The organism is Pseudomonas sp. LB3P14 (assembly GCF_054898045.1).
This window is the reverse complement of sequence record NZ_CM142714.1, coordinates 202,501-317,843: the sequence shown is the minus strand read 5'-3', so window position 1 is coordinate 317,843 and position 115,343 is coordinate 202,501. Positions and strand designations below refer to the sequence as shown.

Annotated in this window: 98 protein-coding genes, 2 rRNA genes and 4 pseudogenes (2 of these 104 only partly in view); 43 read left to right on the top strand and 61 right to left on the bottom strand. The window is 59.4% G+C overall.

The features are described from left to right. Both astA and ACYZT5_RS01505 read left to right on the top strand, forming a co-directional pair. Positions 1-1,028 carry the 3' portion of an arginine N-succinyltransferase gene (astA, locus tag ACYZT5_RS01510; protein WP_462049463.1) on the top strand. It extends 7 nt beyond the left edge of the window, so only the last 1,028 of its 1,035 coding nucleotides appear in the window; the start codon falls outside the window, past its left edge; its stop codon occupies positions 1,026-1,028. 130 nt (positions 1,029-1,158) lie between these two features. Next, positions 1,159-2,028: an isocitrate lyase/PEP mutase family protein gene (locus tag ACYZT5_RS01505; RefSeq protein ID WP_462049462.1), complete on the top strand. Its 870-nt coding sequence runs from the start codon at positions 1,159-1,161 to the stop codon at positions 2,026-2,028. Between the two features lie 66 nt (positions 2,029-2,094). Here ACYZT5_RS01505 and ACYZT5_RS01500 read toward each other — a convergent pair whose 3' ends face one another. From ACYZT5_RS01500 to ACYZT5_RS01480, 5 genes and pseudogenes are all read right to left on the bottom strand, one after another. Next, positions 2,095-2,397 (bottom strand): hypothetical protein, encoded by a 303-nt coding sequence (locus ACYZT5_RS01500; RefSeq protein ID WP_462049461.1) that lies wholly within the window; start codon positions 2,395-2,397, stop codon positions 2,095-2,097. Between the two features lie 670 nt (positions 2,398-3,067). Then, a complete protein-coding gene (locus ACYZT5_RS01495; RefSeq protein ID WP_462047420.1) occupies positions 3,068-4,429 on the bottom strand; it encodes an IS4 family transposase in 1,362 nt (453 codons plus the stop codon). Positions 4,430-4,835: 406 nt separating this feature from the next. Next, positions 4,836-4,994, bottom strand: a pseudogene (locus ACYZT5_RS01490) (glutamate carboxypeptidase); the annotation flags it as partial. 474 nt (positions 4,995-5,468) lie between these two features. After that, positions 5,469-6,710, bottom strand: coding sequence for a M20/M25/M40 family metallo-hydrolase (locus ACYZT5_RS01485; RefSeq protein ID WP_462049460.1), 1,242 nt, complete (start codon positions 6,708-6,710; stop codon positions 5,469-5,471). Between the two features lie 130 nt (positions 6,711-6,840). Further along, positions 6,841-7,914 carry a diguanylate cyclase gene (locus ACYZT5_RS01480; protein ID WP_462049459.1) on the bottom strand — a complete coding sequence of 358 codons (1,074 nt, stop codon included), beginning with the start codon at positions 7,912-7,914 and terminating at the stop codon, positions 6,841-6,843. 193 nt (positions 7,915-8,107) lie between these two features. On the opposite strand from ACYZT5_RS01480, the gene ACYZT5_RS01475 reads away from it, so the two are divergent. The 3 genes from ACYZT5_RS01475 to hglS all read left to right on the top strand — a co-directional run bounded on the left by ACYZT5_RS01475 (position 8,108) and on the right by hglS (position 12,184). Further along, positions 8,108-9,562, top strand: coding sequence for a flavin-containing monooxygenase (locus tag ACYZT5_RS01475; protein WP_462049458.1), 1,455 nt, complete (start codon positions 8,108-8,110; stop codon positions 9,560-9,562). Positions 9,563-9,584: 22 nt separating this feature from the next. Beyond that, a complete protein-coding gene (locus tag ACYZT5_RS01470; protein WP_462049457.1) occupies positions 9,585-10,526 on the top strand; it encodes an alpha/beta fold hydrolase in 942 nt (313 codons plus the stop codon). Between the two features lie 278 nt (positions 10,527-10,804). Continuing rightward, positions 10,805-12,184 (top strand): 2-oxoadipate dioxygenase/decarboxylase HglS, encoded by a 1,380-nt coding sequence (gene hglS, locus ACYZT5_RS01465; RefSeq protein WP_462049456.1) that lies wholly within the window; start codon positions 10,805-10,807, stop codon positions 12,182-12,184. A gap of 62 nt (positions 12,185-12,246) precedes the next feature. Here hglS and ACYZT5_RS01460 read toward each other — a convergent pair whose 3' ends face one another. Further along, a complete protein-coding gene (locus tag ACYZT5_RS01460; protein ID WP_462049455.1) occupies positions 12,247-12,924 on the bottom strand; it encodes a type 1 glutamine amidotransferase domain-containing protein in 678 nt (225 codons plus the stop codon). 447 nt (positions 12,925-13,371) lie between these two features. Here ACYZT5_RS01460 and ACYZT5_RS01455 point away from each other — a divergent pair, with 447 nt between their 5' ends. From ACYZT5_RS01455 to ACYZT5_RS01410, 10 genes and pseudogenes are all read left to right on the top strand, one after another. After that, positions 13,372-13,887 carry an Hcp family type VI secretion system effector gene (locus tag ACYZT5_RS01455; RefSeq protein ID WP_054051032.1) on the top strand — a complete coding sequence of 172 codons (516 nt, stop codon included), beginning with the start codon at positions 13,372-13,374 and terminating at the stop codon, positions 13,885-13,887. A 131-nt stretch (positions 13,888-14,018) separates the two neighbouring features. Continuing rightward, complete coding sequence (locus tag ACYZT5_RS01450; protein WP_462052165.1) at positions 14,019-16,061, top strand: type VI secretion system Vgr family protein; 2,043 nt, start codon at positions 14,019-14,021, stop codon at positions 16,059-16,061. Next, positions 16,051-16,794 carry a DUF4123 domain-containing protein gene (locus ACYZT5_RS01445; protein ID WP_462049454.1) on the top strand — a complete coding sequence of 248 codons (744 nt, stop codon included), beginning with the start codon at positions 16,051-16,053 and terminating at the stop codon, positions 16,792-16,794. Before ACYZT5_RS01450 ends, ACYZT5_RS01445 begins: the two co-directional genes overlap by 11 nt. Further along, positions 16,791-21,599 (top strand): RHS repeat-associated core domain-containing protein, encoded by a 4,809-nt coding sequence (locus ACYZT5_RS01440; protein ID WP_462049453.1) that lies wholly within the window; start codon positions 16,791-16,793, stop codon positions 21,597-21,599. The genes ACYZT5_RS01445 and ACYZT5_RS01440 overlap by 4 nt, the downstream gene beginning before the upstream one ends. A gap of 2 nt (positions 21,600-21,601) precedes the next feature. Further along, positions 21,602-22,006 (top strand): Imm50 family immunity protein, encoded by a 405-nt coding sequence (locus ACYZT5_RS01435; RefSeq protein WP_462049452.1) that lies wholly within the window; start codon positions 21,602-21,604, stop codon positions 22,004-22,006. A 107-nt stretch (positions 22,007-22,113) separates the two neighbouring features. Then, positions 22,114-22,623 carry a DUF2247 family protein gene (locus ACYZT5_RS01430; protein ID WP_462049451.1) on the top strand — a complete coding sequence of 170 codons (510 nt, stop codon included), beginning with the start codon at positions 22,114-22,116 and terminating at the stop codon, positions 22,621-22,623. 14 nt (positions 22,624-22,637) lie between these two features. Beyond that, the gene (locus ACYZT5_RS01425) at positions 22,638-22,943 is read left to right on the top strand and encodes a hypothetical protein (protein ID WP_462049450.1); all 306 of its coding nucleotides are present in this window, start codon (positions 22,638-22,640) and stop codon (positions 22,941-22,943) included. Between the two features lie 151 nt (positions 22,944-23,094). After that, positions 23,095-23,427, top strand: coding sequence for a hypothetical protein (locus ACYZT5_RS01420; protein WP_462049449.1), 333 nt, complete (start codon positions 23,095-23,097; stop codon positions 23,425-23,427). Positions 23,428-23,532: 105 nt separating this feature from the next. Then, on the top strand, positions 23,533-24,060 hold the full coding sequence (locus ACYZT5_RS01415; RefSeq protein ID WP_462049448.1) for a CPCC family cysteine-rich protein: 528 nt from the start codon (positions 23,533-23,535) through the stop codon (positions 24,058-24,060). A 165-nt stretch (positions 24,061-24,225) separates the two neighbouring features. Beyond that, positions 24,226-24,392: pseudogene (locus tag ACYZT5_RS01410) on the top strand (DUF6124 family protein); the annotation flags it as partial. Between the two features lie 175 nt (positions 24,393-24,567). On the opposite strand, the gene ACYZT5_RS01405 reads toward ACYZT5_RS01410, so the two are convergent. The 6 genes from ACYZT5_RS01405 to ACYZT5_RS01380 form a co-directional block, all read right to left on the bottom strand. Then, positions 24,568-24,711, bottom strand: a complete 144-nt coding sequence (locus ACYZT5_RS01405) for a hypothetical protein (protein WP_462049447.1) — start codon at positions 24,709-24,711, stop codon at positions 24,568-24,570. 473 nt (positions 24,712-25,184) lie between these two features. Beyond that, positions 25,185-25,352 (bottom strand): hypothetical protein, encoded by a 168-nt coding sequence (locus tag ACYZT5_RS01400; RefSeq protein ID WP_462049446.1) that lies wholly within the window; start codon positions 25,350-25,352, stop codon positions 25,185-25,187. Between the two features lie 12 nt (positions 25,353-25,364). Further along, entirely contained in the window at positions 25,365-25,607 is a 243-nt protein-coding gene (locus ACYZT5_RS01395; RefSeq protein WP_415760116.1) for a hypothetical protein, read from the bottom strand. Positions 25,608-25,669: 62 nt separating this feature from the next. Continuing rightward, the gene (locus ACYZT5_RS01390) at positions 25,670-26,734 is read right to left on the bottom strand and encodes a lipocalin-like domain-containing protein (protein WP_462049445.1); all 1,065 of its coding nucleotides are present in this window, start codon (positions 26,732-26,734) and stop codon (positions 25,670-25,672) included. Further along, on the bottom strand, positions 26,724-29,195 hold the full coding sequence (locus tag ACYZT5_RS01385) for an FtsX-like permease family protein (protein ID WP_462052164.1): 2,472 nt from the start codon (positions 29,193-29,195) through the stop codon (positions 26,724-26,726). Before ACYZT5_RS01385 ends, ACYZT5_RS01390 begins: the two co-directional genes overlap by 11 nt. Before the next feature lies 1 nt (position 29,196). Beyond that, positions 29,197-29,865 carry an ABC transporter ATP-binding protein gene (locus ACYZT5_RS01380; protein WP_462049444.1) on the bottom strand — a complete coding sequence of 223 codons (669 nt, stop codon included), beginning with the start codon at positions 29,863-29,865 and terminating at the stop codon, positions 29,197-29,199. Positions 29,866-30,105: 240 nt separating this feature from the next. On the opposite strand from ACYZT5_RS01380, the gene ACYZT5_RS01375 reads away from it, so the two are divergent. Next, positions 30,106-30,414 (top strand): addiction module antidote protein, encoded by a 309-nt coding sequence (locus ACYZT5_RS01375; protein ID WP_462052163.1) that lies wholly within the window; start codon positions 30,106-30,108, stop codon positions 30,412-30,414. Here ACYZT5_RS01375 and ACYZT5_RS01370 read toward each other — a convergent pair. After that, entirely contained in the window at positions 30,395-31,240 is an 846-nt protein-coding gene (locus tag ACYZT5_RS01370) for a class I SAM-dependent methyltransferase (RefSeq protein ID WP_462049443.1), read from the bottom strand. The two genes, ACYZT5_RS01375 and ACYZT5_RS01370, sit on opposite strands and share 20 nt — an antisense overlap. Before the next feature lie 179 nt (positions 31,241-31,419). Between ACYZT5_RS01370 and ACYZT5_RS01365 the strand changes: the two genes are divergently transcribed. After that, positions 31,420-31,806 carry a hypothetical protein gene (locus tag ACYZT5_RS01365; protein WP_462049442.1) on the top strand — a complete coding sequence of 129 codons (387 nt, stop codon included), beginning with the start codon at positions 31,420-31,422 and terminating at the stop codon, positions 31,804-31,806. Positions 31,807-31,808: 2 nt separating this feature from the next. On the opposite strand, the gene ACYZT5_RS01360 is transcribed toward ACYZT5_RS01365, so the two are convergent. From ACYZT5_RS01360 to ACYZT5_RS01340, 5 genes are all read right to left on the bottom strand, one after another. Then, complete coding sequence (locus tag ACYZT5_RS01360) at positions 31,809-33,239, bottom strand: sigma-54-dependent transcriptional regulator (protein WP_462049441.1); 1,431 nt, start codon at positions 33,237-33,239, stop codon at positions 31,809-31,811. Next, complete coding sequence (locus ACYZT5_RS01355; RefSeq protein ID WP_462049440.1) at positions 33,208-34,701, bottom strand: sensor histidine kinase; 1,494 nt, start codon at positions 34,699-34,701, stop codon at positions 33,208-33,210. Before ACYZT5_RS01355 ends, ACYZT5_RS01360 begins: the two co-directional genes overlap by 32 nt. Before the next feature lie 103 nt (positions 34,702-34,804). After that, entirely contained in the window at positions 34,805-35,836 is a 1,032-nt protein-coding gene (locus ACYZT5_RS01350; protein ID WP_462049439.1) for an SCO family protein, read from the bottom strand. Continuing rightward, positions 35,833-38,640 carry a multicopper oxidase domain-containing protein gene (locus tag ACYZT5_RS01345; protein WP_462049438.1) on the bottom strand — a complete coding sequence of 936 codons (2,808 nt, stop codon included), beginning with the start codon at positions 38,638-38,640 and terminating at the stop codon, positions 35,833-35,835. The genes ACYZT5_RS01350 and ACYZT5_RS01345 overlap by 4 nt, the downstream gene beginning before the upstream one ends. A gap of 187 nt (positions 38,641-38,827) precedes the next feature. Further along, entirely contained in the window at positions 38,828-40,276 is a 1,449-nt protein-coding gene (locus tag ACYZT5_RS01340) for an ATP-binding protein (RefSeq protein ID WP_462049437.1), read from the bottom strand. A gap of 280 nt (positions 40,277-40,556) precedes the next feature. Here ACYZT5_RS01340 and ACYZT5_RS01335 point away from each other — a divergent pair, with 280 nt between their 5' ends. The 4 genes from ACYZT5_RS01335 to ACYZT5_RS01320 all read left to right on the top strand — a co-directional run bounded on the left by ACYZT5_RS01335 (position 40,557) and on the right by ACYZT5_RS01320 (position 46,128). Next, the gene (locus ACYZT5_RS01335) at positions 40,557-41,903 is read left to right on the top strand and encodes a hypothetical protein (RefSeq protein WP_462049436.1); all 1,347 of its coding nucleotides are present in this window, start codon (positions 40,557-40,559) and stop codon (positions 41,901-41,903) included. 35 nt (positions 41,904-41,938) lie between these two features. After that, positions 41,939-44,185, top strand: a complete 2,247-nt coding sequence (locus ACYZT5_RS01330; RefSeq protein ID WP_462049435.1) for an Ig-like domain-containing protein — start codon at positions 41,939-41,941, stop codon at positions 44,183-44,185. A 74-nt stretch (positions 44,186-44,259) separates the two neighbouring features. Further along, a complete protein-coding gene (locus ACYZT5_RS01325) occupies positions 44,260-44,721 on the top strand; it encodes a curlin (protein ID WP_462049434.1) in 462 nt (153 codons plus the stop codon). A 27-nt stretch (positions 44,722-44,748) separates the two neighbouring features. Further along, positions 44,749-46,128 (top strand): curlin, encoded by a 1,380-nt coding sequence (locus ACYZT5_RS01320; protein ID WP_462049433.1) that lies wholly within the window; start codon positions 44,749-44,751, stop codon positions 46,126-46,128. Between the two features lie 166 nt (positions 46,129-46,294). On the opposite strand, the gene ACYZT5_RS01315 is transcribed toward ACYZT5_RS01320, so the two are convergent. Together ACYZT5_RS01315 and ACYZT5_RS01310 are read right to left on the bottom strand one after the other, a co-directional pair. After that, positions 46,295-47,656 carry an IS4 family transposase gene (locus ACYZT5_RS01315; protein ID WP_462047420.1) on the bottom strand — a complete coding sequence of 454 codons (1,362 nt, stop codon included), beginning with the start codon at positions 47,654-47,656 and terminating at the stop codon, positions 46,295-46,297. 107 nt (positions 47,657-47,763) lie between these two features. After that, positions 47,764-48,129, bottom strand: coding sequence for a DUF6124 family protein (locus tag ACYZT5_RS01310; protein ID WP_462049432.1), 366 nt, complete (start codon positions 48,127-48,129; stop codon positions 47,764-47,766). Positions 48,130-48,855: 726 nt separating this feature from the next. On the opposite strand from ACYZT5_RS01310, the gene ACYZT5_RS01305 reads away from it, so the two are divergent. Genes ACYZT5_RS01305 through ACYZT5_RS01295 form a run of 3 tightly spaced genes read left to right on the top strand, consistent with a single transcriptional unit; the run spans position 48,856 to position 50,569 of the window. Next, the gene (locus ACYZT5_RS01305; protein WP_462049431.1) at positions 48,856-49,539 is read left to right on the top strand and encodes a hypothetical protein; all 684 of its coding nucleotides are present in this window, start codon (positions 48,856-48,858) and stop codon (positions 49,537-49,539) included. Continuing rightward, entirely contained in the window at positions 49,536-50,186 is a 651-nt protein-coding gene (locus ACYZT5_RS01300) for a hypothetical protein (protein ID WP_462049430.1), read from the top strand. Before ACYZT5_RS01305 ends, ACYZT5_RS01300 begins: the two co-directional genes overlap by 4 nt. After that, positions 50,186-50,569: a hypothetical protein gene (locus ACYZT5_RS01295; protein ID WP_129443244.1), complete on the top strand. Its 384-nt coding sequence runs from the start codon at positions 50,186-50,188 to the stop codon at positions 50,567-50,569. The genes ACYZT5_RS01300 and ACYZT5_RS01295 overlap by 1 nt, the downstream gene beginning before the upstream one ends. A 1,071-nt stretch (positions 50,570-51,640) precedes the next feature. Here ACYZT5_RS01295 and ACYZT5_RS01290 read toward each other — a convergent pair. The 20 genes from ACYZT5_RS01290 to ACYZT5_RS01195 all read right to left on the bottom strand — a co-directional run bounded on the left by ACYZT5_RS01290 (position 51,641) and on the right by ACYZT5_RS01195 (position 73,973). Continuing rightward, positions 51,641-52,507 carry a CsgG/HfaB family protein gene (locus ACYZT5_RS01290; protein WP_462049429.1) on the bottom strand — a complete coding sequence of 289 codons (867 nt, stop codon included), beginning with the start codon at positions 52,505-52,507 and terminating at the stop codon, positions 51,641-51,643. 31 nt (positions 52,508-52,538) lie between these two features. After that, complete coding sequence (locus ACYZT5_RS01285) at positions 52,539-52,973, bottom strand: curli assembly protein CsgF (protein WP_462049428.1); 435 nt, start codon at positions 52,971-52,973, stop codon at positions 52,539-52,541. Beyond that, on the bottom strand, positions 52,970-53,362 hold the full coding sequence (gene csgE, locus ACYZT5_RS01280) for a curli production assembly/transport protein CsgE (protein ID WP_462049427.1): 393 nt from the start codon (positions 53,360-53,362) through the stop codon (positions 52,970-52,972). Before csgE ends, ACYZT5_RS01285 begins: the two co-directional genes overlap by 4 nt. Next, a complete protein-coding gene (locus ACYZT5_RS01275; protein ID WP_462049426.1) occupies positions 53,359-53,904 on the bottom strand; it encodes a type II secretion system protein in 546 nt (181 codons plus the stop codon). The genes csgE and ACYZT5_RS01275 overlap by 4 nt, the downstream gene beginning before the upstream one ends. Continuing rightward, on the bottom strand, positions 53,879-54,253 hold the full coding sequence (locus ACYZT5_RS01270; protein ID WP_462049425.1) for a type II secretion system protein: 375 nt from the start codon (positions 54,251-54,253) through the stop codon (positions 53,879-53,881). Before ACYZT5_RS01270 ends, ACYZT5_RS01275 begins: the two co-directional genes overlap by 26 nt. A gap of 4 nt (positions 54,254-54,257) precedes the next feature. Next, positions 54,258-54,731 carry a type II secretion system protein gene (locus ACYZT5_RS01265; RefSeq protein ID WP_462049424.1) on the bottom strand — a complete coding sequence of 158 codons (474 nt, stop codon included), beginning with the start codon at positions 54,729-54,731 and terminating at the stop codon, positions 54,258-54,260. 2 nt (positions 54,732-54,733) lie between these two features. Then, positions 54,734-56,563, bottom strand: a complete 1,830-nt coding sequence (locus ACYZT5_RS01260) for a secretin N-terminal domain-containing protein (protein WP_462049423.1) — start codon at positions 56,561-56,563, stop codon at positions 54,734-54,736. After that, complete coding sequence (locus tag ACYZT5_RS01255) at positions 56,560-57,078, bottom strand: hypothetical protein (protein ID WP_462049422.1); 519 nt, start codon at positions 57,076-57,078, stop codon at positions 56,560-56,562. The genes ACYZT5_RS01260 and ACYZT5_RS01255 overlap by 4 nt, the downstream gene beginning before the upstream one ends. Then, positions 57,078-57,626 (bottom strand): GspMb/PilO family protein, encoded by a 549-nt coding sequence (locus tag ACYZT5_RS01250; protein WP_462049421.1) that lies wholly within the window; start codon positions 57,624-57,626, stop codon positions 57,078-57,080. Before ACYZT5_RS01250 ends, ACYZT5_RS01255 begins: the two co-directional genes overlap by 1 nt. After that, complete coding sequence (locus ACYZT5_RS01245; protein ID WP_462049420.1) at positions 57,613-58,158, bottom strand: pilus assembly protein; 546 nt, start codon at positions 58,156-58,158, stop codon at positions 57,613-57,615. The genes ACYZT5_RS01250 and ACYZT5_RS01245 overlap by 14 nt, the downstream gene beginning before the upstream one ends. 1 nt (position 58,159) lies before the next feature. After that, positions 58,160-58,963: a hypothetical protein gene (locus tag ACYZT5_RS01240; RefSeq protein WP_462049419.1), complete on the bottom strand. Its 804-nt coding sequence runs from the start codon at positions 58,961-58,963 to the stop codon at positions 58,160-58,162. Beyond that, entirely contained in the window at positions 58,944-60,650 is a 1,707-nt protein-coding gene (locus ACYZT5_RS01235; RefSeq protein ID WP_462049418.1) for a GspE/PulE family protein, read from the bottom strand. The genes ACYZT5_RS01240 and ACYZT5_RS01235 overlap by 20 nt, the downstream gene beginning before the upstream one ends. A gap of 84 nt (positions 60,651-60,734) precedes the next feature. After that, on the bottom strand, positions 60,735-61,268 hold the full coding sequence (locus ACYZT5_RS01230) for a response regulator (protein WP_462049417.1): 534 nt from the start codon (positions 61,266-61,268) through the stop codon (positions 60,735-60,737). 222 nt (positions 61,269-61,490) lie between these two features. Next, entirely contained in the window at positions 61,491-62,444 is a 954-nt protein-coding gene (locus ACYZT5_RS01225; protein WP_462049416.1) for a peptidylprolyl isomerase, read from the bottom strand. 15 nt (positions 62,445-62,459) lie between these two features. Continuing rightward, entirely contained in the window at positions 62,460-64,010 is a 1,551-nt protein-coding gene (locus ACYZT5_RS01220; RefSeq protein ID WP_462049415.1) for a cytochrome c/ABC transporter substrate-binding protein, read from the bottom strand. Positions 64,011-64,019: 9 nt separating this feature from the next. After that, positions 64,020-64,658 carry an SCO family protein gene (locus ACYZT5_RS01215; RefSeq protein WP_462049414.1) on the bottom strand — a complete coding sequence of 213 codons (639 nt, stop codon included), beginning with the start codon at positions 64,656-64,658 and terminating at the stop codon, positions 64,020-64,022. Then, positions 64,655-65,311, bottom strand: coding sequence for an SCO family protein (locus ACYZT5_RS01210; RefSeq protein ID WP_462049413.1), 657 nt, complete (start codon positions 65,309-65,311; stop codon positions 64,655-64,657). Before ACYZT5_RS01210 ends, ACYZT5_RS01215 begins: the two co-directional genes overlap by 4 nt. A gap of 12 nt (positions 65,312-65,323) precedes the next feature. After that, entirely contained in the window at positions 65,324-67,276 is a 1,953-nt protein-coding gene (locus tag ACYZT5_RS01205; protein WP_462049412.1) for a cytochrome D1 domain-containing protein, read from the bottom strand. Positions 67,277-67,325: 49 nt separating this feature from the next. Then, positions 67,326-73,157, bottom strand: coding sequence for a manganese-oxidizing multicopper oxidase MnxG (gene mnxG / locus ACYZT5_RS01200; protein ID WP_462049411.1), 5,832 nt, complete (start codon positions 73,155-73,157; stop codon positions 67,326-67,328). Positions 73,158-73,364: 207 nt separating this feature from the next. Continuing rightward, positions 73,365-73,973, bottom strand: a complete 609-nt coding sequence (locus ACYZT5_RS01195; RefSeq protein ID WP_462049410.1) for a lytic transglycosylase domain-containing protein — start codon at positions 73,971-73,973, stop codon at positions 73,365-73,367. A 195-nt stretch (positions 73,974-74,168) separates the two neighbouring features. Between ACYZT5_RS01195 and gspG the strand changes: the two genes are divergently transcribed. The 3 genes from gspG (at position 74,169) to ACYZT5_RS01180 (ending at position 76,457) form a co-directional block, all read left to right on the top strand. Then, positions 74,169-74,603 (top strand): type II secretion system major pseudopilin GspG, encoded by a 435-nt coding sequence (gspG, locus tag ACYZT5_RS01190; RefSeq protein WP_462049409.1) that lies wholly within the window; start codon positions 74,169-74,171, stop codon positions 74,601-74,603. Positions 74,604-74,617: 14 nt separating this feature from the next. Then, positions 74,618-75,805 (top strand): type II secretion system F family protein, encoded by a 1,188-nt coding sequence (locus tag ACYZT5_RS01185; protein WP_462049408.1) that lies wholly within the window; start codon positions 74,618-74,620, stop codon positions 75,803-75,805. A 145-nt stretch (positions 75,806-75,950) separates the two neighbouring features. Beyond that, the gene (locus ACYZT5_RS01180) at positions 75,951-76,457 is read left to right on the top strand and encodes a hypothetical protein (protein WP_462049407.1); all 507 of its coding nucleotides are present in this window, start codon (positions 75,951-75,953) and stop codon (positions 76,455-76,457) included. A 120-nt stretch (positions 76,458-76,577) separates the two neighbouring features. Here ACYZT5_RS01180 and ACYZT5_RS01175 read toward each other — a convergent pair whose 3' ends face one another. Together ACYZT5_RS01175 and ACYZT5_RS01170 are read right to left on the bottom strand one after the other, a co-directional pair. Further along, positions 76,578-76,910, bottom strand: coding sequence for a DUF6124 family protein (locus ACYZT5_RS01175; protein WP_462052162.1), 333 nt, complete (start codon positions 76,908-76,910; stop codon positions 76,578-76,580). Between the two features lie 198 nt (positions 76,911-77,108). Continuing rightward, positions 77,109-78,005 (bottom strand): LysR family transcriptional regulator, encoded by an 897-nt coding sequence (locus tag ACYZT5_RS01170; protein ID WP_462049406.1) that lies wholly within the window; start codon positions 78,003-78,005, stop codon positions 77,109-77,111. Positions 78,006-78,165: 160 nt separating this feature from the next. Here ACYZT5_RS01170 and ACYZT5_RS01165 point away from each other — a divergent pair, with 160 nt between their 5' ends. Next, a complete protein-coding gene (locus ACYZT5_RS01165; RefSeq protein ID WP_462049405.1) occupies positions 78,166-79,185 on the top strand; it encodes an alpha/beta hydrolase in 1,020 nt (339 codons plus the stop codon). A 161-nt stretch (positions 79,186-79,346) separates the two neighbouring features. Beyond that, positions 79,347-80,780 (top strand): mechanosensitive ion channel domain-containing protein, encoded by a 1,434-nt coding sequence (locus tag ACYZT5_RS01160; RefSeq protein WP_462049404.1) that lies wholly within the window; start codon positions 79,347-79,349, stop codon positions 80,778-80,780. 126 nt (positions 80,781-80,906) lie between these two features. On the opposite strand, the gene ycaC is transcribed toward ACYZT5_RS01160, so the two are convergent. The 6 genes and pseudogenes from ycaC to ACYZT5_RS01130 all read right to left on the bottom strand — a co-directional run bounded on the left by ycaC (position 80,907) and on the right by ACYZT5_RS01130 (position 86,828). Beyond that, entirely contained in the window at positions 80,907-81,533 is a 627-nt protein-coding gene (gene ycaC, locus ACYZT5_RS01155) for an isochorismate family cysteine hydrolase YcaC (protein ID WP_462049403.1), read from the bottom strand. A 68-nt stretch (positions 81,534-81,601) separates the two neighbouring features. Further along, a pseudogene (locus tag ACYZT5_RS01150) lies at positions 81,602-83,438 on the bottom strand (amidohydrolase). Further along, positions 83,435-84,028: an antibiotic biosynthesis monooxygenase gene (locus ACYZT5_RS01145; protein WP_462049402.1), complete on the bottom strand. Its 594-nt coding sequence runs from the start codon at positions 84,026-84,028 to the stop codon at positions 83,435-83,437. The pseudogene ACYZT5_RS01150 and the gene ACYZT5_RS01145 overlap by 4 nt, the downstream one beginning before the upstream one ends. Beyond that, on the bottom strand, positions 84,021-84,437 hold the full coding sequence (locus ACYZT5_RS01140) for a DoxX family protein (RefSeq protein ID WP_462049401.1): 417 nt from the start codon (positions 84,435-84,437) through the stop codon (positions 84,021-84,023). Before ACYZT5_RS01140 ends, ACYZT5_RS01145 begins: the two co-directional genes overlap by 8 nt. A gap of 440 nt (positions 84,438-84,877) precedes the next feature. Next, complete coding sequence (locus tag ACYZT5_RS01135; protein ID WP_462049400.1) at positions 84,878-85,798, bottom strand: LysR family transcriptional regulator; 921 nt, start codon at positions 85,796-85,798, stop codon at positions 84,878-84,880. A gap of 43 nt (positions 85,799-85,841) precedes the next feature. After that, positions 85,842-86,828, bottom strand: a complete 987-nt coding sequence (locus ACYZT5_RS01130; RefSeq protein ID WP_462049399.1) for an MBL fold metallo-hydrolase — start codon at positions 86,826-86,828, stop codon at positions 85,842-85,844. Positions 86,829-87,035: 207 nt separating this feature from the next. On the opposite strand from ACYZT5_RS01130, the gene ACYZT5_RS01125 reads away from it, so the two are divergent. Further along, positions 87,036-87,476 (top strand): helix-turn-helix domain-containing protein, encoded by a 441-nt coding sequence (locus tag ACYZT5_RS01125; RefSeq protein ID WP_462049398.1) that lies wholly within the window; start codon positions 87,036-87,038, stop codon positions 87,474-87,476. Positions 87,477-87,768: 292 nt separating this feature from the next. Here ACYZT5_RS01125 and ACYZT5_RS01120 read toward each other — a convergent pair whose 3' ends face one another. Together ACYZT5_RS01120 and ACYZT5_RS01115 are read right to left on the bottom strand one after the other, a co-directional pair. After that, positions 87,769-88,593 (bottom strand): alpha/beta fold hydrolase, encoded by an 825-nt coding sequence (locus ACYZT5_RS01120; RefSeq protein WP_462049397.1) that lies wholly within the window; start codon positions 88,591-88,593, stop codon positions 87,769-87,771. 27 nt (positions 88,594-88,620) lie between these two features. Beyond that, a complete protein-coding gene (locus tag ACYZT5_RS01115; RefSeq protein ID WP_462049396.1) occupies positions 88,621-89,196 on the bottom strand; it encodes a flavodoxin family protein in 576 nt (191 codons plus the stop codon). Positions 89,197-89,622: 426 nt separating this feature from the next. Here ACYZT5_RS01115 and ACYZT5_RS01110 point away from each other — a divergent pair, with 426 nt between their 5' ends. Continuing rightward, positions 89,623-92,427 (top strand): ATP-binding protein, encoded by a 2,805-nt coding sequence (locus ACYZT5_RS01110; protein WP_462049395.1) that lies wholly within the window; start codon positions 89,623-89,625, stop codon positions 92,425-92,427. Here ACYZT5_RS01110 and ACYZT5_RS01105 read toward each other — a convergent pair. Continuing rightward, complete coding sequence (locus ACYZT5_RS01105; protein ID WP_462049394.1) at positions 92,392-93,876, bottom strand: ATP-binding protein; 1,485 nt, start codon at positions 93,874-93,876, stop codon at positions 92,392-92,394. The two genes, ACYZT5_RS01110 and ACYZT5_RS01105, sit on opposite strands and share 36 nt — an antisense overlap. A 183-nt stretch (positions 93,877-94,059) precedes the next feature. Continuing rightward, a complete protein-coding gene (locus ACYZT5_RS01100) occupies positions 94,060-95,010 on the bottom strand; it encodes a GlxA family transcriptional regulator (protein WP_462049393.1) in 951 nt (316 codons plus the stop codon). Positions 95,011-95,247: 237 nt separating this feature from the next. On the opposite strand from ACYZT5_RS01100, the gene ACYZT5_RS01095 reads away from it, so the two are divergent. After that, positions 95,248-95,970 (top strand): pirin family protein, encoded by a 723-nt coding sequence (locus ACYZT5_RS01095; protein ID WP_462049392.1) that lies wholly within the window; start codon positions 95,248-95,250, stop codon positions 95,968-95,970. 100 nt (positions 95,971-96,070) lie between these two features. Here ACYZT5_RS01095 and ACYZT5_RS01090 read toward each other — a convergent pair whose 3' ends face one another. After that, complete coding sequence (locus ACYZT5_RS01090) at positions 96,071-96,946, bottom strand: LysR family transcriptional regulator (protein ID WP_462049391.1); 876 nt, start codon at positions 96,944-96,946, stop codon at positions 96,071-96,073. A gap of 111 nt (positions 96,947-97,057) precedes the next feature. Between ACYZT5_RS01090 and ACYZT5_RS01085 the strand changes: the two genes are divergently transcribed. After that, positions 97,058-98,272 carry a YbfB/YjiJ family MFS transporter gene (locus ACYZT5_RS01085; protein WP_462049390.1) on the top strand — a complete coding sequence of 405 codons (1,215 nt, stop codon included), beginning with the start codon at positions 97,058-97,060 and terminating at the stop codon, positions 98,270-98,272. Between the two features lie 74 nt (positions 98,273-98,346). Continuing rightward, the gene (locus ACYZT5_RS01080) at positions 98,347-99,345 is read left to right on the top strand and encodes an NAD(P)H-quinone oxidoreductase (protein ID WP_462049389.1); all 999 of its coding nucleotides are present in this window, start codon (positions 98,347-98,349) and stop codon (positions 99,343-99,345) included. Here ACYZT5_RS01080 and deoC read toward each other — a convergent pair whose 3' ends face one another. Beyond that, a complete protein-coding gene (gene deoC, locus ACYZT5_RS01075) occupies positions 99,346-100,029 on the bottom strand; it encodes a deoxyribose-phosphate aldolase (RefSeq protein ID WP_462049388.1) in 684 nt (227 codons plus the stop codon). Positions 100,030-100,152: 123 nt separating this feature from the next. On the opposite strand from deoC, the gene deoR reads away from it, so the two are divergent. After that, complete coding sequence (deoR, locus tag ACYZT5_RS01070) at positions 100,153-100,923, top strand: DNA-binding transcriptional repressor DeoR (RefSeq protein WP_462049387.1); 771 nt, start codon at positions 100,153-100,155, stop codon at positions 100,921-100,923. On the opposite strand, the gene ACYZT5_RS01065 is transcribed toward deoR, so the two are convergent. Genes ACYZT5_RS01065 through rbsK form a run of 3 tightly spaced genes read right to left on the bottom strand, consistent with a single transcriptional unit; the run spans position 100,916 to position 104,283 of the window. Next, entirely contained in the window at positions 100,916-101,974 is a 1,059-nt protein-coding gene (locus tag ACYZT5_RS01065) for an aldose 1-epimerase family protein (protein ID WP_462049386.1), read from the bottom strand. The two genes, deoR and ACYZT5_RS01065, sit on opposite strands and share 8 nt — an antisense overlap. Beyond that, positions 101,971-103,302 carry an L-fucose:H+ symporter permease gene (fucP, locus tag ACYZT5_RS01060; RefSeq protein ID WP_462049385.1) on the bottom strand — a complete coding sequence of 444 codons (1,332 nt, stop codon included), beginning with the start codon at positions 103,300-103,302 and terminating at the stop codon, positions 101,971-101,973. Before fucP ends, ACYZT5_RS01065 begins: the two co-directional genes overlap by 4 nt. A 54-nt stretch (positions 103,303-103,356) precedes the next feature. Beyond that, positions 103,357-104,283, bottom strand: coding sequence for a ribokinase (gene rbsK / locus ACYZT5_RS01055; protein ID WP_462049384.1), 927 nt, complete (start codon positions 104,281-104,283; stop codon positions 103,357-103,359). A gap of 224 nt (positions 104,284-104,507) precedes the next feature. Between rbsK and ACYZT5_RS01050 the strand changes: the two genes are divergently transcribed. Further along, on the top strand, positions 104,508-105,464 hold the full coding sequence (locus ACYZT5_RS01050; RefSeq protein ID WP_462049383.1) for an alpha/beta hydrolase: 957 nt from the start codon (positions 104,508-104,510) through the stop codon (positions 105,462-105,464). A gap of 3 nt (positions 105,465-105,467) precedes the next feature. On the opposite strand, the gene ACYZT5_RS01045 is transcribed toward ACYZT5_RS01050, so the two are convergent. After that, a complete protein-coding gene (locus ACYZT5_RS01045) occupies positions 105,468-107,282 on the bottom strand; it encodes an ABC transporter ATP-binding protein (protein ID WP_462049382.1) in 1,815 nt (604 codons plus the stop codon). Further along, positions 107,279-108,298, bottom strand: a complete 1,020-nt coding sequence (locus ACYZT5_RS01040; protein WP_462049381.1) for an AraC family transcriptional regulator — start codon at positions 108,296-108,298, stop codon at positions 107,279-107,281. Before ACYZT5_RS01040 ends, ACYZT5_RS01045 begins: the two co-directional genes overlap by 4 nt. A gap of 166 nt (positions 108,299-108,464) precedes the next feature. Here ACYZT5_RS01040 and ACYZT5_RS01035 point away from each other — a divergent pair, with 166 nt between their 5' ends. The 7 genes and pseudogenes from ACYZT5_RS01035 (at position 108,465) to tnpC (ending at position 113,092) form a co-directional block, all read left to right on the top strand. After that, positions 108,465-109,316 carry a 3-hydroxybutyryl-CoA dehydrogenase gene (locus ACYZT5_RS01035; RefSeq protein WP_462049380.1) on the top strand — a complete coding sequence of 284 codons (852 nt, stop codon included), beginning with the start codon at positions 108,465-108,467 and terminating at the stop codon, positions 109,314-109,316. Further along, on the top strand, positions 109,303-109,905 hold the full coding sequence (locus tag ACYZT5_RS01030; protein WP_462049379.1) for a TetR/AcrR family transcriptional regulator: 603 nt from the start codon (positions 109,303-109,305) through the stop codon (positions 109,903-109,905). Before ACYZT5_RS01035 ends, ACYZT5_RS01030 begins: the two co-directional genes overlap by 14 nt. A gap of 203 nt (positions 109,906-110,108) precedes the next feature. Beyond that, positions 110,109-110,522 carry a VOC family protein gene (locus tag ACYZT5_RS01025; RefSeq protein WP_462049378.1) on the top strand — a complete coding sequence of 138 codons (414 nt, stop codon included), beginning with the start codon at positions 110,109-110,111 and terminating at the stop codon, positions 110,520-110,522. A gap of 84 nt (positions 110,523-110,606) precedes the next feature. Further along, positions 110,607-110,816 (top strand): annotated as a pseudogene (locus ACYZT5_RS01020) (hypothetical protein); the annotation flags it as partial. 11 nt (positions 110,817-110,827) lie between these two features. Next, positions 110,828-111,151, top strand: a complete 324-nt coding sequence (gene tnpA / locus ACYZT5_RS01015; RefSeq protein ID WP_462047422.1) for an IS66-like element accessory protein TnpA — start codon at positions 110,828-110,830, stop codon at positions 111,149-111,151. Further along, positions 111,148-111,483 carry an IS66 family insertion sequence element accessory protein TnpB gene (tnpB, locus tag ACYZT5_RS01010; RefSeq protein ID WP_237142353.1) on the top strand — a complete coding sequence of 112 codons (336 nt, stop codon included), beginning with the start codon at positions 111,148-111,150 and terminating at the stop codon, positions 111,481-111,483. The genes tnpA and tnpB overlap by 4 nt, the downstream gene beginning before the upstream one ends. Positions 111,484-111,544: 61 nt before the next feature. After that, entirely contained in the window at positions 111,545-113,092 is a 1,548-nt protein-coding gene (gene tnpC, locus ACYZT5_RS01005) for an IS66 family transposase (RefSeq protein WP_462049377.1), read from the top strand. 212 nt (positions 113,093-113,304) lie between these two features. On the opposite strand, the gene rrf is transcribed toward tnpC, so the two are convergent. Next, a 5S ribosomal RNA gene (gene rrf, locus ACYZT5_RS01000) occupies positions 113,305-113,420 on the bottom strand. 150 nt (positions 113,421-113,570) lie between these two features. Beyond that, positions 113,571-115,343 (bottom strand): 23S ribosomal RNA (locus tag ACYZT5_RS00995); it runs 1,119 nt beyond the window's last position.

The following is a 115,343-nucleotide window of genomic DNA, read 5'->3' as shown; positions in this document are numbered from 1 at the left end:
TCCGCCCGGTTCACGTCACCGACCTGCCCGCCTTGCTGAAACTGGTGCAGCAGGCAGGCCCCGGCTTCACGACCCTGCCGGCCAACGAAGAACGCCTGACCCACCGGATACGCTGGGCGCAACGAACCTTCGCCGAACAGGTCGAACGCGCCGATGCCGATTACCTCTTCGTGCTCGAAGACGACGATCAGCAACTGGTGGGCGTCAGTGCCCTGGCGGGCGCCGTGGGCCTGCGCGAACCCTGGTACAACTACCGGGTCGGGCTCACGGTCAGTTCGTCACCGGACCTGGGTATTCAACGGCAAATTCCGACGCTGTTCCTGAACAATGAAATGACCGGCCAATCGGAGATTTGCTCGCTGTTTCTGCGACCCGATCAACGCCAGGGCAGTAACGGTCGATTGCTGTCGTTGGGGCGTTTATTGTTTGTTGCAGAGTTTGCGCACCTGTTCGGCGACAAACTCATCGCCGAACTGCGTGGCAGCGCCGACGAACAAGGCTGTTCACCGTTCTGGGACAGCCTGGGCCGGCACTTCTTCAAGATGGATTTCAGCCACGCCGATCACTTGTCGGGGCTGGGCAGCAAGTCGTTCATCGCTGAACTGATGCCACGCCAACCGCTTTACACCTGCCTGCTCACCGAACAGGCTCAGGCCGTGATCGGCAAGGCGCACCCGAACACCGAACCGGCCCTGAAAATCCTCACCGCCGAAGGCTTTGCGCATAAGGGTTACATCGACATCTTTGACGCCGGCCCGGTGATCGAAGCCCCGATCTCGAATATCCGCACTGTGCGCGACAGCCAACCGCTGTTGCTGGCCATCGGTACGCCCGACGAGCAAGCCCCGGTGTGGCTGATCCACAACCGTCGCCTGGAAAACTGCCGCATCACCGCCGCCCAGGCCAGACAAGTGGGCAACAGCCTGATCGTCGACCGCCTCACCGCCAAACGCCTGCAACTGCAACCCGGCAACTCGGTACGCGCGGTGCCGTTGCTCAATCAACAGCAGCAAGCGGTGGCGGCGTGACCGACGGTGGTCCATCTGCCTCTGCAAAATCGTCATCATCCTTCCCCCGCTCGCGTGATAGCCTTTTGTTCCTTCGGCGTTGACACTTTTGCTCAAGCCCTTCCATTCCAATTGCAGTGGTGGAACTCTTATGTCCAGGCTTTCTCATCAAGATTTACGCCGTAACTTTCGCGAGCTGTTCGCTTCCAACGCCTGCTATCACACGGCGTCGGTCTTCGACCCGATGTCGGCCCGTATTGCCGCTGACCTGGGTTTCGAAGTGGGGATCCTGGGCGGTTCGGTCGCGTCGTTGCAGGTACTGGGCGCCCCCGACTTTGCCTTGATCAGCCTCAGCGAGTTCGCTGAGCAGGCCACCCGCATCGGCCGTGTTGCCCAATTGCCAGTCATCGCCGACGCCGACCACGGCTACGGCAACGCACTCAATGTCATGCGCACCATCGTCGAACTCGAACGCGCCGGCGTGGCGGCCCTGACCATCGAAGACACACTGCTGCCCGCCCAGTTCGGCCGCAAGTCCACCGACCTGATCGGGGTCGCGGAAGGCGTCGGCAAGATTCGTGCGGCACTGGAAGCTCGGGTCGACTCGGAGATGGCGATCATTGCCCGCACCAACGCGGGGATTTTGCCGATCCAGGAAATCATCAGCCGTACAAAGCACTACCAGCAGGCCGGTGCGGACGGGATTTGCATGGTGGGTGTGCAGGACTTTGACCAACTGGAACAGATCGCCGAGCACCTGAGCGTTCCGCTGATGCTGGTCACCTACGGCAATCCACTGTTGCGCGACGATAAACGCTTGGCCGAACTGGGCGTGCGGGTCACTATCGATGGTCACGGCGCCTACTTCGCCGCGATCAAGGCCACTTACGACAGCCTGCGGGAACAACGGCAGATCTTTACTCAGGCGTCGGACCTGAGCGCTACCGAGTTGACCCACACCTATACGCAGCCTGAGGAATACATCCGTTGGGCGGAAGAGTTTATGAGTGTTAAAGAGTAATGATGGCGAGAGTGTTTTGCCTGTGCCGAGGGAGCTTGCGCCCTCGACACAGAACTCACTCGCCTGTCAGGCCGGAGTCTTGAACTCCACCTCCCGCTGCAACGCCCGCGCCTGAACCACATCCAGCATCGCGCAGCCTTCGCGCATCAGCAGATGAACCGCCCGGGTAACGCGCGTCAGATCGCAATCGGAAATGTCTTTGAGGTTCAGGCTGGTTAAGGTGTCCGCCAGATCGCGAACCACAGTAAAGCGATGCGCAGCGCAGGCAGCGAGGTCGCTGAGTTCTTTGTGGGTGTTGATGAAGAGCACCGGGGTTTCGGCGTCGTAGGTGTCGATGGGGAGGTAACGGGGCATGACTTGGTCAAACATGGGTGTAACTCCAAATAGAGCAACCACCGTTCGCGGCCAAGCTAATTAGGTGGCAGCTGTGTGCGGGTTGGCCGACCGGCACACCCATACATCCGGCACACCCGAGGGTGTCCCGCGCACAGCTGCCATAACACGATGTTCAGACATAAAAAGGTCTAAACAATGACGCTGATGCGTTTGGGGTGACCGACCGGCCAAGGTCGTTCGCGGTGTTTTCCGTGAGCCCGAACTATAGGGGTCGATGCCGAAACGCGGCAACAGGGTACGTCGTAGGAAACGTCTTGGAAAGTTGTGCGCTACGCAATGATCGTTCCCATGCGAGAGCGTGGGAACGATCGGCGGTGAGATTAGTGCTTGGCGAGTTCCATAATCATCCGCGACAACAAATAAATCCGCGGCGCCACCCTCTCAACCTCCGCAATATTCCTCCGGCATATTGATCGTTCCCACGCTCTGCGTGGGAATGCAGCCCGGGACGCTCCGCGTCCCTGCCGAAGCGGACGCGGAGCGTCCGGGGAGGCATTCCCACGCGGGAGCGTGGGAACGATCAGCGGTGAGATTAGGGTTTAGCCAACTCCATAATCATCCGCGACAGCAAATAAATCCGCGGCGCCACACTCTCAACCTCCGCATATTCCTCCGGCGTATTGATCGTTCCCACGCTCTGCGCTCATCGTTCTACACAACTCTCGATGAGCGCACGCTGGGCGTCTAATGCGATAACAAACTCACGTATTCGTTGCATCCCTATCCACATGGCCTTGGGGCCGGGAGGTCCGTCATTTTTACGCCCCAAGTAGCCTCCCAGGCTCGTGACCAGTAAAACCATTTCTCCTAAAGAAGGGGGCGCAGTGGGCGGTTGGCACCGTTTGACCACGATATAGGCTGCTTTCCACTCCGAAGCCTCAAACACCATCTCGCAGCTTAGATCGGGACAAGCACGTCCCAGCATCAGGCTGTACAGCACACGCCAGGTCGTGATCAGGTACAAACCAATGCAGGGCAACAACCGTTCCTCGGTCTCCAGCTGCAATCGACTGACCTGACAACCATTCTTCAGCACATTGAAAAACACTTCGATAGACCAGCGTACCCCGTACCACTCAACCACGGTGCTCGCCTGCTCCAGGCTAGTGACCGGCAGACTGGTCAGCAGCAGCCACTCCAGAGGTTCAACACCGTCTATGGCGTTTTCTTCACGGGCCAACACAGCATTGATCGAGACGCTGGGCAATTTATAACCCGGCCTGTCGGGGGCACGCAGGGTCACGGTTGCCGCGCGCAAGGTGACATCAGCCAGTCGGGCGGGGCGCTGGGGACGAGCTTTGACTTCAACCTTGAGTGTTCCCAAGGACGGTGCCTGATCCAGTGCCGACCACAACTTCCCGTTGTCAGCCCCCAGCAAGCGCCTGTCTTGAGCCGCCCGCACGATCCATTGGGCCCGGGTGTCTGGACTGAACTCTTGATGATCAACAAACCATTCGTACAGATCGCCCTCAGCATCGGCGAGGTTGACCACCAGGGTCTGCGGTAGCTGCCCCTGAATCGCGCAACTGGTTTGATAACTGTCAATCCAGCGCTGACTCTCTTTCTCATCAATCCCTTTATCTCGGCGCTCATGGCGGGGGCTCGGTTTATCGCGGCTCCACCACTGAGCATCGACGACGCCCAGACAAATACGTTCGGGGGTAAAGGCAATGGTTGGGTGCAGACGTCGAGAAAACTTCTTCTGCGCCTTGATCGTGCCCATCCCTTTGGGACCGAGATTGACCCATTTGTCCATCTCGGTCGTGTCTTGCGCCAACAGCACCACGGGACTGCTTTGCATCCGTTGCAGGGTCGCGTCCTGATGGGGCCGCAACACCTTCTGGAACGTGACTTTCTCATTATCAAGAAATCGATAGGCCGCCGTGGTTTCTGCCAGCCCTCGACAAGCGGTCGGGATGCTGTTGCCGGGATGATCGGCTAGGCGTCCTAAAAAGCTGGCGAGCCTGGCATTTAAACGGCCATCACCCAAGTCGGCGGTTTTCATTTCGTCCTGTGCCCAATTCAATCTTCGTTCTCCATTTCTTCGAGTTTCAAAAATACTTGAAAACAGAGTTATGTAGAACGATGAGCGCTCTGCGTGGGAATGCAGCCTGGGACGCTCCGCGTCCCTGCCGAAGCGGACGCGGAGCGTCCGGGGAGGCATTCCCACGCGGGAGCGTGGGAACGATCAGCGGTGAGATTAGGGTTTAGCCAACTCCATAATCATCCGCGACAGCAAATAAATCCGCGGCGCCACACTCTCAACCTCCGCATATTCCTCCGGCATATTGATCGTTCCCACGCTCTGCGTGGGAATGCAGCCTGGGACGCTCCGCGTCCCTGCCGAAGCGGACGCGGAGCGTCCGGGGAGGCATTCCCACGCGGGAGCGTGGGAACGATCAGCGGTGAGATTAGGGTTTAGCCAACTCCATAATCATCCGCGACAGCAAATAAATCCGCGGCGCCACACTCTCAACCTCCGCATATTCCTCCGGCGTATTGATCGTTCCCACGCTCTGCGTGGGAATGCAGCCTGGGACGCTCCGCGTCCCTGCCGAAGCGGACGCGGAGCGTCCGGGGAGGCATTCCCACGCGGGAGCGTGGGAACGATCAGCGGTGAGATTAGGGTTTAGCCAACTCCATAATCATCCGCGACAGCAAATAAATCCGCGGCGCCACACTCTCAACCTCCGCATATTCCTCCGGCGTATTGATCGTTCCCACGCTCTGCGTGGGAATGCAGCCCGGGACGCTCTGCGTCCCTGCCGAAGTGGACGCGGAGCGTCCGGGGAGGCATTCCCACGCGGGAGCGTGGGAACGATCGGCGGTGAGATTAGTGCTTAGCCAACTCCATAATCATCCGCGACAACAAATAAATCCGCGGAGCCACACTCTCAACCTCCGCATATTCCTCCGGCGTATTGATCGTTCCCACGCTCTGCGTGGGAATGCAGCCTGGGACGCTCTGCGTCCCTGCCGAAGTGGACGCGGAGCGTCCGGGGAGGCATTCCCACGCGGGAGCGTGGGAACGATCGGCGGTGAGATTAGTGCTTAGCCAACTCCATAATCATCCGCGACAACAAATAAATCCGCGGAGCCACACTCTCAACCTCCGCATATTCCTCCGGCGTATGAATATTGCCGCCGACAATCCCGAACCCATCCAGCGTCGGCGTACCCACACCCGCGGACAAACTCGCATCCGCCGCCCCACCACTTCCCTCTTCCGTCAACTTGCGCCCAATCTCCCCGTAAATCCCCTGAGCCATGGCCATCAACCGATCCGATTCCGGCGTTTGCGGCATCGGCGGTAATCCGCGTTGAAGTGTGGTGGTGACTTGGGTCTCGGGAATCAGCTTGTCTTTCGAAACCCGCGCCAGATCCTTCTCGATCCGGTCAAACTCTTCCGGCACCGCCGCCCGCACATCGGCCTTGGCGGTGGCTTGATCCGGAATGACGTTGGTGCGGTCGCCGGCCTTGAGTACGGTGAAGTTGATCGTGGTTTTCTTCTCCGCGTCGCCCAGTTTGCCGAGCTGCAAAATCTGGTGCGCCGCTTCCATGGCGGCGTTGCGTCCCAGCTCTGGCGCGACACCGGCGTGAGCCGCCTTGCCCTTGACCTCGACCACTGCAGTGGCACTGCCTTTGCGCCACACCACCAGGCCATCTGCCGGGCGGCCGGGTTCGAGGTTGAGGGTGACGTCGTGGGCCTTGGCGGTTTTCTTGATCAGGTCGGTGGCGATGTCCGAGCCGGTTTCTTCGCTGGCGTCGAGCAGGAAGGTGATTTGCGCGTAGTCCTTGAAGTCGAGGTTTTTCAGGACTTTCAGCGCATAGATCCCGGCAACGATGCCGCCTTTGTCGTCCATCACGCCCGGACCGTAGGCGCGGCCGTCCTTGATGTGGAATGGCCGTTCGGCGGCCGAATCTTCCTTGAATACGGTGTCCATGTGCGCCATCAGCAGGATTTTCGCCTTGCCCGTGCCTTTCAGGGTCGCGATCACGTGGCTGCTTTTGTCCGGGGTATTGGGCACCAGTTCGATGGTCGCGCCGAGCTTTTTCAGTTCGTCGATGGCGATGTCGCGCACTTGGGTCAGGCCGGGCTCATAGCCAGAACCGGAGTCGATGTTCACCAACCGCTCGAGTAACTTCAGGGCTTCACCCTTGTACTGTTCGGAATCGGCGAGGATTTGCTTGTGCGGTTCGGCGAAAGCTGCGGGAGCGAAAGCGCCGAGGGCGAGGGTCAAGCCTAGGCTGGTGGCCAGCAGGGAGCGAGGGAGTTTGAACGTCATGAATCAATCCTTGTTTCGTGTCGGAGGTGAAAAACACCCTACCCGACTACGGCGCAAGGCTCTAGACCGAATACGACACTTGCAACGCGGAGCGTCCATGGCTGCATTCCCACGCAGGAGCGTGGGCGGTTCACACCGAATCAAGTAATTCGTGATGAAAACTGCCATCGCCGCAGCAGATGACGCGGTTGCGACCGGTGGCTTTGGCTTCGTAGAGCGCCTGGTCGGCGTCGTTGAGCCACAGGGTCGCGTCGGTGTGGGCCGGGTTGAAGGCGGCCAGGCCAATGCTCAGGCTGACTTTCAGCGTCGGGCTCTGCTCGTAGCCCAAGGTGGCGAAGCGATCACGCAGGGCATCCATGGCGGCCGCAGCGCTCGTGAGCGCAAGGTCCGGGAGGATCACGCAGAACTCGTCGCCACCGTAGCGCCCGGCAAGATCAGCCGCGCGCAGGTTCTGCTTGAGCATTTTGCTCAACTGACGCAGGACGATGTCCCCGGCAACGTGGCCGTACGTGTCGTTGATGGATTTGAAATGATCGATGTCGATCAGCGCAATCGCCCCGCCCTGCTGCTGGCGTGTGCAACGTTGGAATTCAACTTCCAATTGATCCTTCCAGGCGCCGTGGTTCAGCAGGCCGGTGAGGCTGTCGGTGCGGCTCAGGGCCAGCAACTCACGCTTTTGTCGGCCGAGGGTGTAGGCCTGGCGGAAGCAGATCCAGCCCAATGCCAGCGGATACAAACACATCAAAGGTAGACAGGCATACAGTTGCATTTGGCTGGTTTGCGGGATGAATGCGGGGGTGAAAATCAGCAGTCCGACACCTATCCCGAGCATCTGCGCCACGGTTCCCGCCAACAGGAAACGCAAACCGCCAATGGCCACGTTGTTCATCGCCATCATGGCCAGGGTCGTCGCGCTGGGCAGCGGATTGAACTGCATGGCAGCGACCCAAAAGCCGCCGAGAAAGGCGTCCACCAGCAGGTTGCCCTGTTCGGCGTGATAAGGAATTTTCGCGCGGCGCGCCCATTGGTAAGCCAGGTGCGGCCAGAGTACGGCGTTGAGCAGCATCACCACCCAGACCCACGGTGCCGGGTTGAGTGGATACATCGCCGCGCTCACGAGCAACAATCCCAGGGCCAAACCCAAGGTTCGCGATGTATAGAGCCTCCTGGCCAGTGAAAGTCCTTTTCCTCCCGTTTTTCCCATAGGAGCCTCTGCGCCACAGAACGGAACCTGAACACACAAGGGTTTCAAGTGTGGTGAGAGTCTATCAGGGTAACGTCAATTAGCCATCACCGGCTGGCGGTCTGAATACCAAGGCATAGCCATGAGGCGAGCGCTCAATGTTTGGCTATACATGAAAGGAGGGTTCGATCAATAACGATAAAAAAGGAGGCCCATGCAAACCTTTCAAGTGTTGATCATCGGCAGCGGTTTCGGCGGTCAGTGCGCGGCGATCAATTTGCTCAAGGCAGGCATCAGCGATTTCCGCCTGCTGGAGCGGCGGGACTTTTTCGGCGGCACCTGGTGCCAAAACACCTACCCCGGTGCGGCGGTCGATGTGCCCTCGCCGCTCTATTCCCTGTCCTTCGCGCCCTACCGCTGGACGCAAATGTTCGCCGAACAGGCCGAACTGCACCACTACACCCAGTACGTGGTGGAGCACTTCGGCCTGCGAGACAAGGTGGAACTGCAGGCCAATGTCGAGCGCATCGAATGGGACGACGACGGCAAACGCTGGGCGGTGCACACCGGCAGTAAAGGCACGTTCCATGCGCAGTTCCTGATCAACGCCACCGGGCCGCTGAGCCAACCGGTGGTCCCATACTTCGAGGGCCAGGAGCGGTTTCAGGGCAAGACTTTTCATACCAATAGCTGGGATCACGCCTACGATTACCGGCAAAAACGCGTGGCCATCGTTGGCAGCGGCGCCAGCGCCGCCCAAGTGATTCCGACGATTGCCCCGGACGTCGAGCATCTGCATGTGTTCCAGCGCACACCCCACTGGGTATTGCCTCGGGCCGACCGCGCCTTTGGGCCCTTCCAGCGTTGGCTGCTGGGGCTCAAACCGGCCTACAAACTGTTGCGCTGGATGATCTACTGGCTGTTCGAAACCCGAGTGATTGCCTTCAAATACTCACGGCCGGCAATCCGCTTGGTCCAGCAACACGCCCTGCGCGTTCTCAAACGGCAAGTGCCCGATCCGGAACTGAGGCGCAAACTGACGCCGGATTACGCAATCGGCTGCAAACGGATAATCGTCTCAAGCACCCTGTACCCGGCACTCGGTCGCAGTAATGTGACGCTACACAGCCGCGAGCAAGGCATCGCCTCCATCGATGAAACCGGCATCGTCACCCAGGACGGCCAACACATCGACCTGGACCTGATCGTCTGGTCAACCGGTTACGACGCCACCGACGGGGTGATTTCCTACCCGGTCACCGGAAAAAACGGCACACAGCTCAGCGATTTCTGGGCCCAGTATCCGCGGGCCTATCTCGGCACCAGCCTGCCGGACTTCCCCAACCTGTTTATCGTCACCGGCCCCAACACGGGCATCGGCCACACCTCGGCGCTGTTCATCATCGAGTCTCAGATGAACTACATTCTCGATTGCATCCGCACGTTAAAAGAACACGGTTTGCGCAGCATCGAAGTACGCCCCGAAGCAGAACGTACCTACACTGAAATGATCCACCGGGAGATGGAACGCACCGTATGGAAGTCCGGGGGCTGCCACAGTTGGTATCAAAGCAAGAGCGGCCATGTGATTGCGATGTTTCCGGGGTTCAGTTTCAGCTATCACCGGTTGACCCGGGTGCTGAAACCCGCCGATCACATTCTGTCCTGATCACGTAAAAGGAAGATGCCTGATGCTTGTGTTGGTTGTCGCTATCGCAGTTTTCGTGGCCTGGAGCTGGTTGAGTTACCCGGCCATCGGTCATTGGCTCTATGACTTGAACATGTCGATAGAGGCCAAGCTGTATCGACTGCACAAAATCGTCGTGCCGATCGCCGAAATGACCGTTTCTACCTGGCAAGGTGGGCCGTACGAAGCGTCCAGTAGTGTGCTGATGCTCCACGGTTACAGCGCCGACAAGAACATCTGGCTGCGCTTTGCCCGGCACTTTGTCGGCAACTATCGGGTGATCATCCCCGACATCGCCGGCCATGGCGAAACCGGCTTCAAGGCGGGCGGCGGCTACGACATTCCTTTGCAGGCCAAGCGGATGATCCAGTTGCTCGATGTCTGCGGCGTCGAGAAAGTCCATGTGATCGGCAACTCGATGGGCGGTTACATGGCGGCGTGGCTCGCGGCCACGTATCCCGATCGCATTACTTCGGTGGCCCTGATTGACCCGGCGGGTGTCACCGCACCCGAAGCCAGCGACTTGGAGCGGCATTTGGCCAAGGGCCACAACCCGTTCCTTATCCATTCACGGGAAGAATTCCAGCGTTTCTACGCCATGACCATGGCTGAACCACCGTGGGTGCCCAAGGTGGTACTGGACGCCATCGCTCAGCGCTATGAACAGCAATGCGAGGAGCTGGAAGAAATCTTCAGGGACTTGCGCGCCAGCCCGCCGATGGAGCCAAAACTGCCCGACATCAAGTGCCAGGCGCTGTTGCTGTGGGGGCACAAGGACCGCTTGATCGATGTCAGCAGCGTGGCGATCTGGAGCAAAGGCATTGCCGATCTGCGAGTGGAAGTCTGGGACCACACCGGGCATATGCCGATGGTGGAACAACCCACGAACACGGCACGGCTGTATCGGGAGTTTTTGGCATCGCTGCGCTCCGAACTTCCTGTGTAGCAGCTGCCGAACACCGCGTTCCTGTAGCAGCTGCCGAGCCTGCGAGGCTGCGTTCGGCTGCGTAGCAGTCGCAAATCCTGCACCCATGTTCCTCCTCACACATCGCGGTGTCCTATTTCACGACCGCTACGCAGCCGAACGCAGCCTCGCAGGCTCGACAGCTGCTACACACAGCAGTCCTTTGCAGAATGAAGTTCGTAAGATTCTTCGTTTGCCGGCGCCGCGCAAGGCTGCGATCTTTTCCCGCATCCTTTACGTCACCGCACCAGGAATTTTTCATGAGCCACCCGAACTTCGTCAGCCCCGACCTGATCCGCCAACGCTTCTCCAAAGCGATGTCCGACATGTATCGCGAAGAAGTGCCGCTGTACGGCACGCTGATGGAACTGGTGGAACAGACCAACCGCCACGTGCTGGACAGCAATCCGCAGATCGCCCGACAGTTGAACAGCACCGGCGAAATCCAGCGCCTGGACCTGGAGCGGCATGGCGCGATTCGTGTCGGCACCGCCGATGAGCTGGCGACCCTCGCCCGGCTGTTTGCGGTGATGGGCATGCAGCCGGTGGGTTATTACGACTTGACCCCGGCCGGCGTGCCGGTGCACTCCACGGCTTTTCGCGCGGTGCATGAGGCGGCGTTGCAGGTCAGCCCGTTCCGGGTCTTCACCTCCCTGCTGCGCCTGGAGCTGATCGAAGATCTGGAACTGCGAGCGTTCGCCCAGTCTGTGCTGGATAAGCGTTCGATCTTCACCCCCACCGCACTGACCCTCATCGATCGCGCCGAAACTCAAGGCGGCCTCACCGAACAAGAGGCCGAGAACTTCGTCGAGCAGGCGCTGGAAACGTTCCGCTGGCACCACAGCGCCACCGTCACCGCCGAGCAGTACCGCAAACTTATTGCCGAGCATCGCCTGATCGCCGACGTCGTGGCATTCACAGGCCCGCATATCAACCACCTGACGCCGCGCACCCTGGACATCGACATCGTCCAGGCGCAAATGCCTGCCCACGGCATCACCCCCAAAGCAGTGATCGAAGGCCCGCCCCGCCGTCAGTGCCCGATCCTGCTGCGCCAGACCAGTTTCAAAGCCCTGGACGAACCTGTCTCCTTCACCGATCAAACCGAGACTCGCGGCAGCCACAGCGCCCGTTTCGGCGAAATCGAGCAACGCGGCGCCGCACTCACCCCCAAGGGCCGGACGCTTTACGACCGCTTGCTCAATGCGGCCCGAGACGAACTCAAGGACTTCCCCAATGAGGGCAATGCTGCGCGCTACAACGCGCTGATGGCGCAGCACTTCAGCGAATTTCCTGACACCTACGAAGGCATGCGCCAACAGGAACTGGCGTACTTTCGCTACTTCGTCACGGAAAAAGGTGTGGGGGCCAATGAGCTGAAATCGCTGTCGCTGGAGGATCTGCTCAGCGGCGGGTATTTGCAGGTTGAACCGTTGGTGTACGAAGATTTCCTGCCGGTTAGCGCAGCGGGAATTTTTCAGTCGAACCTGGGGGATGCGGCGCAAACCTACTATGGCGTGCATTCGAACCGGCAGGTGTTCGAGAAGGCGCTGGGGCGATCGACGATTGATGAGCTGGCGTTGTATGCCGAGACGCAGCGGCGCTCGATCGAGGAATGTTTCGCCGCATTGAACGATTAAACGTTAATGCCTCAAAAAAGATCGTCCGAAGGCTCGGGCCGCGTTCGGACGATCTTTTGATCTTATTTCAGCTTCGCCAACAACGCCTCAGCGGCTGCCTCAGACGACGCCGGATTCTGACCGGTGATCAGCAAACCATCCGTGAGCACATAGCTCGCCCAGTCAGCCCCCTTGGAATAGACACCCCCCTTCTCCTTCAGCATGTCCTCCACCAAAAACGGCACGACGTTCGTCAGTTGCACAGCCTCTTCCTCAGAGTTGGTGAAGCCCGTCACGCGCTTGCCTTTGACCAGCGGCTGGCCGTCCGCACCCTTGACGTCGCGCAACACACCCGGTGCGTGGCAGACGGCCGCGACCGGTTTGCCCGCCTTGTTAAACGCCTCGATCAGGGCGATCGAAATTTTGTCTTCGGCCAAATCCCACAGCGGGCCATGGCCGCCCGGGTAGAAAATCGCATCGTAATCTTCAGCTCTCGCGCTGCTCAGCAAAGCGGTAGACGCCAATGCGGACTGGGCGGCGGAATCTTTGCGAAAGCGCTCGGTGGCCGCCGTTTGCGCGTCCGGCTCGTCGCTTTTTGGGTCCAGCGGCGGCTGGCCGCCCTTGGGCGAGGCCAGGGTCAGCTGAGCGCCGGCGTCCTTGAAGGCGAAATACGGCGCGGCGAATTCTTCCAGCCAGAAGCCGGTTTTCTTACCCGTGTTACCCAATTGATCGTGGGACGTTAAAACCATCAGGATTTTCATCTCGTTCTCCTTGAGTTCGCAGATATTCATTCATCTCGGCGCTGAGTTTGACCTCCAGGCGGCACTGTTCGTTGCACCTGTCACCCTAGCGGTTCTGTTAAAGGTTTTCGGCCAATAAGACGATGGGTCACCCGCATGATGGCTAACCGCCTTGATGCGCAAGAAGTTGCGCACTCAACGCTGCGAAAGGCCTTCCCGGGGCGCTGATCGCCCGGCCTGTCAGGCGCTCCAGCCAAGTGCGCAAGAAGTTGCGCAGTACTGCGCAACTTCTTGCGCACATTCACACGCGATCTCTGCCAAAAATTCTCCGCGAACGCTGAAAAACCTCTCAACCACCTGATTTATATAGCGTTCACCGTTTCTGGCACGGACATTGATAACAGTCAGGCACCCACCGGGCGATACCGCCTCCCGGGCACCCTCACTTATTTAGCAAGGAGAGCATCCATGGCTACACCAGCGTATATGTCCGTCACTGGCGAGAAACAAGGTCTGATCACTGCCGGCGCGTTCACTGCCGACTCGGTTGGCAACACCTACCAGGAAGGTCACGAAGACCAGGTCATGGTTCAGGCTTTCAGCCACGACGTGATCATCCCGCGTGACCCGCAGTCCGGCCAACCGACCGGTCAGCGCGTACACAAGCCAGTCGTGATCACCAAGGTATACGACAAGGCTTCGCCACTGCTGCAAGCAGCCCTGACCTCCGGCGAGCGCATGAGCGAAATCGTTATCCAGTGGTACCGCACCTCGGCTCAAGGTACCCAAGAGCACTACTACACCACCAAACTGGAAGACGCGATCATCGTCGCCATCAACAACAAAATGCACAACTGCCAGGATCCGTCGAACTCGCACTTCACTCACCTGGAAGAAGTGCAATTCACCTACCGCAAAATCACCTGGACCCACGAAGTATCCGGTACTTCGGGTTCCGATGACTGGCGTCAGCCGGTCGCCTGATTCAGGCCGACCGTCTCAAGCATCGGCCAGCTCTGCTGGTCGATGTTGTTTTCGCCCTTCCAGAATTTTGCGTCTGCTGATTCCTTTTTCCGGTATTGGCGAACGCAGCAAGCATGCACGAGGAACAAGGGATGTTCGCGCCGGCCAATCAAACTCACTTTGCCCTGACTATCGAAGGTCTGGACAACGATCTCCAGGTTCTTTCCCTGCAAGGTCGGGAAGCCATCAGCCAGCCTTTTGTGTTTGAGGTGGAACTGGTCAGTGAACAGCCGTCCCTGGACCTCGAGACCCTGCTGCACAAACCGGCCTTCTTGCAGCTCTCGCCTGACGGCAGCGGCATCCATGGCCAGATCTATCGCGCCGCCCAGGGTGATTCCGGCAAACGCCTGACCCGCTACGCGGTGACCCTGCGCCCGCAACTGTCCTACCTGGCGCACCGCATCAACCAACGCATCTTCCAGAACCTTAACGTGCCGAAAATCATCGGCAGTGTCCTCGAAGAGCACGGCATCCAAAGCAATGCCTACGAATTCAAAGTCGGGGCGATTTATCCGGAGCGCATCTACTGCGTTCAGTACGATGAATCGGACCTGCAGTTCGTCCAGCGGCTGTGCGAGGAAGAAGGTATCCATTACCACTTCCAGCACAGCGCCACGGCCCACAAGCTGGTATTCGGCGATGACCAGACGGTGTTCCCGAAACTCGCGCCCGTGGCCTATCAGCAAGACTCCGGTATGGTCGCCAACGACCCAGTGATCAAGCGCTTCGACCTGCGCCTGGAAACCCGCACCAGCCGCACCACCCGCCGCGACTACGACTTCGAAAAACCGCGCCTGACCCTGGAAAGCGAAAACCGCGGCGACGCCCTGCCCGACCTCGAAGACTACGACTACCCCGGCCGCTTCATCGACCGCGAACGCGGCAAGCACCTGGCCAAACGCGCCCTGGAACGTCACCGCAGCGACTTCCAGCTGGTCGAAGGCAAAAGCGATCAGCCGTTGCTGGTCAGCGGCCACTTCCTGGCCCTGATCCAACACCCGAAAGCCAAATGGAACGACCTGTGGCTGCTGACTGAAATCCTCCACGAAGGCAAACAGCCGCAAGTGCTGGAAGAGTCGGTCACCAGCGACACGACCAAACTCAAGGACGATTTCCACCAAGGCTACCGCAACCGCTTCCAGGCCACCCCGTGGGACGTGCCGAATCGCCCGCCGCTGAACCACCCCAAACCGCGGATCCTCGGCAGCCAGAGCGCCGTAGTCACCGGGCCCAAGGGTGAAGAGATCCACTGCGACCAGTACGGCCGCGTCAAAGTGCAATTCCACTGGGACCGCGAAGGCCAGGCCGATGACAAAACCAGCTGCTGGTTGCGCGTCTCCTCCGCTTGGGCCGGCGCCCACTACGGCGGTATCGCCATCCCGCGCATCGGCATGGAAGTGCTGGTTTCGTTTTTGGAAGGCGACCCGGATCAACCGCTGATCAGCGGCTGCCTGTACCACAAGGAAAACGTCGTTCCGTACGACCTGCCGGCAAACAAAACCCGCAGCACCTTCAAGACCCTGAGCTCCCCCGGTGGCGGCGGTTACAACGAACTGCGCATCGAAGACAAGAAAGGTCAGGAACAGATCTTCCTGCACGCCCAGCGCGACTGGGACGAGAACGTCGAGCACGACCAGAAAATCCGCGTCGGCAACGAACGCCATGACACCGTCGAACAAAACAGCTACAGCGAATTCAAGGCCGAAGAACACCACACCGTCTACGCCGACCGCAAGGTCGAAACCCGCGCCAACGACCACCTCACCGTGGGCGTGAACCAGCACATCAAAGTCGGCACCGGCCAGTTCATCGAGGCCGGCCAGGAAATCCACCTGAGCAGCGGCATGAAAGTCGTGCTCGAAGCCGGCAGCGAACTGACCCTCAAGGGTGGCGGCAGCTTCATCAAAATCGACGGCAGCGGCGTCACCCTGAGCGGCCCGGTGATCAACATGAACTCCGGCGGCAGCCCCGGCAACGGCACCGGCGCCGCGCCACTGATGCCCGGCGCACTGAAACTAGCCGACGCCGACAAGGCCGGCGCGGTCCTGACCCCGGCGCAGATCAATACACTTAAACGCAACGCGCCATTCTGTGAAGAGTGCGAGAAATGCAAGGCAGGTGCTTGTGCGATCTGATCTTTTGACCCCGCAGGCGTGGCTGGCTGAACGGCCGTTGCAGGCCAACGAACGTCTCTATTTGATCGTCAGCGCGGCCAGCGATGCCGAAGCGCTCAAGACGCTTTATCAGCTGGAACCCACCACCCAGGTCACCCCGATCTGGGGCGGTACACCCTACGCAGCCTGGCAACCGGTGATGCCCTACCTCACCGAGGTGAAACCCCACTCAAACTTCCTGCCGTGGATCGCCGAAACCGATGCGCAGGACTGGGGTTGGCTGGCGGTGTCCACCAGTGCGCCGGACGTTGTGTTTGAGCATCTGCGCAGCCTGACTCAAGTGCGGATGCCGGACGGGACTGAGGTGTTCTTCCGGTTTTGGGATGGCCGGCATATTTATCCGATTCTTGAGGGTTTGGGTGATGCTGCGGGGGAAGTGCTGCCGGTGTTTGATCGGTATTTGATTAATGGGCAGAGCCTGGAGGTTGGATCGAGGGTGGTGCCGCCGGCGAAGGATTGGCCTTGGTGGGAGGTGCCGAAGGTGTTGCTGGATGGTCTGACAAAGCAAAATCCATCCACTGTGGTCGGCAACATGATGCAGTGGCTGAAGGAGGATCATGCCGATTTGTACTTCTCGTTCCCTGAATACAACCTGCGAGAAAAAGTAACGCGCTTCGTGAAACGCACCCCACTCACGGAAGAAAACTACACAGGGCTGCTGAAAGCCCACTTGGAAAATGAGGTGGCCGCATGAGCATTTTGATGGGTTCGATCGTTGGGAACCTCACAGCAAAACAACCAGACGCTCAGGTCATCATCAGTGATTTCAAGAAGTGTATTGCCGATTATCGCTCCCACGCTCAAGCCTGGTACGGCGGCGCGCTGGATGCGGAACAGCAATTTCAGGTCGGTGACGAAGTCGGCACTCAGGACAAAGACAGCAAAGACAAAGTCGACCTTTACGCAAACTGCCCGGCCAATGGCAAGCTCAAACTGGTTCACAGTTTCGAGTCTGCGCGTTTTGTCCCTATCGGTAATACACCGGTTCGGTTGGCGCCTGTGGCTGACGGCAAGCTGTTTGGCAAAAATGAAATAGGTCAGGCGATCACCAAGACGATCCCCGCCAGCGGGATTCTGGAAGTCGAAGGTCTTACGCCAAACCAGCAATACAAAATCACTTTTTTTCCAAACCCGACTCCCGCGCAAATCGACACCCTGTTCAACTCTTATCAGGGCGTGATCGGTGATCTGAGCGGCTGGCTACAAACCCAGTGGACCACCGATTTTCTGCCGCTCTGGCAGGCGCATAACAGCGCGTCCATGGCTGGCCGTCTCATGCAAGATCTGGAAGCGGCCTGGAAAGGTTTCCTGAAAGCGATCATGAGTTTGTGGGGTGATATCAAAAACCTCTACAACCTGGTCGCGCATCCTCGCGAGAATTACGAAAAACTGAAGAAGTTCTTCACCGAGGAAGAAATCAAGCGCATCTATAACGCCTCGGCCGAAGCGATTCACACCGCCCTGTTGATCGCCAGTGACGAGCCATTGATGTGGGTCTACGTGGCCGCGATCATGGCGTGGGTCAAGATGTTGCCGCCACAAACCTGCACCGAAGTGCTGTCCGAACTGACCACGGAAGTCCTGCTGAACATTCTGGTCGGCGTAGTTCTGACCGGTGGTCTGGGGCTCGCGGTACGAGTAGGGACAAAGGCACTCAATGCCACGCAAACCGGTGGCAAGGTGCTGAAGCTGATCGAAGACTTCACCGGAATGCTGATGAAGATCAGCAGGAAAAACGCCACGGTCCACACCGAAGCCGCCAGACCCTTGCTGCTCAACGGCAATTCAGCGGTCAATCAGGCACGCAAGGCCAGCATCGAAATCGCCGCCCCCAAGCCGGCTGTGACCGCAACAGCACCAAAGAAAAAGCCAAAGGTTACCGGTGGAAAGGTGGAAACCGATGCGCAGATCCATGCGCGCGGCAAAAAAGATAACACCACACGCATCGAACAAAAAGAACCGGTCGACAACGCCCCCGATCAATCGAAAACCCCCGCCGACAAACCAGCACAATGCGCTGATAAAACCTGTACCGACGGCGAACCCGTGTCGATGGTGACTGGTGAGGAATTGCTGACGCTCACCGATGGCCAACTTGGCGGCCTCTTGCCGCTGGAATGGACGCGCCTGTACCGCAGCAGTGCAGTCGAAATCGACAGTCGCCTCGGTTTTGGCTGGAGCCATTCGCTGTCCCATCGTCTGCAATTGGACGACGAAGGTGTGCTGTGGACTGACAATGAAAACCGTCAGACCCGTTTCCCGATGCCGACTGAGCAACGTCCGGCTATCACTAACAGCCTGGCCGAAGCGGCTATTTATCTCGGCGACGCACCGGGCGAATTGATCCTGACCCAGGCCGGTCCAAAAGCACGTTTCTACCACTTCCGCGCCCGTCGCCTGATCACCATCAGCGATGCCTACGACAACCAGTTGCATATCAGCTACGACATGGTCGATCGCATTCAACGTATCGACAATGGTGCTGGACGCGCCTTGCTGCTGCGTTACGACGACCGCCATATCGCAGCGCTGGACTATCAGCAGCAGCGTCCCGAGTACAACGAACGCGGCGAGCGACAGGATCCATGGCAGACGGTGCAGACCCTGGTCTCGTACCACTACAACGAGCGCAATCAGCTCGTGTGTTCCACCAATGCCGCCGGTGAGAGCGAGCATTATCGATACAACGACCAGCACGTCATTCTCGAGCGTCAACTGGCGGGTGGCGCCAGTTTCTTCTGGGAATGGGAACGTGAAGGCAAGTTCGCGCGTTGCATCCGTCACTGGGCAAGCTACTCGCAACTGGAAGCACGTTATGTGTGGGACGACAAAGGCACAGTTACCGTCCTCAATGCCGACGGTAGCGAGCAGGTGTACGTGCATGACGAAAATGCACGGCTGATCAGCGAAACTGCTCCCGATGGTGCGCAAACGCAAAAAGCTTATGACGACGAAGGTCGCCTGATCGCTGAAAAAGACGCACTTGGCGCCGTCACCGAGTATCAGTACAACGACGCCGGGCGTTTGATTGCAGTTGTTCCTCCAGAAGATGAACCAACCCGTTACAACTACTACGATGGTCAACTCATCGATGTGCAACGCGGCAGAGCTCGCTGGCAGTACGAGCGCAACCGCCAGGGCGATATCACCCAACAAACGGATCCCCATGGCAACGAAACCCACTACAGCTACGACCGTCAGGGTCGCCTGTTGGAGATTCGTCACCCCGATGGCAGCCTCCACCAACTGGGCTGGAACAATCTCGGCCAACTACTGGAAGAACGCCTGCCCGATGGCGGCCAGCGCAAATACCGCTACGACGCGTTGGGCCGACAAATCACACGACAAGAAGAAACCGGCGCCATCACCCACTACCAATGGGATGCTGTTGATCGTTTGACGCAAGTTACCCTGCCCGGCGGCGCAACCCGTGCGTTCACCTACAACCCGTACGGTCGCGTGACCGCCGAACGTGATGAACTCGGCCGCGTGACCCGCTACGAATACGCCGATGGTCTGCACCTGGTCAGCCGCCGCATCAATCCGGATGGCAGTCAGTTGCGTTATCGCTACGACAACTCGCGCCTGCTGCTGACCGAGATCGAAAACGAACGTGGCGAACACTACCACCTCGATTACCACGCCAACGGCCTGATCCAGCAGGAAACCGGTTTTGATGGCCGCCGCACCGCCTATGAATACGACCTCAACGGCCAACTGCTGAAGAAAACCGAATTCGGCGACGACGGCAGTGAACTGGCCACTGAATACCAGCGCGACGCTGCGGGCCGCTTACTCGTGAAAACCTTGGCTGACGGTGAGGAAACACACTACAGCTACGACGCCCTCGGTCGACTCGTTAACGTCGATGACGGCAACTGGCCGCTGGCGTATGAATACGATCTGCAAGACCGCCTCATCACCGAACATCAGGGTTGGGGCACCCTGCGCTATGAATATGACAAGCTCGGCCAACTGAGCCACTGCCGCCTCCCCGATGGCAGCAAGCTTGATTACCGCCACCAACGCGGCGGTCAGCTCAGCAGCATTGACCTCAACGGTTCGCGTCTGACCACTCACCAGTTCAACAGCGGTCGCGAACAGCAGCGCCAACAGGGGCTGTTGCTCAGCCAATACCAGTATGACGAACAAGGTCGCCTGCAAGCCCATAGCGTCAGCCAACAGGATGGCAACCTCTTTCACCGTCGCTACGCCTATGACGCCAATGGCAACCTCGCCGGCATCGACGACAGCCGCAAAGGCAATCGCAGCTATCACTATGACCCGCTCGACCGCCTGATCAACGTCCGTGGCAGCACCCCGGAAAGTTTCGCCCACGACCCGGCGGGCAACTTGCTCGGCCAAGGCGATCAACCCAGCGCGAACCTGGCGAACGTCAAAGGCAACCGCCTGCTGATGCAGGGCGACCGCCATTATGACTACGACGCCTACGGCAACCTGATCCGCGAACGTCGCGGCACCGGGCAAAAACTCGTCACCGAATACCGCTACGACTGCCAGCACCGCTTGATCGGCGCCAGCCTGCCGGGCGGCAGCATCGCGTCCTATCAATACGATGCCTTCGGCCGCCGTATCGAAAAATCCGTCGACGGCCATACCACCGAGTTCCTGTGGCAAGGCGAACGCCTGATCGCCGAAAGCGCTGACAACCGCTATCGCACCTACATCTACGAACCGGGCAGCTTCCGCCCGTTGGTGATGCTCGATGGCGAAGGCCCGCTGAAAGCGACACCCTTCTACTACCAACTCGATCACCTCGGCACCCCGCAAGAACTCACCGACTACAGCGGTGAGATCATGTGGTCCGCGAAATATCGCGCCTATGGCAACCTCGCTGCTCTGGACGTCGCCGAAATCGACAATCCGCTGCGGTTTCAGGGTCAATACTTCGATGCCGAGACGGGCTTACACTACAACCGGCATCGCTACTACAATCCAGGGACTGGACGGTTTCTGACGCCGGATCCGATCAAGCTTGCGGGTGGGTTGAATAACTACCAGTACGTGCCTAACCCTACGGGGTGGGTGGATCCGTTGGGGTTGAATGCCGAAAATTGCCTTAAGAGCAAAAACAATCCGCAAACTGGCAAACAAACCGAACCACCACCACCCGAGGTTTCTCGGAGCGGAGCGTTCAAACAGGCTAAATCCGAAGCTGGAATTCCAAGAACACAGCAGCCTGACCCTGTTTACGATCCTACGACAGGAAAAACACGTCAATATAAGTATGTGAGAATGACAGACAAGGCTGGTGAAAGTATTTTGAATAGCGAAGGAAAGCCGATACTCACACGGGAATACCAGTACACCCGGGGTGATGGTTCAAAGGTAATAATTCAAGACCATTCTGCGGGTCACCAGTACCATGAGCCTGGAAACAAGGGCGATCAGGCTGCGCACTTCAATTTACGGCCAATTGAAAACACTAGAACGGGAAAAATCCCAGGTGCAAAAGATCACTTTTACATCAAGGAGTAATGATGAAATTCTGGAACGATATTGATGGCAGCACCTTTTTTAACCAAGTCTTCAACACTCCTGTAGCAATTGGAACTATTGAACTTTTCACTATAAGCATTGATAACAGCAGACCAACGATAATATTAGAGTTTGACATCGAAGAACTACCCGACTCGCCTCCAATAAAATGGAAGAAATCTGAGTACAATACCTGCCGCATCGGTTTAAACTGTGGTGGAGTCAACAATCTGATGATCAAAAATATACCTACAAAAGAAAAACTCAACATCACAATCACAAAGCAAGAAAACACTTACAGAATTCACGCTTCAAACTCTAGCGCATCTATAGAATTTACAACAAAATTTCCTTTACTTTGCGGCCCATCGGTATACATGAACAACAACGACTCCGAAGTCACTTAATACATGAACGAAAATTGATAGCTGGGCCGAGACAAAAAATGGAAAAATTTTATTTTCTATGCACATAAAAATAAATCTGCGGCCTTTTTTTTCTACCTGGTAGAAAAATGAAACCACTACTACTTGACGGCCACTACATATATTCAAAAACACCTTGGCTTAGCTGGAGGGAACTCTTTTTTGGACTTGAGAACGGCTACATGGATGAAAAAGGAGTATCGGAATATGTTTGTGATGCGCTAACAAGCACATCTGCAACAGAAGCAATTGAACTTGCCTCACTAGAACCACATGAAAAGCACTTAGTACGCGACATACTAAAATTACTGACTGACAAATACTTATCAACAGAATCAAACACCACTAAACCCTGGATCTTTTTATTGCTGTCATTTTTACTGGAGAACAAAGAAAACTATAATGACCCACTTGAAGTAGTAGAACAGTTGTATGCAGACTTTGACTATCCAGAAGAAATTGCACCACTTGTCAGATACGTGCCTTCACCCGAAGGAGTAGAAGGCTCTGAAGAGCTACTATTTGAAAACTGGAGAGCTGCTTTATCAGACTACAAATCCATGTTTGCCCAACAAGACAGGATCTACAACGGGGACTGAAAAAATGGGATTGTATGGATACAAAAAAAATAATTGAGCGCGGCGGAACAATCACATTTGATGATATATCCCACCTGGACCAGCTTGCTGACACTTCGATGATCATTGATGATTTAAAGGAGGACCTATTCCAAGCCGTCTTCCCTCATGATCAGATCATTGATATAGGCTGGCACCCTGAATTCTATGAAAATGGCAAATTTAGAGTTTCTTTAATAAAAGCCTACGACTGGGAGCATCCGACTTTCAGCGACAAAGCAAGAAACTGGACAGAGCTAAACAAAGCAATTCTCAACGCTTTAAACAAATTAGAAATATAACACCCAACAAAAAACACATCCTTCACAACATAAAAAATAACAAAAACCAGCATCCCCCCTAAAAGTTTACAAAGCACCACCAAACAAAAACAACCAAGCCGAATACAAAACAGCATAACGAAGTAAGGCAATTCAACAAGGAGTCAGAAAAATGAAAAAAATCTCGACACCATTGAACCCCGAAGCGATGAAACGTTTAGATCTAGATGAGTGTCTGCCAGGAGATCTTGAGGAGTTTCAACTATCAGAGAAGCAATACGTTCAACTATCGCAATCAGGAGTGATTGAAAAGATAAATTCATCTTTAGGGAAATTAATAGACGAGTACGAAGACGAAAGCATTCAAGGACAAGCAGAACTAAGCACCACGCTTAATATATTGAGCGATGCAGCCGAACACACAAAGCTCGACAGCATAGAAAAAATAATCTACCTAAACGGGTTGGCTCTACACAACAAGACTGGTTTGTTTTTTTATTTTTAGATCCAGCGATATCTCCCTCCCCAAAAAACAAGAAAGCAAATATAAAGGGGGGATATATATACTCTACGCACTCACAAAATAAATTTGACCTTTTTGGATCCTAACGTGCAAAAAATCTCACGAGTCGACGCAATTTACAAACTGAGCCAAAAAACCTTAGATTCACTCGATAACGAAGCGCGCGAATCGCAGCTATTGAACTGGAGGGGAATTGACGAGAGCGACGAAGAGTTTTCTTTACTATCAAAAGAAATGCAACATCTACTACTATCTAATGATGAACCTCCGAGCGATGTGCAGAACATTCTGTATGACGAGTTGTTATTGATTGCATTTGCCTCGGCGTACAAAGGAGTGACAAATTCACACATATCAAAGTCCATGATAAAAATGGGGCTTGGAGAGTATGAAGTATTCGGAATCATCGAACCATTGGAGGCCTGTCCTTGCTGTGGTTATCGCACACTCTTTTCAAGAGCAAACTACGAAATTTGCGACTTATGCAAATGGGAAGATAATGGTGTGGTCGATCCTGAACAATACAGCGGCCCAAATCATATGACACTCGGAGAGGCGAAAGAAATATTCGTGAAAAATATGAATATATTGCCTTTAGAGAAGTGGACTATATAAAAAACCACAACAGCAAGAACAAAAAATGTCGATAGCCTCCCCCAGCCGCTACAACCTCAGCGACCGATTTTGACAGACCGAACACGATCAAGGCATGCAAATGCCGCTTTGCGGCTCCGTTGATACAGAAGCTTCACTATGAAAAATTCTCCATTCGATTCCCTCGACCCCATCAGCCACGTCGTCACCCTCCTCCCTGCATCGATTCAGAAACACTCCTAAGCCACGCCTGCGAAACCCTCGCCTCGATCAACGTACTCACCACCGACCTGGCCTGTGAACTCGAAGGTTCGCACCGCAGCTTGGCGCTATCAATTCAGGCTCAGATTTAAAGGGCAAAAAAAAACGGGCGATCTTAAGATCGTCCGTTTTTTTTAATTCCAACCAGCATTTCAATTAGAGCCTCATCAACCGCGTACTTAACCAGTTGATAAACGTGATACCGAAACTCTCTTGCTTGGTCGCACAACAACTCCCCTTCCAACTGTTGCTCGGCGACATTGACCTTCAACTGAAAATGGCGATCGGTCGGATGCGTGGACCTGGGTCGCCCACCAGGCGGCAGAAGGAAAAGTACACTCCGGGTGCGTTGACGACACCGTCGATGCTGGCCACCGCCAGATTCAGGCTGATGACTTCGTTGTGCTGCATGTGTGTATCGCACGTGGAGAAGGTGTTCGCCCAGTGTAATGGCCTGGCAATCCATGCACCGGTAAAGAGCCCTGACACTGGGCGAACGGGAAGTATTTTAATTGAAGTTTTCGAATATGTCCGCGTATATCAACATGAAATTTATCGAAACAACATTGATTAAATGTCGGCCCAAATACTATTTTAACAAGCGGCTTAAACTAACCGATCCGACCATTAAAATTGATTGTTCTTGTACCAAAACTTGTACAAGAACAATCAATGTATAGTATAGAGCTAATACTCAATTTTCGTGCTGACGGGTCACTTTCAATATATCGGTGTAGGTCACCACAACGCTCTGCCCTACTTTCAGATCCTTCAGTTTCTTCTGAACTCCAAGTTTTCCGACGCTGATGGTTGTTGACCGACCAGCCGACAAGAGCGCTGAACCCCAGTCCAGCGCCCTCTGGGCAGATGACCAAAGGCGCTGATCAGGGCGTTTTTGCGGTTTCCTGTGCGGTGGATTCGCCGCTGTCTGTGCCCTTGCCGCTTTCCTTGCGTCGGGTCGGATCGGTCGGGCGCAGGGCGTCGTTGTCACGCTCGACTTCACCCGGTGGCCGGGGTTCGTCAGGGTCTTCAGTGGGGGGTTTCGGTTTCACGTGGGTTCTCCTTCAAGCTTCGGGATCGTCAACCTCATGGGCGACGTTCACGGCAGGCGAGTCCTTATGGGATTGATCGGCCTTGGCCTTCAAGGCTTGCCACTGTTCCAGGTCAATGGCGCCCTGCCCCAGCAAGTCATCGGCCACCCGCAGCAGTTCGGTGTAATGGGCGTCGGGGGACTGCTGCCAGTAGGCCTTGTCTTCGAACAGGCGCTGCCATGAATCAAGGTCAGGCGGTTTTAGGTCTTCGCTCATGGCGGGCTCCTGTGAACGGGCTTATTAACTTAGGAGACTGTCGCCCAACCGAGAGTTCCGACTCAATACCCTGTCATTTCCAGATAACCCTGCCCACCGTGGCTGCCGCTCAATTGCACCGGCCCTTCCCAATAGGGAATGCGCAAAGCCATCCACGCATTGGGGTTGAGGGCGCTGATTGTGATGTCGAGGTGTTTGTCGGGAATTTTGATCGACCAGCGCACAGGCATCGAACGTCCGGCGACTTTAGCGGTGTCTTGCGGTGTGAGGCTGATGTCGGCGGCGTTCAGCAACTGCGTCTGGCCCTGAGCGTCGACCCAGGTGCCGGTGAGATAAGGCGCGCCGTCCTTCTGCCGCATGCGGTAGAGCATCACCTGTTCGCCGCTGTCCAGGTGCAGGGAAAACCAGTCCCAGCCCGTCTGGTTGGCGGTCAGGGGTTGGCTGCTCCACTCACGGTCGAGCCAGGCCGGGCCGCTGACTTGATACGTTTTGCCGTCGATTTCCAGCGTGCCGCGGGCCTGGAAAAACGGCTGACTGTAGTAGTACGACGCCTGCCCTTGTTCGGATTTCTGACTGAAGCCTTTGTCTCCCTGAAGCACCAAAGGACGTGTGGAAGTCAGTCGTAACTGGTAGCTGAACCCCTTGTCCCGGGCGCTGAGTTGAAGATCCGCCAAAGGATCGGAACCCTGACTGCTGAAGCGCCAATCATCGATCCACGCGTTGAACGGCGCGAGACTTACGCCAGCCTGACCCACGCCACCACGGGCATAGCGCTCGGCGGCGTGATGCACCGTCGCCGACGTCACGGCCGCGTGGCCAAGCCAGATAATTTGATTGCTCCAGCCAGCCACTTCGGGCGTCGCTTTCAAGGCGCTGCGAAACAGCGTCCACTGCGCGCCGAACTCGCGCCCCTGATCGTCCTTGAGGTTGGCGGTGACGTACCACCATTCAATTCGAAAACCGTCATGAGGACCGTGATCCGCCGGAAAACTGAACACCCGACCGGGCACCACCGGCGTAAACGCAGTGGCCTGATGACCCAGACCCGCGAAGCCTTTCTCAACAGGCGCCGAGTTATCGCACCCGCCCAACAAAGCCAATAGCAACACGCCGACCTTAATCTTCATGAGCAAACGTCCTCAGCAGATCCGCCGGTTGCGTGCGATACAGCGAGTACAGCGGCCACGCCGACGCCAGTAAAGTCGCCAGCAGCGCCAACCCCATCAACTGCAACAACTGCATCGGAAACACCCGCAGCGGCAAGCGCCAGCCAAAAGCCTGGACGTTGATCACCGTGTCCAGGCACCACGCCAGCGCAATCCCCAACGGCAACGCCAGCACCAGGGTCAGCACCGCCAGCAACCAGGTCTGCCCGAGATTGAGCAGCATCAATTGCCGGCGAGTCACACCCAGCGCCCACAGGGGGGCGAGTTGCCCGAGGCGGCTCTGACTTTGGGTCAACAGGCTGATGAACAGCGCCACGCCTGCCACGCAGAGGGTCAGGCTGTTGAGCGCGGCGGTCGCGGCAAAGGTGCGTTCGAACACTTGCGTGGACCAACCCTTGAGCCGGGCCTGGTCGACGATGCGGCTGTCCTCCAGAGAGAAGCGTGTTTGCAGCGCGGTCAGGAACGCGGGGATCAACGGTGGGTCGATGCGCAGGTTGAAACGGCTCGGTGTCAGCTGCGGCCAGCCGCGCAGCAGATGGTTGACGTTGACCAGAATGTGGCCCTTGGGATTGCCGTAGTCGGCATAGATGCCGACGATCCGTGGCGACCAGACGCCGTTCGGTGTGGAAATCGTCAGGTGATCGCCAAGGCGCACCTTCAGCCGACGGGCCAGTTGTTCGCTGAGCATCACTGCGTCGTCCTTGGCCAGTCGGTCCCAGGGGTTGTCGCCCAAGGCTTCCAACAGCGGCCAATGCTGGCGATACGTCGGGTGATCGATCACGCCGAAGACGTCCGCCGGCCAGCCTTGCAACTGGATCGACACTTGCCAGTTGGGCAGCACTGCCGTGAGTCCGGGTTGCTGCTTGAGCCAGGTTTGCAGCTCTCTGGCCTGGGCCGGATTTCGCGGATTGACGTACAGTTCGGCGGTCAGGCGTTGTTCGAGCCAATCGCTGAAGGTCTGACGAAAACCAGCCGTCATGCTGCCCGCACCAATGTTCGCCGCCAGTGCCAACAACAACGCCATCAGCGCCAGGCTCAGGGCCGGCAGTTGCTGACGGCAGTCGGCGAGAAACCATTGGCCGAGCACCGAGCGACTGCGATGCAGCACCAGGTTCAACACCATGTTGAGCACCACCGGCAACGCCAGTGCGGCGCCGATCAACAGTGCCGCCATCAACACGAATCCACTGCTCAGGCTGTCGCCAAAGATCAACGCCAGCAGCGCGACCACCGCGGCAATCACGGCGACCCAACCCTGGCGCCGCAACCAGCGCGCGTGAGCCTGATGCCAGGCTTGTGGGTCAGCCAGGGCCAGCAACGGCAGACGCGCTGCCCGCAACAAACTGTTGGCACCGGCCAACAACGCACCGAACAGGCTCAGGCCGACGCCGCTGAGCCACCACCACGGACTGAGGCTCAACTGCCCCGCCACTTCGGCGCCGTACAACCCGCGCAGGCTGGCGACGACGTCCGGCAACAGCACGCTGGCCAGCAGGTGGCCGCTGGCGACCCCGGCCAGTCCGCCGACCAACGCCAGACCACCCAGTTCGACCGTCAGACAAGTAATCAACATTCGCGCACTGACGCCACAGGCACGCAGGGTTCTGAGCAAGCCACGGCGTTGTTCCAGCGCCAGGCCGATCGCGGCGTGGACGATGAACAGGCCGACCACGAATGACAGAAAACCCAGGGCATCGAGGTTCAGGTGAAAGCTTTCGGTCAGGCGCGATAAATTGTTCTCTTCGCCGCGGGTTTTGAGCTGCAGTTGCCCCTTGAATTGATCAGGCAGGGTCGCGGTGAAACCCTTCGGCAGCAACAGGCGCGACAGCTGATCCGGCAGGCCGAGAATCTGCTGGGCGAAGCCGATGTCCACCAGCAACACACCGGGCGCCATATCGGACTGGGCATGCAGCGGCGGCAAGGCCTGGCCACTCAAACTCACCGGGCGTTCGCCCTCGTGCAGACCCAGCGCCTGTAACGTCTGCGGCGAAACCCAGGTACTGCCCGGTGGGCTGAAAAACTCGACAATCTGCTCAATCGCCAACGCCTGCCCGGCCACTGCAGAACCCACGGGCAGCGACACCGGTTCGATCCCCATCAGCTGCAAGCGCTGGTCGTCATGCCCCTTGAGCGTCACCCGACCTTGCAGAACCGGCGACACCGGCCAACCCGCACGGCGCAGGTCGACAAACACTTGCTGGGAGAAGGTCGCGCCACTGGGCGCACTGAGGCTGGCCTGGGGTTCGCCGCCGATCAATTGACTGGCCCGGGCATAACTTTCACGCGCCTGGCTGTTCAGCGCCTGCACGCCGGTCAGCAGGCTGGTGGCGAGCCAGAGCCCGGTCAGCACACTGAAAAACTGCACCGGATGCTGCCGCCAATGACTGAGCAGCGCCCGCAGCGTCTCGCGAAAGACCCGCACCTCAGCGCTCGTCCGCGCCAGCCAGACGGCCACCGTGGAGCACCACTTTTTCTGCCAGCCGCGCGGCAACCCGTGGGCTGTGGGTGACCATCAACAAGGTGGTGGGACTGTCATCGAGCAACTCCAGCAATAACTTCAAGACCTCATCGCTGGTGGCTTCATCGAGGCTGCCGGTGGGTTCGTCGGCCAGCAGCAGTTTTGGCTGTGACGCCAGCGCCCGGCCCAAAGCGACCCGTTGCTGCTGGCCGCCGGACAGCTGTTCCGGGTATCGCCGCAGCAAATCAGCCAACCCCAGACGTTGCACCAGATGCGCCTGCCAGCGCGGATCATGCCGCCCCGCCAGTCGCGCCTGGAATGCCAGGTTGTCCTCCACGCGCAAACTGCCGATCAGGTTGAACTGCTGAAACACCAGGCCGATTTCGGTCCGCCGCCAGTTGGCCAGTTGCCCTTCGCTCATCTGCTCCAGCCGATGTTCGCCGCTGCGGATGCTACCGCGATCGACCTTGTCCAACCCGGCAATCAGGTGCAGCAAAGTGCTTTTGCCACTGCCCGACTCACCCATCAACGCCAGGCTGCTGCCGGGTTTCAAGGTGAGGTCGACACCTTGCAGAACCGGTAATGGGCCCTGGGGAGTGGCGTAGCTTTTGAAGACGCCTTGGACCGATAGCATGGGGAAAAACCGTTCGATGTGCGTGGAGCAAGGATAGCGGACGGCAGCAGCACCGCGAATAGGCCCGCTCAGACACCCCATAGCCCACACACTTTAGGGAAAAAACATACATAACCAAGGAAATGCCTGACTGCTCATTCGTATCCATATGGATACATTTGAGCAATGAATTATTTTATTCAACAAACCGCAAACCGCCGACATCAGGCGGGCGAAAAAATTGGCAAAGGAGGTTTAAACATGAGCCAGACTTTGACTACTTTCGATATGGCGGCTCTGCTGGACAGTGACGAAGCCATCAGCGAGTACCTTTCGCAAGTGCTCGCAGACGGCGACAACGAAGAATTTCTTCGCGCTATCGGCTACGTGGTGAAAGCGCGTGGAATGACACAGGTAGCCAAGGATTCGGGTATGGGCCGCGAAAGCCTGTACAAGGCCTTCGCACCCGGTGCAAAACCACGTTTCGATACGGTTTTAAAGGTCGTACACGCCCTTGGCATTGATCTCTGCGCGCAGCCGGGTCATTCGGTCAATCACTCGACTCACTGAGAGTCTCTTCTGACTTGACTGCTCGCTTGACCGCCACCCACGTAAAACACAACGGCAACTGCGCCGTTTGCTGCTCATACCGATCATAGAGTTCCTCGCGGTTGGAATGCGGGTACTCCTTGAAGTGGCTGATCTGCAATCCGGCGTCGATCGCCCCTGTGAAGATGGCGCCCAGGGTGTGGACGAACCAGTAGGACGAAGGCGCCTGCTGGTCGACTTTGCCTTCGTAGACGATCGGCTGATCCTGCACGAAGGGTTCACGGCGAAAGTACGAGCTGTCCAGCCGATACGGATCGGCTGATTCGGGGTCGAACATTTCCAGGAAAGGGTGGGTTTCGTACACCACCAGGCTGCCACCGGGCTTGAGGGTTTTTACGACATGGCGCAAGAATTCGGCGATGTCCGGCATCCAGTTCAACACGCCAATGGTGATCAGCGCCACGTCAAAACGGCTGTGAAGCTCAAGCGGCAGATGATGAATATCAGCCTCGATGAACTCAGGCGCATGGGGCGAGTGTGACGCCAGCTCCCGCGCCTGATCGAGGAAGGCCTCGGACTGGTCGACGCCCACGACGCTGTGGGCACCCAACGCAAACAGCGAGATACTTTCGCGCCCGTTGTTGCAGCCCAATTGGACGACGTCCTTGCCGTTGACACCCACGTGTTCCAGCAAACCTCGGAGGGTGTCGTCCAGGCAGCAAAAATCCCCACAACCAACAGCCGTCAAACGGGCCTGCCATTCGGGGGTGTCTTTGTGGTGTCGGGCGGAATCATTCCAGGCATCGCGGTTGCTGGCGATGGCCTTTTCTTTTGACGGCATTTCCATTGCGCGCTCCAGACTGGGGTCTTGATTGACCGGCACGAGTCTAGATCAGCGTTTTGAAAAACCCATTGAGTCTTTGTTGAAATCTTGTAATCCGCGCATCGCGAACGCGCCCCTCGTACGGCAGCTATAGTTAATGACCTTGGGGAAATGCGGGGAAAACCGATTTCGCAGGTGTCGCCATGAAAAAAACCGATTTGACACTACTGTTCGCCCTCTGCCTGACCGCCACAACCGGTGCTCACTCGGACGACAGCCTGACTCCCACTAGCGATTACAGCAGTGAGTTCAACTATTACGGGGCCGACCAACCCTTTGCTCACCCCGTGCCTCCGACCCTGAGCACGGTGCCGCCCGGATCGTACATCCCGACCGCCCCCCAGGATTTCATCCTCATTTCGAGCCAGCATGAGTTCTACGACTCAAGATTGCCGACGGTCGCGGATGCCACTGTTCGCGTGTTCATCCGCGCTTACGATCAGGAACGCGGTGTCTACGTGAACGAAGAAGTCCTCGACCCCACATGCCTGCTCGCGTGCCTCAGCCGTCAGGCGCCATTGATGCAATAGGCCTACCACTGGCGTTTGTCCGGGCGCGCGAGGCCGAGTTTTTCGATCCGGTAACGCAGCATGTCGCGGCTCAGGCCCAGCAGTCGTGCGGATTTGGTGACGTTCCAGTCGGTCTTGTCGAGCATCTTGCGCACCATGTCGCGCTCCACTTCCGGCAGGTTCATGGACTCGTTGCCGTTGTAGACCGGACGCGGTTCGCTGTATTGCGGCTCTTGCTGAAACATCAGCGGCTCATCCACCAGGCTCAGGCACACATTCAACTGATGGGCGGCGATGGTGTCGCTCTGGGCCAGCAGCACGGTTTGCTCAAGCATATTGCGCAACTCGCGCACATTGCCCGGCCAGCTGTAACTGAGCATCAACGCTTCGGCCTGGTCGCTGAAATGCAGGTTCGGCTTGCCATAGCGTTTGCCGTGGATCGCCAGGAAGTGCCGGGCCAGCAACAGGATGTCTTCGCCGCGGGCATACAGGCGCGGCACCTTGATCGAGATAATCCGCAAACGGAAGAACAGGTCGCGGCGGAACTTGCCCTGCTGGACCATTTGTTCGAGGTTGCAATTGGTAGCGCTGATCACCCGCAAATCGACCTTGCGCTCCTTCACCGAGCCAACCCGGCGGATGGTCCGGTCCTCCAGCAGCTTCAGCAGTTTGGCTTGCAGCAACAGGTCCATCTCGCCGACTTCATCGAGAAACAGCGTTCCGCCATCGGCCGCTTCCACCAGCCCTACGCGGCGGTCCTTGGCGTCGGTGAAGGCGCCCTTCTCGTGGCCGAACAGTTCCGACTCCACCAGGTTGGACGGGATCGAGGCGCAGTTGAATTCAATGAACGGGCCTTTGGCACGCGGGCCATCGAAGTGCAGCGCCCGGGCCACCAGTTCCTTGCCGGTGCCGGTCTCGCCTTCCACCAACACCGGCGGCAAATCGGTATTGGCCATGCGCCGTTCGGCGTCGAGTAACTGGCCAATGGTGTTTTTCAGGTACCGCATCGGTGCCGATTCGCCAATCAATGCCTGCACCCCTGACTTCTGCGCTTCGCGTTCCTGATAGAACGACAGCGTGCGTTCCATTCGGTCGGTGGCCAGGGCCTTGTCCAGAAGCAGCTTGAGCTCCGGCAAGGCCACCGGTTTGGTGACGTAATGGAAAGCGCCCTCTTTCATCGCCACCACGGCGTCTTCGACGTTGCCGTAGCCGGTCATCATGATCACCTTCAGATCCGGCGCGCTGATGCGCAGCTTCTGGATCAGGTCGTGACCGCTCATGCCCGGCAGCGAGTTATCGGTCAGCACCACGTCGGGGACGAACGTGCTCAATTGCTCCAGTGCATCCTCAGCCGAGTGGCAGACCGTCACCTCGAAGTCCTTGCGCTCCAGGTAGGTCTGAATATTCTCGGCGAGGAGTTCGTCATCCTCGACCAACAGAATGCTGTGCTCCATATTCCCCTCCCGTTGCCACTTTAAAATTGAGACAGACGCGGGTTCCTTCCTGCTCGCGGCTGGTCAATTCGACCGAGCCTTCGAAACGCTCCATTATTCTTTTGACCAGGGCCAGCCCCACGCCCAACCCTCCTTGTTTGGTGGTGAAAAACGGCTTGAAGGCCATTTGTTGTTGCTGGGGGTTCATGCCCTTGCCGGTATCGCTCAGGGTCATGCGCACAATCCCGGAGTGCGGCGTTTCGATATCGATACTCAGCACGCCGCCTTTGGGCATGGCTTCCAGGGCATTGGAGAACAGGCTATTAAGAATTTGCGTGAGCAGCACCTGTTGGCTGACGACCTGCGGACAACTGCGAGGCGTGAAATGCACTTCGACGTTGGAGCGTTTAGTCAGCGCGTCGAACGCACTCAGCGTGTCGTCGATGACCAGCACCAGGTCTACCGTTTCGTAGTCGTCGTTCATGGGTCGCAATGACACCAGCAACTCCCGAACCCAGCGCGACATGCGATCGACCTGACTGATGATGTCGCCGATGTTCTTCTGCGCGTTCTGGCTGGCGATTTCCTGAGCCAGTTCGGCGCTGGAACGAATGTTGGCCAATGGATTACGCAAGCTGTGAGCCACCGCCGAGGACATTTCCCCCAGCGCCACAAAGGTCTCATTGTTGATCAGTTGTTTTTGCTGGCTCTGCAGCAGTATCGCCGCACGCCGCACAATCCAGAATAGCCCGAGGTAGATGGCCAGACCGCCGAGGACGGTTGCCAGCCAGATCGACCTGAAACCGCGCTGGATACGTTCCACCAGGTCCACGGGCTCCTTGTAGATCTCCACCATGGCGATCACTTTGCTCTTGTCGGCATTGAACATCGGGATGTAATTCTCGATGAACAGGTATTCAGGCTCACGCAGCAGCCTCTGCTCGGGACGCTCCTCATCGATTTCGTGGTAGCTGGTGGACACCGGTTCCTTCATTTCGAAAGATTCGTCCAGTTCGTCGTCATCTTCGATGCGCACGCCAATCAGCTCCGGATTGGTCGACCAGACCACGGTGCGATCCAGGGCGTACACCGTGGCTAACAGAATGTCCGGCAGATGCTCCACATGATCGAGAAACTCGATGCGCGAAGCCGCGCGGGCGTCTGGGTTCACGTCGGGATAGGTGCTGTCCTGGCGCGGGTCGAGCATTTCGCCCATGGTTCTGTTGGGGGCAATCGAAGCATGGCGAATTTCCGCATCACCAATGGACTGGATGAACTGCGCGGTCAGCATCGAATCGCGCTCGATGCTCTCCTCGACCACGAAGCGCGTGGAAACGTAGCCCAACCCCAGCGCCACGGCGGCGATGATGAAAAAGCTGCCCAGGGAAAACCAGCGCAACAAATTGAACTGTCCTCGCCAGCCCTTGCCTACTGCTGCCGACGTACCCGGCGCAGGTATTTTTTGTTGTCCTGATATCTGCATAGGACCTTCCCGGATGCCTTGCATCAAGCCTTTTCAGCCGTGTTTCGGATCAGTGTAGGTGGCATTGATCGAGACTGACGGCGCCAGTGATAGGATTTCGCCGCTATTGCGTTTGCGCCGCCTGCAGCGGTTGCTGACGATCGGTTTCTTCTTGCAAAAATCCCATAATTGACTGCGCAGAGTTCTCATCCAGACGCAGGTTGGGCATGGGGATCTTGTCGAAACGTTCAAACAGTTCCATCGCGATCGGGTCCTTTTCCGCCAGCATGCGGTCCGGCTCGCGAATCCAGCGACTCAGCCATGCCGGATTACGCTGGCGAGTGACGCCGATCAGGTCCGGGCCGATGCTGCGCATGCCGATGCCCTGCCCGTCCATCGGACCCAGGCTGTGGCACGACGCGCAACGGGTACGAAACAGTTCTTCGCCATTGCTTGGTGGGCGAATCTCGGGCGCATCCGCGTAGTTTTCTTCAACGCTGGGCTGCTTCCAGTTCTGCAGCGTGTTGGCCAATTGATCGGCCAGGATCCACGGATTTTCGAAAGGTGAAGCTTTCATCCAGCGGCCAGTGGTCTGGTTGCCGACGATCAGGCTCAGGTTGTGGTCCTTGCTTCGGCCGTTGTCGACGCCTTCGATAAACAAGCCAAGTTTTTTCCGCAGATCGGTGACGTCGGCAAATTCCCCGGTGAGAAACTTCCAGCCCGGCCCGACCTTGAAGCGTTGTGCATAGGCCTTGAGCACTTCGGGTGTATCGCTCAAGGGATCAATGCTGATGGAGTAGAAAAAAATGTCCTGGCCGACCCGGTCCCCCAGCAACTTCTGCACCTGACGCAGGCGTGCGGTTTCCAGCGGGCAAGAGTCGCTGCATGAAGTGAAGATGAAATTGATCACCACCACTTTGTCCTTGATCAAGTCATCAAAGAAACGCACCTGCCGACCGTCGTGATCGGTCAGCAAGGTGTTGGGGAAGTAATCGCCGCCCCAGGGTGTCGCCGACTCTGTCGGCGACAGTACTCCTTCATGGGCCATCAGTACCTGACTGGCCAGCAGGCAGGTGACCAGCATCAAAATCAGGTGCATGCCCAGGGCGCGGGAGCGCGACGTATGCATGTTCATGTCGGCTCCCTCGCGGTTCATGGTTTCATCACCGCTTTGGGGCCGGATCCGTCGCCAGTGCGGAAGGTTGGCAGCGCGGCGGAGTTCACGTAGCGCACACCATCCCAACTCGGCAGCGGTGTCGGCATCAGCTGGAATTGCCCGGGTTTTTCAATGTCCCAGCGCAGCAGCATCGAGTTGTCTTCATGCTGAGTGTTGTGACAGTGCTCCATGTAGGTCCCGGCAAATTCGCGAAAGCTGATCGCCATCTCGACGCTGTCCAGGCCATCCTTTTCCGGGCCGATGCGGTACACGTCCTTGCGTGCCCATTTTTCCCATTCCGGTGGCACCTTGCCGCCGCGACTGAGGATGATCCCCTCCTCGAAATGCACATGCACCGGGTGGCTCCAGCCCTCGCCGCCGAGCTTGATGTTCCAGACTTCCAGGGTGCCGAAACCGGCGACACCGGCATCGGTGGGGCCACTGGCCAGTTGGGTCGCGGCGTTCAAACGCCGTGGGTCCATGTGGAAACCGAAACCGCCATCAGTCTTGACCGTCCACGGTGCTTCATCGGTGCCGTCGGAACGGCCGAAGATGAAGGTGCGGTGACGGGCTTTGGCCAGCAGCACCTTGTCGGCGGCGTTGTCGCGATGGATCTTCAACGGGATCATCACCAGGCCTTCAGCCTTGCCCGGTTTGGCCGGTTCATAAGCCGCCGGGTCCATGGCCAGGTCCTGACCGGTGTAAGCCTTGACGTTGAGTTGCAACACCTTGCCTACCGCCGGATCACCGTCCTCCCACTTCGGCCCCTTGCTGGTTTGCTTGAGGATCGCCCGGTATTTCTCGGACAGCACGTCAGCCAGGGAGACGGGTTCTTCCGGGCCCTTGCCGTCTTCGTGCACCAACAGGTTGACGAAGAACAGCTTGTCGCCCGGTTTGATCCCGTTTTTCGAGAAGTTGACGATGATGTCGAAACGTTCGGCGATGCCCAGGGTTGGCAGGATCGCGTTGTGGTTCTGTTTATCGCCGTCGGCATCCAGGTCCATGCTGCCGTCGAACGGCACGCTGTGTTCCATGATGTTGCCGTCGTTGGCAATCATGTGGAACGGCACGCGGGCATACGACACTCCCGACCCGGCAGGCCCTTTGAACTCCCCGCTGGTGCCCTTGATCTCGCGCACCAACGCCAGTTTGAAGAAGCGCGACACTGAGCCATTGAGCATGCGGAACCGATAGCTGCGGGCACGGACGTCCAGACTCGGCTTCCACTGCCAGTTGACCAGCACCTGATCACCGAGGAAGCCGTCGGTATTGAACGGGTTGAACCACAGTTGACCGTTCTTGTCCCACGCCTTGTCGGCAAACTGCAGGTTGACGTCGTAGTCGCGGTTACCCCAGGGCAAGGCGCTGCCACTGGGAAAACGCAGGTTGACGCCGTCATTCACCGATTCATTGCCGCGGTCCAGAGCGCTGTAGTAGTTCATCATTGCCGCGTTGCCCTTGTAGACGTTCTGCGCGGTGAAATCGAGCATGTGGTCGTGAAACCAGTGGGTGCTCATGGTTTCGCGCCAGTCGCCGCGGACCTTGATCGTGCCGTTGTCGCAGGTCTTGCGGCTGGGGATGAGATCGTTGGTCCACAGGGTTTCGCCCGGCGAGCATGGAAAGGCTGCACGCGGGTCTTCAGCCTTGGTGTTGATGCTGTCGTAGCCGGCCAACTGGATCGGCCAGCGATAGTCGTAAAATTGCCCGGGGAAGAAAAACGCATTGGCATAACCGTCGCTTTCCGCCGGTGTGTGGCCGTTGTGTTCGTGGGTGGTGATGGTGTGCAGACCAAAACCCATGTTCGCCGACGGGTCGATCGGCAAGCCGTTGTAATGGCGCATCAACACGGGTTGCCCGTAACGCACCATGAGCAATTTGGGCGGAAAGGTGCCGTCGAAGGTCCAGACCGCGTTATGGTTCTGCACCGGCATTTTCGGGTGGAAACGCGCATCGACGCCCTTGGCGGTGCCATCGGTCGCCGGTACGCCAGCCACGTTGTGATAGAGGCCACCTGGGCCAAACTCACCCACGGCATAGCGGTGCATCTGACGACTATCACGCCCACCGGTATTCAACCGTGCGCCGGTTTGCACGGTCTTGTAGGCCATTTGCGGGTAAAACTCGTTCCAGCGCTGGTGCGACCAGCCTTTTCCTGGCGGACGGCCTTCAGCCGACGAGCCGATACGGCGGTTGAGGAAAAATTCGATCTGCTTCTGCCACGGGTTACGGTCGATCACGTTGGAGTACAGACTCGGGAACGGTGTCAGCCCCGGTTGACGCAGAAAGGCGTCGAGTGCCGCACTCGGTGGCGCACTGCGGGCCGCACTGGTGGGGTCCTGCTGTGGCAACGGTCCGATGGCTGCCGGTGGGAAGCCCAATGGCGCCGCCGGAGTGGTGGGGTCGAGTTTTTCCGGGCCGAATTCTTCGAACAGCACCAACTGCTGAGTGAACGGCTGAGCGCCATACAGCGGGCTCGGCTTGCCGTTGGTGGGGTAGTCGAAACTGGTCTGCACGGCCGGCGGCAGGATGTTTTCCACCCGCGTGGTGTCCCGGCTGCCTTTGACGCCACCGGGTAAATCGAAGGAATCTTTGTTGGCCTCGGGCATGGTCAAAATGGCGTTCAACGCCGCCGCTTTGTCAGCCGGTTCATCGTAGTAAGCCGAGGGGTCGGAAGGTTCTGGCTGTCGCTCGTCATCGATGGGGCTGGCGCGCAGAGTCGCTGTGCCCAGCGTCATTGTCAGAAGAACGCTCAGAGGCGTGAGGAGGCCGAACCATTTGAAGGGGTACCGCGCTTTTGTGTCCATTACCAGCCGCCTCGAAGTCGTGAAGGGGGTAATGGGGGCTTCTGCAAGGACCTCGCCAGATTTGTATCAGGTTTTTACGAAAACATTAAAACTCAACAAAACAATGGCTTATAAACATCAATGTGCCATTACCGGGGGAAAAGACTGGGGAATGACACCCGCTAACGGGGAAAGTTCACCCCCGTTTTCAGGTGACCAAATTAAACGACAGACGGACACTCGTGCCCTCGCCTTCACGGCTTTCGAGGGTCACCGTACCGCCGAACCGCTCCATGATTCGCTTGACCAGTACCAGCCCGACACCGAGCCCGCCTTGCTTGGTGGTGAAAAATGGCCGGAAGGCCATGCTGCACTGTTCTTCGTTCATGCCTTTGCCGGTGTCGCTCACCACCACGCTGATGCCATGGGAATCAGTCGGCTCCAGCGTGATGGTCAACGTGCCGCCCTTGTCCATGGCTTCCAGTGCATTGGCCAGCAAACTGTTGAGGATCTGCGTCAACTGCACCTGCTGGCTCAGGACCATGGGCGTCAGCGTCGGGTCGAACACCACGTGGACCGAGGCTTTGGCGATTTGAAGCTCGAAGGCCATCAGACTGTCATGCAGCGCCGCCACCAGATTCACGGGCTCGGCTTCGTCGTTGAGCGGGCGCAAAGATTGCAGCAGCTCCCTCACCCACTTCGACATGCGATCCACCTGGCCAATGATGTCGGTGATGTTCTTGTGGGCCGGGCCGCTGTCGAATTCCAGCGCCAGTTCGGCACTGGAGCGGATGGTCGCCAGCGGATTACGCAAACTGTGGGCGACCGCCGACGACATCTCGCCCAGGACGACAAAGGTTTCGTTGGTGATCAGTTGCTTTTGTTGCGCTGCCAGCAGAATGGCCGCCCGGCGTACGATCCAGTAAAGCCCCAGATAGATCAGCCCGCCGCCCAGTGCAGTGGCAAGCCAGATCAGGACCAGACCGCGCTCCATGCGGCTGATCAGGTCCTTGGGTTCCTTGTAGATCTCGACCATCGCCGTGACTTTGTCGCCGTCGGCATCGAACAGCGGAATGTAGTTCTCGATGAAGATGTATTCCGGAGGCGTCACGAACTTCTGTTCCATGCGGCTCTTGTCCACATTGTGATAACTGGCCGACACAGGAATTTTGGAAGCAAAGGCTTGTTCCAGGTCTTCGTCGGCATGGATCGTGGTGCCCATTAACGCCGGGTTGGTCGACCAGATCACCATGCGGTCGGGGGCGTAGATGTTGGCCAGGATCACGTCCGGCAAGTGCTCGACATGGTCGAGGAATTCGCCCCGGACATTGGCACGGGCCAGCGGGTCGACGTCGGGAAAGTCCTTGTCTTTGCGCGGATCGAGCAGTTCACCCATGGTCCGCACGTTAGGAATCGACACATGACGCACCTCGGCCAAGGCAATCGCCTGAATGAACTGGGACGTCAGCAACGCGTCGCGCTGCACGCTCTCGGTAATCACAAACTGGGTGGACACCGCCCCCAACGCCACCGCCACCGTGCCAATCACCGCCAGGCTGATGAGCGAAAACCAGCGCAGTAAATTGAACGGTTGCTTGCGCGAGCTCAGGCGAACATCACCCTCCTCGTAGTGGAGTGTTTGAGTTGGCATGTCCATGGACGTGTTCCCGACGATTCCCCCTATAGGGTTATAGCCCACTCATGGCCGTTTGCCCGACGTTGGGTCTTGTCTCCCCCACTTCCCCCTTATCCCCATCTACCCCCAATGCTGGGGACAGTGGCCCGTTCCCAAAACCCGCGGTCTGAAGCCGTTTGTGCGCGACACGCCCATGGTTCGGGCCTCTGCGGGCCGTTTTCGCCGACTGGTATGGAAGTTGCCGAAGACCCCTCCACTGACCCGTCTCCATGGGCAGGCATCCTGATAGAGGGCTTAACGCATGCACCCTTTACTGTCCAAAACCGCGGCCGCTCTGGTCGTTAGCGCCCTGGCCCAAGGCGCCGCTCAGGCGGCGCTTTTTGCCGTCGATCCCGGCCCCTATGTACCCGCCAACGGCTCGTTCGCTGCCTGGTATCAGGACACTCACGGCCGAACCCTCGACCTTTGCCTGTCCAAGGCCGTTAGCTCGCGAGTCGCCGGCGCTCCAGGCGCACCGTCGTACATGTGCAATTTGCTACCGACTCCCGGGGTCTTCGACGACACGCAACCGCTCGTCTTCCCGAGCAACTTCCCCGATGAGGCATTCTGGTTCACCGGCGACGGCACCATCGTCGACGCCGCCCGAGGTATCGACCTGACCTATGTCAGCGCCGTTGAAGCCGCCTTCAGCGGTGGCGACCCAGTCGAAGGCGACCAGATCAGCTTCGCCCGCATACGCATACGTATCGATGTACCGACCGCGGGCACCTACGTCATTACCCACCCCTACGGCGTCGATGTCTTCAACGTCGACACCCCCGGGCGTCGGGCGATCAACATGACCCGGGACATTGGCATCGGTGTGCCGAAAACCTACGACGGTGCGCTCAAAGGTGACATTGGGCCGTTCCTGCGCAGCGTCAATGGCCCCTACACCGAGACCAATCCGATCACCGGCTCAGCCGAGCAATTCGTCGGCGACCCGAACCTGGTGGAAGCCTTCACCGGCAGCCCTTTCAATACCAACTACATCCGTATTGAAGGACCCAACGGGCTGGATTTGCGCACTGCGGTGATGGCCATCTCCGGCAAGTTGTCGACCGTGGCCCGGCCGACACCCATGATCACCCAGCGCAGCACCTACTCGCGTAAACCCGGCGCCAGCGCTCCGGTGGCCCAACAAGACGTGTTCGTCCTGGCCCCGCCGCCACCGGCCAAAGTGACCCTGGACAGCAACAACCCCGTGTTGAACCTTTCCGAGGCCGACACCACCGGCAGCTGGTACGCGCAGTCTTCGACGAACCCGAGCTTGCCGAGCACGTTGCAAGTGACTGCCGACAACCACCTGGCCATTGCTAGCAGCACGCCGACCACCTTACCCATGCCCCTGACTGACCTGGTGATGATTTCACGTGCCGAGTACAGCCTTAGCACCGGGCAAATAACGGTCGTGGCCTCGACCAGCGACGAAACTTCACCACCGGTGCTCACTGCCACCTCTGGCACAGGTGTCGCCATCGGCGCCCTCAGTGGCGATGGCGCAGTCAAATCCCTGGCCACCGGCATCTCGCCGATTCCACCGGCCAAGGTTCGAGTGACGTCATCCAATGGCGGCAGCGACACCGAAGAAGTGGTCATCGTGCAATGAACGCTCACATGCCCAGATCCTCATCAGGAGGCATCATGAACAATTGGCCACGCCTGGCGCTAAACGCTCTGGGACTGACTCTATCGCTGTCCGGCAGTGCTTTCGCGCAGCTCGCTGCCGTCGACCCCGGTCCTTATACCTTTGCCTCGGGGAAATTCCCGATCTGGTATCAGGACAAAAATCTGCTGTCGATGGAACTGTGCCAGTCCCGAGCCGCCAGTTCGCGGGTACCGGCTTCCACGCCACCGGCCTACATGTGCACCCTGCTGCCGACACCGGGCATTTTCGACGACACCCTGCCGATGGTGTTCCCGGATAACTGGCCAGACGAAGCCTTCTGGTTCCTCGCCGAGACGAACATTCCCAACAATGCCGCTGGCTATGGAATGGACGCCTACGTGGCCGGGATAGAAGCAGCTTTTGCCGGCGGGAATCCGCAAGACGGCGATCAAATCAGCTTTGCGCGGATTCGTATGCGGATCAATGTGCCCATCGCCGGGACCTACACCATTACTCACCCTTATGGCGTGGAAACGGTCAACGTCACCACCCCCGGTCGTCGCGCAATCAACATCACCAGAGATATCGGCGTCGGTGTGCCGGGAGTTTTCAACGGGGCATTGAACGGTGCTATCGGACCCTTCCTGCGCAGCGTCAACGGCCCCTACACCGAAGTGAACCCGGACACCGGCGCGATCGAAACTTTCGTCGGCGACCCGAACCTCACCGAACAAGTCACCGGCAGCCCCAACAACACCAACTTTGTGCGCATCCAGGGCCCGGCCGGGACGATCGTGAGCAACCTGTTCACACTGGCCGGCAAAGTCCTCGACAATCGTGCGCAAACCCACGTAGACCTTAGTCGTGCAACCTACCGCCGCACCGCCTCGGGCACCGGTACCAGCACCCGGGTCGAAGTCTTTGGCAAAGCGGACAACAGCTCTACCTTGTGCTTCCGCGAAACCGTCGCCCTTGTGCCAGGCCCACCGCCTACACCCTGCCTGACCAACATGGTGGGTGACGGCACCGGGTTGTACTTCGGCCAGCGTCTGCTCAGCGGCCCCGTGCCTCCGGTCGTGGTGCTCACCGCCACCAACCCGGCCGGCACCACCCGCCCTACGGCGGTCTCGAGCAAGCTCACTGACCTGGTGAAAATCCAGACCGCTCGCTACAACTGGAGCAATCACAGCCTGCTGATCGAGGCCACGTCCACTGACGAAGTGGCAGTGCCCGACATGGTCGCGCAGGGTTACGGACGTCTGTCGAAAACCGGCACCCTGCAAAAAATCACCGTCGCCGATCTGCTCCAGCCGCCAGCAACCGTTACGGTCAAATCCGCCGCCGGCGGCAGTGACACCGAGGCTGTCGTCGTGGTTGGCTCTGCACCGAATACCGGTGAGAACCAGGCGCCGCATGCCGTTGCCGATACCGGCAGCACCAGCTTCGGGGTGCCCATCACCCTCAACCTGCTGGCCAACGACAGCGACCCGGACGGCAACACGCCACTGAGCATTACCGCGCTGACCCAACCGGCCGCAGGCCAAGGCACCGTGGCGTTGAGCGGCACGACGGCGGTGGTCTACTCCCCGCCAGCCGTGGTCAATGCACCGCTGACCACGACCTTCACCTACAAGCCTCAAGACGTCAAAGGCCTGGCCTCGACCACTGCGGCGACCGTGACCATTACCGTTGCGCCTAACCGGCCTCCGGTGGCGGTTGCCGACAGCATCGCAACCCTGGGCGTGGCGGTTCCGATCAACGTGCTCGCGAACGACACCGATCCGGAAGGCAACGTGCCGCTGGCGGTCGCCAGTTTCACCCAACCACCGGCAGGTCGCGGCACCGTCAGCAGCAACGGCACGGTGATCACCTACACCCCACCGGCCACGGTCACCACGGCCTTCACCACGACCTTCACCTACATCGCCCGGGACAGCTTCGGCGCCCCGTCGACGTCACCGGCTACGGTCACGGTGCAAGTCTCGCCAAGGCCTGCTGCGGAAACCTTCACGGTGACCACGGCAACGGTGTCAGCCCGCTCCAACAACCGCTTCACCTGGGACTTTGCAGGCACCTCATCGGTGATCACCGGCAACACCATCACCATCAAGGTCTCCACCCCGACCGGGCTGGCAACCCTGGGCACCACCACGGTGCCAGCGACCGGTCGCTGGAGGCTGACGGTGAACAACACCACCACAGTGATTCCGTCGGCGAACCCGACAGCCACCATCACCTCGTCCCAAGGCACCGTGCGCACGGTCTCGGTGATCTCGAACTGAGCCCTCGCCCCATCAGCCACAGAGCCTGTAACAAAAGGTTTGGTGGGGCAGGTCTCTCCGCAAAGGACAGCGCCATGAAAACGCCAATCGCCGCCCTGCTGTGCCTGCTTCTGCTCTGCAGCAGTGCGGGCGCGCGCGCCGATGATTTGATGGAGAACGACGACCTGGCCCCCGGCGCAGACCTCGGGGAGTTGCCACCGCCGATTGGCCAGCAAGCACTGATCGATCAGAACGGCCAGGCCAACGTTGCGCTGCTGCAACAGAACGGCCAGTCGCTGCTCGGTCGCATCGTCCAGTCGGGCAGTAATCAGGAAGCCTACATCCTGCAACAAGGCAGCGACCTGATGGCAATGATCACTCAGCAAGGTTCCGGCAACGCCGCTTCGATCACTCAGACCGGCAGCCATAACCGCGCGCAGATTTCCCAGAACGGCAATAACAACGACGCCAGCATCGACCAGGCCGGTACGGGGCTTTCAAGCGCCGTGACCCAGTCCGGAAATGGCATGAGCGTTTCGGTCAAACAATACCGTTAAAGCACTGCACCATTTGGAGGTTTCATCATGTTCAAACTGACGCCCCTCACCGCCGCCATCCTGGTCATTGTCAGTGCCCAGGCGATGGCCGCTGACAGCGTTTCCACCCAGGACCAACTCGGTACCGCCAACGTCGCTGATGTGAAACAGACCGCGGCCCCGTTCAGTACCGCCACCCAGCAGCAAGTCGGCCAGGGCAACGACGCTGCCGCTGTGCAAGACACAGCCACCAGCACCATTGACCAGAACCAGCTCGGTGACTACAACGCCGGCTACGCCGAGCAGCTGTTCGAGGACGGCAGCACCATCAACCAGCAACAAGTCGGCAGCTCCAACACCAGCCATGCCAGCCAGTCGATAGGCTTCGGCGCCAGCCAGGTGCTGCAACAACAGCAAGGCTCCGGCAACTTCTCGTTCATCTATCAGGACAGCCAGAATGGCGCCACCGGTCAAACCTTGCAGTTCGGTGACAACAACGAAGCCAATATCGAACAGATTCAGTTCGGCATCGCCAACAACGCGATGATCATCCAGTACGGCACCGCCAACTACGCGACCGCCGAACAGATCAACCACATGAGCGGCCAGATCGACATCAACCAGGCCGGTGAAGGCAACTATGCCTACGGCGACCAGCGCGATGGCAATGGCGGCACCGTGAACATCAACCAGCACGGTGACTTCAACAGCACCGAACTTTGGCAAGGCGGGCAAACCGACAGCCACGCCACCGTCAACCAGTATGGGCAAACCAACGAGACTGTGGTCGATCAGAGCTTCGGCGAAAACAACGTCGCCCAGGTGCTGCAAGTCGGCGACCTCAACGCGATCTACGCCGACCAGTTCGAATCCGTCGGCTCGACCCTGGCGCTGTACCAGCAAGGCACCAACAACGTGCACTTCACCTACCAAAAAGGTGAAAGCCAAGTGCTGAACGCAACCTCCGTGGGTAACGGCAACAAGGTCTACGCCAGCGACTGGAAAGGCCCGCAAAAGGGTGGCCAATTCGGTGTCAACCAACGCGCGACCATCACTCAGAACGGCAACGACAACGTCGCCAACGTCACCCAGAAGGACGTCGGCCACATCATGACCACCAGCCAGAACGGCTACGGCAACAAAACCACCGTCACCCAGGCTGAAAACTACAACGAGCTGTACTTTGACCAAAACGGCAGCGACAACATCCTCATTGCCGACCAGCGCGGCACCACCAACCTGGCCCAGGGCAACAGCACCGGCATCGGCAACACCACCAACTTCGACCAGTCCGGCACCATGAACGTGGCCTACGTCACTCAGGGCGGCACCGGCAACATTGCCAGTGTCACTCAGAGTGGCATGACCCAGACTGCGACCGTGCAGCAGTTGGGCAGCGACAACCGGGCAACCGTGCTACAGCAATAATCGCAAGGCGTAAAAAAACCGCGACCCTGGGTGGGGGGTCGCGGTTTTTTTGTCTGTCCCGGTCGATCATTCCCACGCTCTGCGTGGGAATGCATCCCGTGACGCTCTGCGTCACATCGAGAGGCGGAACGCGGAGCGTCCCCGGCGGCATTCCCACGCAGAGCGCTCATCGTTCTACACAACTCTCGATGAGCGCACGCTGGGCGTCTAATGCGATAACAAACTCACGTATTCGTTGCATCCCTATCCACATGGCCTTGGGGCCGGGAGGTCCGTCATTTTTACGCCCCAAGTAGCCTCCCAGGCTCGTGACCAGTAAAACCATTTCTCCTAAAGAAGGGGGCGCAGTGGGCGGTTGGCACCGTTTGACCACGATATAGGCTGCTTTCCACTCCGAAGCCTCAAACACCATCTCGCAGCTTAGATCGGGACAAGCACGTCCCAGCATCAGGCTGTACAGCACACGCCAGGTCGTGATCAGGTACAAACCAATGCAGGGCAACAACCGTTCCTCGGTCTCCAGCTGCAATCGACTGACCTGACAACCATTCTTCAGCACATTGAAAAACACTTCGATAGACCAGCGTACCCCGTACCACTCAACCACGGTGCTCGCCTGCTCCAGGCTAGTGACCGGCAGACTGGTCAGCAGCAGCCACTCCAGAGGTTCAACACCGTCTATGGCGTTTTCTTCACGGGCCAACACAGCATTGATCGAGACGCTGGGCAATTTATAACCCGGCCTGTCGGGGGCACGCAGGGTCACGGTTGCCGCGCGCAAGGTGACATCAGCCAGTCGGGCGGGGCGCTGGGGACGAGCTTTGACTTCAACCTTGAGTGTTCCCAAGGACGGTGCCTGATCCAGTGCCGACCACAACTTCCCGTTGTCAGCCCCCAGCAAGCGCCTGTCTTGAGCCGCCCGCACGATCCATTGGGCCCGGGTGTCTGGACTGAACTCTTGATGATCAACAAACCATTCGTACAGATCGCCCTCAGCATCGGCGAGGTTGACCACCAGGGTCTGCGGTAGCTGCCCCTGAATCGCGCAACTGGTTTGATAACTGTCAATCCAGCGCTGACTCTCTTTCTCATCAATCCCTTTATCTCGGCGCTCATGGCGGGGGCTCGGTTTATCGCGGCTCCACCACTGAGCATCGACGACGCCCAGACAAATACGTTCGGGGGTAAAGGCAATGGTTGGGTGCAGACGTCGAGAAAACTTCTTCTGCGCCTTGATCGTGCCCATCCCTTTGGGACCGAGATTGACCCATTTGTCCATCTCGGTCGTGTCTTGCGCCAACAGCACCACGGGACTGCTTTGCATCCGTTGCAGGGTCGCGTCCTGATGGGGCCGCAACACCTTCTGGAACGTGACTTTCTCATTATCAAGAAATCGATAGGCCGCCGTGGTTTCTGCCAGCCCTCGACAAGCGGTCGGGATGCTGTTGCCGGGATGATCGGCTAGGCGTCCTAAAAAGCTGGCGAGCCTGGCATTTAAACGGCCATCACCCAAGTCGGCGGTTTTCATTTCGTCCTGTGCCCAATTCAATCTTCGTTCTCCATTTCTTCGAGTTTCAAAAATACTTGAAAACAGAGTTATGTAGAACGATGAGCGCAGAGCGTGGGAACGATCAGTTACGCGGGTGAGTCCTGCGGATCGATGTTATCCAGCGCCCGATTGACCGCCAGGTCGGCCAGCATGATGACCTGCTGGATGCCCAATAACATGCTGCGCTGTGGCCCCTCCAGAAACACCGCAAAATCAGTGGCCATGACACTGGCGGAAGCCAACGACTCACAGGCGTGGGCCAACAGGCTTTCGGTGTCGATGTCCGGGGCGATGACGAACATCGTCCTGGGCTTGCGTTCAGGCGTGTCTTTTTGGGGATTGAGGTAATGGTCGAGGGCGCGGTCGGCCGCTTCGTGGAGTTTTTTTGAATCGGGTGATGCGTAGGGGGAAACGGTGTCGGTTTCTGGGGGATTGGGTGTGGGTTTGAACATGGGGAAGCTCCTTGATCAATGGAGCCGCCACACATCGCTGCTAAACGAAAAAGGGTGGCGACTGTACGCGGGTTAGCAGACCAGGGATCAAGGAACCCGGCGCACCGAAGTGCCCCACGCACAGCCACCATAACGCAGATCAGCGAGGACAAAAAAAGCCGACTGATCGAGAGGTGACACTGGCGTGCCTTGATATTCACCGAGCTGCTAAACCCGATCGCTGAATTGGCAGCGATGGGGAAACGATAGAGACCAGGGCCAAGGCGCACAAGCCGGCGGATTCTGGCGTAGTTGTAGGCAACGACGCAAGGCGGTGTAGCTTTCAGGAAGTAACGCTAAACGCTCTTAAACATCCCCCTCAAATCAGCACACATTCCCTGTGGGAGCGAGCCTGCTCGCGATTGCGGTGTGTCATTCAACATTGATGTCAGCTGACCCATTGTCATCGCGAGCAAGCTCGCTCCCACAGGGGATTGAGTACGGCCGGGAACAACTGCTCGGCTGTCAGGCCGTCTCGCGTGTTTTGTGCACGACGCGGATCAACTGTGGGAGCGTGGCTTGCCCGCGATTGGCCCTGTCATTCAGCCAGTAACCCGCTGACAAACCACCCTCCCCCAAACACCGCAAAAAACTCGGACTTCCCCTACAAGCCAAACAGAATCCCCCGGCATCCACTCCAGAGCCCGATCGCCAAAGTGCCCCGTTTCCAAGGACTGGGCGACAAGCGTGACCAAACTCATCCCCCAACACCAACTCGCCGGCCAGAGAGGACAAGTACTCGACAGCCATCAAGCTGCCGATGCTCTTCGTCAGGCCCTGAACTACCCATACGACTTACAAGGCTTCGACGACCTGCTAAATGCCGTGGGCGCCAACCGCTCCAACTACACGCAAGCCGCCCACCAGCAAAAACTGATTCAGGCCGTGAGCAACGGCGATTGGGTGATGGTCACGCCTCGCGTCCATCTGGATAAAAGTGGCGGTTCATGGAATGGTTTCAAGTCCAAACCCGAACCACCACCGGCGCAACATCTGGTCGAAGATCACGCCTTCACGCAGCCCAAACCGGCGGAGTCCGGATTTCACATAATTGAAAAGCCCATGAGCCTTGAGGCACTGGAACGCTCGCTATACGAGAGTTCGCCAAGCGATGCATTACGTCGCGAATTTCGTTCGCTCATTCGCCATCTGGGTGAACACGTGAAACCGGGGCAAATGGTGATCTTCAGCGATTCACGGCACTACATGTGCCGGCGTGAAGAGGCGCAGATGATGATCGCTGCCGAGAAGGTCAACGAGGCGCTCAAGGATCTGAGTGATGAAGAGGCTTCGTTTATGGTTGAACACCATGAAGTGATTGAGCCGTTTCTGGAGGGTCGGCGGGATCATTGGGTGTGGCGTCGTTCATGATTGGGCAGCATCTGGAGGGCTTGAAAAATGCCCTCAAAGAACTGGAGGAGCTGCATCAGCAACAATATCGCCAGTACCGCAATCTGCATTCGCCAGAGTTTTTTTCCAAGCGTAAACGACTTATGGCGAAGCTTGATGCCAGCCTTGGGTCACTCGTACGCAAAGGCACCGGCATTGCGGATCACCCGAAACTCAAGCGAGCCTTGGGGTTATCAACTCGCAGAACGATTCATCGTTGGGACAAGGCTGGGGCACCAACACAGTTGCCTGGGTACGCAACGAACATTGAGGGTGTCTCACGAGCGGCAAAATATATGAAAGCCGGTGGTTATGTCGGGATTGGTCTGCAGTTAGGCGCATCCAGTTTAAAAATTCATGAGGTATGCACTACTGGTCGCGAGGATGAATGCAAGCAAATGAAATTTGTTGAGGGCGCAAAAATGGTGGGCGGTACAGCCGGAGCTGTCGCCGGGGGTGCAGCAGGCTCGAAAATAGGCACCGCTGTGTGTGCAAAAGTAAAAGGACTCGGAAAACTCGTTTGTGTACTCGTTGCCGACGCGGTAGGCGCCACCGGAACCGGAACCGGAACGCTGATGACCGACGGCAGCGAACTGATTGGGCAAGAACTCTATGAGCATTCTGAATAATGGAACTCACTAGAACAACACTCGCCTGGGTCTGGGGAGCGCTTATCCTGCTGAGCCTTTTCGACGTAGCTATCATTTTTTATGCTGCTCACACAAAACTCGAAGCGCTGGAAAAGCATTTCAAACAATTGGATTCCATATGCGTCAACCGCCTCACGTGGGGCACGGGGCATCATGGAAGAATTTTTCGTCTGGCCGCAATCAGCGCTTTAATCTCGTCTAAAAAAATTCAGCGCCAGGAACCCTTATCAGTTGAAGAAGTGAAACGGTTGCCTAAAAGGCTTAAGCGCTGGGCAGCGTATCCATTTCATATTGCCTATTTCGTTACAGGGGCGGTGGTGGTTCTTTGGTTATATGGGAAATACACCGGCCTACTCAAATGAAGAACCAGCAGCTAATTCTACGAGCCAATACGAGTCCCTACATTCATGAATGAAGCCAAAGACATTTCTCTTATCTTAGGTATGGGCGAAAACCTAAGTGGCCGTTGCCGCAGGAATGGATATGTACACCTCAAAGAAATAGGTCGGCTGTCAGGCCGCCTTCGCGAGCAGGCTCGCTCCCACAGTTGGACTGGGTACATCTGGAGGAGACTGGTCGGCTGTCAGGCCGCCATCGCAGCGATGCGGCGACCCGACAAGCCAGCTCCCACAATTAATCGGCGCACACTCTGCCCTTCACCACTCAACAGGCCGAGCGTTAGCTCGCCTGCAGCTTGTGATCTTGATCCACCCGCCCCTTCGGGAGGCTGAGTGGAGGTGTTCATCTGGGGGGTAGGCGCGCAGCGCCGTTCGACGAAGTCGAACACATCGAGAGGAGGTCGAAGCGAAGCCGACCGGAGGCGATGCCCCCAGATGAATGCCGGAGCGAAGGAACGCCGAGCCTAAGGAGGGGCCGGACGCTCGGGGCGAAGACTTTTGGTTACTTTTTGTCGTTTGAAAATCGGCATAGGAGGCGGCCATCTGGCCGCGCCCCTGCCACACCACCCGGCATGCGGGTCCGCACCGGGCGGTTCGAGAAGTTGAGGTCAGCAGAGTCGAGGTAGACCCAACCGGTCGAACCACGCCACCGTAAGCACTCCATGGATCAGACCGACACTGTTGTGCCAGAACCTGTGGCTGTTACCGGCTACCGCCGCTGCCAGGTCAGGGCCTGCTCCAAGTTTGCGTACACCTGAAAGAAATAGGTCGGCTACTAGGCCGCCTTCGCGAGCAGGCTCGCTCCCACAGTTGGACTGGGTACATCTGGGGGAAACTGGTCGGCTATCAGGCCGCCATCGCAGCGATGCGGCGACCCGGCAAGCCAGCTCCCACAATGGTTCCAGGTATATCCGCAAGAACAGGTCGGCTTTCAGGCCGCCTAGGTCAAGATCAAAAGATCGCAGCCTTCGTCAGCTCCTACAAAAGGATCGGGTCCATCAACAGCAACCAGGTCGGCCCGAAGGCCGCCTCGGTTCACTCTCCCTCACCCTCAGGCAAAACCTTGTTCTGAGTCAGGTAGCGCTCGAGCGTCGCATTATTGTCAGGCGAAGAATTATCCCCCGCTACCTGCCACAAATGCCGCTCAATCCCCTGCGCCAGCAAATGCCCAACGGCCGCCTCGATCGCCGACAACACACACAACTGCGCCGGCTCGTTCGTGGTGTACCCCACCTCAGCCTCCAGCAACTTCTTGAACTCGATAAACTTGAACACCCCCGCACTGCGTCCAACTGAGTAAATCGTCTTGCTGGTCATCACATTGGCCAACACCTGCCCACTGCGCACATCGACGGCACGAAGATTCACCGATACCTGATCCACCCGATACTCCCGGGAAATATCGATCCCCAGATACCGCGCCCCTTCCCCGCCACTGCGCACGTTGGTGTCATAGGCAATAATCCCGCCCTCAAGCATCAAATTAGCGGCCTGCAACGACGGCAACTCGCCCAGGATATTCACCGGCGTATTCGGCTTCTTCTGCGAGGCGCGAATGATCTTGCGCTCGGTCAGCAGGTTCTGCAGCCCTTCACGCTCCAGCACCACAAACCAGCCACTGGCCTGCAACGCATCCATCAACATGCTGGCCGCGCCCTGGGTCACGCTGGTGGAAAACGAACTGGCCGGGGTCGGTTTGTACTGCCCGGTCTGATCCCGGAAGCCATACACCACCGCCATCAACCGGCCCTTGGGTCGTGGCATGTTCAGCAAGTCGAAATAGGTCGACGCCCGAGGTGTCAGGGTCGGTGATTCGGTGTCTTGCTCGGCCGACATCGGCTCACGCAAACTGCACCCTTGTAATGCCGCCAACATCAGCCCTAGCGCTATTATTTTTTTCATGTCCTTAACTCCCCATCGATCCAAATCCCCGTCATGGGGCCAGGCCATTCACCTGGATTTCCGAAACTTCACCGGTCGCTCGGTCCGTCACTTCAATACTCAGTGCGCCGGAGTCGTCGATGACGTTGACGATAAAAGCGTCGGTGGTCAGGCTCCCGGCATTGCCCGCGGAAATGTTGTCCATCAACTGCCCTAACAGCCGTGATTGCAGCTGACTGGTGAAGCGCTCCAGCGCCGATGTGCCGGGCGTGGACGCACGGTTCTTCAAGTCAGGGTCATCGAAATCGTTCTGCGCCTGGGCGTTGTTGAGCAACCAGGTCCCGTTCAACGGGTTGCCGCCAAACGACGGATTGACGGGTGTGTAAACCAGCTCCGTGGCCTGGACCAGCCCACAGCTGCCTGCGCCTGTAAACCAAAGACCCAATAACCACATGCCTCTACGTTTCGAGAAAGTTCCAGTGTTCATAGTTCGTCCCTCTCAAGGTCGGTGGTGTCCTGCAACAAGGCTTCCAGCTTGCGCTGGACGATCTGCACGCGGACCAGATCGGCAGCCTCATAGGCCTCGTCCTTCAACTCCACGGTGTTCGGCGGCAGGAAGCGCCGATAAACCAATCGTTGCTGATATTCCACAGTCACCAGGCTGCCCCAGCGTGCCGAAGGACGTTCGCGCACCACCAGGTTGAAATCCATCGGGCTGGTGGCGCGCAGGCGTTCACTGAACGAGTAATAAAAGTCGTGGCCGATGTGTGAGATCGTGTCGTCGACGATAAAACCCAACATTTCGTCTTCTTCGGCGGCCGGCACGAAGGACGTCATCAGCATCAGGACCAGGGCCGGTAGCCAGTGTCTGTTCATGGCATCACCGCCCCAGCGCCTGCGGCGTTTTTGGAGGGGCCTTTCGGCGCGGACGCACCCTCGAGGAAGGCCTTCTCGGCGACGAACTGCCAGTCCTTGTAACTCGCCATGCCGGTGAAGTCCGACCATTGAGAGGGAAAATCCGCCTGCTTGAGCGGCGTGTCCGTGGAGGGGCTGCTGAGGCCGGTGATGCGCCCGTCGAAACCGCGCATCAGCGTCCATTCGCCACCCCCAATCGGGTCCGGGTACAGATTGCGCAAGTGGTGTTTGGGCGACGGAAAACGCTCGTCCTGCAACAGGTCCGCCAGTTCTTTTGGGTACTGGGCCAGGCCAGGTGAACTGCGGTAGTAGCTGCGCAGTGCCTGGGCGTATTGAGTGCCGACCCAGAGCAACTGGCGTTCACGATCACGGCGCGAGGCGGTGGACCACAACTCGCCGGCGCAGGCCAGGCCCATGCCCATCAACATGATCAGAAACAGTACGCCCAGGTAAGTGAAACCCGCCTCGCTGCCGGGCTTACCACTCGGAATAAAGGCTGCCATTACGCGCCCTCCCTGTGGCTCCGCTTTTGATATCGGCGACCCCGCCCGGGACGCCGTCAGGCGGCGCCACCAGCACCCAGAGGTCTTTGCGTTCAGCGATCGGGTCCATCGGCGGGTTGCGCAGGTAACGCTGCTCGACCAGCTGTTCGATGGAATCGGGATAACGCCCGGTGTCGCCGTAGTAGTGATCCAGTGCTTCGCGCATGGCCGACAGGCTCTGGCGCAGCGTGGTCTCTTTCGCGGCCTCGAGGCTGTTGAAATAGCGTGGCAAGGCGATGGTCATCAGGGTGGCGATGATTGCCATGACCACCATCAGTTCCAGCAGGGTAAACCCCTTTTCCCGACGCATAATCTCACCATTCCCGGTAGGCGATGCCGTTGAGACCCTTGCCGCGAGCCTTGGAGTAAACGTCAAAGACGTCTTCGCCTTCGCGCGGGTTTTGAGCCGTACTGTCGTAGGAGCGCACGCCCCAGCCGCCTTCGTCGTTACGCTTGACCGGCGCCAGCGGGTCATGGGGCACGCGCCGTAAAAAGAAGAACTTGGCGCCCTTGGCGCTGCGCACATCGCGCACACCGTCCACCAGCACTTGCAGGTTCGGCGGGTAGCCGCTGCTGTCCAGGGATTTCTCGATGTAGCCGGCGTCGAAAGCACGTTTGTAGGCGTCGATGGCATCGCGAATCTGGTACAGCGCAGCGCGCAGTTCCTGCTCCTTGCCCCGGCGCACCACGGTCTCGGTCAGCGGCGCGGCCATGCCGGCCAGCAAGCCGATCAGGGCCAGTGTCACCACGACTTCGATCAGGGTAAAACCGCGTTGCGAGGCGTTCATGATCAAGGCTTCTCGACGACAACGTGGGTGGAGGCAACAGGAGCACTGAGGGTCTCTGCGGGAGTCGCCGGGTCTATCCCACGGTCCGGTGCCTGAATGTGCATGCTGGTTTCGGTACCGGTGGTGAACTCCATGTCCGACGGGCTCTGGTACGGCAGGTTGCGCACGATCCGCGGCGTGATCGACAGCACCAGCTCCGACTTGCCGACCGTGTCCTTGTTGCTGCCAAACAAGCGGCCCAGGCCGGGAATATCGCCAAGGCCGGGGATCTTGTTGCCGGTGGCGCCATGGTCGTCGCGCATCAGGCCGGCGAGGATCTGTGTTTCGCCATCATGCAGACGCAAGGTGGTCTGGGCGTTGCGGGTATCGACCTGGACCGGAATGGTGCCCTGACGGGTCGGTTCCAGTGGCGTGGCATTACTCACTTCCAGGGCGATTTTGATCGCCACTTCGTTGTTCAAATGCACGGTCGGCTGCACTTCGAGCTTCAGACCGACGTCCAGGTAGGTGACGCTTTCAGTGATCACCGGGCCTTGAGTCGAAGGCACCGAGGTGGCGCTGATGATCGGCACGCGCTGACCAATGTGGATGCGCGCCTGTTCGCGGTTGCTGACCCGAATCACCGGGCTGGCCAGGGTGTTGATGTCGTTGTCCTGGGCGTTGATCTTGGCCTGCGGCGACGGCGAGATGGAGATCCGGCTGGAGTCGATGCCTTTGAGTTGATCGAGCAAGGTCACGGCCGAGCCGTCGCTGTTGACCACGCCGAAGGTGTTCGGCCATTGCAGGCCAAGGTCGAGAATCCGCTGGGTGGCGACTTCCATCACCTCCACTTCCAGCACCACTTCAGGGTTGGACTGGTCCTGCGACTGCAGGAGTTTTTCGGCCATGCGAATAGCGTCTTCGGAGTCGCGCATGGTCAGGGTATTGAGGCGTTCATCGACGAACACGTCGCGGGTCTTGAGCATGGTTTTGATCATGTTCAGCGCGGTGTTGGCATCGATGCTGGTCAGGTAAAAGGTGCGCATCACCAGTTCTTGGTAATCCTTGAGCTTCTGCGGTGAGTCCGGGTAGATCAGCAAGGTGTTTTCGTTCACCACCTTCTGGTGCAGCTGGTTCTGTTGCAGCAGCAACTCCACAGCGTCTTCGATGCGCACGTCACGCACGAAGATCGTGGCTTTCATGTCCGGGCGCAGGTCCTTGTCAAAGATGAAGTTCAAACCGGCGACCTGCGACAGCACTTCGAAGATGGTTTTCAGGTTGGCGTCGCGAAATTCCAGGGTCACCGGCCGGTCCAGACGGGTCCGAAGTTGCGGATACGGAATCACGTTGCGGCTTTGCACCAGGCGGACGTTGCTTTGCAGCTCCAGCGCCCCTTCATTTTTCGGGTCCAGTTCGAGGATCTGTTTCACCTGGCGGTCGGCGCCGTAGATGTCGCCGCGACGCAAGTCGCCACGGGCCAGTTCGAGTTTTTCATCCAGGCTGCGCATGTGATCGAGCTGACGCAGCGAGTCCTGGGCACGGCGGTTGTTCGGTTCGATGGTCAACACCCGGCCGTAAGCCTGGCGGGCAGAAGCGAAATCACGCTGGGCGCGATCCATGTCGCCCTGGGTCAACAGCGCCGTCACCGCACGGGCACGGCCGCTGTTCAGGGCCAGGTGCAGCTCGGTGTTGCGAGGGTTTTCCCTCAGCCCTTCCTCGATGCGGGCCAGGCCGGCTTCGTACTGTCCCGACTCCATCAAGTCGCTCGCCTCATCCTTGGCGACCTGCGCGGAACTGCACGCGGCCAACCCTGCACAAAGGCAAAGGCTCATCAGCAAACGGGATCGGTTCATTGCGTGCTCCCCACAGACAAAGTCTGAGACAAATGCAGAGGCAGGTAGACAAAGTTGAGTTCCACATCGGAAATCCCCTCGATCCGCCAGGTTTCGTCGATCACATCCCCCTTGCGTACGACGTATATTTTTTCGCCGTTCTGCAAAAACACTTGCAGGTCCGAACGGTCATTCATCTTGCCAATGAACTGGAAAGGCATCGGTGGTGCGCTGGGGGCTTGCACGACCGGGGTCAGGTTGACGGGTTGTTCGGTGACAGTGGCAAGCTGCTGCGCAGCTTTCCAGTTGCGGGCGGCGAACAAGTCGCCAGCCGGGCTCAGGTCCTTGACTGCCGACGTAGTTTTACCGGCGGACGCAGCGGGCAGCGCACCGCGGATTTTGCTTTTAGCCGGCGTAGCCAGGGCGGCAACCGAAGCATCGCCCTCTTCCGACGGCGTGAAGTATTCAGGCAACCAGGTCAGCGCCGCCGCCACGCCGAAGAACGCCACCCAACCCACTAAGCGTTTGGTATTCATCATGACCTCGACAGGTAAAGGGTCATGCGGATCCGCCCGGTCAGGTCGGTGTCGGCGATTTTTTTACGCTGGAACTCCACGTCCTCCACCACCACCGCCGGCAACTGGCCGAGCAAGGCATGCAGGAAGCGCCGCAGTTGCGGGTAGCTGCCGCGCACCGGCAGCAGAATCTGATAACGGGCCAGGTGCGTCTTGGGGTCGATGCCCAGGGAATATTCACCGCGCGCCAGGGTGATGTGTTCCTGGGCCGCCAGCGCGTAGATCTTGTCGATAGCCACGGTGGCCTGAGGCTGGGACGGCAACTTGCTGCGGAAATCGTCGAGCTGACGTTGCGGCACCACCGGAGCGGCGACACTCCCATCTTCGACCTTGGCCAGGTATTCGCCGGCTTCGCGCGTCTGCTGGCTGAGCGTTTGCAGTGACTGCCAGTCAGGCATCAGGCCGACCAGGCCATACGCCAGCGCCAGCAACAACATCGCCAGCCCTGCCAGGCCGGGAATGCCCAAGCCTTGCAGGTATTCGTGGACGATCAATCTAGGGATTTGCATCGCCAATCTCCCAGGTAGCCGACAGGTTGAATTGCACCGGGTGTTCCGGCACGTTCGCGACGATTTCGTGGCTGAGCAGCGACACATCGGACAGCTCGTCGCTGGCTTCGAGGCTGCGGTGGAAGTTGAGCATGGCTTCCAGATCCCGCGCTTCGGCGCTGATTCGCACCTGGCCTTTGCGGGCATCCGGGGTCAGGGTCAATAAAGCAATGTCGTCCCGGGGCATGGCTTCGAGCATGGCGAACAGACGTTCCCAAGGCCGGCGCAATTGCTGGGACACCTTGCGCATCTCGGCCAGGTTGTGCGCCTGTTCGCGGGTTTCGGCCGGGGTCAGGCTAACCTGGCCGCCGGTGTCGCCGGTGAGTCCGCGCTGGGCGGTTTGCAAATGGCCTTGCTGTTGCGCGGCCTGTTCACTGAGGTGCTGCTGAACCAGCCAGCAGGTCAGCGTCAGCACCACGCCACCGGCCAGCAGGCTCCAGCCCAAAGGGCCCGAGCGGCGAGGCGGCTGGAAGTCGAGCATCAAGGCGCGCATATCAGGCCACCGCCCGGGACATGACGTACAAGCCATCGCGTACGGATGTCCGGTCTTCTTCGAGGGCGCGCAAGTGCACACCGGGTACGTCAGGGTGCGAGTCAATGCGTGCCGGCGCATGCAGATAAACGTTCAGCGGCCGGTCGCTGGTGGACGCCTGTAATTGGTTTTCACGACCGATCAATGCCGTCAGTGCGGCGTCGCTGTCGCTGCTGCCCACCGAACGCACCTCCGCCCACCGCCCTTCCCGGGCCAACAGCAACACACTGCGCACCGGCTCGGCGACCACGAACAGAAAGTCCCCGGCGTCGAAGCTTTTATCGAAATGATTGAACGCCGCCATCAGGTACGGCTGCACCGAACGCAGGCGCAGACCACGACCCGTGACCTGCGTGCGCAGCTGCGTCAGCAAGTCTTGCGGCAGCGCGGTGGCGACCCGGTCGTAGCCCGCCGGTTCAGCCGACAGCACCATGCTCCAGGGTTGAGTCGGCACACCGTAAAGGTCTTCGAAACACAGTTGGGCAAACCCGAGCAATTCGGCAGGGCTGCTGATCTGTTCGCTCCAGGGCACCAGACAGAAGCGGCTGAAGTGCCCGGAGATCACCACACTCAATTCGGCACCGGAACGGGTGTGTTCGGCCAGCAGACGGTCGAGCGTTTCCAGGGCCACCGCCCAGGCATGGAAACCTTCGTCGATAAAACCGACGCTGCCCAGCCACAGGGTTTCACTGCCACGGCGCTGGCCCAGACCGACACCACTGGCGCCGAGCACGGCGACAAAACGATCACGAGATAAAAGTGACACGATTGATCTCCTCGAGCGTGGTCCGCCCAGCTGCAACCAGCTCCAGTGCCGACTCGCGCAACAGGCGCAAGCCACGGCTGCAGGCCAGGGCCTTGATTTTCGAAATGGGTTGGCGCTCGACGATCATTTGTCGCAACTCGTCGTCCAGGTGCAGCAGTTCGGCAATCGCCGTACGCCCGCGGTAACCGGTGCCCCGGCAATGGCCGCAGCCCTTGCCGTGGACGAAGTGGTAGTGATCGACCTGTTGCGGATCGAGGCCGGAGAGGCGAAATTCTTCATCGGACGGGTTGGCCGGCGCGCTGCAACTGGCGCAGACCAGTCGGATCAAGCGCTGGGCCAGCACGGCATTGAGTGCCGAAACGAGGCTGTAAGGATCGATTTCCATTTGGGTGAAACGGCCGATCACGTCGAACACGTTGTTGGCGTGAATGGTGGTAAACACCAGGTGCCCGGTGAGTGCCGATTGCACGGCGATCTGTGCGGTGTCGGGGTCGCGGATTTCACCGACCATGATTTTGTCCGGGTCATGGCGCAGGATCGAGCGCAAACCACGGGCGAAGGTCAGGCCTTTCTTTTCGTTGACCGGGATTTGCAGCACGCCCGGCAATTGGTATTCCACCGGGTCTTCAATGGTGATGATCTTTTCCACACCGTGGTTGATCTCGGTGATCATCGCGTACAGCGTGGTGGTTTTGCCGCTACCGGTGGGGCCGGTCACCAGCACCATGCCGTAAGGTTCGGCCGCCAGCCGACGCAGATGGCGCAGGGTTTCGTCTTCGAAGCCCAGGGCTTGCAACTGCACGCCGTAGACCTTGTCGGCCAGGTCCTGTTTGTCGAGGACCCGCAGTACCGCGTCTTCGCCGAAAATGCTCGGCATGATCGAGACCCGAAAGTCGATCTGCCGGCCGCTGATGCCGATCTTGAAGCGACCGTCCTGGGGCACGCGTTTTTCGCCGATGTCCAGCTCGGCCATGACCTTGACCCGGGAAATCACTTGCTCGGCGAATTCGCTGCCCTGGATTTTGCTGATGTTGTTCAGCACGCCATCGATCCGGTACTTGATCACCAGGCCGCTGCCGGTGGTGCCCAAATGGATATCGCTGGCGTGCATTTTCAGCGCGTCGTAAAGGGTCGAGTTGACCAGTTTGACCACCACGCTGGCATCTTCGCTGATGCTGGTCAGGGACAGACTTTGCAGGGTATCGATTTCGATGTTGGCGTCGGCCTGGGCGTTGAGCGATTCCACGGCGTGGAAGCTTTCTTCGTGGCGTGCCAGGTAGGCTTTCAGGTCGTCGGCATGCACCAGGTACAGCGCCGCGCCGTGCAGGCAGTCGTCGATCCAGGCCAGGCGAGTCGTGTCGAAGGGGTCGGCAAATACGCCGATGACCGCATCGTCGTGACGCAGCAGGATGAATTCGCGTTTGAGGCATTGGGCCAGGGTGACCCGGTCGAACACCGGGGTGGCTTGAAACAGGGCGTCGGTGTCGAGCACCGGATAATGCAGGGTAGCGCCGAGGCGCTGGATGAAGGGCATGGGGGCCAGTTCGCACAACACCCCAAGGGCTTCCAGGATACGTTCGCCGGAACGGGTGGCCCTGGCCCGGGCCTGGGTCAGTTGCTCACTGGAAAATCGAGACGGTACACAGTCCAACAGCACCGGTTCGACGACAAGGGATAGACGGTCCATGGCATGCTCTCCAACGCCGGGGGCTTTGAGCCCTGTCGACGCGGCAGGCCATTGCGGCGGATGCCGGAACGTCTTGTCGCGCCACTACTCCCCGGTGAGCAATTGTTGGTCGTCTGGTGCCATGGAGGTCGATAGACTTCGTCGACGATCTGCCAGCACCCAACTGCCGTCGTACAACTGCAGCGGGAAACTCTCGGTCCTGCTCTGGCGTCGTTCGACAAAACCTTCCGAAGTGCTCATGCCTGCTTTGAGTTCGCGCTCCATCCCCAGAAGGTCGCAGACTGCTCGGGCCAATTCCGCCAATGGAAACGGTTTGAACAGAATATGGCTGACTCCCAGTTCCCGGGCCCGCTCACAGACTTCAGCGGTTGGGTGCCCGGTAATCAGCACAAAATGACACTTCCTGTTCTGGCGGACAGCATCGAGCACCTCAAAGCCTTCCATGTCGGGCAAGCGGTAATCGAACACCATCACATCGGGTGCAAACTGTTCGGCTTCACCGATACCCGTCACACCGTCATGTGCAATCCGGACGTCGAGCTCTTGCGCCTGAAGGTAATCCTTGAGGTTTTCGGCAAGCAGCTGTTCGTCTTCGACAACCAGTATTTTGTTTAACAAGGTCGACTCCTTGAACTGCAGGTCCGATGTTCCAGCCCTGGGAGTACGCGCCTTCACTGAGGCTAACGCACACTTCATGCCAGGCTGAGCGCCGGTTTTTTTACCGTTGCACATCTTTGATTTTCATGAAAAAACCATTTCGTCCAGAAACTCCATCCCCCAAAGGCGGGGAAGTGCTCGGATGTACCTTGAAGCTATTCCCCACTATTGGGGGGGGAACCTTCAATCATCGTCAATCCGTTCGATTCGATTGCTTGATCGCAGCTGCGCGAGAACTTGTAGACGAGCCTGAGCCTGTTGCTGTCGGGCAAGGTAAGCCCTGACCATTTCAAGCCCTTGCACCTCTGAGACATCGGTCGCCTCCGAGTGGTTCTGCAGGTAGATTAAATGCCAGCCCAGCGGTGTACGCACCGGTGTACTGACAGCCCCCGGTGCCAGGGCAAAAGCCGCTGCTTCGAATTCCGGCATCATCCGCCCACGAGGAAAATAGCCCAGATCTCCACCCTCGCCGGCGGAAGCGTCTTCGGAACCGGCCCGGGCCACGCTGGCAAAGTCCTCACCCTGACTGATTTTCACACGCATCTCCTCTAAGCGTAGCCGGGCTGCTTCAACTGTGGCGGCATCGGCGCCTTGAGGCACTTTGATCAGGATGTGCCGTGCCTGGATTTCTTCCGGCCGGCTCATCTCGGCGCGATGCTCCTCATAGAACGCGCGGACCTGTTTTTCGTCTGGCCCGGCGACCTGGGTGAGGTCGGCAAACACCTGTTGGGCGGCGAGCTCACGGCGGGTGTACTCGGTATAGGCGACCTCGTCGAAACCGGCGTCTTCCAGGCGCCGGGCGAACACATCGGCACCGCCTATGGCCTGCCGGGTCTGATCGACCTGGCTTTGCACCACCTCGTCACTGATCACCACCCCGCGCTTGACGGCTTCCTGCCACAGCAGTTCTTTGTCAATCAAGGCCGTCAGAGACGCCTGACGCAATTGCTTGTAGGCCTTGGGATTGCGGAGGCTGCCCAGCGCCCGGCCCTGATCCTCCAGGTACTCGGCGAAATAGCGCTCCAGGCGGAACTCGGAAATTTCCTCGTCATTGACCCGCGCGGCGGCCGGGCCATCGCTGCAGAACGCCAAGGGAACCCACATTGTGAGCAGGAGCAGCAGAGTCTTGAGCATCATGATCGAGACCTCCGGTCAGGGTCTAGCGGCAATCGGTTTGTAGGGAGCGACCAGATAAAAGCGCTGGTCGGGCAAGTCCACGGTGACGATATGCGCGCCGCTCAAGCCCAGGCGGCGGCCCGGACCGAAGCTGATCAGCGGGGTCAGCCCGGTATCGAAGTCATGCAGGCCTTCCAGCGCACTGATGAGTTTCTCGCGGCTGGCATCGCGCCCCGCCTGTTTCATGCCTTCGCTGAACAGCAACATCGAACTGAACGCGCCGACTTGCAGCACCGCATGTTGACCGCCGAGCCCCTGGTGTTTGCGCAACTGGGTCAGGGCCAGGCGTCCGGCCTGCGTCCAGTCACTGGGTACGAACGGATAAGCCAGAAACACCCGCCGGGAAAACCCGCTGGGCACCTGCAACAGATTACCCGCCACCTGGTTCGACGCAGCGAACAGGTAAGGCACTTGGCCCGCCGCCTGCAAGCGCTCGGCGAGGCGACTGAAACCGCCGCCGCTGCCCAGGTAAAACACCGAACGCGAGCCCAGTGGCAGTTCGTCCTGCGCCGAGTCATAGGCTTGCAGACTGACCTTTTGCCAGGCGTGATCTTGCAGGTACTGCCCGAGGTTCTGCGCCGCCAACCGTTGACTGGGCTCGTCCGGATAGGTGATTAGCGTCGGTCCCTGGAGCACCCGCAAATTGTCGGTGGCGTAATCGGCCAGGGCGATCAGTTGTTCGCGCAAACCTGGCAGCGGTTCGAAAATCTGCCGACTGGCCTGCACCGTGCCCAGCAACGACAGCGGTCCGATCAGCGGAATGCCGGCCCGCTCCAGGCGCGCAGCCAAGTCCAAATCCAGTGCCGGTGCCAGCGGCGCGATCAGGGCGAACACCTGTTCTTGCTCGATCAAATAGTCCAGCGCCTGCTCGGCACTGGCGCGGTCCGGGCCCGGATCGACGATGGTCAGGCGCAACTGCCGGCCATGAATCCCGCCCGCTTCGTTGATTCGCGCCACGCTGCCCTGGAGCACCGCCGCCACCGTGGCACCCTGCTCGCTCAACGGTCCCTGGCGTGGCAACAACGTGCCCAGGTGCAGACTGTCGGGGGCCAGGCCGGGGTCGCGGTCATCGGCCACGCGTTTAAGGTAGGCCGTGAGGTTGCGCTGGTCATTCGTCGACAGGACGAATCGCGGCATCGCCGGATCGAGTCGATTGTTGCCCGGATCACGCCCTTCCTGGATGGCACGCGCCAACGTGCCTTCGGTGTACGCGGGGTAATTACGGCCATTGATTTGCTGCTGGCCGTGAGTGCTGGTGAGCCGCGACCAGCTGAGATCCGGCGGTCGCACCCCGCCTTCGGGCCGCCCCAAGCCATCGGCGCCGTGGCAGTTGGCGCACGGCAGGCTGGTGGCCGGCAACAGCATATCCGCCGCCCCGACCCGGGCCATGATCGGCTCGCCACCGCCGGACACACCCTCGCGATACAGCCGTTTACCGGCGCTTTCGTTGAGGCTCAGCGGCAACGCTTCGGCGGCGAAATGGAGCCCGCCGAGCAGTAACAGGCCGAGGATGAGTGAGGTTTTCATGGCGCAGGCTCAACGGCCGGCCACGGGCATTGTCAGCCATTGCAAGCGCTGGGCAATGGCGGCGGCCGGGGCATCGGGACGGACTTTGCTCCAGCGTTTGTTGGCCACGTCACCCACGATCAGTTGTGTTGAATGCTGCTCGGGGGTCGGCACGATCTGGCCGATGCGGCCCAATACCAGGTCCATTTGCGCCTTGTCGCCGGTAAGAAAAAGCCAGTGGGGGCCATCGACGCCCTGCTTCAAGGTGTAAGCCTTGAGTACCGCCGGGGTGTCCCGCAGCGGATCACTGGTAAGGGAGATAAAGGTGATGCCGTCGGCCTTGTCGCCCAGCAACTCACGCACTTCCTTGAGCTTGCGGGTGATCAACGGGCAGGCATCGTTGCAACGGGTGAACATCACGTTCAAAAGCACCACGCGGTTCTGCAGCGTGTCGCTGTAGAAACGCAGGGTCTCGCCGTTCTGGTTCTGCAACGGCGTGTCGGTGAACCAGGTTTTCGCATCGCGGGTGCCAGTGCCCGTAACCATGCCCGGTGGTGTGTCAACGGCGGCCCTCGCGGGTGCCGGATCTTCGTGCCCTTCATGGGCCAACGCCAGCGAACTGAACATGTAAAAGCACACCGTCAGGGTGATCCAGTGGAGGGCTCTCATGGCTGCTGCTCCATCGCGATGGCCGTGTGCTTGGCGTGAACGTTGCGCTGACCGCTGAGTTTCTCCACTTCACGGGTCAGCACTGTCGGGTCGGTGAAGCCGTAGTAGCGGGTCCAGTGGCGGCTGTTGCCGTCCCCCACCAGAATCAATGGCTGATGGTTTTTGAAGTCCCCGCTGAAGGTGCCCAGGCCCTTGAGGGTTTCGTTGATCGACTGCGAACTGCCGGTCAGCCAGCTCCAGCCCGGGCCGTTCTGGAAGTTGCGGGCGTAGTCGTTCAGGCGTTTGGCGTCGTCGCGCTGCGGGTCGATGCTGATCGACACCAGCTGCACCTCGCCGCCGACCCGGGCACCCAGCTGTTTTTGCACCTTGCCCATGATCGACGACACCACCGGGCAAACGGTGGTGCAGCTGGTGTAGATGAAGCTCATGACCACAATCTTGTTGGTCACCAGGTCTTTTTCCAGGCGCACCGGTTTGCCGTTCTGGTCCACCAGCGCCACGTCGGTGAACTTGACCTGGGCGCTCTCCGAACGGGCGCTTTTGGCTGGCATGTCATGCCCGGCGTGCTCATCCGCCGAGTGGGCCAGGGCCTGACCGATGCCGGCGGCCAACAGGCAGAACGTCAGCCATCCACGGTTTGCAAATCGGTTCATGTCGAACTCCTTTTAATGGGCATCGCCGGGCAGAACCCGAACGCTGGTAAAAGTCTTGTCGTCGAAACTCGCGCCCAGCGACGCCGCGCGCACGTGCAGGTACCAGGCGCCGTTCTGGTCGAGGGTCACCGGAGCTTCATAAACCCCATCGCCCACTTCCAGCGCGGCGACGTCTTGGGCCCGGGACGTCGGGGCCCGGAAGTAGCGCACCTGAACGTCCTTGACCCCGCTGCGCTGGACCTTCTGTTTGCCTTGAACGATGCGAAAGCGCACCACGTAAGGACTGCCGAGCGCTGCCGTGGATTTGTCGAGCATGAATTCCACCTTCGGCACCCCCGCGTGCGGATTGAGGTTTTTATCCGGCTCAACCAATGCCGTGAAGCAATGGATGATGTTCGGCTGGTTCAGCAGGAAGGCCACGTCGAAACGCCCGGCGGTGGGCAGTTTGATTCGGGCGCTGTACAGCCCCGGCTCGACTTCGCGCAGGCTGCGGTCGATGACCATCGCCGCCCGCGCCACTTGCCCGCGATTGGGGTAGCCGGACATCGGCGCGTTCATGCCTTCGGCGTAGAAGTAGGTGGTGTTGTCCACCGGGTTGACCACAAACACCGCGTTGTCGTCCCGCGACACGGCCAGGCTCGATGCCAACGGCAAATCACCCGCCAACCGTGGCGCTTGCGGCCCGGCTTCGAAACCCTGGCTGATGGGCGTGCGGCCCTCGCCGAGGGATGACAGGTTGATCATCGTGACCTTGGCCGAGGCCAGTCCGCGAATGTAGGCATAGGCCTTGGTGAACACCACTTGATAGGGTTCGGCGGACACGTCCAGTTCATGGATGAACGAATCGGTGGCCGCGTCGATTACCGAGGCCTGGTTCTCCAGGGTATTGAGCACGAGGCCGAAACGGCCGTCAGCGCTGAAACCCATCGGGCCCAGGCCCTGTTTCATCTTGATCACCCGCCGTACCGCGAGGCTTGCAGTGTCGACCACGGTCACCGTGCCGTCCTTGCCATCGGCGACATACACCGCCTGGGACAGCGGCGAGTACGCCACGGACAACGGGTGCGTGCCGGTTTGCAGTTGCTCGCTGATGGTCAGGCTGGCGATGTCGATAATGCTCAGCGTCCCGTCATCGCGGTTGGTGACGAAGGCAAAACGACTGTCCTTGCTGAAGGCGATTTCGTGATGCCCGGCACCAGTGGCCAGGTGCTTGAGGGTCTTGAGGCTGCGCGTGTCGATCACCGTCACCCCGGACTCTTTGGCCGCCTTCGCATTGTTGCCGACCCACAGCAGACGCTCATCCGGTTGCAATGCCAGCCGTACCGGGTTGCTGCCGGCGGCGACCGAGTCGATCAACTTGAATTGCTCGCTGTCGATCACCGCAATCTCATCGGCCGTCGGCATCGAGACGAACACCCGTTTGTTGTCACGGGGCGTCACCCAGTCCATCGGCGGCTGCTTGATATCAATCCGCGCCATCGTGCTGGTGATCCCGCCCACCGACACCGACGGGTCGACCACCGAGACGCTGGCATCGCGGTTCATCACCAGCAGGAAGTAGCTGTTCAGATCGAGCAACGGCCGCGCGCCAATGCTCGATTTCAGAAACACCCCGACCCGCGACTTGCAGCTTTGCTCCCGGCCCTGGGCCTGGTCGGCAGCAACGGTTTCGGGATCGAGCCAGGCACCGGGCGCGACACCCGACAAGGGTTGGCCCGAAGCGCTGTCAGTAACCCGGAAGCGTACGTCGGCGAACTCACCCTCGCGCAGCACGCCGTTTCCGGCCAGCGGCTTCACCTCAAACGCCACCGACACCCCGTCGCGCACCAGTGTGTTTTTGCTCCAGGTCTTCGGCAGTGCCACGTCGCTGAGCATAATCGGCAGCGACGCGCGCCATACCCCCAGCCAGATCAGCGCCAACCCTACAACCAGCGCCCAAACGGCCACTATGATGGTCCTGTTCATAATGTTCCTCCCCTTATAGGTCTGAGCCTGCCGCAACGCGCCCCTGCTGCTACGGGACCGGAGCCGGTTCAGGTTCGTTGGTCACCCGCAGCAATCCCCAAAGCCCGGCGGTGTTGCCGTAAGCGCCGTAGTCACGGAACAGGTAGTCGCCTGGTATTGCATTGCTGCCCCCGGCGCTCGGGTGCATGAAGCTGAAGTGCGCCGCCGGCAGGATGCTTTCGTGGGCGCCGATGTACATCGACATCGGGTTGTAGCCGAACCGCACCGAACCCACCCCTGGCGTACCCATCGGATAACCACCGGTATCGCTCTTCTCCGACTGGAACGGGTTGATCGACCAGACATGACCGTCCAGCTGGAAGGTCGAGCCACGGCTGCCACCCGTAGGCATCAGGATGTGGGTGCGGAACGGTTGCCCCGGTTTCACATACAACACCGGCGTCTGCGGATCGCCCCCCACCAGTGCGTTGCTGAAGGCCATGTGCGCGTTAGGCACGTCACCGTAACCATGGCCGTCAGCGTGGCCGAACGGCGCATCCGGTGGCAGGCCGAAGCGGAACCACATTGGCTCGGTCTTGTAGTTGATGGCCATGCTGGAGTTGTCCTGCGGATCGGTCGGTACGCCGGCCTCCGAAGCAATACCTTCCACCGGACGACCATTGGCCCAGCGCATGTTCAACGCCTTCTGCCAGACCATCGCAAAATCGCGGTAGGTGGTTTGCCCCGGTGCGGTAACCGTCGCCGATACTTTGCGTGCATCGTCAACCCAGGTGGCGCCGATCGGCAGGATGCTCATCGCGCCGCCAAGGCCTTTTTGCGGCTGCTTGATGACGTCCGCCGGGGTGAAATTCAACCCGCCGAACTCCACCGCCGTGGCGTTGATGTTGTCGACACTGCGGCCCAGTTGCGTGATCGGCTTGCCTTCACGCTCCAGGTGCCCGGCGTAGTACTGATAGGTACGCGTCGGGTACGCGCCGACATTGCCAACACGCGGCGGCACGGTCTGGATCGGGTTGGTGCCGACGTTGGTGCCGTCGGATTTGGTGATGTCGTAAGCCAACAGTTGCGCGTGAAGGCCCACAGTGCTGGAGGGCCGCATCAGGTTATTGCTGAAGGTGGTCGAGCCCTCGCCATCGTTACGGTCACGCTTGACCATGCCCATCACCGAGGCCGTCTGGGTCAGGTCCGGCATCACGCTGGGCAGACGGTTTTCCAGGGTTATGTTGATGCAGTCACCCGCCGCTGCGCGCAGCACCAGCGGTTCGACAGGCACACCGGGTTTGAGCTTGCCAGTGACCGGATCGAGGTCAGCCTTGCGGACATAGAGGATCGCCGTAGGGTCATGCAACGGCCCGCTTTGCCCGCCGATGGTGAAGGTCGTCCCGTCCTCGGGGTCGTTCACCGTCACCTGAGGAATGCTCACTGCCCGCGAGTTGTACACCAGGGTGCCGCCCGCCGGTTTCAATGGCCCGCCGACATGCTGACCCATCCCCGCCGGATCACCGATGGCCAGGTTCAACGGATTGCGAAGGATGTCGTTGGCCAGCGCCGCGACCACTTCATAGTTGCGTTGTTGCGTCGGCCGGGTGCCGATGCCATTAGGGTTGGCGCCGTACCGTGGGCAGATGCCATCGAACGCCACGGTGTTGCGCATACCGGCCGGTTTCGCGTTGTTCGGCAACGCAAACAGGTCGCTGCGCTGGGCCGTGTAGTTGCGCATCACGCCCCAGATCCCGCTCCAGTAACCTTCCAGGGAGGCGTCCATCGAGTACAGGTAATCCCCGGTGGTCGCGGCCGAGCTGGAGATCATCGAGACCGGCGCATTGAAGCCCATCTGCTCGGAGATCCCGATCATCTGCGACGAGCGCCAGCCGGAGTTGGAGCTGTTGCCAAAACCGGAACCGCTTTGCAGCCACTTCACGCCGTGCAGGGTCACGTTGTGCTCTTCTTCGTGACCACCGGCATGCACCCGCAGCCGCACGTTATCCCCCGTATAGGTGCGCAGCATCGGGGTGAACGGATCACCCGGTTCTGCACCGCCACGGTTGATGTGTGGCGGGAACAGCGTGGTGCCGCCGGTTGGGCCGGTGGCCGCCGTGACCAGGTTCGGCGCCAGGTTCATCGCCGGGATGGCGCGGTCAGTACGGCTTTGCATGGCGTACGCCAGGTCGCCGCCGAGGCCATCGGCCTGCATGCCGCGCTTGCCATCCGGGCCCACCTTGTTCGGGTCGTACACCCGCAGGGCCAGCGGTTCGTTGCGGTAATTGACCACGAACATGCCAGGGTCATCAACCGAGATGGCTTGTGGGCAAGGCCGGCTTGGACAGCCGGGCATCAGTCCACCGCGGGCCTCGACCACCTGTTCAAGCAGGGTTTCGGCTTCCTTGCGTACCGGCGGGTTGATCGCGTAGCGGAAGCTATCAGCGGTGGCCGGGAAGGCTTGCGGATCAGGCACCCCGTTAGGACCGGCGCCGACGTACACACCGGCTTCATAGGCGTGCTGGAAGTCGCTGTATTCGAGGAAGAACTCACGGAAGCTGTCGTTCTTTCCGTCACCGTCCAGGTCACCGGTGGACACCACCGCTTGCCATGAAGTCGGCCCGCCGTCCTGCCGCGCGCCGCTGTACAACGGCTCGCCGGTTTCGGCGTGGAACCAGGTGGAACCGGCAGGTTCTGCCAGCACGGTGGCGTACAGACCAATCTGTTGGTGAGTCGATGGGCCGAGGTGGTCGTGGGTGAAAATGGTCCCCAGGCCACGGTCGACGCCTTTGCTGTTGATCACTGGATCGACAAACCAGCGCTGCATCGCCGTACGTGCCCCGACCCAGTCGGCACGGCCATATTGGCCGAAGAACGGGTGAGCCTTGGCTTTCGGACAGGCCGGCGTGCCGTCACGCGGATCGGTGCCTGCACACTGGTTGAACTCGCGAATCGCGTGGATGCGTTCTTGCACCGCACCGGGGGAAAGCACGCCGTCTTCGTAGTTCCAGCCGTTGGCCGACCCGTCGGCCGCCGTCAGGTCCCATTTCGGCAGGTGAATGTGCTGGCCGATCACGTCGGTCGGCGTGCGCACTTGATAGTCGTCCATCTCATAGGTGGCCGGCACCAGGTTGGTTTGCTGGTACTGCACGCAGTCGAAGGTGTTCATGCGCATCACCAAAGGCTCTGGCGGACGCTGCTTGGTAATCACCGGCCAGGCGTCTTCCCACAGCGCGAGAATGCGCGCTTGCGGGAAGTGGTAACCGACCTTGTTGTAGACCGCGTCGAACTGAATGTTCGCCGCTTTATAGACCCGTGGCCGGTCGGCGGTGAACGTCGAGGAACCGCTGAACGACATTCCGTCGACCCGTTCACCGCTAGTGAACTCGCCGGTGCCGGCGCTGCTGGTCAGGCGTTTTTGCCGATCATCCATGCACGGTTCGTAATACGGTGCGCCCGCTATCGGCAAGGCACCGTTGGTGCGGAAGTTGCGCGCCACGACTTGATTGCCGGGTAGCACGGCGAAGCTCGGATGGTCTTTTTTGGCATGGAATGCCATGGCCGCCTGTTCGACTTCGGTGCCTTCTTCGGGCATATAAATCGGCTTGGCGCGGGTCACTTCCTTGGAGAAATCCAGGGACGTGGTAATGGTGTGCGCCTGGCCACCGGAGGAGAAGCCATCCAGAGAATGACGCCCCAGGCCGCCGTCCCAGCCACCGGACTGAGCCGGGTCAAGATTGGCCCACAAGGCTTTGCCGCTGGTTTTCAAGGACTGAGCCTTGGCAGCGTCGAGCATGTCCAGCGGTGGGGTCGGTGGGCGCTGGCCGACCGAGCTTTCCATGCCGCCGATCCAGAACGGATAACCAGGGTTTTTCAGGCTGCCGTCGGCATTGCGGTTGGCCTCACTGCGATCCACCAAGGCCAGGGAACCGATGGCTTGAGCGCCGCCGTTACCGCCGTGGTGTTCGCCGTCGTTATCCTCCTCGTCATCGTCATCATCGCCACCGGCCACCAGGGTTTCGCCGATTTTCGGCACGGCCGCGACTTTGCCCGGCATCGGTGCCATGGCTTTGCCGGGCAGCGGCACGACGGCTGGAATCGGTGTACCGGCAACGATCTCGCCATCGGGCAACGCCCGGGCGCCTGCAGCCGGTTTACCGCTGCGCAGTGCATAAGGTTCGCTGTGATAACCGTCGGTGCCCTGCTGGGAAACCTCGAGTTTGGTGCCCTCTTCAAAGACGTCATGCACCCGCCACATGCTCCACATGCCTTGGGCAAAGTGCGGGTAGAAGTGGCAGTGATAGATCGCATCGCCCGCGACCCGGTTGCGGTTGCCCGAACCACCGTTGGCGATTTCGTAGGTGTAACCGGCGCCCGGACCGATGCCTTGGGCGTCCACATAGTCGGAGTTGTCGTCGTTGGGGTTGAATAACCACTGATGCCCGTGCAGGTGGAAAATGTGCTGCTCGTGGCCGTTGTGGGTGTTGCGGAATTTGATGAAGTCACCGATGTAGCTGTGGTTGACGTTGGACGGCTCGGCCGGATACAGCGCCATGGTCGCCTTGACCCCGACCTGATCGGCGCTCGGTATTTGACCGGGGAGAATGCCTTCCAGGCCGGCGTTGGCCGGCACGTCCACCAACATCGCCACATCGCCGACGGTGTGGGAACTGAGGAAGAACTCTTCATAGGCGCAGGACAGGCAATCGTGCATCGGCCCGACGCCCAAACGGTTGGCGACCACTTCGGCGCCCATGCCGCCGGAGCCATAGTTGATCATGAACGAGTCGCGGGTCGGCTCCAGCACGTGAGCCATCACTGGGTCTGCCCAGTAAGCGGGGAACGCCTGCGTCGCGGCAGTTTCATCCTGGAACTGCGAGGCGAAATCGCGGAACGGCTCCAGACGATTCGGGATCGCCGGGTTGCGTTTGCCGATGGCTTCCAGCGGATAGGTCGACGGCGGGAAGCTGCCATCGGCGTTGCTGCCCATCACAATCGCGTCGCTCTCGCTGGAAATGATTTCATTGCCGTCGACCATGTTGATGAGCGGCCGGCCGGCCTTGCCTTCACGGATCCAGGGTTCGCGCTGCGGATAGCGTGCCTGGTAATCAACGATCGGTTGACCGGCCGGGGTGCGGCCGACGCTGGCCAGGCGCATTTCTTCTTCGGTCACGGTGTTGCGATAGGTGCGGCCGCCCTTGGGTACCACGACAACCTGGCCGAACAGTCCGTTGGCCACGTTGCCCGCATCCCCTTCACCACCGAAGGTCGCGCCACGGCTGCTGGCGGCAAACGCCCCTTCGCGCTCGGCGTACAAGGTGTAGGAACGGGTGGCGCCGGGGGCAATCAAGGAATTGGCGTTGCGCCCGGTATAGGACGCAATGTCGTCGATGCTGTTGACCGCTTGCATGCCATTGACCTGGAAGCCGACGTGGCGGTCGGCGACCTGCTCATCGACCTTGAATTCGTCTTCATTGCCGATGGCGACTTCGCCCTCAATCTCACCCTCTTCCTCCTCCCCATCTTCGTGGCTACCGGGGTTGGCCTGATAGGCGAGCAGGTTCTGCAGGTTGATGGTCAGACAATCACCGGCGGCGACGCGAAGCACCAGTGGACGCGGACGCTTGTCGGGCCGCAGCGACACGTTGCCCGGCACCGCCGCTCCGCCCTGGGCCAGGGACATCTCGTGGTCATCGACCACATCGCGGCGCAGGGCGAACATCATGCCGTTGACGTTCTGTGCACCGAGACGGTTGAACATCAGCGGCTGATCCAGCGCCACGACGTTCGCCACCAGATTGCGCTCGCAGCGCACGGCCGCCTCGACCATCTCGATGCCCAGCATCGACGCCACCAACAGCAGCAAATAAAACAAGGACGGAGCGTAGGGTATGCCGGTCATGATCACGGGCCTCGCAATGAGTGCTCACATGGAATAACTCTCGACAAATCCCTTGAGCAATCCGCATGCCATAAATAATTTAGTTATTTTTCAAATGGTTAGATAAACGACTTAACAACTCGGGGGATATTCCCCCACTTATTCCCCACTTTTCGGCCGGGGCCACCATTCCCCACAATTGGGGGAACGCGCCCCCACGGTCCCCAATCACAGCGGTGCATCCGCGGCCAGGCCCTGCAAGCGTCGGTATTGGCGCAAGACACTGGGCACGTAACGCTGGGTTTCGGCGAACGGCGGGATCACCCCGCCACGGCTGAGCACCGCTTGCGGCCCGGCGTTGTAGGCCGCCACGGCGAGGCTGATGTCGTTATCGAACAGGGTCATCAGGTGCTTCAGGTATTTGGCGCCACCCTGAATGTTGGCTTTCGGGTCGTAGACATTCTTCACCCCCAACTCCCGGGCGGTGTCAGGCATCAATTGCATCAACCCGCCCGCGCCTTTGGGTGACCGCGCACGGGAGTCATACGCGGACTCGGCCTGGATCACCGCATGCAACAGCGCTGCCGGTAATTCATTGGCCATGGCAGCCGCCGAAACCAGCTCGGCATAGGGCTGCCGGGTAATCATCTGCGGTTGTTGATCCATGCTGACTCTGGCGAATTCGGGCTCGTGAATCACCCGTTCATAGGTGCGGCCGGGACGGTGGACATTGGACAGAACGTAACTGCCCTTGGTGTCCACGGAAACGAACACATCGGCCTGTACGACGCCGGTCAGCACTAGCAGACCGAACAGTCCTGTGGTGAGTGTTTTCATTTTTTTGCCTCCCCTGCCCGGCCCCGAAAAATGGGGCTAATGCCCCAATGGCCGGTAGTAAACCAGCCATACGCAAGCACTGTGCCGGAAGCGAGAAGGCCCGTAATTCAGGGGTTGCAGAAGAATGTCCGGGCCTGTGCATGGCAATTGCATAAGCCTTCACGGCGACCCTTCTGCCGACTGTGTGAGGTCATCATGAATCAGCGTTTGCGTTCCGCCCCGCGTACTCAAAGCGGGTTCACCCTGCTCGAACTGTTGGTGGTGTTGGTGGTGCTGGGGCTGTTGGCCGGCATCGTCGCGCCGAAGTATTTCGCCCAACTGGGCCGCTCCGAAGTGAAGGTGGCCAAGGCGCAAATAGAAGGCCTGGGCAAAGCATTGGATCTGTACCGTCTGGAGGTCGGTCACTACCCGTCGACCGAACAGGGTTTGCAGGCGCTGATCACCGCGCCCAGCGATGAAACCCGCTGGACCGGCCCTTACCTTCAGAAAAAACTGCCGCAGGATCCGTGGGGCCGTAACTACACCTATCGCTACCCCGGTGAAAACGGCGAATACGACTTGCTGTCCATGGGCAAGGACGGCCAACCCGGCGGCGAAGGTGAAAACGCCGAAGTCACCAGCTGGCAATGACGGGAGTGGCGACCATGCGATTTCATCTCAAAGCCGTTGGCAAGGCCGGCGTAGTCTCGTTGACCGTCGAGGCGCTCGGCCATAGCGAAGCCCGGCGCATCGTCGAAGACCAGGGTTATCGGGTAGTCAGCCTGTACGCCGAACGTCACTGGCGTGCGTTGCGCGTCAGGCAGCGCGAGACCTTCAACCTGGTGCTGTTCAGCCAGGAACTGACCACGTTGCTCAATGCGGGCCTGCCGCTGATCGATGCGCTGGAAAGCCTGGCGGAAAAAGAGAATGCGCCCCAGGCCCGCAAGACTTTGAGCGAACTGGTGCGCCTGCTTTATGAAGGCAAATCGTTCTCCCAGGCATTGGGCCAGCTGTCTGCGGTTTTCCCGCCGCTCTATGTTGCGCTGGTTCAGTCCAGCGAGAAGACCGGTGCCGTGGGCGATGCCTTGGGCCGCTATGTCAGCTATCGCCAGCGCATGGACGAGGTCCGGCAAAAAATCGTCAGCGCTTCGATCTACCCCATGCTGTTGCTGGTGGTGGGCGGTGGCGTGGTGTTGTTTCTGATGGGCTACGTGGTCCCACGCTTCAGCCTGGTGTTCGAAGGGTTGGGCTCGAACCTGCCGTGGCTGTCGCAGATCCTGATGAGCAGCGGGATGTTCCTCCACGCCCATCAGGGCGAATTCTTCGGCGCATTGCTGGCGATCATCGTCGCCCTCGGCTTCCTCCAGCGCCAACCGGCCTTTCGCCGGGGCGTCGACCGCGTGATTGAAAAACTCCCGGCGGTCCATCAACGCATCTTCATGTACGAACTGGCGCGCTTCTACCGCTCGCTGGGGATTCTGCTGCAAGGCGGCATCCCCCTCGTCACCGCCATGGGTATGGTTCGCGGCTTGCTCACCGTCAGCTCCCGCGTGCGCCTGGACCAGGCCTGCGAACGGGTGCGCGAGGGTCAGTCGCTGTCGGCCGCGCTGGAACTCAATCATTTGGTGACCCCGGTGTCCCTGCGCTTGCTGCGTGCCGGCGAGCAGTCCGGCAACCTCGGGCAAATGATGGAGCGCAGCGCCGACTTCTACGACGAAGAAATCAGCCGCTGGATCGAATGGTTTGTGCGGTTGTTCGAACCCTTGCTCATGACCTTCATCGGCCTGCTGATCGGGGTAATCGTGATCCTGATGTACATCCCGATTTTCGAGCTGGCCTCGAGTATTCACTGATCCCTCGAACAGGGTCGAGATGGACGTTTTAGAGCTCACCGACGATACAACTGAATAAATCCGGACGTTGAGGTGTTTACCCACTGAATCAAGCAGCAAGTTGCATTCATCAACGTTCAACTTGAATAAGAAGACGGAGAACGATATGCACATGAAAAAACTTTTGCTGGCATTGGCTATTGGCGCAGTTCTGTCGGCATCCACCGTTCTGATCCCGGACAGCCTGTCCGGTATGTCGAGTGCCCAGGCCAAGGATGGTGGTAGTGGGGGCGGCGGTGGATCTGGAGGCGGTGGGGGCGGATCTGGCGGCGGTGGCGGCAGTGGTGGAAGCGGTGGAAGCGGTGGCGGCGGCAATGGCGGTGGTCACGGCGGAAGCGGCAGTGGTGGCAACAGTGGCAGCGGTCACAGCGGCAGCGACCATGGCTCGGGGCACTCAGGCAACTCAGCCTCATCCTCCTCCGGGCGCAGCGGCACTCACGACGAACCGGGGGATGATCACGGCGTTCATCGCGCCGGTGAAATAGGCGATGACCATGGAGTCCATCGCGCCGGTGAAATAGGCGATGACCATGGCGTGCATGTCGGCGGTGAGCCGGGGGATGACCACGGCGTGCATGTCGGTGGCGAACCAGGCGATGACAAAAGGAACTGACAAACATTGATCAAAGGGACACCACACATCCCCTGTAGGAGCTGAGCTTGCTCGCGAAGGGGGCATCACATTCAACATCTATGTTGACTGATCTGACGCCTTCGCGAGCAAGCTCAGCTCCTACAGGTCTTCACCGGTTTTTGAGTCGCATGCATCCTGCGGATCGATAATGTCCAGCGCCCGATTCACCGCCAGTTCGCCCAGCATGATGATTTGCGCAATACCCAACAGCGAATTGCGACTCGGCCCCTCCATACGATCCGCCAGATCCATGGTCATGACATTGACCGAGGCCAGCGACTCGCAAGCGTGGGCCAGCAGGGTTTCGGTATCGAGTTCCGGGTTGACGATAAACATCGTGCCGGGTGTGCGCGGGGTGGCTTTGATGTGGGCTTCATGGAGTTTTTTTGGGTCGAGGGAATCGCAGGGAAGCCTGAGTGAGTATCTGGAAATGTCGATTAAACATCTTTTTTGCTCACTCCGGATTGGGCTTCGACAGAGTGGAAACGGTAAATAAAAATGCGTCCCTTTTTTCGGCGCCCCCCCGTGGGAGCGAGCCTGCTCGCGAAAGCGGTGTATCAGGCAACATTGATGTCGGCTGACACTCCCTATTCGCGAGCAGGCTCGCTCCCACAAGGGAAACTATGAGCCTTACAACCTACCCTCAGCCTGATCCAGCCGCTCTCGCAAAAACTCGACCAGCGCCTGCACCGGGCGCGAACTCTGGCGATGCTGCGGATACACCGCCGATAACGTCAGCGGCTGTGGACGAAACTCATCCAGCACCGGCACCAGCCGGCCATCCTTCAGCGCCGAGCCGACAATGAACGTCGGCAAGTACGTAACCCCCATCCCGGCCACCGCCGCATCCTTGAGTAACTCACCGTTGTTGACCCGCATCCTGCCCGTAACGTTGACGGTCATCGGCTTGCCCTGCCCTTCAAAACGCCATTGCACCTGACGCCCGTGGCCGTAAGGCAGGCAGTCATGGCTGTGCAAGTCTTCGGGTTTGAGCGGCGTGCCGCGCTCGGCCAGGTAAGCCGGGCTGGCGCAGTACACCCGCTGGATGGAAGCGATGCGTCGGGCGATCAGTGTCGAATCTTCCAAGATGCCGATGCGCAGCGCCAGGTCGTACCCCTCACTGAGCAAATCCACCGGCCGATCGCTCAAGTCCACTTCCACCGTGACATCGCGATACCGCTGCAAAAACAACGGCAGCAGACAACCCAAATGCGCCAGCGCAAACGACAACGGCGCGCTCACACGAATGGTGCCGCGTGGCTCGGTGGTCTGGCCGGCGATGCCCTGCTCCACTTGCTCGACTTCGCCCAGCAGGCGTAACGCTGATTCGTAATAACTCTGGCCCAGCGGCGTCACGTCCAGCCGCCGCGTGGAGCGATTAAGCAAGCGCACGCCCAGACGCTCCTCGAGCTGCATCAGGCGTCGGCTGACGAATTGCTTGGACAGGCCCAATTGATCGGCCGCCGAGGTGAAGCTGCCGGAGTCCATGACCTGGCAAAAAATACGCATATCTTCGAACGGGTTCATTGTCACGCCCTGGTTGACAGTCAAACACTTTATAGCCGATTTTTCCCTTGATGGCACCCTATTAATCTGTGTCCACGGTGTTGCTGAGGCCTGAACCACAGCGCCAGCAGCAACCTGACCTTAGGTAATCAACGTCTAATTAATTAAAAGGATTTACCCCATGAACATCGTCAAAAAATCCCTGGCCGCGTCCCTCCTCGCCCTCTCCATCGGCAACGCACTCGCCGCCGGCAGCCCGGGTGTCGAACACAACACCCAAGCCTTCCTTGAAGCCCTCGCCGCCGGGGGTGGCAAGCCGCTTGAGCAACTGAGCCCTGCGGACGCCCGTGCGGTACTGACCGGTGCACAAAATTCGGTGAAGGTTGATCTGTCGGGCGTGGACGTCAGCGACCGTACGATCAAAGTCGATGGGCAAACCATCAACCTGAAAATCGTACGTCCGGCCAAGGTCAAAGGTGAATTGCCGGTGTTCATGTTCTTCCACGGTGGCGGTTGGGTGTTGGGCGATTACCCGACTCACCAGCGTCTGATCCACGACTTGGTGGTCGGCTCCGGTGCTGTCGCGGTGTATGTCGATTACACGCCGTCGCCGGAAGCGCACTACCCGACCGCCATCAACCAGGCCTACGCCGCGACCCGTTGGGTGGCCGAGCATGGCAAGGACATCGGCGTCGATGGCAAGCGCCTGGCGGTAGCCGGCAACAGTGTCGGCGGCAACATGGCGGCGGTCGTAGCCTTGATGGCCAAGGAACAGAAAACCCCGGCGCTGCGCTTCCAGTTGTTGATGTGGCCGGTGACCAATGCGCAGTTCGACACTGGCTCGTACCAGCAATTTGCCGAAGGCCACTTCCTGACCAAGGGCATGATGAATTGGTTCTGGGACAGCTACACCACCGACAAATCCGAGTGTGCGCAGATCCACGCTTCACCGTTGCAAGCCAGCGCCGAACAGCTCAAAGGCTTGCCCGCCACCCTGGTGCAAACCGCCGAGTTCGACGTGTTGCGTGACGAAGGTGAAGCCTATGCCCGCCACCTCGACGCGGCCGGTGTGCCGGTCACGGCCGTGCGCTACAACGGCATGATTCACGACTTCGGCCTGCTCAACCCGCTGAGCCAGATTCCGCAAGTGAAAGCGGCGGTTCGCCAGGCGGCATTGGAACTCAAGACGCACTTGAACTGAGTGTCCTCCCCCTCGCCACACAGCAATGTGTGGCGAAGTTGCTTTTCTGTAGGAGCACGGCTTGCCGGCGAAGGCGCCCTCAAGTACGCCTTCGCCGGCAAGCCGTGCTCCTACGAAAACAAAGCGATTTCCCCCGACAATCAGTCTCCCGGAGTCCTTCCATGTCCTTTATCCTCGCTCATCTGCTGTCCTGGAGTGCCCTGCTGCTGGTGATCGACGCCGTGCTCTGGCACCTCGCGCCGTTCAAGCATCGCGTCACGCGGGTTGGCGTGCGCCTGGCGCTGTTCCTGATGTTCAGCGCTCTCGTGATCAACGCCGGCGTAAGCCCGTTGCAGGCGCCGCTGTTTGCCGAAGATCGCGTAGCGCAATTGGGCGCCACGGCGCTGGGGATTCTCTGGTGGCTGTACGCCGCGCGGGTGCTCACCGAAGTCATCGGCCTGGTGCTGATGCGTCGTATCGGTCACAGCGGTCGCTTGTTGCAGGACGTCATCGGCGCGCTGGTGTTTCTGATCGCCATCGTCGCGGCGGCCGGTTATGTGCTGGAGCTGCCGGTGAAAGGTTTGCTGGCGACCTCCGGCGTCGTGGCAATCGTCGTCGGTCTGGCGTTGCAAAGCACCTTGAGCGACGTGTTTTCCGGGATCGTGCTGAACACCACCAAGCCGTATCAGGTGGATGACTGGATCATGATCGATGGCGTCGAGGGCAAAGTGCTCGACATCGACTGGCGCGCCACGCACCTGTTGACCAGCGCCGGCAGTACCGCAGTGGTGCCGAACTCGGTGGCGGCCAAGGCGAAGATCGTCAACCTCAGTCGGCCGAACAACATGCACGGCGTGTCGATCAGCATTCAGGTGCCTAACCACATTCGTCCGCGTCGGGTGCTGGATGCACTGGAGCGCACGCTTCAGGGCAGCAGCAGTTTGCTGCTCAACCCGGCACCGAAAGCGGTGCTCAAAGAGGCTGGCGAAACCATGTCCGAATACGTGGCCAGCGGTTTTATCGCCGAGCTCGGCAAGAAGAGCGAAGTGCGCAATCACCTGTTCGACCTGGCGCATCGACACCTCGAAGCAGCGGGAATTTCCCGGCAGCCCGATGGCGTCATCGAACCGACAACCCGCGCGCGGGCGTTGCTGGATGAAGTGAAGGTCTTCCGTTCCCTGAGTGAAGATGAGCGCGATCAAATGGCCCAGTCGATGGTTGCGCAGCAGTACGCGGCAGGCCAGGTGGTATTGGAATTGGGCGAAGTGCCGGACAGCCTGATGGTGATCGCCACGGGTGTGGTCAGCGCCACCGTGCCCGACGGCACCGGTCAAACCGAAGCCGGGCGCATGGGACCCAGCGAGGTGATGGGTGAACAAAGCATCCTCACCGACACGCCGTCCCAGGCCACATTCACCACATTGACCTCCTGCATTATTTACCGGATCGACAAATCCCTGACCCGTCATTGCATGGAACAACGTGTTGAAGTGGGTCGGGCGTTGAACAAGCTGCAGGCGGTGCGGCAGCAGAACAGCCGGTTGGCATTGATGGCCAAACCGTTGCCGATCAAGAAAGGTGGGGTTTTGGGATGGTTGCAAAAGCGTCAGGCATAAAACAAAACCCTGTAGGAGCGAGGCTTGCCCGCGAAGGCGGTGTACTAGGCAATACAAATGTTGCCTGACACACCGCCTTCGCGGGCAAGTCGGATCGCCGCACCGCTCGCTCCTACAGGCGAAGCATTACTTCGCCGTCAGCACTGAGTAGCTGTTCATCAAATTGCGGTAGTTCGGAATGCGTGGCGACAGCAGGTTCGCCAGGCCTTCCATGTCGTTGCGCCAGTCGCCCTGCAGTTCGCAAGCCACCGAAAACCAGTTCACCAGTTGAGCACCGGCCGCCGCCATGCGCGCCCAGGCTGCTTGTTGCACGGTTTCGTTGAAAGTACCCGAGGCGTCGGTCACGACGAACACTTCAAACCCTTCAGCCAGCGCCGACAGCGTCGGGAACGTCACGCAAACGTCGGTGACTACACCGGCGATGATCAGTTGCTTGCGGCCAGTGGCTTTAACGGCCTTGACGAAATCTTCGTTGTCCCAGGCGTTGATCTGGCCTGGACGCGGGATGTACGGCGCGTCCGGAAACTGCTCTTTCAACTCGGGAACCATCGGGCCGTTCGGGCCGTTTTCGAAGCTGGTGGTCAGGATGGTCGGCAGGTTGAAGAACTTGGCCACATCACCCAGGGCCAGTACGTTGTTCTTGAATTCGTTCGGCGAGAAATCCTGAACCAGCGAGATCAGACCGGTCTGGTGGTCGACCAACAGGACAACGGCATCGTCTTTGTTCAGGCGTTTGTACGGAACGTTGCTCATGTGAAACTCCTAGGTGGATGGGTATTACGTAAGGCGCCGACGCAGTGCATCGGCGCTTGTTGTGATCGTCAGAACGCGAAGCACGAGCAGCCAAACGCGCCCCAGAAACCTGCAAAATCGCTGACCGGCGCGTTCGACAAACGCGCCTTCATGGCGATGGGAATGCACGCCGCACGGCCCGCTGCAATGGTGAACCTGCGCCTGCATCGGCGACGTCGGGCGCCAGTGTCCTGGCACCTTGACCACCGGCGACCAGTCCGGCAGCACCGGTACGCTGGCAGGTCCCAGTTTTTCGTAGTCACCGGCGGCGTACACCACCTTGCCGCCGACCACGGTCAACACCGACTCGATCCACTTGATTGCTTCTTCGTCGACGCTGAAAAAATCCGCGCTCAGGGCCGCGACGTCAGCCAGTTGGCCGACCTTGATCATGCCTTTCTTGCCCTGTTCGGAAGAGAACCAGGCGCTACCGTGGGTGAACAGCTCCAGTGCGGTTTGACGAGACAAGCCCTCGGCATGCAGTTCCAGGCCACCGACCGTGCGGCCGCTGACCATCCAGTACAGCGAAGTCCAGGGGTTGTAGCTGGACACTCGCGTGGCATCGGTGCCAGCGCCGACCGGTACACCTTCGGCCAGCATGCGCTTGATCGGCGGGGTCGCTTCGGCGGCTTTGGCGCCGTAACGCTCGACGAAATATTCGCCTTGAAACGCCATGCGATCCTGAATCGCGATACCGCCACCCAGCGCCCTCACCCGCTCGATGTTCTGCGGCGTGATGGTTTCAGCGTGATCGAAAAACCACGGCAAACCGTTGAACGGAATGTCGCGGTTGACCTTCTCGAACACATCCAGCATGCGGCTGATCGATTCGTTGTAGGTGGCGTGCAAACGGAACGGCCAGCGCTGCTCGACGAGGTGGCGAACCACCGGCTCTAGCTCGTCTTCCATGGTGTGCGGCAAGTCCGGACGCGGCTCAAGGAAGTCCTCGAAATCCGCCGCCGAAAACACCAGCATTTCCCCGGCGCCGTTGTGCCGCAGGTAATCGTCGCCCTGATGCAGGGTCACGCTGCTGGTCCAGTTCTTGAAGTCGGTAAGCTCTTCTTTCGGCTTCTGGGTGAACAGGTTGTAGGCGATACGAATGGTCAGTTGCTGGTCCTTGGCCAACTGCTCGATCACTTGGTAATCGTCGGGATAATTCTGGAAACCACCGCCGGCATCGATGGCGCTGGTCAGGCCAAGGCGGTTGAGTTCCCGCATGAATTGGCGCGTCGAGTTGACCTGATACTCCAGCGGCAACTTCGGCCCCTTGGCCAGCGTCGAGTACAAAATCATCGCGTTGGGACGCGCGACCAGCATGCCGGTCGGCTCACCGTTGGCATCACGCACAATCTCGCCACCCGGAGGATTCGGCGTGTTGCGGGTGTAACCGGCCACGCGTAACGCGGCACGGTTGAGCAAGGCACGGTCGTACAAATGCAGGACAAACACTGGCGTGTCCGGCGCCGCCTGGTTGAGTTCTTCGAGGGTCGGCATGCGCTTTTCGGCGAACTGGAATTCGTTCCAGCCACCGACCACCCGCACCCATTGCGGCGTGGGCGTGCGATCGGCCTGCTCCTTGAGCATGCGCAAGGCATCGACCACTGACGGCACGCCTTCCCAACGCAGTTCGAGGTTGTAGTTCAGACCGCCCCGGATCAGGTGCAAGTGCGAGTCGTTGAGGCCGGGAATGACGCAACGGCCCTTGAGATCGATGACCTGCGTACCCGAACCGCGCAGGGCCATGGCTTCAGCGTCGGTGCCGACCGCAACGAAGCGGCCGTCGCTGATGGCGACGGCACTGGCGCGCGGGTTTTCACGGTCAACGGTATGAAATTGGCCATTGAATAAAATCAGATCGGCGTTCATCGCGTTTCCTTGGACTGAGGGGATTGGGAAAGCCAGGGCGCGAACAGACGCGTCGCCATCGGCATGAACAGGTACACCACCGAGACGACGATAGTCAGCGTGATCAGGAACGTGGCAACCACGTAATTGGACAGGAAGGCGTTGAGCTGCAGCAGCGGACCCCAGATCAGCGGTACCAGCAAGGTGTGCGGCAGAATCACCAACAACGTCACCACAGCCTGCTTCCAGCGCGGCGGTGGCGGCGAAGCGGCTTCGGCTTGCGGCGCGAACCAGAATTCGTTGACCGGGTTGACCTCGGTCTGGTCGCCGTCGGCGAGCATCGGTGTGGCTTCGTTGACCAGTGCCAGGCGCTGCGGCGAATCGAGCCAGCGTTGCATCGCCTCGGTCGAGCAAAAGCGCAGCACGCAGGTGTACAGGTCAAGGCCGGCGCTCTTGCCGCGAATCACATCGACGCCCAAGTGCCCTTCCTGCCGCCCGGCAATGCTGACAATGTTGCGCAACCAGGCTTCGTAGGGCACTTCAAAACCGGCCTTGACCTGGTGCTTGATGACCAGTGTCACGACTTCCTCGAAACGATTGGATTCAGGCATAACGCAAAGCTCCGGCGAATCGGACATTGAGCGCCAGCCGACCTGGCCCGGCGATAAGAATGCTGGTGAACAGAATCAACAGCAGCCAACCGAACTGCCCCTCATCGAGGCTCCATTGCGCATGCACCACCAGCAGAGCGATCAGCAACACCGACAAAATCGGCAAACACGCCAACCGCACCAACACCCCGGCCATGATCAGCAACGGACACAGCACCTCGGCAAAAATCGCCAGTATCAGCGTGACGTTCGCGCCCAAGTGAAAAGGGTCTTCAATGACTTGCAGTTGAGCGCTGTAGTTAAGCAGCTTCGGCAAACCGTGCACCCACAGCAGAAACAAACCACCGCTGACTCGCAAAAAAAACAGCCCGAAATCCTGGGCTCGTTCATCCCATCGCGAAGCGTTCATGGGCTACCTGCACAAATGAAAAACCACCGGCGTCAAAGCGCCGGGACGTCATTCGATAGTGCCGGCGTGGGGGCGGGAAAAATTGGATGTACGTGCTCTTTTTGTGGATGAGCCTGGATCTACATACCTACGAAGATCCCTGTGGGAGCAGGGCTTGCCCGCGATGGAGGTCGTGCAGTCAACAGTGATGTTGGCTGACCCTCCGCAATCGCGAGCAGGCTCGCTCCCACAGTTGGACTGGGTACATCTGGGGGAAACTGGTCGGCTGTCAGGCCGCTATCGCAGGCAAGCCAGCTCCCACATTTTGAACGGTGTACATCAATAAAAAGCAGGTCGGCTGGCAGGCCGCCTTCGCAGCGATGCGGCGACCCGACAAGCCAGCTCCCACCATTGAACGGTGTACATAAAAGGGAACCTGGTCGGCCCGAAGGCCGCCACGTTCAAGCCGAAATCGGCAAAGGCCTGGACATGAACTCACTGATCCGCGACCGCAACCATCGCTCCGCCGTATCATTGTCATGCACCCCGCTCCAAGCCATCGAAAGCTGCGCCGCTTCAATCGGAAACGGCGGGTCTTCGGCCCGCAACGCACAACCCTCGACCAACGCACACGCTGCATAATCCGGCACGGTGGCGATCATCTCGGTCCCGGCCAGCAACGCCCGCAACCCACTAAACTGCGGCACCCCCAGCACTACCCGCCGACTCCGCCCAATCTTCGCCAGGTCGAGATCAATATTGCCGCTCAGGTCGCCAGAAAACGACACCATCGCATGCGGTCGTTCACAGTATTCATCCAGCGTCAGCGTCCCCGGCCGTTTGTCACCACGCAGCACCTTGCACGGAATATCACGCAACGTTTTGCGTTTGGCATTCGCCGGCAAATCCGTGGTGTAACTCACCCCCACCGAAATTTCCCCGGACGCCAGCAACGCCGGCATCAACAAATAATTCGCCCGCCGCACAACCACAATGATCCCTGGCGCCTCCTCCCGCAGCTGCGTCAACAGCGGCGGAAACAAGCCAAACTCGGCGTCGTCCGACAGGCCAATGCGGAACACATCGCAGCTTGTAGCGGGATCAAATTCTTTAGCTCGGCTCACCGCCCCGGAAATCACATCCATCGCCGGTTGCAGCTCCTTGAGAATCGCCAGTGCCCGCCCCGTCGGCTCCATCCCGCGGCCGTTGCGCAACAGCAGCGGATCGTCGAACAGATCCCGTAACCGCCCCAGCGCCGCACTCACCGCCGGTTGCCCCATGAACAGCTTTTCGGCCACACGGGTGAGGTTCTTTTCGAACATCAACGCTTCGAAAATCACCAACAGATTCATGTCGACGCGGCGCAGATCGTTACGGTTCATAGGCAGATTCCCTTATGTTCAGCCAGGTACCAAGCGGTGGACTTTACTCGATCAGCGGTACGTTGGCCGCACGTTTGTAAGGACCGTACTCCACCGGTACCCATTGGAAATGCTTGCCCTCTGCCGCGATATGGCCGATGCCCGGAAACGGCAAATGCGCCGCCGTTACCCAGACTTTACTCGCCGCTGCATCGCTGAAAACCTTGGCGCGACTCTTGATCGCTTGCTGACTGTTGACGTCAAAGCCGATCGACACTTCAGGGTGCTCGAACTGCACCGCGAGGTTATGCACCAGATCGCCCATGAACAAAATGCTCTGCCCCTGCGAGGTGAAGCGGTACGTGGTGCTGCCCGGCGTGTGACCGGCCTCCAGTTCCGCATTGACCACACCCGGCACGGGCGACTGACCGGCATCGAACGTCTTGAAGCGACCCGCCGCGACGTAGGGAGCGGTCGAGTCCTGGGCGATTTTGAAGTACGGCTTGGCGCCCTCGGGCGCCTTGGCGATGGCCTGAGGATCAAGCCAGTAGTCGGCTTCTGCCTTCGCAGCAAAGACCGTGGCATTGGCGAACACAGGTTTCTGTTGGCCGTCGACCAGTCCGCAGACATGGTCCAAATGCAGGTGGGTCAACAAAATCGTATCGACCTGCGCAGGCTCATAACCGGCGGCTTTCATATTGTCTGACAGCATCCCGGCTGTAGCACCAATGCACTGGCCGGCGCCGGTATCGACGAGGATCAATTGCTTGCCAGTGTTGATCAGAAAGGCGTTGAACGCGGTTTGTACGCCCGGCGTTTCAATCGAACGGCGAGCCAGCAGCGCGCGGATCTGACTTTGGGTCAGGCCCTTGAGCAGTTTGGGCGACAGATCGTTGTAGCCATCGAACAACGCCGTCACCTCGTAATCGCCCACCGCCAACCGGTAGTAACCGGGCACTTGTGTGCCGACTTGCGCCGGAGCCTGAGCCGAGGAAATGCCCGACGCCAGCGCTACCGCGAGCCCCAGCGCGCAAACGAGAGAATGTTTCATGCCTTCACCCTTGATCGAATCAGAAAAGCTGCCTGTAAGACGCCGCCATATGAGGCTGATTTTGCACGGGTAGTGCCCGTAGAAATTGCAGCAATGTGCTGAGTTAGCGCCGTTGTCGCCCCTGCGCACAGACGGAATTAACAACGTTTAACTCGCCTGCCAGAGCCCTGCGGCCAAAAATGAAGCTCACCGACACGGACATTTGTCATGGCCCATTCTCAGCAAAACGTCGCCCGCGCGACGGCCACTGAAACGCGAAAGAAAACCACCGGCGGCCTGACCCCGTGGCGCGAAAGCCTGGCCAAGCAACTGATCCTCGAACGCCTTGGTGAAACCGTTGAAGTGACCGAACTGGCCCGCGCCTGCGCCCTTTCGCGCAGTCATTTCTCCCGCGCGTTCAAGTGCAGCACCGGGCTCTCGCCCCAGGACTGGATTCGCCACCAACGCATCGCCCGGGCCAAGCAGTTGATCCAGAGCACCGACCTGACACTGACGCAAATCAGCCTCGAATGCGGCTTCTGCGATCAGGCGCATTTTTGCCACATCTTCACCCGCAGCGAAGGCATCAATCCATTTGCGTGGCGTTGTCGCGCTGTGCGTTCCCTGCCCCACCGCCCCGCCTACACCGCTCAACTTCACGCGCAATAAAGCTCGACACCGCACGCTTCGTAGCAGCTGTCGAGCCTGCATCCGGCTCTGTAGCAGCTGTCGAGCCTGCGAGGCTGCGTTCGGCTGCGCAGCAGTCGTAAAATCAGCCAACGCGGTGTTTTCAGGCAGACCGCGTCATCAGGTTTCACGACTGCTGCGCAGCCGAACGCTGCCTCGCAAGCTCGACAGCTGCTACATGGATTGCGTTAACCCAACGGCGTCGCCTTGTGGGGTCGCGTTTATCTCATCAGGAGCAAAAACCGGCGCGGATCTACGCCCGCGCCGGGGTACATCAACCCTTGAGGAACGCCAGCAGATCAGCGTTGAGCTGATCCTTGTGGGTGTCAGTCAAGCCATGGGGGGCGCCGGGGTAGATCTTCAACGTAGATCCTTTCACCAGTTTTGCAGACGCAATGCCCGCCGCTTCGATCGGCACCACCTGGTCAGCATCGCCATGCACCACCAGCGTCGGTATGTCGAACTTCTTCAGGTCTTCGGTGAAGTCGGTTTCGGAGAACGCCTTGATGCAGTCGTAAGCGTTCTTGTGACCGGAGGTCATGCCTTGCATCCAGAACCAGTCGATCATGCCCTGAGATGACTTGGCGTCCGGTTTGTTGAAACCGAAGAACGGACCGCTTGCGAGGTCGATGTAGAGCTGCGAACGGTCAGCCAGGGACGCCTCACGAATGCCGTCAAACACCTCGATCGGCAGGCCGCCGGGGTTGGCTTCAGTCTTTAGCATCAACGGCGGCACCGAAGAAATCAGCCCGGCCTTGGCCACGCGCCCGGTACCGTGACGACCAATGTAACGCGCCACTTCACCGCCGCCGGTGGAGAAGCCGAACAGCACGGTGTTCTGCAGATCCAATAACTCGATCAACTGCGCCAGGTCATCGGCGTAGGTGTCCATGTTGTTGCCGGTCCATGGCTGGCTGGAGCGGCCATGACCGCGGCGATCGTGGGCGATCACCCGGTAACCTTTGGAGGCCAGGAAGATCATCTGCGATTCCCAGCTGTCGGCGTTCAACGGCCAGCCATGGCTGAAGACGATGGGTTGGCCGGTGCCCCAGTCCTTGTAGTAGATCTCGGTGCCGTCTCGAGTCGTGAACGTACTCATGCGATGTCTCCTTAGCGTTGGGGTGAGTCAAACCTGTGAATGGGCCATGCGTTCGGCCAGACGCGCCACCCGCTCGCCCAGATGAGCGGCGGTGCAGCGATCTTCGGGAGGGGGTGCGAGGTCCGGGGACTGTTCGACATTCGACTGGGCCATGGCGCCGAGCGAACTGCCCAGGCGATTCATTTGCCCATCGAACGCGCCCGTGCTGGAGCGCGCCGGCAACAGGTCGAGGCCGACCCAGATCATCGAATGCTGCGCGGCGAACACCGCCATCTGCAGCAAGGTGTTGAGTTTGTCGCCGCACAGACAGCCGGAATTGGTGAAGCCGGCGGCCAGTTTGTCGCGCCACGGCTGGGCGAGGTAGAACGCCGCCGTAGCCTCCATAAAGCCTTTGAACGGTGCCGACGCGCTGCCCATGTAAGTCGGAGCGCCGAAGATGATGGCGTCGGCGCTGTGTAATCGCTCCCAGTGTTGGTCCACTTCGTCGACCGGAATCAGCAGGCAGGTGCTGCCCAAGTGCCGTTCCACACCCTGGGCCACGGCTTCGGCCATGACCCGGGTATGCCCGTAGCCACTGTGATAGACCACCACCACGTTGCTCATTGCGGCGTCCTCATGACAAGTTAATCCCTTTGTTACACGCCAACCCCCCTGTGGGAGCGAGCCTGCTCGCGAAAGCGGCGGCACATTCAACATAGATGCAAGCTGACCCACCGCCTTCGCGAGCAGGCTCGCTCCCACAGGTTGCGCATGACTACAGACCGGTGGACGTTGAAGAAGCAGAGTTTTGGGCGTAGACCAGACGCAGGACGAGTTAAACGTTGTTAATTTTCATTGGCGCGCCAAAAGCCTCAACACCTGCTTTGCTAAGGTTTCACCCAATAAACACGGCACCTGCTATTGGCACCGGGTACAGGCAGTCGCAGCGAACACCCCGACAGTCACCCGAACCCTCGTTGCGTTGACGGAAAAACCTGAGGAATATGCTCGAAAACCGCGTACTAGACGGATGCAAGCAGGAGTGACACGTTGACCCTTTCCCCCGAACAGGCCCTGCATTTCGGCCCTTACCGGATCTATCCCGGACGACGCCTGGTGATGGAGGCCGACCAGCCCCTGCGCCTGGGGCGGCGTGCCATGGACATTCTGTTGATCCTGCTGGAGCACGCGGGGAACGTGGTCAGCAAACAGCAACTGATCGCTGGGGTCTGGCCCAAAAGCGTCGTCGAAGACATCAACCTGCGGGTGCACATGGCAGCATTGCGCAAGGCCCTCGGCGACGGCCAGGCGGGCCAGCGTTACATCGTCACCGTGGCGCAGCGCGGGTACAGCTTTGTGGCGCCGTATTCGCTGGAGCACATCGAGTACCCTCCAGGGAGCGAAGCGCCCGCGCCGAGCGGCCACAACCTGCCCGTTCGTCGAACCCGCATGATCGGTCGCCAGTCCCTCGTCGATAGCCTGGTGGTCCAGCTGTCACGCCAGCGTTTCATTACCCTGGTCGGCCCCGGCGGGATCGGTAAAACCACCGTGGCCCTGCGTGTCGCCGAACAACTGATCGGGCGCTACCGGGATGGTATTCGTCTGCTGGACCTGGCGCCGATCAACGATCCGTCGATGATCACCGTTCACCTGGCGTCATTGCTCGAACTGTCCTTGCACGACGCCGAGCCGATGAGCGGCCTCGCCGCGTTTTTGCACGACCGGCAGATGCTGCTGGTGATCGACAACTGCGAACACCTGGTCGACGCCATCGCATTACTGAGCGAGAGCATCCTGCGCGCCGCGCCAGAGGTGCACATTCTGGCCACCAGCCGTGAGAGCCTGCGGGCCGAAGGTGAATGTGTTCAGCGCCTGGAGTCGCTGGACTGTCCTCCCCCCATCGCCGTACCAGACCGCGCTCAGGCCCTGACCTTTTCCGCCCTGCAGTTGTTCGTCGAGCGCGCGATGGTCAGCCACGACACCTTCGAACTGATCGATGACGAGCTGCCGCTGGCGATTGAAATCTGCCGGCGCCTGGACGGTATTCCATTGGCGATCGAATTGGCGGCCGCGCAGGTCAGCGGCCTCGGATTAAGCGGATTGCTGACCCAACTCCAAGGCAGTTTTCGCCTGCTCACCCAGGGTTGTCAGACCACGCTGGGCCGACACCAAACCCTGCGTGCCACGCTGGACTGGAGCTTCGAGCTGCTGAATGCCTGCGAACAAACCTGCCTGCGCCGACTGGGTGTGTTCAGAGGCGGATTCACCCTCGAATCGGCGGCAGCGGTGATCGTCGGCGAACACATCGAACCGCAAGCAGTGTTTGGCTCGATCACGCAACTGGTGGCCAAATCGCTTCTGAATGTGGAGGTGGGTGACGAAGAGGTGTTCTACCGATTGCTCGATACCACCCGCAGCTATGCCCTGGAGAAACTCGACCAGGCCGCCGACCTGCCCGAGACCCGCAAACGTCACGCCGAACGCTGCCTGGCGTTGATGAATCAGGCCCAGCACGAGTGGGAGCTGATCCCGACGGGCACGTGGATCGAGCGTTATGCCCGCAGTCTGGAAGACATTCGTTCGGCCCTCGACTGGTGCTTGAACGCGCAAGGACCGCAGGCATTGGCGATCCGCCTGACGGCAACTTCCACGCCGCTGTGGCAAGAACTGTCGCTGCTCAAGGAGCACGGACTGTACGTGCGCAGGGCGCTGGTACTGCTCGATGCAACGTCCGATCCCTGCCCGCAGCTGAAAATAGCCCTCAATCTCGCCCTCGGCAGCGCCTGCTACCACACTCAGGTCGGCACGACGGAAACCGTCGAGGCGTTCGTCAGCGCCAGAATCCTGGCCAAGCATTGCAACGATTTGGCCGGTCAGTTGCGTGCGGTGTCCGGGCACATGGCGGTCAACCTCTGTTGCGCCAATTATCAAATGGCCTTGGAACAGAGCCGGCAATTCGATCGGTTGGGGCTGCACGGCGATGCGGTGTTGTCCCTCAGCACGCATCGCTTGCGGGTACTGGCGTTGCACTTTGCCGGGGACCAGCAGCAGGCGCGGATGATTGCCGAACAGGTCCTTCAGCGCATGGCCCAGAGCGGCCACCTCAACCGCTTCACCTACGGTTTTGGCGTGCACTACGATCAGAGCGTCGCCGCCCTGACGATTCTGGCGCGCATCCTCTGGTTGCAGGGGCAACCGGAACAAGCCTGGCGCACCGCCCGGCAAGCGCTGGACATTGCGACCCAGATCAACCACGGCACGTCCATCTGTTACACCCTGGCGCTGGCCGGTTGCCTGATCGCTCACTACAACGGCGATACCCGTACGGCTCGTGAACTCTTGCGCCAGCTGCTGGAACAAGCACAGAAACACTCGGTGCTGCTGTTCTACACTTGGGCCCGACACTATGCGCAGGTGATCGACCGCGCCGAGGCACACTTGCCACTTCAGCCAGGCGTGGGGCTGATCAAGGACATCATGGTCACACTGGACAGCGGTTTCGTCGATGACGCCCTGTTGCAACGGGCCGACACCGGTACGGCAGGCTGGAGCACGGCGGAAGTTCTGCGGGCCCGGGCTGATGCGCTGCTGGCCGAGGATTGCCCACTGAAAACCGAAGCGGCCGAGGCCGTGCTGATCAGGGCATTAAACGTGGCGAAACATCAGGGCGCCCTGGCTTGGGAACTGCGCAGCGCCACCTCACTGGCTCAACTTTGGCAGCGTCAGGGCCTGTATCAGCAAGCTCATGAGCTGCTGGCACCGATCTACAATCGGTTCACCGAGGGATTTTCTACACCGGACCTGATCAAAGTCCGTCGATTACTCGACGAACTCCATGGGCAACTGCACGCCTGAGACCCAGCGCGCCCGACTGATGTAGTGCGAATAGCGCCTCTCAAACGCCCGCAGGTGGCCGCTGTGTTCGAGCTTCTCAAGGGCATACGTGCGCGTGGTGTTGAGAAAGCGATAACGGGTTGTGCCGTTGACCTGATCCATCGAGAGCAACGATTTGGCGACCAATCGCTTCACCAGTGCCGCCAGTTGATCGGGCTTCAGCTCCACGCAACTGCACACGCCAATCGCGGCATCGAGGGTGAAGGACATTTTGAACACCGACAGGCGCTGCAACACGGTTTGTTCCGGCAGGTTCAGCCGTTCATAGCTCCAGTCCAGTGCGGCTTTGAGTGTCTGATGTCGGGGCACGGCCGTGCGCCGGCCTTGGGTCAGCAGCTGAAAACAGTTATCCAACTGAGCTTGCAAACCGACCAGCGCCAGCGCGTGGATCTGGGCCGCTGCCAGTTCAATCGCCAGTGGCAAGCCATCGAGCCGCCGACAGATTTCACGGACCGCTTTGAGGTCTTGTTCGCGCAAGGCAAACCCTTGTTGACGGGATCGGGCACGACTGACGAACAGCTGCACCGCCGAATACCCCATGGCTTCGGCGACACTGTGCAACGCCGAGGCGGGCGGCACCGCCAGAGACGGCAGACGCTGGACCGTTTCCCCTGCCGCCTGCAAAGGCTCGCGGCTGGTCACCAGAATTGACAGCCGAGGCGCCGACATCAGCAAATCGTCGACCAGGGTTCGGCAGCGTTCCAGCAGGTGTTCGCAGTTGTCGAGCACCAGCAACGTGTGCCGGTTTGCCAGCACGTCCAGCGTCGTGCCGATCTTCCGTTCAAGGGTTTGGGTCAGATGATCGACCACTCGCGTGGGGTCATCGATCGCCGCAAAATCAACCAACCACACGCCATCTTCATAGTGCTGCAACAGCAGTTCGGCGACACGCAACGCCACCGTGGTCTTGCCGACGCCGCCGGGACCAACCAGCGTCATGAGACGCCGAACCGGCAACTGCCGGACGAGACTGCCGACCATCGAATCTCGGCCGGTCACCGGCGTGAGTCGTGCAGGCAGGTTGTGCTGATGTTTTTGAACGGTCTCGATCAAGACCTGCGTGCCCGCGGACGCATGCTGCACCGGGGCGATAAAGCTGTAACCGCGTTGGGAGATGTTGACGATGTAGCGCTGGCCATTCTGCCCGTCGCCAAGCGCCCGACGCAGGGCGGCAATGTGCACGCGCAGGTTGATTTCCTCGACCACAGACGTCGGCCAGACGTGAGCAATCAGTTCGTCCTTGCTGACCACGTTGCCGGCGCGCTCGACCAGCACCTGGAGGATATCCAGTGCCCGACCGCCCATGCGCAGCGGTCGATCACCTTCAAGGATCAGCCGTTGCCGCAGGTGGAATGCATAGGGGCCGAATCGCAGCACCGCATCGCTGGTTAAATCTCTAAGGCTGTTCATGCACATTCACGTGCTGAAACCTGGCCCGGCTCACAGTGCAGCAACATCCCTTGCACCCGCCTTCCAGGCTCCCGCACCTCCATTGCAAAGAGTTCAGGGTATCTTGGCAGTCATCAGTGACGGTACAACTACCGCGGTGGGAGCGTCGCAGCCATCACGGTGCGCACAACGGACACGAACGCTCTAGCTGAACTGTTCGCGGTATTGGGTCGGCGTCAAACCAAGCTTTTCACTGAACAGAAAACGCATGTGCCGCACGCTGCCAAAGCCACTTTTGAAGGCCACGGTCTTGAGCGGCAAGTCGCTGGTTTCCAGCAGATTCCTGGCGCTGTCGATGCGCGCACTTTGCAGAAATTCCATAGGCGTCATGTTCACTTCCCGAGCAAACATCCGGGCGAAGTGCCGCGCACTCATGTTCGCGAGACTGGCCATACGTTCGATGCTGAATGCTTCATCGAGATGTTCGAGCACATAGTTCTGCACGCGAGTGATCGGCGTTTCCTGCGGTGCGACAGCGGCCATCAACGGGCTGAACTGCGCCTGCCCACCCTGTCGCTTCATCACCACCAGCAACACCTTGGCCACGTCTTGAGCGACTTTCTTGCCGTGGTCTTCGGCGACGACTGACAACGCGAGGTCGATGCCGGCAGTGACGCCGCCGGAGGTGATGAGGTTGCGGTCCTGCACGTAAATCTGATCGGTCTCGACGGTAGCCTTCGGGAAGCCTTTGATCAGTCGTTCGGTGTAATGCCAGTGGGTGGTCACGCGATATCCGTCCAGCAAACCGGCATGCCCCAGCACAAACGCGCCGGTGCAGATCGAGCCGTAGCGCTCGGCGCGACCGACAGCGGCTTTGAGCCAACACAACAACGGTGGATGTTTTTCGTTGTAGGCACCCGGACCGCCCGGCACCAGCAACAGGTCATACGCTTGATCCGCCTGATCGATATGCAAATCGGTCTGAACGCTGACGCCGTTGGAGGCACGCAATACGCCATGCTCGGTGCCGATGGTCGACAGCTCGTAACGCTCCTGCGCTGCCAGATAACGATTGGCGATGGAAAACACTTCCATTGGGCCTGCCATGTCCAGCAGGAGAAAGTCCGGGAACAACACCATAGCCACGGTTTTCATGGGTTCAAATCACTGAAGTCATAAGAATGTCTGTCTGCCAAGGCGCCATGCATAAAGGATGCTGTGCATTATGGCCAAATGTGGCATCAGCGTCGGAGAAGAATATGTGATCGCCTGCCGATTACTGTCAACCTCAACGGGACAGTATTTCAATTTCCATCTACTTATTGAACCCGCCAGTAACCATTAACCTTCTCCTCACTCGGACGAATCAACGTCCCCACAGGAGATTTCATCATGCTGACTCTTCGCAAAGCTTCGGATCGCGGCGCGGCCAATCACGGTTGGTTGAAGTCGTTCCATACCTTTTCCTTCGCCAACTATCGCAACCCGAAAGAGCAGGGTTTTTCCGACCTGCTGGTGATCAACGATGACCGGGTTGCCGCCGGTAAAGGCTTCGGCCAGCACCCGCACCGCGACATGGAGATTTTCTCTTATGTGCTCGAAGGTGCTTTGGAACACAAAGACACCCTGGGCACCGGCTCGGTGATCCGCCCCGGTGACGTGCAGTTGATGAGCGCCGGCAGCGGCGTGGCACACAGCGAATACAACCACTCGACCACACGGCCGGTGCACTTCCTGCAAATCTGGATCGTGCCGCAAGTCAGCGGTGCCAAACCGCGTTATCAGCAAGAGCACTTCAGCACGCAGAAGAAACGCGGCCGCCTGCAACTGATCATCTCCCCCGACGGGGAGAAGGGTTCGCTGAAGGTGCGTCAGGATGCACGGGTGTATGCCGCGCTGATCGACGGCAAGGAAAGCGCCACTCTGGAATTGGCCGCGAACCGCTATGCCTATGTGCATGTGGCCCGTGGCAATGTCGAGCTCAACGGCGTGCAGTTGCAGGAAGGCGATGGTGTCCGGGTTCGCGATGAACAGGTGCTGACCTTGAGCAACGGCGTCGATGCCGAAGTGCTGGTATTCGATCTGCGGCCGCAAGAGTTGCCGGAAATGCCATAAAGATCAAGAGATCGCAGCCTCGTTTCACTCGACAGCTCCTACAGGTGTATGCAAATCCCTGTAGGAGCTGTCGAGTGAAACGAGGCTGCGATCTTTAGCTTTAGTCCCCAGTACCAGAAAACACCGCGACAACTTCATCAATCACTACACGGACTCTGGCGGTATGCCGCAGGTCTGCGTGGGTCACCAGCCACACGTCATACGGCACTGGCCGAGTGCGCTCCGGCCACACCCTCACCAGCCCGTCCGTCTCCCCCATGTACACCGGAATTTCCCCGAGCCCGATCCCCGCAGCAATGGATCGGCGCACCAGCAGACTGGAACTCAGGCTCGAGACAATGCGCCCGCGACCCAGCGGTTCCGAGACCAGCGTCATGTCTTTGTTGCCTTGCAGGTACGGCTGATACACCACCAGATCATGCCCCTCAAACGCCGAGCCTGGCTCCGGCACACCGTGGGCATCGACATACTCTTGAGACGCGAAAAGCCCCACCGGCCAGCGGGCGATACGCCGGGCGATCAGGTCCGGGTTGTCCGGCCGGGTGTTGCGCACGGCGATGTCGGCTTCGCGTTTGGACAGGCTGAGAATCTGCGTCGAGGCGTCCAGTTGCACGCGCACATCGGGGTGCTGTTGATGCAGGCGAGCAATCGCCGGGATCAGGAAGTCGATGGCCAGGGAGTCCGTGGTGCTGACCCTTACGAGCCCGGTCAGGCGATCGTCGAGGCCTTGAATCCGGCGCTCCAGCTCCAGCGCTGAATGCTCCATTTTTTCCACAACCCGCAACGCGACTTCGCCGACAGCCGTCAACGCATAACCCTCGGAAGTGCGCAGGAATAGCGTGGCACTCAAGGATTTTTCCAGCGCCGTGATCCGCCGGCCGACCGTGGCCTGATCGACACCCAGCACCCGCGCCGCGCCCCTTAGCGTCGACTCTCGGCACACCGCCAGAAACACCCGCGCGTCATCCCAATTCATACGGCTCTCCAACTGATGCATAGATGCAACACTCTAGCGCGAAATCGCTGCATTATTGCATCCATAAATCACGATAGGCTGGAGGCCAGCGAAACCCACAGGACCGTTATCATGCACAGCACCTCGCCCACCCCGAGCAACGCGATCTGGCTGCCGATCTTCGCCGGCCTCTGCGCCAGCCTGGTCAGCATTGGCCTGGCGCGGTTTGCTTATACGCCGTTGATTCCATCATTGATCCAGGCTCACTGGTTTTCGGCCAGCGACGTGGTCTACCTCGGCGCCGCCAACCTGGTCGGCTATTTGATCGGCGCACTGATCGGCCGCCCCTTGGCCCAACGCACGTCCAACACAAAGGCCCTGCGTCTGATGATGTTTGCCGTGACCTTGTCGTTTTTCGCCTGTGGTTTTCCGTTGTCGGTGAGCTGGTTCTTTGGCTGGCGTCTGCTGTCGGGTATCGCCGGAGGCGCAATCATGGTGCTGGTGGCTGCAACGGTGCTGCCCCATGTGCCGGCGTCCCGCAGAGGCCTGGCCAGCGGTGCGATTTTTCTGGGCATCGGCCTGGGCATTGCCGGGTCGGGGACGATTGTTCCGCCGTTGCTGAGCCTTGGCTTGCAGCAAACGTGGTTTGGCCTCGGTCTTCTTTCGCTGATGCTGACCGCTGCGAGCTGGTTCGGCTGGCCGTCAGACACGCACCCTGCGACCGCCACAATGCCGGAAAATACTTCGTCGACACCGACCGACTCGCGTGTGTACCTGTTGTTCGCCCAATACGCGTTCATGGCCGCCGGACTCGTGCCAGCGATGGTGTTCCTGGTGGATTACGTGGCCCGCGGGCTCGGTGCCGGCTCGCACATCGGTGCACTGATCTGGGTGATGTATGGCGTTGGCGCGATCATTGGGCCGGTAAGTTATGGCTTTCTGGCCGATCAACTGGGCGCAAAGCAAAGCATTCGGCTGGTGCTGGTGGTGCAAGCGATTGCCGTTGGCCTGCTTTCGATATCGAGTTCTTTCGCAGCGCTGGCCTTGCTGGCGGTGATCCTCGGCTCATTCCCGCCGGGCATCGTCCCGCTGGCGCTGGCACGGGTTCACGAACTGATCCCACAGCATCATCAGCAGCAAATTGCCTGGAGTCGCGCGACGGTTTCGTTCGCCACCTTTCAGGCCATCGCCGGGTTTGCGTATTCGGCGTTGTTCAACGCCAGCGGCGGCGATCATGCGTTGTTGTTTGTCATTGCGGCCGGCGCCCTTGTGGTCGCACTGTTACTGGAACTGGGGATGCGTTTGTTGAATCGTCGCGATCAGCTGATTCCGCTGAGTTGCCCATGAAGCCTGCGATCGTTTGATTTTCCCCGCCAGGACGCGGTCCCACTTTCTGAACACCTTCACAACAGGACGCCGACATGAATCTGCCCCAAACCATGACCCTGATTGAAATCACCGAACCCGGTGGCCCGGAGGTTTTAAAGCCGCGCCAGGAACCGGTCCCGACCGCAGGCGCAGGCGAAGTGCTGATTCGCGTACACGCTGCCGGGGTCAACCGCCCCGATGTGATTCAACGCGCCGGCAAGTACCCGATGAAATCCGGAATGAGCTCGATTCCCGGGCTGGAAGTGGCCGGTGAAGTGGTGGCGATCGGCGCAGGCGTCAGCGAGTTCATCGTCGGCGATAACGTCTGTGCGCTCACCAACGGCGGCGGTTACGCACAATATTGCGTTGCACCGGCCAGCCAGACGTTGCCGATGCCTGAAGGGATGGATTGGGTGCAAGCCGCGGCGGTCCCGGAAACGTTCTTCACGGTGTGGGCCAATCTGTTCGACATGGGCGGTGCCAGCAAAGGCCAGCGCGCATTGATTCACGGCGGCACCAGCGGCATCGGCACCACCGCGTTGATGTTGTGTCGCGAATTTGGCATCAAGGCATTCGCCACGGCGGGCAGTGAGGAGAAGTGTGCGGCGATCCGCACGTTGGGGGCCGAGGCGATCAACTATCGCGATCAGGACTTCGTCAAGGTCATCCAGGAAAAAACCGCCGGCAAGGGCGTCAATGTCATCCTCGACATCATGGGCGGCTCGTACCTGAATCCGAATATCGCGGCGTTGGGCATGGACGGTCGGCTGGTGATGCTGGGTTTCCTCGGTGGCGCCCATGCCAAAGACGTCGACCTGCTGGCGATCATGGGCAAACGCGCGACGATCACTGGCTCACTGATGCGCTCGCGCACCCGCGAAGAAAAAGCCTCGATCGCCGAACAATTGCGCGAGTATGTCTGGCCCGTACTCGCCGCCGGGCGTTGCTTGCCGATAATCGACAAGGTCTATCCGTTTACTGACGCGTCGCAGGCTCATACCCGGATGGAAGCGGGTGATCACATCGGCAAGATCGTCTTGCGTGTGGACTGATCAGTAGCCCTCCCCTGCCGCCTGGGCGCCGCTGATGATAGCGATGCCCGAGCTGGTGCCCAGTCGCGTGGCGCCAGCCTCGATCATCGCCAGCGCGGTCGGGTAATCGCGCACGCCACCGGAAGCCTTGACCCCGATGACCGCGCCTACGGTGCGGCGCATCAGGGCGACATCTTCCACGGTGGCGCCGCTGCGGCTGAAGCCGGTCGAAGTTTTGACGAAAGCCACATTCAGCTCACGGCAAATCTCGCAGGCCTTCACTTTCTCGGCGTCGGTGAGCAGGCAGTTTTCCAGAATGACTTTCAGCGGCACACGGCCGCAGGCCTGTTTGACCTGGGCGATGTCGTCCCGCACCTGATCGAACAAGCCGTCTTTCAACCAGCCGATGTTCAACACCATGTCGACCTCCCCGGCACCGGCGGCAATTGCCCGCTCGGCTTCGAAGGCTTTGGTGTCGGTCAGACCTGCACCCAGCGGGAAGCCGACCACCGCGCAGATATTGACGCGTTGCCCTGCAAGGCACTGAGCCGCATGAGGGACCTGCCCCGAGTTCACGCACACCGAATAGAAGCAGTGTTCAGCGGCTTCACGGCACAGCGTCGCGATTTGCTCGCGGGAAGCATCGGGCGCCAGCAAGGTATGATCGATGTACTGCGCCAACGCTTGGGGTTCTAGGTGTGCCATCGCAAAAACTCCTGTTTGTATATTCAAATGCCCCTGCGCCACAATCGAGGGTGATTTGCGCAAAAACGTTACAAAACTCACAAATAATGTTACTTAAATAACACAAACAATCAACCCCCCGGAATGCCTGTGGACAGTAAAAAAGCCGAGCGTCTCAAGCTGATTCAACAAGCCCTGCAAGACCAGAGCGCCATTCATCTGCGCGAGATGGCGGCGTTGCTGGACGTGTCCGAGATGACCCTGCGCCGCGACCTGAGCAAGTACACCGACCACCTGCGGCTGCTCGGTGGCTACATCACGAAAATTCACGACGGCAACGAACCCGGCGATTACCGCGTGGCCGAACAGGACACCCGGCACGTCGAAGAAAAGCGTCGCATCGGCAAACTCGCCGCCGGGTTTATTCAACCGGGCGACACGGTGTTCTTCGACTGCGGCACCACCACGCCTTTCGTGGTCGATTTCATCCCCGACGAACTCGAATTCACCGCGGTGTGCAACTCCCTGAACGTGCTGCTCAAACTCTCGCAAAAGCCCAACTGCCACATCGTGGTGTGCGGCGGCACGTTCCACCGCAAAAACCAGGTGTTCGAGAATCAGACCGAAACCGGCATCCTCGACAGCGTGCGCCTGACCTGGGCCTTCGTTTCCGCTGCCGGCATCAGCCAGGACTTCGGCGTGACCTGCTTCAACTTCAATGAAGTGGAGGTCAAGCAAAAAGTCCTGCGTCAGGCGCAACAACGGCTGCTGCTGGCCGACCACAGCAAGTTCGACACGGTGCGTACCGCGCACTTCGCCAACCTTGAGGATTTTCAGTTCGTGGTCAGCGACAAGAAAATCCCCAAGGCCTACCGCGACGCCATTACCGCCAGCGGCGCGCAGTTGATCATCTGATCAGGGCCTGTTGTTCCGCTGCACTGAGGTAACCGGTGGTGACGCTGAAATCAGACGTCGCCCCTGCCGCCAGCGAACGCACATGGCCCTTGGCAAACTCGGCGCGATAGCCTTCCGGCTCGCACGTGGCCGGCAGCACGAACGCCGCCACGTGTTGATCGGTGTTGTGCAAAATCCAACGCACGGCATGCTCGAACTGGTCGGGACGGTAGCGGGTGTAGAACGCCGCACCGTCAGGATGGCTCAGCAGAAAATGCGCGTGGCCGCTGTCATCCGCCCGCACACCGTCGAAGAAAAACACAATCTCGGGATCGTAGAGCGCGGGTCGATCAAGACACTGAAACTGTTCTGGCGCAGATACCAACTCATCCATGTAACGACTCCAGGCCGGCGTCGGTTTCACGTGGGCCGGCACGCTTGTGCGCAGGCGCACACGTTCGAAACCCAAGGGCTCGATGAAACGAGCGCCTTCGACATAGGCGTAATTCATGTGCGCCATGTACATCAGGTCCATCGGTTTGCCCGCGAGATTGGTCACCTGCATCGCGATGTGGAACAGCCCTGAATCAGCACGCAAAGTCACGCTCGGACTGGCCCGATACCGGTCACCAAAACCCTGCACGTATTCGTACTCGCCACCCAATCGCAGGTATTGACCGACACTGTCCTCACCGACCTCCAGCCAGGCCCGATCCATCGCCGCGCAGGGCATCTCGCCGTGCAACGGATGATCGTCCTCGGGACTCGGGCAACCGTTGCGCAGCAGGCCGCTGTGAAACATGAAACAGCCGTAGGTGCCGATCACCGTCGGGCTGGGTTTGGGCTGGCTGAACAAGTTGCGCATGGTCAGGTCGCAACCGTCGAACACGGCGGACCAAATCATCTGCCCCTGATACGGAAGCACCACGAGACTGCCGCGATGGTTGGCCAATTCCACGGCCAGCACACCACTGGGATAGACCCAGGCGCTGACCGTGAACGCCTCGGACTTGAGCACGTTTTTGCGCGCTTCGCCAAACAGCGACGGATAGAGATTGATCCGCGTGTTCATGAAGCCACCACCGCACCCACCGGTGCCCGTTCACTGTCGGAATGACGCAGGCAACGCACCGCGTAAGCCACGATCACAATGAAACACAGCAGCGGCACGCTATAGGCCAGTTGCATGTTGCCGCCGCTGTAGTCAGACAGCAGCCCCTGGAAGATCGGAATCACCCCGCCACCGACAATGCTCATCACCAGCAGCGAACCGCCGACGCCGGTGTCTTCACCCAAGCCGTCAATCGTCAGGCCGTAGATGGTCGGCCAGCACGGACCGAGGAACACACTCACGCCGACGGCTGCGTATACCGCGGTGATGTTCGGCACCAGAATGGTGTAGGCCAGCAACGCGATGCACAGCACGCCATACACCGCCAGCACCTTGGCCGGGTGCAGCTTGCGCATCAGCACGTTGGCGATCAGCTTGCCGACAAAGTACGCGGCAAACGTTGTCAGCAGAAACCACGAGGCACTGCGCTCGTTCATGCCGCCCAACTGCATCGCCAAGCGGATGGTGAAACTCCACACACCGACCTGAGCCCCCACGTACAGAAACTGCGCCAACACACCAAAGGTGAAGCGCTTGTTGCGCCACAGACGCGACAGGCTCTGCCCGAGGCTGGCGGTTTTCTTGCTGCTCGGCTGGTTGCCTTTGCACGCGGGAAACCGGGTGATGGCGATCAGGATGAACATCAGCACCAGCACCGCGATCATCCATTTGTACGGCAGCAACGTGGACTGGATCATTTGCAGTTGCTGGATCGCCGCGTCCGAGGCACTCATTTGCGTGAGTTGCTCGCGCGTGGCGTCGGTGTCTTTGAACATCACAAAACTGCCGACATACACCCCGGCCATCGCACCGAACGGGTGGAACGTCTGGGAAATATTCAGGCGACGGGTGCCGGTTTCACGCGGCCCCATTAACGTCGAATAGGTGTTGCAGGCGGTCTCGAGAAACGACAACCCAGCCGCGATCACGAACAGCGCCAGCAGGAACATGCCGTACTTGGCGGTCGATGCCGCCGGGAAGAACAGCAGGCAACCGAACATGTACAGCATCAGGCCGATGAGGATGGTGGTCTTGTAGCTGAAACGGCGGACCACCAGCGCGGCCGGAATCGCCACGAAGAAATAGCCCAGATAAAACGCCGACTGCACGAACGCGGTCTGGAAATCGCTGAGCAGAAAGGCCTTCTTGAAATGCGCGATGAGCACGTCGTTCATGCTCGCGGCCGCCGCCCACAGCGCAAAGATGCTGCACAGCAAAATGAAGGCGAACCAGGGCGTGCGGTTCAGGTAGAAACCATCGGGCGTCTGTTGGAGCGGAGGCTTTGTCATTGTTGTTCTCCGTGGTGAGCTTCGGGATGGTGGTGCGGTTGAATCACCTCAACGTCAGGCGTCGAGGCTGCGCTGAAATTCAGCGAATGCGTGGGCGTCCGGATAGGACGTCTGAGTGCCCAGGCCCGTGACCGAGCAGGCGGAATACGCCACGGCCTGGGTCATGGCGGCGCGGATATCGCGGTCGCGACTCCAGTGATGAACGAAGCAACCGATGAAGGCGTCTCCTGCCCCGGTGGTGTCGCGCGCGGCAACAGACAGGCCGGGAATCTGAAACTCGCCCTCCTCGCCGACGTACAGCGCGCCTTGCTGGCCGAGGGTCACGATCACGTGGCGAATGCCGCTCGCAACCAATGTCTGGGCGGCTTTTTGGGCCGACTCCGGCGAGTCCACGGTCTGGCCGGTGATCAGCGCCAGCTCGGACTCGTTGGGCACCAGGAAATCCAGTTGCGCCAGGTGTTCACGGCTCAGGCCCGACAAGGCCGGCGCCGGGTTGAGCAGCACCGGAATGTTGTGTGCGCGGCCGAACTCGATGGCGTAGTAAACGGTGTCGACGTTGATTTCGAGCTGCAGAACAATCAGCGAGCACTCGCGCAATGCCTGCGCGGCCGCGTCGATATCCGCCGGCAGGAGATGAGCGTTGGCGCCTTTGACGATGAGGATGCTGTTGTGGGAGTCGACCTGGACGAAGATTGGCGCCACACCGCTGGACACGCCGGGGACACGCTGCACGTAACGGGTGTCGATGCCAAAGCGCTGGAAGTTGGCCAGGGTGTTATCGGCAAACAGGTCATCGCCAACCTTGGTGAGCATCAACACCTCCGCCCCAAGCTTCGCGGCGGCCACCGCCTGATTGGCGCCCTTGCCGCCACAACCGAGGGCAAACCCCGGCGCTTCGAGCGTCTCGCCCTGGGCCGGCATGCGATCGATGTAGGTGATCAGATCCACCATGTTGCTGCCGATGACTGCGATCTTGCTCATTGCTATCCCACCTTGATACGGCTTGCCAGGCTGACGCTGGCGTTCTTGTTTTGTTAATTAAATAACATTTTGTGTGATTATTCAATCTTTTTGTTGAATGGGCTCTGAAGCAAAGACGAGTGGCTTTGCGAGCGCGGCTATTCATACGACTGTCGAATTTATCCCCGTCCCCGGTACGCTTCTGTTAAAACCCGAACTTTCCTTTTCATCCTCCGGACCACTGCATGTTTTCTAACCTCATGAGCCGCTTGGGCCGACGCTGGCTGCCGTTGCTGTGCATGGCCGCGCTGATCGTCGGTCTGCCCGTGAGTTGCGGGGCACTCAAATACAAAGAGCGCGAGCTGTTGTTCCGCATCGAGCCGGGAACGGCCGGTTGGTATCGCGGCTTGCCGCAGGACGTTCAGGAATTCGACATCAAGCCTGCCAGCTTCAAGGCCGGGCAAAACCTGCATGCCTGGTGGTGGCCGGCCGCACGTCGCGATGCGCCGTCGATCCTCTACCTGCATGGCGTGCGCTGGAACCTGACGGGCCAGGCGTTCCGCATCGAGCAATTGCGTGCCATGGGCTATTCGGTGCTGGCCATCGACTACCGCGGCTTTGGCCAGAGCAAGGGTGACCTGCCGTCGGAAGCCAGTGTTTACGAAGACGCCCGAGCCGCCTGGGAGCGCTTCACCCAGATGCAACCGGACGCCAACAAGCGCCTGATCTACGGCCACTCACTGGGCGGCGCGGTGGCCATCGACCTGGCGGCAGACCTGGCCGCACAGGCGAAAAAGGACCATGGCGTGGTGCCGGTGCGCGGTCTGGTGATTGAGTCCACCTTCACCTCGCTGGGCGATGCCGTGGCGCAAGTGGCCGACAGCAATCTGCCCGTGAAATGGTTGCCGGTGCGCTGGCTGCTGTCGCAGAAATTCGATTCCATCGACAAAATCGTCGACATCGATATGCCGCTGTTGGTGGTCCATGGTCTGGCCGACCCCTTCATGCCCTCGCGGTTCAGCCAGCAGTTGTTCAATGCCGCCAACGAACCCAAACGCCTGTTGTTGGTACCCGGCGGTACGCACAACAACAGCATGAGCCTGGGCGGTACCCAGTATCGCCAGGCGCTCGAAGGTTTGATGAAGGCAAAACCACCCCAAGTGGCCGGGCCAGCGGTGACTCGGGTTTCTCGGGAGTCTTGAGATCTATCGGTAACCGCGGGCCTGCAAATCAAACAGCTGTGCATAGCGCCCGCCCGCCGCGACCAGACTGTCGTGATCGCCCCGTTCAAGGATCGCGCCCTGATCCAGCACGATGATGTGATCCGCATTGCGCACGCTGGAAAACCGGTGAGAGATCAGTAACGTCATGCGGCCTTCGGTGTGCTCGCTGAAATGCTCGAACACCGCAGCCTCCGCCGCCGGGTCGAGTGCCGAGGTCGGCTCATCCAGAATCAGGATATCGGCGTTGCGCCGCATGTAGGCGCGCGACAACGCGATCTTCTGCCATTGCCCGCCGGACAACTCCTGCCCCCCGGCGAACCACCGCCCTAATTGCGTGGCATACCCTCGATCCAGTCCCTCGATGAAGGGGGCGGCCATGCCCTCGGCGGCGGCTTCCTGCCAGCGCTGCTCATCATTGAACGCCAGCGTGTCACCCACACCAATGTTCTCGCCGACGGAGAATTGGTAGCGAATATAGTCCTGAAAAATCACCCCGATGCGCCGACGCAGCGCGTCTTCTTCCCACGTCTGCAGATCGCTGCCGTCCAGCAGGATGCGGCCCTGATCAGGACGGTACAGCCGAGTCAGTAATTTGATCAGCGTGGTCTTGCCCGAGCCGTTCTCCCCCACCAGCGCCACACTGTGCCCGGGTACAAGGTGAAAATCGATGCCTTCCAGCGCGGCGCGACTGGCGCCCGGATAACGGAAACCAACGTTTTCGAAACGCAGCCCATCGCCAGGTACCGCGCCCACGGTGAGGTTGCCGGTATCCGCCACAACAGGTTCGGCCAGGTATTCATAGAGACTGGAGAGGTAAAGGCCATCCTCGTAGAGACCGCTGATGGCACTCAAACTACTGCTGACCGCCGTCTGCCCCTGCTTGAACAACACCAGGTACATGGTCATCTGCCCGAGACTGATGTTGCCGTGGACGGTATCGACCACTACCCAGGCATACGCCAGATAAAACGCGCCGGTGCCCAGTAGACCGAGGACAAATCCCCAGCCATCTCGACGTAGTGTCAGGCGCCGGTCTTCGGCATAGAGACGCGCGAACGTCTCGCGGTAACGCGTCAACAGCAACGGCGCGAAGCCGAACAGTTTGACTTCCTTGATGTAGCCCTCGTGGGAGAGCAGCGTCTCGATGTAATTCTGTTGTCGACTCTCCGGCGCGCGACGCGTGAAAAGCCTGAAGGCATCACCAGAAAAATGCGCTTCGGCGAAGAAAACCGGTAACGCGCCGACCACCAGCAACACCAACGCCCAGGGCGAGAAATGCACCAACAAAACGCCGAAGCTGATCAACACGATCAGGTTCTGGATCAGCCCCAACGACTTCATCACCAGCGCCAGCGGCCGGGTCGAGGCTTCGCGCCGCACCCGAACCAGCTTGTCGTAGAACTCGGAATTCTCGAACTGCACCAGCGATAACGTCTGGGCCTTTTCCAGAATCATCGTATTGACCTTCTGCCCCAATTGCACCCGCAACAGCGATTGCTGGACCGACAGCGCACGCTGGGTCCCGGACAGTAATGCGAGCACGCCCGCTTCGAATAACACGTAACGCACGACCGGCCACAACGGCGCACTGCCCTGCTGCGCGTGCAACTGCATGGCGGTGACCACTGCATCGACAATCCGTTGCCCCAACCAGGCCGCCAGTGCCGGAAGCACCCCGGCGATCAGCGTCGCCAGCACCAATCCCAGAAACAGTCCGCGAGACGTTGCCCAGACCAGCAGCAAGGCGCGTCTCGCCTGGTCGAGTAATGAGGTGAAGCGATTAAGAACAGGGTTCACTCCGTGAGCTCCCCCTGATGCCTGGCCCGATACCGTCCCGGACTTTCCCCCGTCCACTTTTTGAACGCCCGATGGAACGCACTCGGCTCCTGAAAGCCTAGCTGCTCGGCAATATCGCTGATACTCGCCTTGCTCTGACGCAGCTGCTCGAACGCAACACCGCGCCGCACCTCGTCCTTGATCTCTTGATACGAACACCCTTCACGCTCCAGTTTTCGGCGAAAGGTGCTGGGGCTCAGGTGCTGTTCCAGGGCGAAGGCCTGCAAGGTAGGCCACTGGCTGTAATGGCTGTTACGCAGGCGCTGGTGGACCTGCGACGCCAGGCCGTGCTGATTACGAAAACGGATCACCAGCCATTGCGGCGCGGTGCGCAAAAACACTTTCAGTGACGTCAGATCCTGGACCACCGGCAGTCGCAGGTAGTGGCTGGCGAACTCGATTTCAGTGCGCTCTGCACCAAAGGTCAGGTTCGGTCCCCAGAGCAAACGGTCATCGCTGAGCGACACACGCTCATGGCGAAAGTCTGCGCGATCGATGGGGATGCGTCGACCGCCGAGCCAGCAGAGCAGACTGATCATCAACACCAGAAACGTCTCCTCGCCCAAACGACTGACGTCGCAGTTTGGCGAGTGGTTCTGCAAGCTGATCACCGCACGTTTGCCGCGCACCGTCAGCGTGCCGCGAAAGTCGTGGAGAAACAGCGCGAAATTGGCCAGGCACTGGCGCATGGCTTTGTGCAGGTCAGGTTCCTGAATCAATGCCCGGCAGATCAGGGCGAAACTGCCCGGCGGCATGCCATGGGAGTCGAGCCTGAAAAATTCATCGTTCAGTTCGCGGATCTGAATCAACCACAGCGCGGCAAACGCACTCGCCGGCACACGCGCAGTGGGCTGCTCCATCAACGCCGGGTCGATGCCCGCCTGTTCAAGCGCACCCCTCAGGCGCTGCGGATCTTCCCCCAGCCCATGGATCATTGCCTGCACGAAGTAGGCGGCAACCGAGTCCTTTTCCCGCATGTGAACGCTTCTCTCCCCATCACCTGAAATGGCAAAAAACACCAGTGCCGTTGAACAGTTTCGGCATAGGACAACCGCCCTGCCGGCTCTAGACTCGCGGCCAATAGTACGCCTTCGGCCACTACGGCGGCCAAGGTATCGCGGGGTTTGATCGGAAGGACGGAACATGAATCTGCAAAACATTGGCGTAATCGGCGCAGGCACAATGGGCAACGGCATTGCGCAAGTCTGCGCCTTGGCCGGTTTCAACGTCACCTTGCTCGACATCTCCGAGAGCGCCCTGCAAAAAGCCATCGCGACCGTGGGTAAAAACCTCGATCGGCAGATCGCCAAGGACACGCTGACGCAAGAGCAAAAGCTCGCCGCTCTCGACAAAATCCACACCAGCACCGACTACAGCAACCTGCAGAACGTGCAAATGGTGATCGAAGCCGCCACCGAAAACCTCGACCTGAAACTGCGCGTGCTGCAGCAAATCGCCGCGCAGGTCAGCACCGAGTGCGTGATCGCCTCCAACACTTCGTCGCTGTCCATCACCCAGCTCGCTGCCAGCGTCAGCCAGCCTGAGCGCTTCATCGGCCTGCACTTCTTCAACCCGGTGCCGGTGATGGGCCTGATCGAGGTGATTCGCGGCTTGCAAACCAGCGACGCCACCCACGCCCTGGCGCTGGACATGGCGACAACACTCGGCAAAACCGCGATCACCGCTGGCAACCGTCCGGGTTTCGTGGTCAACCGGATTCTGGTGCCCATGATCAACGAAGCGATTCTGGTGTTTCAGGAAGGCCTGGCCAGTGCCGAAGACATCGATGCCGGCATGCGCCTGGGTTGCAATCATCCGATCGGGCCGCTGGCCCTGGCGGACCTGATCGGCCTGGACACCTTGCTGGCGATCCTCGAAGCCTTCTACGATGGCTTCAACGACAGCAAGTACCGCCCTGCTCCACTGCTCAAGGAAATGGTCGCCGCCGGCTACCTGGGGCGCAAAACGGGGCGTGGCTTCCATGCCTATGCCTGAGCGTTGCTCGCGCTTTGCCGAGTACCGGGACAAGGTGCTGGAGTTGTTCGCCAGCAAGGGTTTCGGCCAGGTCGGCATGCGTGAGCTCGCGACCTGCCTGGGGCTCGCCCCCGGCTCGCTGTATCACCATTACCCCAGTAAACAGCACTTGCTGCTCGACCTGATCGAAGAGTTCTACGAGGAGCTGCTGGCAACCTTGGGGCGCATCGAGCAAAAGGCCCCGGCAAAACGTGACAAACTCCATGCCCTTATCCGAGCGCATTTGAATCTGCATCAGGAGATGCCCTGGCATTTTCGTCTGGCAGAGCGTGACAGCGGCTGCCTGAATGAAGAGCAGCAGGAACGGGTTCGAGAGCTGCGCGAGCAATACGAGTGCAAGTTGCTCATGGTGCTTGGGGCCCGATCGCGGTTCAGTGAGCAAGGCCTGTTGGCCACCGGACATGCAATCGCCAACTTACTCAACAGCGCACCCAGTTGGCTGGCGCAGCATACGCTGAGTGAAGCGGAGCGAGATGAGCTGTTGGAAAATCTGGTCAGCGGAGCCATCGAGCGCTTGCTTCGTCCCTCGGCGCCACGCGCAGTGGCCTGAGGGACCCCAGGACGATATCCCCGTGATCGTGGATTGCCGCGTGGGCGCCGAAAGCCATAAGCCACGTCGCTTCAATAGAAAAAACATCTAAACGATTCCTGCCAATCGCGCCATCTAACGCTTTGCTAATAGGAGCCCAATCACTGCGGAGCCGGAGGTGAATCCAGCCTCCCTCCGCCTCCTTCGTTACCGGGAGCAAAAAAATGAAAATCAATCCCTACCTGATCTTCAACGGCGACTGCAAAGCCGCCTTCACCTTCTATGCCCAAAGCCTGCCAGGCCAGATCGAAGTCATGATGACCTTCGGCGAAAGCCCTGCGCGCGAGCACTTTCCGGCGGACTACCACAACCTGATCATCCACACCCGCCTGCTGGTGGGCGATCAGGCAATCATGGGCTCGGACACAACACCTGACCGCCCCACTGACGAAATGAGCGGTTGTTCAGTTTCGCTGAACGTCGACAGCATTGCGGAGGCAGAGCGGGTGTTTTCTGCGTTGTCGGACGGCGGCAAGGTTGAAATGCCCCTGGAAGCCACGTTCTGGGCGGCTCGCTTCGGCATGCTGGTTGATCGGTTTGGTGTGTCGTGGATGGTGAATTGCGAAAAGGATCAGTGAAACTCACTTTCTCAAGGCATGAAAAAAGCCCAACCTCAAAAAGGTTGGGCTTCTGGCAACTGCTGGACCGTCTGCTACCGTCACCCGATGCGCCGTGTGCGTTTCGGTGGCAGCTGCGGGCGGCTGGCATTGATCGATGAGCTTCAGGCGTTGCGCGAGGCCGGTGTGCAGCACGTTGGCTTGCATCTGCGTCGCAGCGAACGTATGCGTCCGGCCAAGTCATCTACCCAACCCCGCAACGCCAGGACATGGTGTGCACTTAAATTTAAGTGGGCACCAGTTCTAGCCTTTTAAGCGGGTATTTCATGCAGCCAACACGCCGTTCCTATTCCAAATCCTTCAAGGCCCAGGTCATTCAAGAGTGTGCCCAGCCCGGCGCTTCGATTGCCAGCATCGCCCTCAGCCATCGCCTCAACGCAAACCTCGTCCACAAATGGATTCGAGTGCAAGCGCAGAAAAGCACGACGCTTCAACCTGCATTCATCCCATTGCCTATGCAAACAACGGCGCACGTATCTTCATCGAATATCAGCGTTGAGATTCTGCACCCACGCGGCACCGTCAAAGTGAACTGGCCAACCGATAGTGCTGCTGCCTGCGCCGCTTTCCTTCGAGACCTGTTGCGATGATCCGCATCGACGCCATCTGGCTCGCCACCGAGCCCATGGACATGCGTGCCGGCACTGAAACTGCGCTGGCCAGGGTGATTGCGGTCTTCGGTGCGGCGAAGCCGCACTGTGCTTATCTGTTTGCCAATCGCCGCGCGACTCGGATGAAAGTGCTGGTACACGATGGGATTGGCGTTTGGCTGGCTGCACGCCGCTTGAACCAAGGCAAGTTTCACTGGCCAGGCATTCGACAAGGCAGCGAAATGCAGTTGGATACCGAACAACTTCAGGCCTTGGTGCTCGGCCTACCTTGGCAACGTGTTGGCGCTGGCGGTGCAATCACGCTGCTTTAAAAACCGTAATTAGTGCCTCGGCTTGCTGTCGCAAGTGGCCTGCTTTGGTAAAATCCACGGCATGACTTCCTCGCCCAATCTCGATCAAATGACTCCCGACCAACTGCGTGCATTCGCTGCGCAGTTGCTGTCGCAGGTCGAGACCATGGGTAAGACGGTCGAAACAATGGGTAAGAAGATCAACCGCGATCAAACGGTAATCGAGAAGCTGACCCACGAGATTGCGCAGCTCAAGCGTTTGAAGTTTGCCAAGCGCAGCGAGCAGATGAATCCTGAGCAGGCGAGCCTGCTTGATGACCTGATCGATACCGATATCGCGGCGATTGAGGCCGAGCTTCAGGCCTTGCAAATAGCCCCAGTGGCGACCGAGAAAAAGCAAAAGCCCAAGCGCACGGCCTTGCCGGCAGAGTTTCCACGCACCTTGATCCATCACGAGCCGGACAACACCCACTGCCCATGCGGCTGCGCGCTCAAGCGTATCGGTGAAGATATCAGCGAAAAACTGGACTACACACCGGGCGTGTTTACCGTTGAACGCCATGTTCGTGGCAAGTGGGTTTGCGATAGCTGCGAAACGCTGATCCAGGCACCGGTGCCGGCGCAGGTTATCGACAAAGGCATCCCAACCGCCGGGTTGTTGGCCCATGTCATGATCGCGAAGTTCGCTGACCATCTTCCGCTTTACCGTCAGGAATCGATTTTTGGTCGTGCCGGCTTGGCGATTCCACGTTCAACCTTGGCTCAATGGGTTGGCGTTACGGGCGTGCAGTTGCAGCCACTGGTCGATGCCCTGCGTGACGTAGTGATCGGGCAGCAGGTTGTGCACGCGGATGAAACGCCCGTGCAGATGCTCGCTCCGGGCTCGAAAAAAACCCACCGTTCTTATGTTTGGGCTTACGCCACCAGCCAGTTCTGCGAAACAGCCGCTGTCGTCTACGACTTCAGCCCCAGCCGCGCCGGTGAGCATGCTCGCAACTTCCTGCAAGGCTGGAAAGGTAAGTTGGTCTGCGACGATTTTGGCGGTTACAAGGCCAGCTTCGAACTCGGCGTAACCGAGATCGGCTGCATGGCCCATGCCCGGCGCAAGTTCTTCGAACTGCACGCTACAAACAAGAGCCAGCTCGCCGAGCAGGCCCTGCGTTACATCCAGTTGCTGTACGAGATCGAGAGCGAAGTGCGTGACCTGGAGCCGGATTTACGGTGCCGAATACGGCAAGAAAAAGCCGTGCCGGTGATGGATATCCTGCATGCCTGGATGATCGCCCAGCGTGATCTTGTGCCCGAAGGGTCGGCCATCAGCAGAGCACTCGATTACAGCCTTAAACGCTGGGCAGCGCTGTCGCGCTACCTCAATGACGGGGCCGTACCCATTGATAATAATTGGGCGGAGAACCAGATCCGACCATGGGCTCTTGGGCGCAAGAACTGGCTCTTCGCCGGGTCGCTACGCAGCGGAAAACGGGCTGCGGCAATCATGAGCTTGATCCAGTCTGCGCGGCTGAATGGTCATGACCCGTACGCCTATCTAAAGGATGTTCTCACGCGCCTGCCGACGCAGCGGGCGAGTGAAATCGAGCAGTTGCTTCCGCATAAGTGGCAGCCGGTTTAATCACGCAAGATGTGATGCCCGGACGCATACCAGCGAACGAGCGGTTGCCGAGGCTATTGAAGAGATCGCTGAATACGTGCTGCCAAAGTTTCACTAACGATGCTGCTGGACCCAGGGATAGCCAGTTGACTATCCCTTTTTCGTCACGCCACTTTCCTGCGGACAAAACAAAACCCCTACCTGCATACGCAGATAGGGGTTTCGGAATTTAATCTTGACGATGACCTACTCTCACATGGGGAAACCCCACACTACCATCGGCGATGCATCGTTTCACTGCTGAGTTCGGGATGGGATCAGGTGGTTCCAATGCTCTATGGTCGTCAAGAAATTCGGTAGCCAGGTCGTGGGCCTTTGCAGGTTCACGTTCCAGCGAATGGGCAAGTGATAGATTTGTGGGTTGCGTTGCGAATTTTCGACTTGTGTCGTCTTCACACACCGCAATCTGGCCTTTCGACGCAAATTGCTTGGGTGTTATATGGTCAAGCCTCACGGGCAATTAGTATTGGTTAGCTCAACGCCTCACAGCGCTTACACACCCAACCTATCAACGTCGTAGTCTTCGACGGCCCTTCAGGGGACTCAAGGTCCCAGTGAGATCTCATCTTGAGGCTAGTTTCCCGCTTAGATGCTTTCAGCGGTTATCTATTCCGAACATAGCTACCCGGCAATGCCACTGGCGTGACAACCGGAACACCAGAGGTTCGTCCACTCCGGTCCTCTCGTACTAGGAGCAGCCCCTCTCAAATCTCAAACGTCCACGGCAGATAGGGACCGAACTGTCTCACGACGTTCTAAACCCAGCTCGCGTACCACTTTAAATGGCGAACAGCCATACCCTTGGGACCGGCTTCAGCCCCAGGATGTGATGAGCCGACATCGAGGTGCCAAACACCGCCGTCGATATGAACTCTTGGGCGGTATCAGCCTGTTATCCCCGGAGTACCTTTTATCCGTTGAGCGATGGCCCTTCCATACAGAACCACCGGATCACTAAGACCTACTTTCGTACCTGCTCGACGTGTCTGTCTCGCAGTCAAGCGCGCTTTTGCCTTTATACTCTACGACCGATTTCCGACCGGTCTGAGCGCACCTTCGTACTCCTCCGTTACTCTTTAGGAGGAGACCGCCCCAGTCAAACTACCCACCATACACTGTCCTCGATCCGGATAACGGACCTGAGTTAGAACCTCAAAGTTGCCAGGGTGGTATTTCAAGGTTGGCTCCACGCGAACTGGCGTCCACGCTTCAAAGCCTCCCACCTATCCTACACAAGCAAATTCAAAGTCCAGTGCAAAGCTATAGTAAAGGTTCACGGGGTCTTTCCGTCTAGCCGCGGATACACTGCATCTTCACAGCGATTTCAATTTCACTGAGTCTCGGGTGGAGACAGCGCCGCCATCGTTACGCCATTCGTGCAGGTCGGAACTTACCCGACAAGGAATTTCGCTACCTTAGGACCGTTATAGTTACGGCCGCCGTTTACCGGGGCTTCGATCAAGAGCTTCGCGTTAGCTAACCCCATCAATTAACCTTCCGGCACCGGGCAGGCGTCACACCCTATACGTCCACTTTCGTGTTTGCAGAGTGCTGTGTTTTTAATAAACAGTCGCAGCGGCCTGGTATCTTCGACCGGCATGGGCTTACGCAGTAAATGCTTCACCCTCACCGGCGCACCTTCTCCCGAAGTTACGGTGCCATTTTGCCTAGTTCCTTCACCCGAGTTCTCTCAAGCGCCTTGGTATTCTCTACCCAACCACCTGTGTCGGTTTGGGGTACGGTTCCTGGTTACCTGAAGCTTAGAAGCTTTTCTTGGAAGCATGGCATCAACCACTTCGTCACCCAAAGGGTAACTCGTCATCAGCTCTCGGCCTTAGAATCCCGGATTTACCTAAGATTCCAGCCTACCACCTTAAACTTGGACAACCAACGCCAAGCTGGCCTAGCCTTCTCCGTCCCTCCATCGCAATAACCAGAAGTACAGGAATATTAACCTGTTTTCCATCGACTACGCTTTTCAGCCTCGCCTTAGGGACCGACTAACCCTGCGTCGATTAACGTTGCGCAGGAAACCTTGGTCTTTCGGCGTGGGTGTTTTTCACACCCATTGTCGTTACTCATGTCAGCATTCGCACTTCTGATACCTCCAGCAAGCTTCTCAACTCACCTTCACAGGCTTACAGAACGCTCCTCTACCGCATCACCTAAGTGATACCCGTAGCTTCGGTGTATGGTTTGAGCCCCGTTACAT

Excerpts from the sequence above, each read along its gene's own strand:
- ACYZT5_RS01475 (WP_462049458.1), top strand. The coding sequence starts at position 8,108 with ATGCAAACCTTTCAAGTGTTGATCATCGGCAGCGGTTTCGGCGGTCAG.
- ycaC (WP_462049403.1), bottom strand. The coding sequence starts at position 81,533 with ATGAGCAACGTTCCGTACAAACGCCTGAACAAAGACGATGCCGTTGTC.
- ACYZT5_RS01420 (WP_462049449.1), top strand. The coding sequence starts at position 23,095 with ATGAAAAAAATCTCGACACCATTGAACCCCGAAGCGATGAAACGTTTA.
- ACYZT5_RS01210 (WP_462049413.1), bottom strand. The coding sequence starts at position 65,311 with ATGAACCGATTTGCAAACCGTGGATGGCTGACGTTCTGCCTGTTGGCC.
- ACYZT5_RS01460 (WP_462049455.1), bottom strand. The coding sequence starts at position 12,924 with ATGAAAATCCTGATGGTTTTAACGTCCCACGATCAATTGGGTAACACG.
- ACYZT5_RS01335 (WP_462049436.1), top strand. The coding sequence starts at position 40,557 with ATGCACCCTTTACTGTCCAAAACCGCGGCCGCTCTGGTCGTTAGCGCC.
- ACYZT5_RS01480 (WP_462049459.1), bottom strand. The coding sequence starts at position 7,914 with ATGGGAAAAACGGGAGGAAAAGGACTTTCACTGGCCAGGAGGCTCTAT.
- ACYZT5_RS01220 (WP_462049415.1), bottom strand. The coding sequence starts at position 64,010 with ATGAAAACCTCACTCATCCTCGGCCTGTTACTGCTCGGCGGGCTCCAT.
- deoC (WP_462049388.1), bottom strand. The coding sequence starts at position 100,029 with ATGGCACACCTAGAACCCCAAGCGTTGGCGCAGTACATCGATCATACC.
- ACYZT5_RS01440 (WP_462049453.1), top strand. The coding sequence starts at position 16,791 with ATGAGCATTTTGATGGGTTCGATCGTTGGGAACCTCACAGCAAAACAA.
- mnxG (WP_462049411.1), bottom strand. The coding sequence starts at position 73,157 with ATGACCGGCATACCCTACGCTCCGTCCTTGTTTTATTTGCTGCTGTTG.
- ACYZT5_RS01300 (WP_462049430.1), top strand. The coding sequence starts at position 49,536 with ATGATTGGGCAGCATCTGGAGGGCTTGAAAAATGCCCTCAAAGAACTG.
- ACYZT5_RS01090 (WP_462049391.1), bottom strand. The coding sequence starts at position 96,946 with ATGAATTGGGATGACGCGCGGGTGTTTCTGGCGGTGTGCCGAGAGTCG.
- ACYZT5_RS01260 (WP_462049423.1), bottom strand. The coding sequence starts at position 56,563 with ATGAACCGATCCCGTTTGCTGATGAGCCTTTGCCTTTGTGCAGGGTTG.
- ACYZT5_RS01120 (WP_462049397.1), bottom strand. The coding sequence starts at position 88,593 with ATGAGTACGTTCACGACTCGAGACGGCACCGAGATCTACTACAAGGAC.
- ACYZT5_RS01105 (WP_462049394.1), bottom strand. The coding sequence starts at position 93,876 with ATGAACAGCCTTAGAGATTTAACCAGCGATGCGGTGCTGCGATTCGGC.
- ACYZT5_RS01025 (WP_462049378.1), top strand. The coding sequence starts at position 110,109 with ATGAAAATCAATCCCTACCTGATCTTCAACGGCGACTGCAAAGCCGCC.
- tnpC (WP_462049377.1), top strand. The coding sequence starts at position 111,545 with ATGACTTCCTCGCCCAATCTCGATCAAATGACTCCCGACCAACTGCGT.
- ACYZT5_RS01365 (WP_462049442.1), top strand. The coding sequence starts at position 31,420 with ATGAAAAAAACCGATTTGACACTACTGTTCGCCCTCTGCCTGACCGCC.
- ACYZT5_RS01310 (WP_462049432.1), bottom strand. The coding sequence starts at position 48,129 with ATGTTCAAACCCACACCCAATCCCCCAGAAACCGACACCGTTTCCCCC.
- ACYZT5_RS01215 (WP_462049414.1), bottom strand. The coding sequence starts at position 64,658 with ATGAGAGCCCTCCACTGGATCACCCTGACGGTGTGCTTTTACATGTTC.
- ACYZT5_RS01315 (WP_462047420.1), bottom strand. The coding sequence starts at position 47,656 with ATGAAAACCGCCGACTTGGGTGATGGCCGTTTAAATGCCAGGCTCGCC.
- fucP (WP_462049385.1), bottom strand. The coding sequence starts at position 103,302 with ATGACAAAGCCTCCGCTCCAACAGACGCCCGATGGTTTCTACCTGAAC.
- ACYZT5_RS01245 (WP_462049420.1), bottom strand. The coding sequence starts at position 58,158 with ATGCGCGCCTTGATGCTCGACTTCCAGCCGCCTCGCCGCTCGGGCCCT.
- ACYZT5_RS01360 (WP_462049441.1), bottom strand. The coding sequence starts at position 33,239 with ATGGAGCACAGCATTCTGTTGGTCGAGGATGACGAACTCCTCGCCGAG.
- ACYZT5_RS01100 (WP_462049393.1), bottom strand. The coding sequence starts at position 95,010 with ATGAAAACCGTGGCTATGGTGTTGTTCCCGGACTTTCTCCTGCTGGAC.
- ACYZT5_RS01285 (WP_462049428.1), bottom strand. The coding sequence starts at position 52,973 with ATGAACACTGGAACTTTCTCGAAACGTAGAGGCATGTGGTTATTGGGT.
- gspG (WP_462049409.1), top strand. The coding sequence starts at position 74,169 with ATGAATCAGCGTTTGCGTTCCGCCCCGCGTACTCAAAGCGGGTTCACC.
- ACYZT5_RS01050 (WP_462049383.1), top strand. The coding sequence starts at position 104,508 with ATGTTTTCTAACCTCATGAGCCGCTTGGGCCGACGCTGGCTGCCGTTG.
- ACYZT5_RS01290 (WP_462049429.1), bottom strand. The coding sequence starts at position 52,507 with ATGAAAAAAATAATAGCGCTAGGGCTGATGTTGGCGGCATTACAAGGG.
- ACYZT5_RS01470 (WP_462049457.1), top strand. The coding sequence starts at position 9,585 with ATGCTTGTGTTGGTTGTCGCTATCGCAGTTTTCGTGGCCTGGAGCTGG.
- ACYZT5_RS01170 (WP_462049406.1), bottom strand. The coding sequence starts at position 78,005 with ATGAACCCGTTCGAAGATATGCGTATTTTTTGCCAGGTCATGGACTCC.
- ACYZT5_RS01035 (WP_462049380.1), top strand. The coding sequence starts at position 108,465 with ATGAATCTGCAAAACATTGGCGTAATCGGCGCAGGCACAATGGGCAAC.
- ACYZT5_RS01160 (WP_462049404.1), top strand. The coding sequence starts at position 79,347 with ATGTCCTTTATCCTCGCTCATCTGCTGTCCTGGAGTGCCCTGCTGCTG.
- ACYZT5_RS01080 (WP_462049389.1), top strand. The coding sequence starts at position 98,347 with ATGAATCTGCCCCAAACCATGACCCTGATTGAAATCACCGAACCCGGT.
- ACYZT5_RS01115 (WP_462049396.1), bottom strand. The coding sequence starts at position 89,196 with ATGAGCAACGTGGTGGTGGTCTATCACAGTGGCTACGGGCATACCCGG.
- ACYZT5_RS01295 (WP_129443244.1), top strand. The coding sequence starts at position 50,186 with ATGGAACTCACTAGAACAACACTCGCCTGGGTCTGGGGAGCGCTTATC.
- ACYZT5_RS01435 (WP_462049452.1), top strand. The coding sequence starts at position 21,602 with ATGAAATTCTGGAACGATATTGATGGCAGCACCTTTTTTAACCAAGTC.
- ACYZT5_RS01255 (WP_462049422.1), bottom strand. The coding sequence starts at position 57,078 with ATGAATACCAAACGCTTAGTGGGTTGGGTGGCGTTCTTCGGCGTGGCG.
- ACYZT5_RS01455 (WP_054051032.1), top strand. The coding sequence starts at position 13,372 with ATGGCTACACCAGCGTATATGTCCGTCACTGGCGAGAAACAAGGTCTG.
- ACYZT5_RS01140 (WP_462049401.1), bottom strand. The coding sequence starts at position 84,437 with ATGAACGCTTCGCGATGGGATGAACGAGCCCAGGATTTCGGGCTGTTT.
- ACYZT5_RS01195 (WP_462049410.1), bottom strand. The coding sequence starts at position 73,973 with ATGAAAACACTCACCACAGGACTGTTCGGTCTGCTAGTGCTGACCGGC.
- hglS (WP_462049456.1), top strand. The coding sequence starts at position 10,805 with ATGAGCCACCCGAACTTCGTCAGCCCCGACCTGATCCGCCAACGCTTC.
- ACYZT5_RS01135 (WP_462049400.1), bottom strand. The coding sequence starts at position 85,798 with ATGAACCGTAACGATCTGCGCCGCGTCGACATGAATCTGTTGGTGATT.
- ACYZT5_RS01225 (WP_462049416.1), bottom strand. The coding sequence starts at position 62,444 with ATGATGCTCAAGACTCTGCTGCTCCTGCTCACAATGTGGGTTCCCTTG.
- ACYZT5_RS01185 (WP_462049408.1), top strand. The coding sequence starts at position 74,618 with ATGCGATTTCATCTCAAAGCCGTTGGCAAGGCCGGCGTAGTCTCGTTG.
- ACYZT5_RS01485 (WP_462049460.1), bottom strand. The coding sequence starts at position 6,710 with ATGACGTTCAAACTCCCTCGCTCCCTGCTGGCCACCAGCCTAGGCTTG.
- ACYZT5_RS01505 (WP_462049462.1), top strand. The coding sequence starts at position 1,159 with ATGTCCAGGCTTTCTCATCAAGATTTACGCCGTAACTTTCGCGAGCTG.
- ACYZT5_RS01235 (WP_462049418.1), bottom strand. The coding sequence starts at position 60,650 with ATGGACCGTCTATCCCTTGTCGTCGAACCGGTGCTGTTGGACTGTGTA.
- ACYZT5_RS01390 (WP_462049445.1), bottom strand. The coding sequence starts at position 26,734 with ATGAAGATTAAGGTCGGCGTGTTGCTATTGGCTTTGTTGGGCGGGTGC.
- ACYZT5_RS01355 (WP_462049440.1), bottom strand. The coding sequence starts at position 34,701 with ATGCAGATATCAGGACAACAAAAAATACCTGCGCCGGGTACGTCGGCA.
- ACYZT5_RS01065 (WP_462049386.1), bottom strand. The coding sequence starts at position 101,974 with ATGAACACGCGGATCAATCTCTATCCGTCGCTGTTTGGCGAAGCGCGC.
- ACYZT5_RS01125 (WP_462049398.1), top strand. The coding sequence starts at position 87,036 with ATGGCCCATTCTCAGCAAAACGTCGCCCGCGCGACGGCCACTGAAACG.
- ACYZT5_RS01450 (WP_462052165.1), top strand. The coding sequence starts at position 14,019 with ATGTTCGCGCCGGCCAATCAAACTCACTTTGCCCTGACTATCGAAGGT.
- ACYZT5_RS01030 (WP_462049379.1), top strand. The coding sequence starts at position 109,303 with ATGCCTATGCCTGAGCGTTGCTCGCGCTTTGCCGAGTACCGGGACAAG.
- ACYZT5_RS01340 (WP_462049437.1), bottom strand. The coding sequence starts at position 40,276 with ATGGACATGCCAACTCAAACACTCCACTACGAGGAGGGTGATGTTCGC.
- deoR (WP_462049387.1), top strand. The coding sequence starts at position 100,153 with ATGCCTGTGGACAGTAAAAAAGCCGAGCGTCTCAAGCTGATTCAACAA.
- ACYZT5_RS01180 (WP_462049407.1), top strand. The coding sequence starts at position 75,951 with ATGCACATGAAAAAACTTTTGCTGGCATTGGCTATTGGCGCAGTTCTG.
- rbsK (WP_462049384.1), bottom strand. The coding sequence starts at position 104,283 with ATGAGCAAGATCGCAGTCATCGGCAGCAACATGGTGGATCTGATCACC.
- ACYZT5_RS01330 (WP_462049435.1), top strand. The coding sequence starts at position 41,939 with ATGAACAATTGGCCACGCCTGGCGCTAAACGCTCTGGGACTGACTCTA.
- ACYZT5_RS01425 (WP_462049450.1), top strand. The coding sequence starts at position 22,638 with ATGGATACAAAAAAAATAATTGAGCGCGGCGGAACAATCACATTTGAT.
- ACYZT5_RS01130 (WP_462049399.1), bottom strand. The coding sequence starts at position 86,828 with ATGAAACATTCTCTCGTTTGCGCGCTGGGGCTCGCGGTAGCGCTGGCG.
- ACYZT5_RS01040 (WP_462049381.1), bottom strand. The coding sequence starts at position 108,298 with ATGCGGGAAAAGGACTCGGTTGCCGCCTACTTCGTGCAGGCAATGATC.
- ACYZT5_RS01350 (WP_462049439.1), bottom strand. The coding sequence starts at position 35,836 with ATGAACCGCGAGGGAGCCGACATGAACATGCATACGTCGCGCTCCCGC.
- ACYZT5_RS01370 (WP_462049443.1), bottom strand. The coding sequence starts at position 31,240 with ATGGAAATGCCGTCAAAAGAAAAGGCCATCGCCAGCAACCGCGATGCC.
- ACYZT5_RS01095 (WP_462049392.1), top strand. The coding sequence starts at position 95,248 with ATGCTGACTCTTCGCAAAGCTTCGGATCGCGGCGCGGCCAATCACGGT.
- ACYZT5_RS01375 (WP_462052163.1), top strand. The coding sequence starts at position 30,106 with ATGAGCCAGACTTTGACTACTTTCGATATGGCGGCTCTGCTGGACAGT.
- ACYZT5_RS01380 (WP_462049444.1), bottom strand. The coding sequence starts at position 29,865 with ATGCTATCGGTCCAAGGCGTCTTCAAAAGCTACGCCACTCCCCAGGGC.
- ACYZT5_RS01205 (WP_462049412.1), bottom strand. The coding sequence starts at position 67,276 with ATGAACAGGACCATCATAGTGGCCGTTTGGGCGCTGGTTGTAGGGTTG.
- tnpA (WP_462047422.1), top strand. The coding sequence starts at position 110,828 with ATGCAGCCAACACGCCGTTCCTATTCCAAATCCTTCAAGGCCCAGGTC.
- ACYZT5_RS01395 (WP_415760116.1), bottom strand. The coding sequence starts at position 25,607 with ATGAGCGAAGACCTAAAACCGCCTGACCTTGATTCATGGCAGCGCCTG.
- ACYZT5_RS01320 (WP_462049433.1), top strand. The coding sequence starts at position 44,749 with ATGTTCAAACTGACGCCCCTCACCGCCGCCATCCTGGTCATTGTCAGT.
- ACYZT5_RS01165 (WP_462049405.1), top strand. The coding sequence starts at position 78,166 with ATGAACATCGTCAAAAAATCCCTGGCCGCGTCCCTCCTCGCCCTCTCC.
- tnpB (WP_237142353.1), top strand. The coding sequence starts at position 111,148 with ATGATCCGCATCGACGCCATCTGGCTCGCCACCGAGCCCATGGACATG.
- ACYZT5_RS01270 (WP_462049425.1), bottom strand. The coding sequence starts at position 54,253 with ATGCGTCGGGAAAAGGGGTTTACCCTGCTGGAACTGATGGTGGTCATG.
- ACYZT5_RS01275 (WP_462049426.1), bottom strand. The coding sequence starts at position 53,904 with ATGGCAGCCTTTATTCCGAGTGGTAAGCCCGGCAGCGAGGCGGGTTTC.
- csgE (WP_462049427.1), bottom strand. The coding sequence starts at position 53,362 with ATGAACAGACACTGGCTACCGGCCCTGGTCCTGATGCTGATGACGTCC.
- ACYZT5_RS01405 (WP_462049447.1), bottom strand. The coding sequence starts at position 24,711 with ATGCAGCACAACGAAGTCATCAGCCTGAATCTGGCGGTGGCCAGCATC.
- ACYZT5_RS01145 (WP_462049402.1), bottom strand. The coding sequence starts at position 84,028 with ATGCCTGAATCCAATCGTTTCGAGGAAGTCGTGACACTGGTCATCAAG.
- ACYZT5_RS01500 (WP_462049461.1), bottom strand. The coding sequence starts at position 2,397 with ATGTTTGACCAAGTCATGCCCCGTTACCTCCCCATCGACACCTACGAC.
- ACYZT5_RS01265 (WP_462049424.1), bottom strand. The coding sequence starts at position 54,731 with ATGAACGCCTCGCAACGCGGTTTTACCCTGATCGAAGTCGTGGTGACA.
- ACYZT5_RS01250 (WP_462049421.1), bottom strand. The coding sequence starts at position 57,626 with ATGCAAATCCCTAGATTGATCGTCCACGAATACCTGCAAGGCTTGGGC.
- ACYZT5_RS01345 (WP_462049438.1), bottom strand. The coding sequence starts at position 38,640 with ATGGACACAAAAGCGCGGTACCCCTTCAAATGGTTCGGCCTCCTCACG.
- ACYZT5_RS01430 (WP_462049451.1), top strand. The coding sequence starts at position 22,114 with ATGAAACCACTACTACTTGACGGCCACTACATATATTCAAAAACACCT.
- ACYZT5_RS01085 (WP_462049390.1), top strand. The coding sequence starts at position 97,058 with ATGCACAGCACCTCGCCCACCCCGAGCAACGCGATCTGGCTGCCGATC.
- ACYZT5_RS01325 (WP_462049434.1), top strand. The coding sequence starts at position 44,260 with ATGAAAACGCCAATCGCCGCCCTGCTGTGCCTGCTTCTGCTCTGCAGC.
- ACYZT5_RS01495 (WP_462047420.1), bottom strand. The coding sequence starts at position 4,429 with ATGAAAACCGCCGACTTGGGTGATGGCCGTTTAAATGCCAGGCTCGCC.